109 protein-coding genes and 3 pseudogenes (1 of these 112 cut by a window edge) are annotated in these 112,771 nt (G+C 69.4%); 28 read left to right on the forward strand and 84 right to left on the reverse strand.

Going from position 1 to position 112,771, the window contains the following annotated elements; genetic code table 11:
* The first annotated feature begins 119 nt into the window (after positions 1-119).
* Complete coding sequence (locus AB0L75_RS16255) at positions 120-5,489, forward strand: hypothetical protein (protein WP_365181250.1); 5,370 nt, start codon at positions 120-122, stop codon at positions 5,487-5,489.
* A gap of 226 nt (positions 5,490-5,715) precedes the next feature.
* Positions 5,716-6,492 carry a phage tail domain-containing protein gene (locus AB0L75_RS16260; protein ID WP_365181252.1) on the forward strand — a complete coding sequence of 259 codons (777 nt, stop codon included), beginning with the start codon at positions 5,716-5,718 and terminating at the stop codon, positions 6,490-6,492.
* Between the two features lie 4 nt (positions 6,493-6,496).
* Here AB0L75_RS16260 and AB0L75_RS16265 read toward each other — a convergent pair whose 3' ends face one another.
* Complete coding sequence (locus AB0L75_RS16265; RefSeq protein ID WP_365181254.1) at positions 6,497-6,760, reverse strand: hypothetical protein; 264 nt, start codon at positions 6,758-6,760, stop codon at positions 6,497-6,499.
* Positions 6,761-6,856: 96 nt separating this feature from the next.
* Here AB0L75_RS16265 and AB0L75_RS16270 point away from each other — a divergent pair, with 96 nt between their 5' ends.
* From AB0L75_RS16270 to AB0L75_RS16305, 8 genes are all read left to right on the forward strand, one after another.
* Positions 6,857-8,218: a hypothetical protein gene (locus AB0L75_RS16270; protein ID WP_365181256.1), complete on the forward strand. Its 1,362-nt coding sequence runs from the start codon at positions 6,857-6,859 to the stop codon at positions 8,216-8,218.
* 4 nt (positions 8,219-8,222) lie between these two features.
* Entirely contained in the window at positions 8,223-9,296 is a 1,074-nt protein-coding gene (locus tag AB0L75_RS16275) for a hypothetical protein (protein WP_365181258.1), read from the forward strand.
* Positions 9,297-9,309: 13 nt separating this feature from the next.
* A complete protein-coding gene (locus AB0L75_RS16280) occupies positions 9,310-10,104 on the forward strand; it encodes a hypothetical protein (RefSeq protein ID WP_365181260.1) in 795 nt (264 codons plus the stop codon).
* Positions 10,097-10,921 carry a hypothetical protein gene (locus AB0L75_RS16285; protein ID WP_365181262.1) on the forward strand — a complete coding sequence of 275 codons (825 nt, stop codon included), beginning with the start codon at positions 10,097-10,099 and terminating at the stop codon, positions 10,919-10,921. The genes AB0L75_RS16280 and AB0L75_RS16285 overlap by 8 nt, the downstream gene beginning before the upstream one ends.
* 41 nt (positions 10,922-10,962) lie before the next feature.
* Positions 10,963-11,538: a hypothetical protein gene (locus AB0L75_RS16290; protein WP_365181264.1), complete on the forward strand. Its 576-nt coding sequence runs from the start codon at positions 10,963-10,965 to the stop codon at positions 11,536-11,538.
* Positions 11,539-11,572: 34 nt separating this feature from the next.
* Complete coding sequence (locus AB0L75_RS16295; RefSeq protein WP_365181265.1) at positions 11,573-11,854, forward strand: hypothetical protein; 282 nt, start codon at positions 11,573-11,575, stop codon at positions 11,852-11,854.
* Between the two features lie 247 nt (positions 11,855-12,101).
* Entirely contained in the window at positions 12,102-13,166 is a 1,065-nt protein-coding gene (locus tag AB0L75_RS16300; protein ID WP_365181267.1) for a LysM peptidoglycan-binding domain-containing protein, read from the forward strand.
* A gap of 9 nt (positions 13,167-13,175) precedes the next feature.
* Positions 13,176-13,433, forward strand: coding sequence for a hypothetical protein (locus tag AB0L75_RS16305; protein WP_365181269.1), 258 nt, complete (start codon positions 13,176-13,178; stop codon positions 13,431-13,433).
* A gap of 221 nt (positions 13,434-13,654) precedes the next feature.
* Here AB0L75_RS16305 and AB0L75_RS16310 read toward each other — a convergent pair whose 3' ends face one another.
* From AB0L75_RS16310 to AB0L75_RS16390, 17 genes are all read right to left on the reverse strand, one after another.
* Positions 13,655-13,921: a hypothetical protein gene (locus AB0L75_RS16310; protein WP_365181271.1), complete on the reverse strand. Its 267-nt coding sequence runs from the start codon at positions 13,919-13,921 to the stop codon at positions 13,655-13,657.
* A gap of 245 nt (positions 13,922-14,166) precedes the next feature.
* Entirely contained in the window at positions 14,167-14,877 is a 711-nt protein-coding gene (locus tag AB0L75_RS16315) for a hypothetical protein (RefSeq protein ID WP_365181273.1), read from the reverse strand.
* A 374-nt stretch (positions 14,878-15,251) separates the two neighbouring features.
* On the reverse strand, positions 15,252-16,685 hold the full coding sequence (locus AB0L75_RS16320) for a DUF3987 domain-containing protein (protein WP_365181274.1): 1,434 nt from the start codon (positions 16,683-16,685) through the stop codon (positions 15,252-15,254).
* 201 nt (positions 16,686-16,886) lie between these two features.
* Positions 16,887-17,690 carry a histone-like nucleoid-structuring protein Lsr2 gene (locus AB0L75_RS16325; RefSeq protein WP_365181276.1) on the reverse strand — a complete coding sequence of 268 codons (804 nt, stop codon included), beginning with the start codon at positions 17,688-17,690 and terminating at the stop codon, positions 16,887-16,889.
* A 141-nt stretch (positions 17,691-17,831) separates the two neighbouring features.
* Complete coding sequence (locus AB0L75_RS16330; protein WP_365181278.1) at positions 17,832-18,044, reverse strand: hypothetical protein; 213 nt, start codon at positions 18,042-18,044, stop codon at positions 17,832-17,834.
* 16 nt (positions 18,045-18,060) lie between these two features.
* Positions 18,061-18,276, reverse strand: a complete 216-nt coding sequence (locus AB0L75_RS16335) for a hypothetical protein (RefSeq protein WP_365181280.1) — start codon at positions 18,274-18,276, stop codon at positions 18,061-18,063.
* Complete coding sequence (locus tag AB0L75_RS16340; protein ID WP_365181282.1) at positions 18,273-18,785, reverse strand: hypothetical protein; 513 nt, start codon at positions 18,783-18,785, stop codon at positions 18,273-18,275. The genes AB0L75_RS16335 and AB0L75_RS16340 overlap by 4 nt, the downstream gene beginning before the upstream one ends.
* Complete coding sequence (locus AB0L75_RS16345; protein ID WP_365181284.1) at positions 18,785-19,024, reverse strand: hypothetical protein; 240 nt, start codon at positions 19,022-19,024, stop codon at positions 18,785-18,787. Before AB0L75_RS16345 ends, AB0L75_RS16340 begins: the two co-directional genes overlap by 1 nt.
* Entirely contained in the window at positions 19,021-19,272 is a 252-nt protein-coding gene (locus AB0L75_RS16350; protein WP_365181285.1) for a hypothetical protein, read from the reverse strand. The genes AB0L75_RS16345 and AB0L75_RS16350 overlap by 4 nt, the downstream gene beginning before the upstream one ends.
* Complete coding sequence (locus AB0L75_RS16355; protein ID WP_365181287.1) at positions 19,269-19,502, reverse strand: hypothetical protein; 234 nt, start codon at positions 19,500-19,502, stop codon at positions 19,269-19,271. The genes AB0L75_RS16350 and AB0L75_RS16355 overlap by 4 nt, the downstream gene beginning before the upstream one ends.
* A 2-nt stretch (positions 19,503-19,504) precedes the next feature.
* The gene (locus AB0L75_RS16360; RefSeq protein WP_365181289.1) at positions 19,505-19,801 is read right to left on the reverse strand and encodes a hypothetical protein; all 297 of its coding nucleotides are present in this window, start codon (positions 19,799-19,801) and stop codon (positions 19,505-19,507) included.
* 65 nt (positions 19,802-19,866) lie between these two features.
* Complete coding sequence (locus AB0L75_RS16365; protein ID WP_365181290.1) at positions 19,867-20,136, reverse strand: hypothetical protein; 270 nt, start codon at positions 20,134-20,136, stop codon at positions 19,867-19,869.
* 378 nt (positions 20,137-20,514) lie between these two features.
* The gene (locus AB0L75_RS16370) at positions 20,515-20,727 is read right to left on the reverse strand and encodes a hypothetical protein (RefSeq protein WP_365181292.1); all 213 of its coding nucleotides are present in this window, start codon (positions 20,725-20,727) and stop codon (positions 20,515-20,517) included.
* Entirely contained in the window at positions 20,724-20,975 is a 252-nt protein-coding gene (locus AB0L75_RS16375) for a hypothetical protein (protein ID WP_365181294.1), read from the reverse strand. Before AB0L75_RS16375 ends, AB0L75_RS16370 begins: the two co-directional genes overlap by 4 nt.
* The gene (locus AB0L75_RS16380) at positions 20,972-21,286 is read right to left on the reverse strand and encodes a hypothetical protein (protein ID WP_365181296.1); all 315 of its coding nucleotides are present in this window, start codon (positions 21,284-21,286) and stop codon (positions 20,972-20,974) included. Before AB0L75_RS16380 ends, AB0L75_RS16375 begins: the two co-directional genes overlap by 4 nt.
* A gap of 5 nt (positions 21,287-21,291) precedes the next feature.
* Positions 21,292-21,657 (reverse strand): hypothetical protein, encoded by a 366-nt coding sequence (locus tag AB0L75_RS16385; protein ID WP_365181297.1) that lies wholly within the window; start codon positions 21,655-21,657, stop codon positions 21,292-21,294.
* Between the two features lie 578 nt (positions 21,658-22,235).
* Positions 22,236-22,589 (reverse strand): hypothetical protein, encoded by a 354-nt coding sequence (locus AB0L75_RS16390; RefSeq protein ID WP_365181299.1) that lies wholly within the window; start codon positions 22,587-22,589, stop codon positions 22,236-22,238.
* Positions 22,590-23,993: 1,404 nt separating this feature from the next.
* Between AB0L75_RS16390 and AB0L75_RS16395 the strand changes: the two genes are divergently transcribed.
* Positions 23,994-24,389, forward strand: coding sequence for a hypothetical protein (locus AB0L75_RS16395; protein ID WP_365181301.1), 396 nt, complete (start codon positions 23,994-23,996; stop codon positions 24,387-24,389).
* 328 nt (positions 24,390-24,717) lie between these two features.
* Here AB0L75_RS16395 and AB0L75_RS16400 read toward each other — a convergent pair whose 3' ends face one another.
* Positions 24,718-25,050, reverse strand: coding sequence for an Lsr2 family protein (locus AB0L75_RS16400; protein ID WP_365181302.1), 333 nt, complete (start codon positions 25,048-25,050; stop codon positions 24,718-24,720).
* 129 nt (positions 25,051-25,179) lie between these two features.
* On the opposite strand from AB0L75_RS16400, the gene AB0L75_RS16405 reads away from it, so the two are divergent.
* Positions 25,180-25,395, forward strand: coding sequence for a hypothetical protein (locus tag AB0L75_RS16405; protein WP_365181304.1), 216 nt, complete (start codon positions 25,180-25,182; stop codon positions 25,393-25,395).
* 76 nt (positions 25,396-25,471) lie between these two features.
* Here the strand turns inward: AB0L75_RS16405 and AB0L75_RS16410 are convergent, their stop codons facing one another.
* The 8 genes from AB0L75_RS16410 to AB0L75_RS16445 all read right to left on the reverse strand — a co-directional run bounded on the left by AB0L75_RS16410 (position 25,472) and on the right by AB0L75_RS16445 (position 31,751).
* A complete protein-coding gene (locus AB0L75_RS16410) occupies positions 25,472-25,642 on the reverse strand; it encodes a hypothetical protein (RefSeq protein ID WP_365181306.1) in 171 nt (56 codons plus the stop codon).
* 73 nt (positions 25,643-25,715) lie between these two features.
* Positions 25,716-25,919 carry a hypothetical protein gene (locus AB0L75_RS16415; RefSeq protein WP_365181308.1) on the reverse strand — a complete coding sequence of 68 codons (204 nt, stop codon included), beginning with the start codon at positions 25,917-25,919 and terminating at the stop codon, positions 25,716-25,718.
* A gap of 60 nt (positions 25,920-25,979) precedes the next feature.
* Complete coding sequence (locus AB0L75_RS16420) at positions 25,980-26,486, reverse strand: hypothetical protein (protein WP_365181310.1); 507 nt, start codon at positions 26,484-26,486, stop codon at positions 25,980-25,982.
* Positions 26,487-26,584: 98 nt separating this feature from the next.
* Complete coding sequence (locus AB0L75_RS16425) at positions 26,585-26,944, reverse strand: ASCH domain-containing protein (RefSeq protein WP_365181312.1); 360 nt, start codon at positions 26,942-26,944, stop codon at positions 26,585-26,587.
* Positions 26,941-28,053 carry a hypothetical protein gene (locus AB0L75_RS16430; RefSeq protein WP_365181314.1) on the reverse strand — a complete coding sequence of 371 codons (1,113 nt, stop codon included), beginning with the start codon at positions 28,051-28,053 and terminating at the stop codon, positions 26,941-26,943. The genes AB0L75_RS16425 and AB0L75_RS16430 overlap by 4 nt, the downstream gene beginning before the upstream one ends.
* Before the next feature lie 364 nt (positions 28,054-28,417).
* Complete coding sequence (locus tag AB0L75_RS16435; RefSeq protein ID WP_365181316.1) at positions 28,418-28,636, reverse strand: hypothetical protein; 219 nt, start codon at positions 28,634-28,636, stop codon at positions 28,418-28,420.
* Positions 28,637-28,980: 344 nt separating this feature from the next.
* Entirely contained in the window at positions 28,981-30,234 is a 1,254-nt protein-coding gene (locus tag AB0L75_RS16440; RefSeq protein WP_365181318.1) for a helix-turn-helix transcriptional regulator, read from the reverse strand.
* 131 nt (positions 30,235-30,365) lie between these two features.
* Positions 30,366-31,751: a solute carrier family 23 protein gene (locus tag AB0L75_RS16445; RefSeq protein WP_365181320.1), complete on the reverse strand. Its 1,386-nt coding sequence runs from the start codon at positions 31,749-31,751 to the stop codon at positions 30,366-30,368.
* Positions 31,752-31,969: 218 nt separating this feature from the next.
* Between AB0L75_RS16445 and AB0L75_RS16450 the strand changes: the two genes are divergently transcribed.
* Both AB0L75_RS16450 and AB0L75_RS16455 read left to right on the forward strand, forming a co-directional pair.
* Complete coding sequence (locus AB0L75_RS16450) at positions 31,970-32,335, forward strand: hypothetical protein (protein WP_365181321.1); 366 nt, start codon at positions 31,970-31,972, stop codon at positions 32,333-32,335.
* Positions 32,308-33,564 (forward strand): annotated as a pseudogene (locus tag AB0L75_RS16455) (solute carrier family 23 protein); the annotation flags it as partial. The gene AB0L75_RS16450 and the pseudogene AB0L75_RS16455, both read left to right, overlap by 28 nt.
* Here the strand turns inward: AB0L75_RS16455 and AB0L75_RS16460 are convergent.
* On the reverse strand, positions 33,540-34,643 hold the full coding sequence (locus tag AB0L75_RS16460) for a glycoside hydrolase family 6 protein (protein ID WP_365181715.1): 1,104 nt from the start codon (positions 34,641-34,643) through the stop codon (positions 33,540-33,542). The pseudogene AB0L75_RS16455 and the gene AB0L75_RS16460 overlap by 25 nt on opposite strands.
* 180 nt (positions 34,644-34,823) lie before the next feature.
* Here AB0L75_RS16460 and AB0L75_RS16465 point away from each other — a divergent pair, with 180 nt between their 5' ends.
* Together AB0L75_RS16465 and AB0L75_RS16470 are read left to right on the forward strand one after the other, a co-directional pair.
* On the forward strand, positions 34,824-35,510 hold the full coding sequence (locus AB0L75_RS16465) for a DUF5995 family protein (RefSeq protein WP_365181322.1): 687 nt from the start codon (positions 34,824-34,826) through the stop codon (positions 35,508-35,510).
* A 95-nt stretch (positions 35,511-35,605) separates the two neighbouring features.
* Complete coding sequence (locus AB0L75_RS16470; RefSeq protein WP_365181323.1) at positions 35,606-36,535, forward strand: LLM class F420-dependent oxidoreductase; 930 nt, start codon at positions 35,606-35,608, stop codon at positions 36,533-36,535.
* 40 nt (positions 36,536-36,575) lie between these two features.
* Here the strand turns inward: AB0L75_RS16470 and AB0L75_RS16475 are convergent, their stop codons facing one another.
* Both AB0L75_RS16475 and AB0L75_RS16480 read right to left on the reverse strand, forming a co-directional pair.
* The gene (locus tag AB0L75_RS16475) at positions 36,576-38,273 is read right to left on the reverse strand and encodes an NAD(P)/FAD-dependent oxidoreductase (RefSeq protein WP_365181325.1); all 1,698 of its coding nucleotides are present in this window, start codon (positions 38,271-38,273) and stop codon (positions 36,576-36,578) included.
* A gap of 70 nt (positions 38,274-38,343) precedes the next feature.
* Positions 38,344-39,132, reverse strand: a complete 789-nt coding sequence (locus AB0L75_RS16480; protein ID WP_365181327.1) for a carbon-nitrogen hydrolase family protein — start codon at positions 39,130-39,132, stop codon at positions 38,344-38,346.
* Positions 39,133-39,458: 326 nt separating this feature from the next.
* Here AB0L75_RS16480 and AB0L75_RS16485 point away from each other — a divergent pair, with 326 nt between their 5' ends.
* Positions 39,459-40,007, forward strand: a complete 549-nt coding sequence (locus AB0L75_RS16485; protein ID WP_365181329.1) for a Repetin — start codon at positions 39,459-39,461, stop codon at positions 40,005-40,007.
* A gap of 3 nt (positions 40,008-40,010) precedes the next feature.
* Here AB0L75_RS16485 and AB0L75_RS16490 read toward each other — a convergent pair whose 3' ends face one another.
* Positions 40,011-41,066, reverse strand: coding sequence for an NAD(P)-dependent alcohol dehydrogenase (locus AB0L75_RS16490; protein WP_365181331.1), 1,056 nt, complete (start codon positions 41,064-41,066; stop codon positions 40,011-40,013).
* A 123-nt stretch (positions 41,067-41,189) separates the two neighbouring features.
* Here AB0L75_RS16490 and AB0L75_RS16495 point away from each other — a divergent pair, with 123 nt between their 5' ends.
* The gene (locus tag AB0L75_RS16495; protein ID WP_365181333.1) at positions 41,190-42,041 is read left to right on the forward strand and encodes a helix-turn-helix transcriptional regulator; all 852 of its coding nucleotides are present in this window, start codon (positions 41,190-41,192) and stop codon (positions 42,039-42,041) included.
* Here the strand turns inward: AB0L75_RS16495 and AB0L75_RS16500 are convergent.
* The 8 genes from AB0L75_RS16500 to AB0L75_RS16535 all read right to left on the reverse strand — a co-directional run bounded on the left by AB0L75_RS16500 (position 42,016) and on the right by AB0L75_RS16535 (position 50,755).
* The gene (locus AB0L75_RS16500; protein WP_365181334.1) at positions 42,016-42,396 is read right to left on the reverse strand and encodes a DUF742 domain-containing protein; all 381 of its coding nucleotides are present in this window, start codon (positions 42,394-42,396) and stop codon (positions 42,016-42,018) included. The genes AB0L75_RS16495 and AB0L75_RS16500 overlap by 26 nt on opposite strands.
* 7 nt (positions 42,397-42,403) lie before the next feature.
* Positions 42,404-42,829, reverse strand: coding sequence for a roadblock/LC7 domain-containing protein (locus AB0L75_RS16505; RefSeq protein WP_365181336.1), 426 nt, complete (start codon positions 42,827-42,829; stop codon positions 42,404-42,406).
* Positions 42,819-45,245 carry a nitrate- and nitrite sensing domain-containing protein gene (locus AB0L75_RS16510; protein ID WP_365181337.1) on the reverse strand — a complete coding sequence of 809 codons (2,427 nt, stop codon included), beginning with the start codon at positions 45,243-45,245 and terminating at the stop codon, positions 42,819-42,821. The genes AB0L75_RS16505 and AB0L75_RS16510 overlap by 11 nt, the downstream gene beginning before the upstream one ends.
* Positions 45,246-45,347: 102 nt before the next feature.
* Positions 45,348-46,805, reverse strand: a complete 1,458-nt coding sequence (locus tag AB0L75_RS16515) for an HAD-IA family hydrolase (protein ID WP_365181339.1) — start codon at positions 46,803-46,805, stop codon at positions 45,348-45,350.
* 14 nt (positions 46,806-46,819) lie between these two features.
* A complete protein-coding gene (locus AB0L75_RS16520) occupies positions 46,820-47,899 on the reverse strand; it encodes an ABC transporter ATP-binding protein (protein ID WP_365181341.1) in 1,080 nt (359 codons plus the stop codon).
* Positions 47,896-48,714: an ABC transporter permease subunit gene (locus tag AB0L75_RS16525; RefSeq protein ID WP_365181343.1), complete on the reverse strand. Its 819-nt coding sequence runs from the start codon at positions 48,712-48,714 to the stop codon at positions 47,896-47,898. Before AB0L75_RS16525 ends, AB0L75_RS16520 begins: the two co-directional genes overlap by 4 nt.
* Entirely contained in the window at positions 48,699-49,598 is a 900-nt protein-coding gene (locus tag AB0L75_RS16530; protein WP_365181344.1) for an ABC transporter permease subunit, read from the reverse strand. The genes AB0L75_RS16525 and AB0L75_RS16530 overlap by 16 nt, the downstream gene beginning before the upstream one ends.
* Positions 49,595-50,755, reverse strand: coding sequence for an extracellular solute-binding protein (locus tag AB0L75_RS16535; protein ID WP_365181346.1), 1,161 nt, complete (start codon positions 50,753-50,755; stop codon positions 49,595-49,597). Before AB0L75_RS16535 ends, AB0L75_RS16530 begins: the two co-directional genes overlap by 4 nt.
* 206 nt (positions 50,756-50,961) lie before the next feature.
* Between AB0L75_RS16535 and AB0L75_RS16540 the strand changes: the two genes are divergently transcribed.
* Complete coding sequence (locus AB0L75_RS16540; protein WP_365181347.1) at positions 50,962-51,702, forward strand: GntR family transcriptional regulator; 741 nt, start codon at positions 50,962-50,964, stop codon at positions 51,700-51,702.
* Between the two features lie 179 nt (positions 51,703-51,881).
* Here AB0L75_RS16540 and AB0L75_RS16545 read toward each other — a convergent pair whose 3' ends face one another.
* The 5 genes from AB0L75_RS16545 to AB0L75_RS16565 all read right to left on the reverse strand — a co-directional run bounded on the left by AB0L75_RS16545 (position 51,882) and on the right by AB0L75_RS16565 (position 56,560).
* The gene (locus tag AB0L75_RS16545) at positions 51,882-52,334 is read right to left on the reverse strand and encodes an Lrp/AsnC family transcriptional regulator (protein ID WP_189951605.1); all 453 of its coding nucleotides are present in this window, start codon (positions 52,332-52,334) and stop codon (positions 51,882-51,884) included.
* A gap of 27 nt (positions 52,335-52,361) precedes the next feature.
* On the reverse strand, positions 52,362-53,849 hold the full coding sequence (locus AB0L75_RS16550; RefSeq protein WP_365181349.1) for an amino acid permease: 1,488 nt from the start codon (positions 53,847-53,849) through the stop codon (positions 52,362-52,364).
* A gap of 333 nt (positions 53,850-54,182) precedes the next feature.
* The gene (locus AB0L75_RS16555; protein WP_365181351.1) at positions 54,183-55,625 is read right to left on the reverse strand and encodes a GuaB1 family IMP dehydrogenase-related protein; all 1,443 of its coding nucleotides are present in this window, start codon (positions 55,623-55,625) and stop codon (positions 54,183-54,185) included.
* 132 nt (positions 55,626-55,757) lie between these two features.
* Positions 55,758-56,105: a barstar family protein gene (locus tag AB0L75_RS16560; RefSeq protein ID WP_365181353.1), complete on the reverse strand. Its 348-nt coding sequence runs from the start codon at positions 56,103-56,105 to the stop codon at positions 55,758-55,760.
* Positions 56,102-56,560 (reverse strand): ribonuclease domain-containing protein, encoded by a 459-nt coding sequence (locus AB0L75_RS16565; RefSeq protein ID WP_365181355.1) that lies wholly within the window; start codon positions 56,558-56,560, stop codon positions 56,102-56,104. The genes AB0L75_RS16560 and AB0L75_RS16565 overlap by 4 nt, the downstream gene beginning before the upstream one ends.
* Positions 56,561-57,011: 451 nt before the next feature.
* On the opposite strand from AB0L75_RS16565, the gene AB0L75_RS16570 reads away from it, so the two are divergent.
* A complete protein-coding gene (locus AB0L75_RS16570) occupies positions 57,012-57,206 on the forward strand; it encodes a hypothetical protein (RefSeq protein ID WP_365181357.1) in 195 nt (64 codons plus the stop codon).
* A gap of 679 nt (positions 57,207-57,885) precedes the next feature.
* On the opposite strand, the gene AB0L75_RS16575 is transcribed toward AB0L75_RS16570, so the two are convergent.
* The 4 genes from AB0L75_RS16575 to fmt form a co-directional block, all read right to left on the reverse strand.
* Entirely contained in the window at positions 57,886-58,929 is a 1,044-nt protein-coding gene (locus tag AB0L75_RS16575) for a sugar-binding domain-containing protein (protein ID WP_365181359.1), read from the reverse strand.
* Positions 58,930-59,039: 110 nt separating this feature from the next.
* Entirely contained in the window at positions 59,040-59,726 is a 687-nt protein-coding gene (gene rpe, locus AB0L75_RS16580) for a ribulose-phosphate 3-epimerase (protein ID WP_365181361.1), read from the reverse strand.
* Between the two features lie 132 nt (positions 59,727-59,858).
* Positions 59,859-61,277 carry a transcription antitermination factor NusB gene (locus AB0L75_RS16585; protein ID WP_365181362.1) on the reverse strand — a complete coding sequence of 473 codons (1,419 nt, stop codon included), beginning with the start codon at positions 61,275-61,277 and terminating at the stop codon, positions 59,859-59,861.
* A gap of 79 nt (positions 61,278-61,356) precedes the next feature.
* Positions 61,357-62,289 (reverse strand): methionyl-tRNA formyltransferase, encoded by a 933-nt coding sequence (fmt, locus tag AB0L75_RS16590; RefSeq protein ID WP_365181364.1) that lies wholly within the window; start codon positions 62,287-62,289, stop codon positions 61,357-61,359.
* Positions 62,290-62,535: 246 nt separating this feature from the next.
* Between fmt and AB0L75_RS16595 the strand changes: the two genes are divergently transcribed.
* Positions 62,536-63,078: a hypothetical protein gene (locus tag AB0L75_RS16595; RefSeq protein WP_365181366.1), complete on the forward strand. Its 543-nt coding sequence runs from the start codon at positions 62,536-62,538 to the stop codon at positions 63,076-63,078.
* A gap of 129 nt (positions 63,079-63,207) precedes the next feature.
* Here AB0L75_RS16595 and AB0L75_RS16600 read toward each other — a convergent pair whose 3' ends face one another.
* From AB0L75_RS16600 to pyrR, 14 genes and pseudogenes are all read right to left on the reverse strand, one after another.
* The gene (locus tag AB0L75_RS16600) at positions 63,208-65,367 is read right to left on the reverse strand and encodes a primosomal protein N' (protein ID WP_365181368.1); all 2,160 of its coding nucleotides are present in this window, start codon (positions 65,365-65,367) and stop codon (positions 63,208-63,210) included.
* 420 nt (positions 65,368-65,787) lie between these two features.
* Positions 65,788-66,996 carry a methionine adenosyltransferase gene (gene metK, locus AB0L75_RS16605; protein ID WP_365181370.1) on the reverse strand — a complete coding sequence of 403 codons (1,209 nt, stop codon included), beginning with the start codon at positions 66,994-66,996 and terminating at the stop codon, positions 65,788-65,790.
* 296 nt (positions 66,997-67,292) lie between these two features.
* Positions 67,293-68,495, reverse strand: a complete 1,203-nt coding sequence (gene coaBC / locus AB0L75_RS16610) for a bifunctional phosphopantothenoylcysteine decarboxylase/phosphopantothenate--cysteine ligase CoaBC (RefSeq protein WP_365181371.1) — start codon at positions 68,493-68,495, stop codon at positions 67,293-67,295.
* A 102-nt stretch (positions 68,496-68,597) separates the two neighbouring features.
* Positions 68,598-68,870, reverse strand: a complete 273-nt coding sequence (gene rpoZ, locus AB0L75_RS16615; protein WP_003982715.1) for a DNA-directed RNA polymerase subunit omega — start codon at positions 68,868-68,870, stop codon at positions 68,598-68,600.
* Positions 68,871-68,908: 38 nt separating this feature from the next.
* Positions 68,909-69,499 (reverse strand): annotated as a pseudogene (gene gmk, locus AB0L75_RS16620) (guanylate kinase); the annotation flags it as partial.
* 39 nt (positions 69,500-69,538) lie between these two features.
* The gene (locus AB0L75_RS16625) at positions 69,539-69,862 is read right to left on the reverse strand and encodes an integration host factor (RefSeq protein WP_003977346.1); all 324 of its coding nucleotides are present in this window, start codon (positions 69,860-69,862) and stop codon (positions 69,539-69,541) included.
* A gap of 299 nt (positions 69,863-70,161) precedes the next feature.
* Positions 70,162-71,007: an orotidine-5'-phosphate decarboxylase gene (pyrF, locus tag AB0L75_RS16630; RefSeq protein WP_365181374.1), complete on the reverse strand. Its 846-nt coding sequence runs from the start codon at positions 71,005-71,007 to the stop codon at positions 70,162-70,164.
* On the reverse strand, positions 71,004-72,110 hold the full coding sequence (locus AB0L75_RS16635; protein ID WP_365181376.1) for a quinone-dependent dihydroorotate dehydrogenase: 1,107 nt from the start codon (positions 72,108-72,110) through the stop codon (positions 71,004-71,006). Before AB0L75_RS16635 ends, pyrF begins: the two co-directional genes overlap by 4 nt.
* A 68-nt stretch (positions 72,111-72,178) precedes the next feature.
* Complete coding sequence (carB, locus tag AB0L75_RS16640; protein WP_365181378.1) at positions 72,179-75,496, reverse strand: carbamoyl-phosphate synthase large subunit; 3,318 nt, start codon at positions 75,494-75,496, stop codon at positions 72,179-72,181.
* Complete coding sequence (carA, locus tag AB0L75_RS16645) at positions 75,489-76,631, reverse strand: glutamine-hydrolyzing carbamoyl-phosphate synthase small subunit (protein ID WP_365181380.1); 1,143 nt, start codon at positions 76,629-76,631, stop codon at positions 75,489-75,491. The genes carB and carA overlap by 8 nt, the downstream gene beginning before the upstream one ends.
* Entirely contained in the window at positions 76,628-77,188 is a 561-nt protein-coding gene (locus tag AB0L75_RS16650) for a hypothetical protein (RefSeq protein WP_365181382.1), read from the reverse strand. The genes carA and AB0L75_RS16650 overlap by 4 nt, the downstream gene beginning before the upstream one ends.
* Positions 77,185-78,471 (reverse strand): dihydroorotase, encoded by a 1,287-nt coding sequence (locus tag AB0L75_RS16655; protein WP_365181384.1) that lies wholly within the window; start codon positions 78,469-78,471, stop codon positions 77,185-77,187. The genes AB0L75_RS16650 and AB0L75_RS16655 overlap by 4 nt, the downstream gene beginning before the upstream one ends.
* Before the next feature lie 5 nt (positions 78,472-78,476).
* Entirely contained in the window at positions 78,477-79,457 is a 981-nt protein-coding gene (locus AB0L75_RS16660) for an aspartate carbamoyltransferase catalytic subunit (protein ID WP_365181386.1), read from the reverse strand.
* 92 nt (positions 79,458-79,549) lie between these two features.
* Positions 79,550-80,131 carry a bifunctional pyr operon transcriptional regulator/uracil phosphoribosyltransferase PyrR gene (gene pyrR / locus AB0L75_RS16665; RefSeq protein ID WP_365181388.1) on the reverse strand — a complete coding sequence of 194 codons (582 nt, stop codon included), beginning with the start codon at positions 80,129-80,131 and terminating at the stop codon, positions 79,550-79,552.
* A 253-nt stretch (positions 80,132-80,384) separates the two neighbouring features.
* Between pyrR and bldD the strand changes: the two genes are divergently transcribed.
* Positions 80,385-80,888 (forward strand): transcriptional regulator BldD, encoded by a 504-nt coding sequence (gene bldD, locus AB0L75_RS16670; RefSeq protein ID WP_014671524.1) that lies wholly within the window; start codon positions 80,385-80,387, stop codon positions 80,886-80,888.
* A 174-nt stretch (positions 80,889-81,062) separates the two neighbouring features.
* Here bldD and nusB read toward each other — a convergent pair whose 3' ends face one another.
* The 13 genes from nusB to AB0L75_RS16735 all read right to left on the reverse strand — a co-directional run bounded on the left by nusB (position 81,063) and on the right by AB0L75_RS16735 (position 94,077).
* Positions 81,063-81,497, reverse strand: a complete 435-nt coding sequence (gene nusB / locus AB0L75_RS16675) for a transcription antitermination factor NusB (RefSeq protein ID WP_365181390.1) — start codon at positions 81,495-81,497, stop codon at positions 81,063-81,065.
* Between the two features lie 2 nt (positions 81,498-81,499).
* On the reverse strand, positions 81,500-82,066 hold the full coding sequence (gene efp / locus AB0L75_RS16680; RefSeq protein ID WP_365181391.1) for an elongation factor P: 567 nt from the start codon (positions 82,064-82,066) through the stop codon (positions 81,500-81,502).
* 44 nt (positions 82,067-82,110) lie between these two features.
* Positions 82,111-83,232 (reverse strand): aminopeptidase P family protein, encoded by a 1,122-nt coding sequence (locus AB0L75_RS16685; protein ID WP_365181392.1) that lies wholly within the window; start codon positions 83,230-83,232, stop codon positions 82,111-82,113.
* Positions 83,233-83,345: 113 nt separating this feature from the next.
* A complete protein-coding gene (locus AB0L75_RS16690; protein WP_365181394.1) occupies positions 83,346-84,260 on the reverse strand; it encodes a Pro-rich N-terminal domain-containing protein in 915 nt (304 codons plus the stop codon).
* Positions 84,261-84,530: 270 nt separating this feature from the next.
* On the reverse strand, positions 84,531-85,622 hold the full coding sequence (gene aroB, locus AB0L75_RS16695; RefSeq protein WP_365181396.1) for a 3-dehydroquinate synthase: 1,092 nt from the start codon (positions 85,620-85,622) through the stop codon (positions 84,531-84,533).
* The gene (locus AB0L75_RS16700) at positions 85,619-86,101 is read right to left on the reverse strand and encodes a shikimate kinase (RefSeq protein WP_365181717.1); all 483 of its coding nucleotides are present in this window, start codon (positions 86,099-86,101) and stop codon (positions 85,619-85,621) included. Before AB0L75_RS16700 ends, aroB begins: the two co-directional genes overlap by 4 nt.
* Positions 86,102-86,133: 32 nt before the next feature.
* Positions 86,134-87,318: a chorismate synthase gene (aroC, locus tag AB0L75_RS16705; protein ID WP_365181398.1), complete on the reverse strand. Its 1,185-nt coding sequence runs from the start codon at positions 87,316-87,318 to the stop codon at positions 86,134-86,136.
* 164 nt (positions 87,319-87,482) lie between these two features.
* Entirely contained in the window at positions 87,483-88,322 is an 840-nt protein-coding gene (locus AB0L75_RS16710) for a shikimate dehydrogenase (RefSeq protein ID WP_365181400.1), read from the reverse strand.
* Positions 88,303-89,982, reverse strand: coding sequence for an endolytic transglycosylase MltG (gene mltG / locus AB0L75_RS16715; RefSeq protein ID WP_365181401.1), 1,680 nt, complete (start codon positions 89,980-89,982; stop codon positions 88,303-88,305). The genes AB0L75_RS16710 and mltG overlap by 20 nt, the downstream gene beginning before the upstream one ends.
* Before the next feature lie 122 nt (positions 89,983-90,104).
* Positions 90,105-90,569 (reverse strand): Holliday junction resolvase RuvX, encoded by a 465-nt coding sequence (gene ruvX, locus AB0L75_RS16720; protein ID WP_023552096.1) that lies wholly within the window; start codon positions 90,567-90,569, stop codon positions 90,105-90,107.
* A gap of 25 nt (positions 90,570-90,594) precedes the next feature.
* Positions 90,595-93,267 carry an alanine--tRNA ligase gene (alaS, locus tag AB0L75_RS16725; protein ID WP_365181403.1) on the reverse strand — a complete coding sequence of 891 codons (2,673 nt, stop codon included), beginning with the start codon at positions 93,265-93,267 and terminating at the stop codon, positions 90,595-90,597.
* Entirely contained in the window at positions 93,267-93,626 is a 360-nt protein-coding gene (locus AB0L75_RS16730) for a hypothetical protein (protein WP_365181405.1), read from the reverse strand. Before AB0L75_RS16730 ends, alaS begins: the two co-directional genes overlap by 1 nt.
* Before the next feature lie 16 nt (positions 93,627-93,642).
* Positions 93,643-94,077, reverse strand: a complete 435-nt coding sequence (locus AB0L75_RS16735) for a DUF948 domain-containing protein (protein ID WP_351028438.1) — start codon at positions 94,075-94,077, stop codon at positions 93,643-93,645.
* A 153-nt stretch (positions 94,078-94,230) separates the two neighbouring features.
* On the opposite strand from AB0L75_RS16735, the gene AB0L75_RS16740 reads away from it, so the two are divergent.
* Positions 94,231-96,753, forward strand: coding sequence for an AAA family ATPase (locus AB0L75_RS16740; RefSeq protein ID WP_365181407.1), 2,523 nt, complete (start codon positions 94,231-94,233; stop codon positions 96,751-96,753).
* 21 nt (positions 96,754-96,774) lie between these two features.
* Here AB0L75_RS16740 and rpsD read toward each other — a convergent pair whose 3' ends face one another.
* The 3 genes from rpsD to AB0L75_RS16755 all read right to left on the reverse strand — a co-directional run bounded on the left by rpsD (position 96,775) and on the right by AB0L75_RS16755 (position 99,755).
* A complete protein-coding gene (rpsD, locus tag AB0L75_RS16745; RefSeq protein WP_018570215.1) occupies positions 96,775-97,389 on the reverse strand; it encodes a 30S ribosomal protein S4 in 615 nt (204 codons plus the stop codon).
* Positions 97,390-97,696: 307 nt separating this feature from the next.
* The gene (locus AB0L75_RS16750; protein WP_365181408.1) at positions 97,697-99,052 is read right to left on the reverse strand and encodes a replication-associated recombination protein A; all 1,356 of its coding nucleotides are present in this window, start codon (positions 99,050-99,052) and stop codon (positions 97,697-97,699) included.
* Positions 99,053-99,098: 46 nt separating this feature from the next.
* Positions 99,099-99,755, reverse strand: coding sequence for a vitamin K epoxide reductase family protein (locus AB0L75_RS16755; RefSeq protein WP_365181410.1), 657 nt, complete (start codon positions 99,753-99,755; stop codon positions 99,099-99,101).
* Positions 99,756-99,900: 145 nt separating this feature from the next.
* On the opposite strand from AB0L75_RS16755, the gene AB0L75_RS16760 reads away from it, so the two are divergent.
* The 3 genes and pseudogenes from AB0L75_RS16760 to AB0L75_RS16770 all read left to right on the forward strand — a co-directional run.
* Positions 99,901-100,767, forward strand: a complete 867-nt coding sequence (locus AB0L75_RS16760; RefSeq protein ID WP_365181412.1) for an ABC transporter ATP-binding protein — start codon at positions 99,901-99,903, stop codon at positions 100,765-100,767.
* On the forward strand, positions 100,764-101,609 hold the full coding sequence (locus AB0L75_RS16765) for an ABC transporter permease (protein ID WP_365181414.1): 846 nt from the start codon (positions 100,764-100,766) through the stop codon (positions 101,607-101,609). The genes AB0L75_RS16760 and AB0L75_RS16765 overlap by 4 nt, the downstream gene beginning before the upstream one ends.
* A gap of 405 nt (positions 101,610-102,014) precedes the next feature.
* Positions 102,015-102,265: pseudogene (locus AB0L75_RS16770) on the forward strand (DNA-binding response regulator); the annotation flags it as partial.
* 42 nt (positions 102,266-102,307) lie between these two features.
* On the opposite strand, the gene hisS reads toward AB0L75_RS16770, so the two are convergent.
* On the reverse strand, positions 102,308-103,570 hold the full coding sequence (gene hisS / locus AB0L75_RS16775) for a histidine--tRNA ligase (protein WP_365181416.1): 1,263 nt from the start codon (positions 103,568-103,570) through the stop codon (positions 102,308-102,310).
* Between the two features lie 11 nt (positions 103,571-103,581).
* Complete coding sequence (locus AB0L75_RS16780) at positions 103,582-104,292, reverse strand: MBL fold metallo-hydrolase (RefSeq protein WP_365181417.1); 711 nt, start codon at positions 104,290-104,292, stop codon at positions 103,582-103,584.
* A gap of 190 nt (positions 104,293-104,482) precedes the next feature.
* On the opposite strand from AB0L75_RS16780, the gene AB0L75_RS16785 reads away from it, so the two are divergent.
* Together AB0L75_RS16785 and AB0L75_RS16790 are read left to right on the forward strand one after the other, a co-directional pair.
* Positions 104,483-105,313, forward strand: a complete 831-nt coding sequence (locus AB0L75_RS16785; protein WP_365181419.1) for a peptidylprolyl isomerase — start codon at positions 104,483-104,485, stop codon at positions 105,311-105,313.
* Between the two features lie 155 nt (positions 105,314-105,468).
* Positions 105,469-106,698, forward strand: a complete 1,230-nt coding sequence (locus AB0L75_RS16790) for a DUF349 domain-containing protein (RefSeq protein ID WP_365181421.1) — start codon at positions 105,469-105,471, stop codon at positions 106,696-106,698.
* Positions 106,699-106,772: 74 nt separating this feature from the next.
* Here the strand turns inward: AB0L75_RS16790 and AB0L75_RS16795 are convergent, their stop codons facing one another.
* The 4 genes from AB0L75_RS16795 to secD form a co-directional block, all read right to left on the reverse strand.
* On the reverse strand, positions 106,773-109,346 hold the full coding sequence (locus AB0L75_RS16795) for a bifunctional (p)ppGpp synthetase/guanosine-3',5'-bis(diphosphate) 3'-pyrophosphohydrolase (protein WP_365181423.1): 2,574 nt from the start codon (positions 109,344-109,346) through the stop codon (positions 106,773-106,775).
* A 273-nt stretch (positions 109,347-109,619) separates the two neighbouring features.
* Positions 109,620-110,159 carry an adenine phosphoribosyltransferase gene (locus AB0L75_RS16800; protein ID WP_365181425.1) on the reverse strand — a complete coding sequence of 180 codons (540 nt, stop codon included), beginning with the start codon at positions 110,157-110,159 and terminating at the stop codon, positions 109,620-109,622.
* A complete protein-coding gene (gene secF, locus AB0L75_RS16805) occupies positions 110,156-111,253 on the reverse strand; it encodes a protein translocase subunit SecF (protein ID WP_365181427.1) in 1,098 nt (365 codons plus the stop codon). Before secF ends, AB0L75_RS16800 begins: the two co-directional genes overlap by 4 nt.
* A 3-nt stretch (positions 111,254-111,256) precedes the next feature.
* Positions 111,257-112,771 carry the 3' portion of a protein translocase subunit SecD gene (gene secD / locus AB0L75_RS16810; protein ID WP_365181429.1) on the reverse strand. 273 nt of this gene lie beyond the right edge of the window, so 1,515 of the gene's 1,788 nt are visible here — the last part of the coding sequence; its start codon lies off the right edge, out of view; its stop codon occupies positions 111,257-111,259.

The following is a 112,771-nucleotide window of genomic DNA, read 5'->3' on the forward strand; positions in this document are numbered from 1 at the left end:
CCGCCGAGCGAACCGAGGAGCGTGCCCTCGCCCGCGAGATCGCGGAGGTCAAGCGGGAGCAGATCGCCGCCGCCCGCCAGGCCGCCGCCCAGCAGAAGGCGGCACAGCGCGAGGCGCAGGTGGAGACCCGCCGCCGCATCGCCGCCGAGCGAACCGAGGAGCGTGCCCTCGCCCGCGAGATCGCGGAGGTCAAGCGGGAGCAGATCGCCGCCGCCCGCCAGGCCGCCGCCCAGCAGGCAGCAGCAGAGCGCGAGGTCCAGCTCGCCACCCGTCAGCGCCTCGCCGAGGAGCGTCTCGCGATCCAGGCGCGCACCAGCGCCCTACAGAACGAGCTGCGGGACCTGGCCGTACAGCGGCGCGAGTACGCCAACACCATTACCGCGAATCAGCGCCAGCTCCGGGCCTTCATGGCCGAGCACCGTGGCAGCACCAAGAGCGCGGCCGATCAGTGGAAGTCCCTGTCCCAGGGCACGGAGACGTTCGGTACGAACTTGGAGCAAGTCGGCCGGTCGATCACGCAGAACCTCGTGGCACCGCTGGCGCTCGCGGCTGGCTACATGACGAAGATCGGCACGAAGAGTGCCGACATGCAGTTCCTCGCATCCCGCGGTCTGGAGCGAGCTGGGTTCGACAACAAGGACGTCATGAAGGGCGTCAAGTCCATCCAGGAATTCGCGGTAAAAACGCCGTTCAGCCTGGAAGACATGACGGACAAATTTCAGCAGCTCGCTAGGAATTTTCAGTCGTACGGTGACTCGACGGGTGTGTCCCTGAAGAAGTCCGAAAAGCTGATTCGGGGTATCGCTGACTTCGCCGCTTCGTACGGCGTTCTGGACCCTGAGCGGGTCAAGGGCGCCATGTACAGCGCGGACATGATGATGGACATGTCCAAGCTCAATACCCGGAGCTTGAAGCAGTTTTCACGCGGTACGGGCATCCCGATCAATGAGCTGGCGAAGATGGCCGGGTTCAAGACGTCCGGAAATAGCGATGAGGACACCGAGGCCAAAGAGTTCCTGAAGAAGGTTCAGGAAAAGGGCGAAGGTGTCTCCTCCAAGCAGTTCTTCGCAAACTTCCTTAAGGCGTACGACACGCGCAAGAACGTCAAGGGCACGGCGGCGACGATGGGGTCCGAGTCGATCGGCGGCAAGCTCCAATCCGTAAAGGAACAAGCGCAGCTTAGCTTCGGTAAGCAATTCGGCGACTTTAATTCGGAGACCGGCCGATTCGAGTGGACCGAGCTGGGCGAAACGGTCCGCAGTCTCATCGATCGGCTCGGTGACCTCCTTAAGGACCCTGGGTTCCAGGAGCTGACCGGAGGCCTTCTGGGCCAGTTCGTGCGCGCGCTGGGGCTTCTCCTGACGGGCGTCGAGAAGGCCGAAGGGTTCCTTAATGACCACCCGTGGTTGAAGGACTTGGTGGCCAAGGCCGTCAAGGTCGCCGCGGTACTCGGCCCCCTGGCCATAGCCGTCGGTCTGGCAACGAAGATCATCGGCAAGATGGGCAAGTCCTTCACGCCGCTGCTCAAGGCAGGCGGAGGCATTGCCAAGGGAGTTCGGGGTGCATACCGGACCGGGAATCAGTTCCTGGCCGGAGTGACGGCCGGGCAGGGCAACTTCCGCCAGGCGTACCGCGAACGACGGGCCGAGTCCCACGATGGGGATGACCGCTCGGTCGGTCGGCGGATGGTGGATCGTGCTCGTGGCCAGGACAGCCGAGCCGAATCGGTACAGCTCGACACGTCAGCCGCGGAACGCGCGTTGCGTGAGGTTGACCAGAAGATCGAGACGATCAAGGCTGCCATCCGCGCCCTGAATGAATTGAAGCTGACTAACCTCGCCGAATCACTGGGCGGGGAGGCCGGCGCCACCGTGAAGGCCGCTGCCCGCGACGCTGACCAGCGGATCGACAGCGCCCGACGCTCGGTGGGCCAGTTGGACCAGGCCGACCTGGGCACGATCGGCGGCAAGTTCCGTACCTTCGAGGGCGCTGCCAACTCTGTCGAGCAGCAGGTGAAGCAGGTCCACGCGGCCGTGCGTGAGCTCAATGACGCGCGGCTGGGCATGGTGCGCCAGCAGGTTGAGTACTTGAAGGACAAGGCCGACACCGCCAAGCAGCGGGTCCGGGACGTGTCCGGCGCCGTCGGCGAACTTAACGACCGGTCGCTTGCCCAGCTCCGGACTCGCTTCGGATCCAACCTCTCCCCCGCGATCAAGGGGTCCTACACCGAGGCGAAGAACCTCAACTCGAAGGTCATCGACGTCAACGGCCGTGGGCTCGGCCAGGTCACAGGGCGAGTGCGGACGCTGGCCGATGCCCTGGAGAAGGCGGCAGACAAGGCCGGGCGCCTGGAAGGGAAGATCACCGACGTCAACGTCCTCACCGGTTTCGGTGGCGGCGACGGCAAGGGAAAGGGCAAGAGCGGCGGTAAGAAGCACGCCCTGGGCGGGATCGTGCCGGGCTACGCGCCCGGCGTCGACAACTATCACGCGATCCTCTCCCCTGGCGAAGCAGTACTGCGGCCGGAAGTCGCGTCCGCCCTGGGCTCCGACACCATCAACAGTTGGAACGCCGCAGCAGCTCGTGGCCGCATTACACGCCACGCGAAGGGGACGGCAGGTAAAGGCTCTTCGAAAACCGGGACGTGGCCGCTGTCCGTCCTGGAAGAGCTGTACGACATCGTCAACGTAGGCCCCGGAATCGGGGCTTTCAGCGGCGGTATCAGCATGGCGTCCGCCGGGGCAGGTATCGGCGGCACCACCGGCTCCGCCGTCCGGCACTGGGGTGCCCAGGCAGGCGGCGACACATCCGGCCGACTCGTGAACGACCGCTTCGGCCGACTCAAGACCTTCGTGCTGGACAGGGTTCCGGACTTTCTGACCAAGGCACCGACAGGTATTGGCAATCTGATCGGCATCGCCGCGGGCGGCATCGCGCCGACCGCCGGCCAGCTCTTTTGGGATGACATCTGGAAGGGCGAAGGGAACATCGCCCAGCGTGGGCTCCAGTTCGGAACCGACCTGGTCAAATCCATTCCGCAGATCCTCAAGGACCTGGTCTCGAACGTCTGGGACTCCGGTGCCGAGATTATTGGCGCCCTGGTCGACGCAATATCCGATCCCATCGGATTCTTCGAGGGCGCTTTCAAGTCCGTGAAGGAAATGTTCACGGGCATGGTCGATCAAGTCCGCGAAATGGTCGCTCTACTGAAGGAGATCTGGTCAAACCCGTCCGAGTACGCGTCGGAGGTATTCGATTCATTCATCGGCCGCGTGGCCGAATTGATGCCGAACACCAAGGGGCTATTCGCCTTCGCGGACGGCGGGATTGTTCCCGGATACTCTCCGGGCAACGACAGCGTCCGGGCAGTTCTTTCTCCGGGAGAAGCAGTTCTCCGCCCAGAAGCGGCACGTCTGTTGGGGCACGCAGCAATTCGGCGTCTCAATGCCGGAGCGAAGTCCGGTTCACTGCCGGACACGGCCCAGGGCGGCGTGACCGCCGCCGTCGCTGCCCCCGACGCCACGGCGTTCGAAGAGGCCGCCAAGCGCATCGTCGCGGCTGTGGCGTCGATCGAGTTCTCGATGCAGCAGCTCCGCGGAGCTTCTGACACGTCCTGGGCGCAGATCACCCAGCGGGTCACGGCCGCAGTGGACGGGCAGCTCGTCCCGGCCTACCAGCGTCAGGGGAACTTCCTGACGGGGCCTCTGACGCAAGCAACCCGGCAGTTCCAGTCCACGAACCGGAGCTCGTGGTCCGACATCCAGAGCAGCACTGGATCCGCGGCCGGCCGAGTGAATGATTCATTCACTCAACTGCGGTCCGGGCTCTCGGGGCTGTCGGGCTTCTTCCGGCAGACAGGCCAGACGATCGAGAGCACCTGGCGTACGGCCATGTCGTACGTGGACTCTTCGACGAGGAGCACACTCTCCGGGCCGTACAACGCTGGCGTGGTGCCGATGCTGTCGGAGATGGCGAAGCTGGCAGATACCAAGGCTCCGCTTCGCATGCTCGCCTACGCGGCCGGGGGCATCGTCCCCGGTTATCAGCCGGGAGTGGACTCGGTCCCTGCCGTGCTCAGTCCCGGGGAGGGAATCCTTCGCCCGGAGGTCGTACGCGCCCTCGGCGCAGAAACGATTCTGCACTGGAACGCGGCAGCTCGGCGGGGCGGGAACGCCTTCGCGGACGGCGGCATCGTCGGTGACGGTGGTTCCTGGGTGCGCAAGCACAAGGACGATCCGTACGAGGGCTACGAGGAAGCTGTCCACAAGGGTTGGGATGCGGCCATCACTCCGCAGCTCAAGTCCATCGCCTCGAAGTTCGGTGAGGTGGGCAAGCTCAACGCGGGAGCGTTCGGCAAAGCCGAGGGGTGGCTCGCCCAGTGGGGCAAGTGGGCCGATGACCACACGGGCGGCGGAGGCAGCCAGGTCGTCAAGCTCGCCCTCCAGGAGGCGAAGACCGGGGACCTCTCCGGCCGGAAGTACATCGGCGGCTCATACGAGTCGTGGTGTGCCGACTTCGTCTCGTGGGTGGTGGACCACGCGGGGGCGACCGCAGCCTACGGCGGGTCCCCCACGGGGACGCCGGACAACCGCTGGCCTGCGGTCTCCACCTGGGTCTCGAAGATGGCCCGCGTGCCGGCCGGCGAGGCTCGTGCTGGTGACCTCATGGTCTACCAGGGCTACGGGCCCGGTAACTGGGGCCACATCAATATCGCCACGGGCAAGCAGGGCAACTCCCTGGAGACCGTCGGCGGTAACGAGTCCCGCAGCCTGCGGCGTCAGCTCGGCTACGGCAACCGCGCCGATGGCGCACTTCGCCCTCGTGGTGGTGCACCCGGCACCGGCAACGGCCCTGTCCTCAATCCGTGGCCGGGCTCTCTGGCCGCTCTGTCTGAGGGTGTCGGCGACTACGACATGCCCACAGGCGACTCCATCACCCGGTGGCGTCCGCTCGTCGAGCGGGTCATCAGAGAGCTGAACGGCAAGGGAGGCATCTCCTCCAAGGACGTCGGTCTGATCCTTCACCGGATCGGAGTCGAGTCCGGAGGCAACCCGAACGCGGTCAACAACTGGGACTCCAACGCGAAGGCCGGCCACCCGTCCAAGGGCCTGCTCCAGACGATCCTCGGGACATTCAACGCGTACGCGGGGCCGTACAAGTCCCTTGGCCAGTTGGACCCGTTGGCGTCGATCTACGCGGGTGTGAACTACGCGATCGACCGGTACGGCGACGGCTGGCGTCGGGCGCTGTCAGGCACCGCGGGCTACTGGACCGGCACCACCTCCGCCTCGCCGGGCCTGGCCCTGGTCGGCGAGCGCGGCCCGGAGCTGGTCGATTTCCGGGGCGGGGAGCGGGTGTACAACGCGGGTGAAACCCGCGATCTGTTCGGCCCTCGCTACGAGATCCACATTCACGAAGCCAAGGCCGAGGACACGACCCAGGCCGTGATTCGCGGCCTCCAGTACGTGGAGGCGATGTACGCCATGTGATCGAGAGGAGTGAGCAGTGCCAATTCCGGCGTCATGGGACTTTCTCCCGGAGATACCTCCGGAGAGTCGGCCCAGTCCCCCAGTTCCGAGGAAGTGGGGGCACACCTACGTATCGATCACGGGCAGTGCCGGTGAGGGGGAGGAGATCCCCCTCACCGGTTTCGGGGGGCGTCACTGGCCTGCCATCTTCATGCAGGCCGGCGCCACCGGCCTCGACATGCCCCCGATGGAAATCCGTTCCGACACCAGCCCGAACCTTGCGGGCTCGATGTACCGCTCCACCCGGGCCGCAGCGCGGGAGATCATGATCCCGCTGTTCCTGTACGGCATCGACCGCTACACCGTCCGGCAGCTGAAGCGGAAGCTGATCCGCACCCTCAACCCGGACAACGGACCCTGCGTGCTGCGCATCCAGGAGTCCGGCCAGCCTCCCCGGTATCTGACGTGCTGGTACAAGGGCGGCCTGGAAGGCAGCGAAGCAGAGGACAGCAGCGGCTTCCGATGGATCCGCTACGGCGTTCAGCTCACCGCGATGGACCCTTGGTACTACGGCGATGACGTCCACGTGGCGGAATGGACGTTCGGCCGGGGCTCCTCGTTCCTAAGGCCCGCGAAGTCCCTCTTCCCTCTCTCGATCAGCCAGGGGCTCGTATCGCGCAGCGACTTCCCCGTGACCAACCCCGGCGACGTAGACGCGTGGCCCACCTGGGAGATCGCGGGCCCCGTGAGGCGGTTCCGGCTCACTTGCGGAGAGCGCTCGTTCGGCATCGACGGCAAGACCCAGGACGCGGTACCCAGCGGTACCACTCTCAAGGTCGATACACGCCCCGGCCACAAGACCGTGCTGGACGGCACGGGCAAGAACTACTGGCCGATGCTCGACAACGGCCCCTCACTGTGGCCGCTGCCTGCGGGCAGATCAGAGATCGGCATCGAGCTGGTTCCCGGCAGCACCAACGCTTCATTGCGCATGACGATCGCCCCCCGCTACGAGACCTACTAAGGAGTCACCTCTCCGCTGCTTTCAGGAAGTCAGATAGCTCTTTGCTCTCCTTTTCAACCTCTGGGTGCAGCTTCTGAGTTTGCACCCTCAGGTCAACTGGGACGTCGGATCGCACCATCACCTGTGCGAGAACCTCTCCCAGCTTGGTTCCGTGCTCCCCCATTTTGCCCTCGTACTTGTCGACCAGATGCTTCTGGAAGCCTTCCCAGGCCTTCTTGGTTTCTTCTTCGGCCGTCTGGATGGCCTTCTTAAACAGGTCTGCACTCATGGCTGCCAATCAAGCACAAGACGTTGACAGGGGAGGGCGGGCACTCCGCCTGTCCACCCAAACGAATTAAAGTTCGCACGCCCTTAGGAGGCTCCCTTGGGGTACCGAATAGAGGTCCGCGGCCGTCCCGACGAGGACGGCCTCATTCATCGGATCGGAGAGCTGGACACCTGGATCAAACTGGATCTGATCATCCGCTACAACCAGCAGGGCACGTGGCAGCTCCTCGTCAAGGACAAGACCAGGCAGGCCGATCTCCTGGAGAAGGGCGGCGGGATCGCTGTCTGGCTGGACGGCCGTGAAGACGAACCGATCTTCTCGGGCCAGATCGAGCAGTTCCAGCGCTACTGGACCGTCGATCAGCACACGGGCGAGGGCTCGGTGTACGTCGGCGGCAAGTGCGACAACAAGCTCCCCTACCAGTACCTCGCCTTTCCCGGCGTCCGGGCATGGGGCACGGACGCCATGAGTGTCTACCCCGCGAGCGAACAGTGGAGGGACCGCGACCGCGATGCGCGACCGGTCGGCGGGGAAGCCGGCCAAGCCTTGTGGGTCGAGATGGATATGGCGTTCGGGGCCCGCGGCCTGCTCGGCCGGAAGGCTCCCGGTGTCACCCTGCTCCCGTCTCCCGCTGCTGATCGTCCCGGTGTGCCGCCGAGGATCGGCGCCAAGGTGGCCGGCACGGTCCGCTACGACAACCTCGGCAGTCTCGCTGAGAAGTGGACCAAGGAGGGCGGGTTCGGCTACCGCTTCCTGTGGAGCCCCGACGACAAGAAGATCAAGCTCACCACGTTCCTCCCGCAGGACAGGACCCGCAGCGTGCGCTTCTCCCCCGAGCTGGGGAACCTCCGCGAATACGTCGCCACCCTGACGGCGCCGCGCGTGACGCGGGCCATCGTCGCAGCACAGGGTGAGGGCAAGGACCGCTTCATCCGCCAGTACCCGGAGTCCGGCTACGGCCCCGACGGCCTGACCGACGACGAGCGCGAATGGGGCCTGGTGGCCGAGCAGTTCATCGACCGGCGCGACATCCCGCTGAAGACCGATGCCAGCGGCAAGCCGACCCTCAACAAGCCCAAGGAGGGCGCCTTCTCCCTGCCGCCCGGCGCCAAAGACGAGGCCGAAGCGCTGAAGGTCTACCTGGACGCGATGAAGACGGCCGCGGACGCCGTATTGAATGAATCATCGAAGAACGGCAATTTCCAGGTGTATCCCGTCGAGACGCCTCAATGCCGGTTTGGAATTCATTATTTCATCGGCGACAAGGTGTCTGTGGACATCGATGGCGAGGTCTACGAAGACGTTGTCCGAGAAGTCAGCATCACGGTCGAAGACGGCGGGCGGGTGGAAACCGTCACCGCGAAGATCGGCGAGCAAGGGACCGGTGAGCCGCTGAACTTGTACAAGCAGGTATCCGAAATGCGCGAGAAGCTGCGCAAGCTGGAATCAAGGATGTGATCCCGTGGCGGAGATAAGTTTCCCCTTCGAGAAGGACGGTGGCACGGGAGGCCGCCAGGGTGTGAGTCAGGTGGACTGGCAGCGCATGGCCACCATGTGGGGCGGGGACCGTGTGGCGGCCCGGATCACCGCCTCCGCCCCCGATGCTACCAGCCTTCCATTCTATGCCCGGATCCTCCCCAACACCCGCACCCTCGAAGTGGCAGCGGGTGAAGCCTGGGTCGGCGGCTTCTTCTACCGGTTGGACGGAACCGCACAGTTCCAGATCGGCCCTAACTTCGACGCGGCCAAGGACCGGCGCGACGTGGTGGTGATTCGCGTGGACCACACCAAGGGGTCCGTGAACATGGACATCCGCCAGAGCCAGCCCAGCTCGAACCCCGCCCCGCCGCAGCCGCTCCAAGAGCCGGGCGGCCAGTGGGAGATGGTCATCTGGGAGGTCTTCGTCCCGAGGAACAACGGCACCCCTCAGCTCTACGACCGTGCCCCCTTCGACGCCCCGCCCCGGGTCGCCTACCCGTGGTGGGCCGACGACTCGACGCGTTTTCTTCCCCAGGGCTCCTTCGCCCTCGACCTCGACAGCGACGCCCGCCACGTCCAGGAGGAGCTCTACAAGGGTCGCGACGGCTTGGCGATCGCCCGCACCCTCGGACGGTCTCTGAACTACGCCCCCGAGCTGGTCAACGCTGCGAGCCTGCCGAAGGGCTTGTCGCTGCGGGGGCGTTGGCGCTGGGCCGCCCCGAACCTGTGCTGGTTCAGCATCGACTTCCAGAACGCATCGAACACCGACATCAAGGCCAGGGACGGCGCGCTCTCTTTCACCCTGCCGCAGAACCTCAACGGGGTGATCGGCCAGTCCTTCGCGGGCTACATGCTCAACTCCGGGTATCGAGGCGGCCTGCCCAACTACGTATCGATCACCGGCATGGCCAACGGCGGCAACAAGGGCAAAACCGTCCGCATGACGTACCCGAGCCAGAACTACCTGAGCGAGGGGCTCGACTACCTGACCGTCTTCCCGTCCCAGACCTCGATCGTCGTCTCAGGCACCTACGAAACCAACGCTTTCAACGAGTAGGAAGGAATCATGGATGACTGACCGCTATCTGTTCGGCGGAGGCACCTCCGATGTCGCCGAAGACGCGGACGGCAAACGCGTCGCGGGTGCCCCCGTCACCATCTGGGACGGCCCGAGCGACACCTCCTCGCGGGTCATGGACCTGGTGGACGTCGAGAACGGCTCCCAGATCGAGCAGTCGACGCTGACCGCAGATGAGTACGGCTACATCCCAAGGTTCCTGGGTCCCCCGGGGGTTGAGCGCCTGTGGGCGAAGGCCGGCACGGTGGGCAAGCGGGTCGAACTCATTCAGATGAGCCTGTCCACGCGGATCGCGAAGCACGCCACCGACACGGACCCGCATCGGGATCGCGACTATGCGGACAGGAAGTTCGAGGCCGCCGTGGGCCGCACCGGCAGGAACGACGTTGCAACCATGCCCGGCGGCGATGCGTGGCTCACCGTCGAAGCCGCAGACGGCACCAGTGACGTGATCCGCTTGACCCGGGAGGGGCAGGTCGGTTCGCAGCTCAGGAGTAACGGGTGCCTGTACATCCAGCCCTTCACGAACAACGCGGGCCTCGTCGTCCAGACGAAGAACGGGTCGGACTCGACGAACGCGATCCTCGTGCAGGGCGGCGCTGACGGCACGGCCTCCGTCTTCCGCGTCCGCAAGTCGGGCAACGTGCTCATCGCGGGGTCAGTGCAGTCGGACGGCAACGTGATCGCTCCGAACATCGGGACCGCGCGCCTGTTCTCCGGTCCGGCATCCGCTCTGCCGCCCACCAGCCAGCTCAGGCCCGGGGATGTGTGGGTGCAGTATGGCTAACCAGATCAAGGTCTGGGACGGGGCGACCTGGGTGGACCAGACCTCGAAGGTCTGGGACGGGAAAGCCTGGGTCTCTAAGCCGCCGTTGTACTGGGACGGCCAGGGCTGGATGTCGGCCGCTCTGCCAGCCCGCGAGTTCGCCGCGTTCACCGGCTCGAACAGGGCCAATTATAAGGAAGCCCGCTTTGTCGGCCTACCCGTTCCGGACGGAGTTCGTGTCGGCGATTTCGTCGTCTCAATCTGCGCGAACATGAAGGGCTTCGCCAAGCTCGTGTCCCCGGCGGGATACCTCCCTCAGGTCGTCTTGTCGCCCAATGACGAGATGTCCTTCGCAGCGGCCTGCTGGCCTTACACCGGGCGGGAGGGCGATGTGGTGTGGGACCTCGGCGACTCCCCGCAGGCAGCGTGCATGAACCTGCTCTACCGCAACGGCGACGTCACGAACCAGTCCGTCACCCCGGTCAGCGACATGCAGTTGTACAAAGCGGTCGACAAAGTGCCCCTCATGCCGTCTCGGGACTTCACCTCCGTCTTCGTTGCACTCGCGGTGTCCCGGCAGGTATCGAGCTACTCCTGGCCCGAGGGCGTTCTCCCCCGTGACGCCGTGGTGGGCCGCTTCGGCTCATACGAGATCAGTGCCTTCGCGGCTGACACACCAGGGGCTGGCGCCTCGCTCGGCAGTCTCCAGCTCAACACGTCCGTCGATGCCGCGGCCATGTACCTCGTAACCATCCCCGGTAAGAGCGACGGGAAGCCGACCTGGATTCTCGGTGACGCTACCGCCTCTGCCCTTGGATCCACTACCTGCCTTCAGTGACGCCTCTTGGGCACCCCACTATTCCCGAATAGGAGGTTAGCGTGAAATTTCCTGCGCTAGAGAAGTGGTCCACGCGTGAAGTGGTCACAGCCGACAAAATGAACGAGCAAGTTCACAACGCCTTCCAGTTCGCCTTTAACCCGCCGTTCATGAAGGCGATCACTCGTGGAATTCCGCAGCATGTCACAGGAGGGAGAATCTCCGAAGTCACTTGGGGGTGGCTGGTTTCACCCAACAATTGGAGCGACCGCACCGAAAACATCAGTGAATTCAAGGTCCCACTTGACGGCATCTACGCAGTAGACCTGAGGATATCCGGCCTCGCAGCAAAGTGGGGCAACTTTTGGTGCTACGTACGCAATGACACCAAAGGACTCGGAGTATCCGGTCTCAACTTCCAACCCCAGGGCGCCTACAGCGCATCAACGTCTATTCACACAATTCTTCCCTTCGAGAAGGGGGACATTGTTCGCACCCAGTTTTACGTTTCGGCCGGCACAGATGCCGAGCTATTCAACACCAGTCAGGCGAATAACGGTTCCTGGTTCAACCTGGAGTGGAGAGGTGCCATCCCGGACGGCATTAACTTCAAGGATATGTACGGGCTTCAAGGCTGAAGACCACTAGAAACCACACGACTGCGAGCCGCCTATGAGCAGCCCAACTCTCATACTCGACATCTTCGGACTCGTCGGCATCGCGGCCACCGTGCTGGGCGGCTACGTCGTCCTGAGAGCCACGAACGAAGCCAAGACCGCGGAAGTGTGGCGCGGTGAGGCCGAGGCTCAGAAGGCCCGCGCCGACCGCCTCCAGGACGACCTCACCGAGATCAAGCAGCGCCTGACGAGCATTGAGCGGGAGAACCAGCGGCTTATCGAGGTGCTGACGACCCTGGACCCATCGCGTCTGGCCGCGCTGCAACGCACCAACTGAATGAATTAACTATTCGCGGGCTGGCTTCGGCCAGCCCTTTTTCATGCCCTTTTGGAGGCGGCCTATGAGTCAGGTTTCCAATGTTCTATCCATAGCTTTCGGGGAGGTGGGCTACCAGGCGGAGCGCGCTCCGGGTGAGCGCCCCTCGGGCCACCAGAAATACTCGGGGCAGGTTCCTGGCCTTGAGTGGTCCAACTACCAGCCGTGGTGCGCGACTTGGGTTTCCTGGGTCGCGATGAAGGCCGGCGTGGCCGGTCTCTTTCCGCGTACCGCGAGTGTCTACACCGCGATGGAGTGGTTCAAGCAGCGAGGCCGCTGGAGCGCGTACCCGGCCATCGGTGCCATGTGCATCTACGGCACTTCGGGCAGCACGCACACGGGTATTTGTTACGCGTACGACGAGACGTACATCTACACCGTGGAAGGCAATACCTCCCTCACCAACGACGCCAACGGCAACAAGGTGATGCGTCGGCAGCGCCTTCGACGCGACTCTTACGTCCACGGCTACGGATACCCCGCCTACGTGGAAGGCATCACCACCGCGGACCCGTCCAAGAAGGGTCTCGCGGGCTACACCTACGCGGCATCGGCGTCCTCGCCGGCCACCAGCTCGGGCGGCTCCACGGGCAAGTACCGGATCAAGGCCGGGCAGACCCTTGGCGGCATCGCCGCACTGCTGGGCGTATCCCTGGCGGCCCTCCTCGCGGCCAACCCCCAGATCAGGGACCCCGACCAGGTCGACGAAGGCCAGGAAATCAGCGTGCCTGCCAAGCCGGCCCCGGACAAGCCGACCACTCCCCCGGCGAAGCCGACGCCGGAGCCGAGCAAACCGATGCCGCCACAGCGTCCGGCGACGAACGGCGACTTCTATACCGTGCGGTCCGGCGACAGCCTCAGTGGCATCGCACGCAGCTTCGAGCAGTCGCTCTCCGCCCTGCTCGCACGCAACCCGCAGATCACCGACCCGAACGTCATTCAGGCCGGTCAGAAGATCCGTGTCACCGGCTCGACATCGGCACAGGAAGCCGCCTCCCGTGCCACCGCCCCGCGCCACGCCGCGCGCAAGGCCATCACCACGGCCAAGACCGCGAAGGCCACGGTGGGCAAGCACCGCAAGCCCGCTGCCACGGTCGTGCAGTGTCACTGCTCCTGCCCATGCTGCGGCGCCCCAAAGCTGATCCCACAGCCGACGACCGGGCCGGCCGACGTACCGAAGCCGGTGAAGCCGAGCGAACCCCCGAAGCCGCCCAAGCCCCCAACTACCGGGCCCACGCCCACCGCCACTGCCTCGGGCCCCGAGGCCAAGTAAGGAGCACTCATGGAATTCCTGCGCACCCACTCTGTCCGTATCGTCGCGGCGCTCGCAGCGCTTACCCCACTGCTCGTCGCCCGCTGGCCGGGGATCGACTGGTACGCCCTGGCTGCTGTCGCCGCAGCACTGCTCGGAGCCGGTGAAGTGGCCCAGCGGGTCGAGAACAACAAGACCAGCGAGGCGCTCCGCCAGACCTCGCCGCTCGACGAGCTGGCCGCGATCCACATGCAGCTCGCCCAGCGCGAGCGCGACCTCGCGCGGTGAGGCATACGTACTGCTCCGGCTGATGGCGAAGAACCGCAGCAAAATCAGGACCAAGGGCCTGTTTAGTCCGTGACTCGCATGCGTTTCCTTGTCTCTGCCGTACACCCCTGTGAAGATCATTTTGCGGCCGCCGCTGATCGCAGAGTCCCCCGTCTAAGGCAGCGGCGGCCCTGCCCTGCACGTTTACGTGCAGGGCTGTGTCTCTGGCATCTCCGAAGGCGCTACTTCGGTTGGCCGCCCATCGGGGTACTCACGAACCTCGGCCTGCCCTCACGCTCGACGACTTTAAGCCGCTCCAGCACCTTCAGGTGCTCGGCATACCCTCGCTCGATGGCGCGCTCGATGTCTTCCACGGTGCTTAGCTGCTTGGCCTCATCGACCGCCTTCTGTACGACTTTGCCGTACCCGAGTGCTGTGTCGATGGTGACCTCGAACTTGCCCCTCGGGACGTTGAGGCGCACTTTGCCGGCCTCCTTGCCGTCGATCATGACGGCCCACGTCCCCCAACTTTCGGTCTTCTCAATCTCAATCTGCACTGGTCCCCCCGTCAGTCGGACGCTTCTCGGCCCTCGCTCGGGCCATGGCCATGTGCTGGTCGCACCTCAGGACTGCTGGCCCCCGCCCCGTCGGAGGCTCGCGGAAGATGACCTCACCGGCGCAACCGCCATGGTGAGCGTTGATGCATGCCAGGTCGAACGTCTCGGTCATTCGTCGCCCCTGATGCCGCTGCTCATCACTGTTTCACTTTCTCGATCGGAGTCCACTTCCAGGACTCACCGTCGTGAGGTTCACGCAGGTACCCGACAACTTCGCCCGTGGCCACGTGCTGGATCGGCCTCCCCAGGCCGTCATCCTCCTCGGGAAGCGTATCGGCGACCACCGACAACTGAGCAGCGGAGCTTGGTGCCTGCCCTTGCCCAGCAGACTCGCCGTCCATGGCGGCTGGCGGGGCAGTGGCCCACCAGATCGCGGTCTGCCATGACGGGCACAGCAGCGTCTCTCCGGTCTGGGCGTCTCGTACTTCGTATCGGTGCTCGTCAGGGTTATGTACGAGGCGGGCAAGCGTGCTCTGCGTCGGCTCCTTTGACCTCTTGCCTCCCTTCCCGCCGTAGAGCACCCGCACATTCACGTCCGGCGAGGTGCGCATTCCGGGGATCTTGCCGAGCTGGGTCTGTTGCCACTCGCCGACCTCGGGCTGTCTCGCGCGCTCGATGGCGCCAGCCCCGGGAAATAGGGTGACCCAGGTTGAGCGCTGGTCGATGCTCGTACCAGCCGCGCCGACGAACAGACGCCAGCCCTTGGTGCGCGTGCCGTTGCGTTGGGCCGTGACCTCCTTGGGCTGGGCCAGGAGGTGGCCAGTGCGAACCACTCCGTGCCCGCGGGTGTCGACTCCTTCAGCCCGGATGTAATCGTTGACTCGCAGCTCGGCGAGCTGGTCCTTCATGCGTGCTCTCTTTCGTCGGGGTGTCTGGTTCAGCTCGTGCTCGGGGATGTCGTTGAGAATGGCCAGGTGCCGGACGTTCAGGACGCCGGTACAAGCAGCGCAGTCACAGTCGTGCATGCAGTAGCGGCAGTTCGGTACGTCGCAGTACGGATCGGGGCCGTGGTAGTGGCTGGGGTCGGGCTCGTCGCAGCCCCAACTCCCACAGGACCGGTCTCCGGATCGGGGGAAGACGCGGTGCTCGCGGGTGAGTCCGTGGGCCAAGGCCTCTCCGGGACAGTCAAAGGTGGACTGCCGGGCTGCCTCGGGGGTAACGAAGACAGCCCGGCAGTGAAGACACTGGAGGCGGCCCTCGGGCCGCCTCCGGATCTGGTGTCTCACAGGCATGCAGCGAACGGGTTACTGGGGGCTGGCGCCGCCTGCTGCGGCTGCGGCTGCGGCTGCGGCTGCGGCTGCGGCTGCGGCTGCGGCTGCGGCTGCGGAATGACAACCTTCTGCGCGCTGGCGCGCCGAGGGGCGGGCTTCCGCTTGGTGACCGGTGCCTTCTCGTGTTCGACCAGCTTGAGTACGGGAGGCTCGTCCGGCTCGCCCTCTTGCTGCTTCTCGGCTCCATCTGCGATCAGGCGATAGATGATCGGCTTCGCCCCCGCTGTCGACGACTTGCCCTTGAAATACTCGACGTCATCGAGCTGGTCGACTGTCTCGCGCAGCCCCTGAGCATTCGTCCGGGCTTGGAGCGAGCGGAGCAGCAGGGTGGACGTAGCCTCGCCGCCGTGGCGCTTGAGGGTTTCGCGGATTACGTCGGGAAGGCTCTTGACCTTGCTCTGAGTGCCGCTTTGGTTCTCGGTGACCAGCTTCTCGACCGAGTTGATCGAGTACTGCACGAACTGCCAGGCCGCCATGAGGGCCTTCTTCGAGATGCGCGTCTTCATCTCCGAGGCCGCGAGGACGGCCGCCACGCGGAGCACCTGCTCGGCGGTGCGCTCGAAGTACACCCCGACGTGCTCCGGCGTACCGGCCATCTTGCCGATCATGTACGCCCGGATCTCGTCATAGGCCTTGTGGGCCTCCTTGGCAAGAGCGATCTCGCGCGGCTTGGCCTTCGCCCACCTGTATGCCTCGGCAAGTCGCTTGTCGGCACGGATCGGAGTCCGCTTGCCGTAGGGCAGCATCTTGCTCTGCTCCACCAGGACAGGGAGCAGGCGGTTGTACGAGCCGCCCAGCGCAGCGCTGCTGCTGACGTGCTTCTGCCACTCACCAGGTGTCACGTGGACGGTGAAACCGAGCAGAGGTGCTTCGACCTTCTGCACATCCCCCGTTCCGTCCTTGCCCTTGGTCCGGTTGGAGATCTCGTTGCCGTCCCAGGCCGTGCGGAGCTTCTGGTCGAAGGTGGGGCACCTCTTCGCGAGCTTGAGGACTTCTGCCCATTCCTCCTCCACGATGAGGGCTCGCCCGTCAGGGCCGCCTTCGCTACCCATCGACGCCAGCTCGATGCCTTGGAGGTTGGCGACCAGAGAGGGTCCGGACGTGATGCCGTTCAGAATCCGTGTGGAGAAGAAGCCCTGGAAGTGGGGGCCGAGCAGGGCCCTTGAGGCCCGGTAGGCGGTCCCCTTGCACCCGATACCGGAGCGGCCGGCGAGCACAGTCCAGACGCAGATGGGCCGTCCGCTTTCGGTACGGACGAGCCCGTTGATCGCTGCTGAGAAAAGGCTGAGGGTGGAGGCGTAGATGCCTATGGGGTCCGCTTCGGTCTGCGGCATGATCGCGTCGACCGCGTCGCCGATGGGCCCGTACCGCATGGTGTCGAACATGGTGGTCCTCTTATTCAGTGCAGCGAGCGGCAAGGGGGTCGCTCGCGTGGTCGGGACAGACGAACTGCCCGGTGGTGGGGTCGTATCCGGCCTCGCAGTGCTCACAGACGTACTGGCCGCACACCGGGCAGTCGCCGTAAGGCACATCCGTCGTGTCAAGGTCTTCGAAGCAGACGACGCAGATCAGGTCTGGCTCTGGGGTCACGAGGCCACGTCCAGGTCGAGCTCGCCCTGCCCGGCGTGGGCGCGGAGGTATGCCTCGCGTACGGCCCCAGGGATCACACCCCGATTGCTGATCGTGTAGCCGTGCTCCTTGGCCCAGGCCCGGATCTGCTGGGCCTCGGTCAGCTGCGGGGGCAGCGACTGACTAACCCGACGGCGGATCTCCTTGTCTTCCTTCTCCTTGCGCTCCTCGGCCCACCGGACACTCGACTCCGCGAGGCGCTTGGGCACTTCGGTGCGCTGCCACTCGACGTAGGTCTTCATGGCGTTCGCTTCGCGCTCGCGCCGCGTGGACTTCTCCTCCGCCGTCTCATGACGGACATCAGCGGCCGTCTTCTTCGCCGCAACCTCGGGCAGGGCGTCGCCGCCGCTCCACTGCCCGGACGTCACGGCCTCCCGGAAGACGCCGGCCCGCGTCGCGTCCATGCACGGCGTACCGGCCGCCGCCGCTTCGGCGATCTTGTGCGGGGCGGGCCGGATGCCGCAGATGATGAGAACCGTGTCCTCCTGGACGTGACCAACGATCCGATGCCCGGCGTTCTCCAGCGCCAAGCGGGCAGCCTCCGGCTCGTAGCCGGGGATCGTGCCGGTGATGACGACGCTGCCCCGAGCCACGACGGCCGCCTCCAGGCCGTCACTGCCGAACACTGCGGCGAGCTGGGCCCCGAATCGCTCGGCGTGCTCGGCGCATACGTCCCACACCTGCCGCCCAGCGACGATCACAGTCGTAGCGGCCCGGTCCTCGGACCCCTTCTTCTTGCATCCCATGCAGAGCACGGCCATGTGCGTCTCCTCTCGTCGATCACCCATGGCGAAGGGCCAGGCCCGAAGGCCTGGCCCCCGCCAGAGGTGTCCCGCCGTCTGCGGGCATGAAAAAGGCGGTCCACCGTCTGGTGACCGCCGCTTGCCTTACTTGCTGCGCTGCTAGCTGTGCTCGATGACCCAGCAGCGCTTCTTCCGGTCCCACGCGACGTGGGTCCCGCCGTGCCTGTTGCCCGCGTAGACGTGCGGGGCAGTCCGCCAATCGGTCTCAGGGCCCATCCGGTCCCCGAAGTGGACGTTGAGGCCCGCGTCGTCGAGGGCGTTCAGTGTGTCCATCAGTTGCTGCCACAGCACTTCCTCCTCAGGCTTCTTCACGATCAACTCCCTTGATTCAGTAGCGGGTTCGAGTGTCGGACCGGCCGAGGTAGCGGACGTTCGCCTGACGAAGGGCACCCGGTGCGAGGTGCTTGTGCGCCCACGTCCACGCCGCCTCGCTGGCTGCATCCCGGCCCTTGGTGGTCCTGACCACCTGGACGTGCTGTTGGCCCTTCCCGTCGGGCCATTCGACCAGAGCCCAGTGGTAGGCGTAGGTCTTTCCGCTGCTCATTTGCCCCCCATAGTCAGCTCGATGGCTACGTGGCACTGCATGGTGGTCGGCATGTCGAGCCAGCGGGCCCGGTTCCGCTCACTCAGGTTGTCGTGCAGAGCCACGCAGGCCGCCGCTGTCCAGCCATCGACGAACACCCCGTCGACATCGGCCGCAGCGTGCAGCTCGGCTATCCGCCGGTACTCGCCGACCCGGCCCTCAGCCCGCCATCGCTCCTCGGCGCCCCGCTCCCAGGCAAGCTCTGCCGACTCCACCTCGTTGGGCTCACGAATCTCGTAAGAGCTGCGCGGGAAGACGTGCGACCTGCCGACCCAATGCCGCTTGTCGTACGTGTCGTCATCTACGAAGCGCACGTCGACATGGTGAGCGCAGTACCCCACGGGGTTCTCTGGAGCAGTCGAATAGCGAGACTGGAACGTCACGACCACAGCCGCGTGCTCGGGGCAGAACGAATCAGCGCAGCGACCGAGCGGGTTGACTTGAAGACCGGACTTGAGCGTCTTCCTCATCAGGCTGCGACCGCCTCTCGGAGCAAGCATCGAGAGGTGATGTACGTCTGGGCGACCTCATGCACCAGCAACTCGGCGACCATCTGGGGGTGGTGGTACTTGTCGGCCAGCTCACCGCATGCCCTGAAGGCCTTCGTCACGGCAGCCACACGGGCAACCGGCTGGCCCCACGAGGCTGCCCCAGCTGCCTGCCCACGCACCGTTGCGACGTCATCCATGTACCGCTGCATCATGCTCATGAGCGCGGCTCCATGATGAGGGTGACGGGCCAGACAGTGGCGACGTAGTGGCCATCCCTGCGCAACTCCCAGAGCGGGCCGACCTCGAAGGCCTTCGTCTTGTTCTCCCAGCTCCAGAGCCGCAGCGTGCGCACCGCGTGCAGCTCGTTCTCGCGGTTGGTCCACGAGTGCACGGGGTGCGGGTGATCGGATCGATAGATCCCGAGTGCTCCCGTCTCGGGGTCGAAGTCTGCGTGCCAGTCGGTCACTTGGTGTCCTCCTTGATTCGTCGTTCGCGGTGCACGTGGTGTGAGTCGTTGAATTCCCCGTCACCGTGGTTGTCGCAGTACGCGGTACTGAGCCAGCGCCGGATCCCGTAACGCTCCATATCGATCCAGCGCGTGGCGGGTTGGCCGCAGCCGGAGACCCAGCACCCAATGCGCCCGTCATTGAGCGTCTGGAAGTGCCGTACCTCGCTTTTGGTCGAGCCCTTGCCCATCGCTACACCCCTTCGGCGGCGGGGGCCGTGCCGTCATCGAGGGTCGGTGCGCTCGGGGCCCGGCCCTTGGGTTCGGCATCGGTGTCCGGTCTGATCTGTATCCAGCCGCCGGGAATGTGGTCGAGGCGGAACGGTGGGCCGTACTCCGTCCACTTCGACTGCCAGTCCTCCCCCTCCCCGAAGCTCATGGCGTACGTAGCGATGTCGTCCCCGTAGGCCTCGCGCCAGCCCTTGAAAATCGGGAAGAGGTCCGCGAAGTCGTCGACTACGACGGAGGCCCGAGCGGCCAAGGGGTGCATGTCTTCTACGTAGTTAGGGAGGCCGTGGGGGTCCCGTTCCCCAAGTGCCATGACCCACATCTGGCTCATCCTTCGCACTCCCCGACGAGGTCATAAAGGAACGAGTTGTAGTCGTTGTGGTAGTCCTTACGGAAGATCCTCGGAGGCTTAACGACGCCGTTCTCTTCCGCGATGAACCAGAGGGTCATGGCAGGCATCTCCCGGTAGAGATGCTGGCGCCACTCATCTAGGAGGATGTCCACGAAGGGCTCTGTCTCGCTCTCGCACCAGATGCGGACCCGAATCCTGCTTCGGTCCTCTTCCCACTGTCCGGCACGAATGGTGATCTTGGGCATTGCGTTACTCCTCCGCAGTGTCAGTCTTGGGGTCCTCAATGAGATAAGGCCGCTCAGACCCGTACGCCTCGCAGAAATCCGCGAACTCCTGTTGCGTCTCGAACGTGAACCAGTCACCGTGTCCTACGTCTTTCGAGTACACGGCGGAGAAGAGCGGGCGGATTGGGTTGCCGTACTTCGGCTGCCATGGGAACCAAATGGCTATCTGTGCGGGACGGGTCCACGTAAAGACTGTGCGGTTGATGACGTGCCGCATATCCGGCCCGGATTCATATGGGTCTCGACTCACGATTCTTCCTTCTCGCTGATCTGTCACGGTCTGACAAGCCATACAAAGGGCCGCCCAAGGGAGACTTGGGCGGCCCCAGGTAAAGCAGGTCAGTGCGTTTGTCTCTTCATTTCGCAATCCACGCAGGTGCAGGCGTCCGGTTCCCAGTCGCCGATATCGTGAACGTGACACGGAGTGCAGATTCCGCCGATCGCTTCGCCCGCGCTGTTGTAAGTCAGCGGGCCGTGCAGATCTTCTTCCCACATATCGAGCGGAGTTCCGCTTATCTCCTTACAGATCTCGCACAGGACTTCAGGAATCACTCCGCTTCCTCGCCGTCCACGATATTCACTCCGTGAGGTTCATCGTCCTCGTCATCCTTTTCCGAATGTGCGCGCATTACCTCTTCGGCTGTGAAGGTGTCACCGAATGCGCGGAAAAGTGCAGCGAGGGCTTCCGCTTCAGAGCACGTCATGTGGCATTCGTAGTCATCGACAAGCGTGGAAGCGAGGCAAGCCCACTCGTCGACAAACGACTGAGCAGCCTGCATTTTTTCAGGTGCGGTATTCAAGGTGTCTCCACTTCAAAGGTGCAGTCTCGTGCATCGTTCCAGCTATAGAGAGAGGTCTGTCCAGGCTCTCCTATTTCTTGGTTCGTGAGGCGGATGATTTCGCCCTCATCCACACAGTGGGCATACATGAAGCGATGAGCCTTGACGTAAGCGGCGCAGGCTTCGACACCAGATGTCACAATCGTCCATTGCCCCTGTGCCGGATCTTCCGGAACGTCAAAGGTGAAGGTATACGACCGGCATTTGTAGTGACTAGGATTGGTGCATTGTCGTATATAGAGGCCATCGATAGACGTTGTTACTTCCGCCATCTGAGCTATCCCTTCAAGAAATTCTCAATGTCGGCGATACCGCGATCGCACAAGAGAGAGACTGTTTCGTCATCCTCGGCTGCGGCTATTTCCTCGTTCTCATCTGTCGCACTGGCCAAGTGGTATGCGACGCCCTTATCAATCATCGCTTGCGGGTCGACCCCATTCAGTCGAGCCAGCCTCATAAGCGCGTCGACCAAATCGGCCCCTGTTGCCATCAGATCGGATTCGCCTACCTGGTCGGCGTCGCAGTCCTCCACCCAATCAGAGGTATTTCCCATGTTCAGGGCGTACGCGTCCAGAGCATCCAGCGCCCACTCAGCGAGCACAAAATCCCTCTCATTGGCGGGAAGGTCTGCGAACTCGGGCATCTCTAATTCCTTTCCATTGAATTTCTGGCCGCCTTGCTTTGACGGGCCATGGCCGCCCCCTACTGCTGGCAGGGAGCGACTAAAGCACGCCAGCGCTAAGTCAAAGGTCTTTTAGCGGGTGTACCTGTTTTTCCAAAGATTCAGTTCTACGAACGCAGGAGGGAGTCCGTAGCTCGCGGCATAGGTGACCGCCTCGCGGTACGTGCTGAACCGCCTGTGCCAGGCTGGTCCGATGTGCGCGACATACATTTAGGGTCCTTTCAGCCCAGGCCCAAAGCGGCCATGAGGTCATCCACGGTCGGCGGGCATTCGTGTGTGGCTTCCCATATGGCGAGCGCGGCCCGCGCCACAGATTCCGTGGGCCTATCGGTGAGGCCCAGAGCAAAAGCGATGGAGTCATCCGGGCTGCATTCGATTGCCACGCCTTCACCGCACTGGCAAAGGGTTCGGACGCTGCGTGTCGTCACGAGGGTGCGGGCGAACTGGGGCACACCAATACCTTTCTCTACGTCTGGTCGCGGTGACCAGCCATGGAAAGGCCAGTACCAGGGCACCGGCCAGACCAAAGCAGTTCAACGCTAGAGAGAAATAACGTCACCATTGACTACATCGAATATGGCGAGCTGGGATTCGAGGCGCCCCATTGACTCCGCTTCGGCCCGATCCATGACATTCATGGAGAGGTCGAGATACACCAATCCCTCATCAACCCACGCACCGAAAAAGAGGCCCCGCCCAGCAACACCGGCCAAGTAATCGGCCATGTATGCAGAAAGACTTCCGGGGCCGAAGTCGTCCAGCGGAATGGTTCGCTCGCTTCCCGCGATGCTGACCATGTATCCGCAGGTGGGGGCAGGAGAGAAAGGGGAGAAGGTGAGGCCACCGTCACGGATGATCGCGTGGCACTGCTCGGCAAGGGTCAAAGTGGTCATTGGATCTACCTCAATCGCATCGCACATCAACTTTTTGGTTAGCGATAGACGCCTCACGGGCGCCGTAGAGCCCCGGGCCAGAGTCGAACTGACAGGCCCCCCACCGGGGCCGGGGCGACGGGCTCACATACTTGAGGCCACTCTTTGCGCCGTCGCTCAAGGCTTGGTGCTGAGTGCCGGACGTACGGTGTTGCCCTGCATTCTGTGACCTATCCATTACGGGCCGGTCATTTCCCGCTCTCGGTTCTCTCTCCACTCCCGGTACTCCGTCTAGCGCCTGACACCGTTAGGTGTGGGTGATGCTTCGGGCCTTTGTGGGTGCAACCCTCCCTGGTTTGGAAGGGCGAGACGTATGGTCTGTTCCTAGCTGGTCTGCCTATCGCCCTGAGACGGACTCACATAGGCACTCATCACTAGTGCATGTCGGTTTGGGTTCGGCCCTATCAGCCGTTCCTGTCGCAATCCCTGATCCCGTACGCCTGACCCTCGTTTCCGCATCCCCGCTCAGCGGGTGGTACTCCGGGTGGCTCTGTGGGGCGGTTGTTTCGACACCCAGAACATTACGCGGATTCACCTCGCACATCAACTTTTATGTTGTTGGCGACTTCACGACACCCCAGCTCTTGATTCAAAGGAAGACGCGCGTTGCATGGCTCAAGTGGTCGAGTCAATAGGTATCCGGGTGATTACCGTCACCTGAAATCCCAGGGAATCTCACTCCGCGTATATGTAAATCTCGATTAATTCACTCACCGCTACCGAGTGAATGGTTCGGCGCTCGCTGCCCGGCTTCCCTCAGGGAGTCCGGATGAATGAATCAATCGCGTGATCCATCTCACACGTAGACGGGGGTAATGCCATCATTCATTCAAAGAGGACCCACCGGGGGCGCCTTCCTTAAGTCGTGTACGGGTATGAACTTCCCCTGCGATTACCTGCCGGCCTGACGGTCGGAGAGTGGAGAAAGACTCTTCTTGGCCCCCGAAAGGCCGGCTGAGATGCCCTAGAGGCCCCGTGGCCTCATTTTTGGGCGAGATGGTACGTGCTTCGCCCTGAAGGAATGAATTATTCGAGTGAACTGTGCCACTATTCCACGGATCGGCATCGCCGGTTGCGTCCGATCACACCTACATAACCTGTGCGGGGGTCTCTATACCTCTATCCATTGCCAGCAGGTTTGCGTGTCAGCTACCAGCTAGACGGGAGGGGGGTGTACTCCAGTCAAGCGATGCCGCAACGAGCCCCCAGGAGACCCCACTTGTGGGGCTCGGCTCGTACTTTGGTGGGCCGGGGGGTGGGTGTGCTGGAAGAACCCCTACCGGCCACAACACGACGACTGGTGGAGTAATGCTGGGATCAGTTCGTATCCGCTGACATCATGACCTGCGTCTGACCTTCGCAGGCATGCCGCAGGTAGCGGCGGAAAGGACTTGGAAGATGTCATCCCGCGCGACTGAGAGAAGTGACTTCATCGTGAATCTTGGAGGATTCAGGACAGCGCTTGAAGCAATGGAAAGAGATCTTCCCGACACCGTAGCTAACGGCGAAGGGTACCGGGACTACAGACTATATTTCCATTGGCTCACTGGCGAGGTAAATCAAGACGAGCGAGTTAAGAAGCTCAGCCGAGAGGATCAGAACACTCTCGGAGAGAAACTTGATGCAGAAGTCGAGTGGGTGGGAGAAGTCAGGAGAAAAGGGCGTTATCCGGCCGATAACGAATATGCAGCTCGCTGCAAGTCCTTGCGTGCCACCTTTGATCCAATCCTTAAGAAGGTGGGAATCGAATTCCCCAAGTGACGACACCAACCCGCTCGCGGGGAAGGACCCTTGATCACCCTGCGACGAGTGGCTCAGAGTCTCCAGGAGACCTCACTCCTGGAGACTCTGGTCGTTGGACGAGCGCCCCATTCAACGTCCATGAATGAATGAATTAACTCGTTAAAGGCGAGATGAGCCATACTTCGAGGACTTGGCGTCACCAAATTGCCCCCTAACACGTACATCTCTTGTTAGGGCGGTTATACATCCCCGGACAAGCCCTTGGAGCTGCCCTCCGACAACAGAAAGCCCCCTCCCGGAAGAGGGGGCCTACTCATGAGCTTCTTAGAGTTGTTCTTAGCTGGTGTCAGTGGGCCTTGGCGTACGCCTCGCGGACTTCGCCGGGCACCCTGCCGCGATTGCTGACCTCGTAGCCGGCCTCCTTGGCCCACGCACGGATGGCGGCGGTGTCCTTTTTGCCGCCGGCCTGATGGGAAGGGGAAGGCTTTCCACGGCTGCCGCGGACGCGTCGACCAGCCTTGAGGAAGGGACTCACGGCCTCCATGAGCTTGTCGTAGCTGTCGGGGCCAAGGTCGACCTCGTAAGCCACGCCGTCAATGACGATCTGGTGTGTAGCTGCCTCAGTGGACTCTTCGCCCGTGAGGTCATCGGTGTAGATAGTGACGATTTTCTGTGCCATGAGCCAAGTCTATGGGTACTTTAGGCTTCGAGTACCCGCAGCTATAAAAAGCACCCCCTAGGAGACACCGAGAGCCCTTTGGGAGTTTCCCGACATGCGTTAGAACGGTCTGAGCCTCACTCTGGACCTATGGACCGCCCACCCGTCGTCGTCCACCCGCCCGGGGCCAAGGGCCGCCTGGTGACAATCCGCGGTGAACGTTACGGGGTCGCCTACAGGTTCTCCGACGTCGTTGAGTTCCTCCGGCAGGCAGGTCTCGACCCCGACGACATAGACCTCAGTGACTCGGAGTTGGTCGAGTGGAGGGGCGGCAGCATGGAGAGCTGGCCGGCCCCGGACTCGTAATCGACCTCGCACTCACTCCAAGGGTCTGCCTCACTCAACAGCCGACCACGTGTTGCGACCACCCTCCGAATTCGCCTCATTCGGCGGGGCCTTCGTCACCGTGCAAGGGCTCTCCAGACCGGGCTCGTAGGCCGAGGCGCACCCAGAAACCGGCGTCCGCGCGTACCGCGTTGCACTCCGGGTTGGTGCACCACCACAGCTCGGTCTGGCGCCGCTCGGCCAGCGCACCGCAGAACCGGCAGCGCATCCACACTCTCCCTTGGGGTGTACGACGACGGCGCCCGCCCCCGGTGGGGTCGGACGCCGTTGTGTGCTGCGGGCTACTGCTCGGGGCGGCTGGGGCAGGTGCAGGGCAGCGTGTACGGCGTGCCGGTCGCCTGATCGACGACCACCACACCACCCGAGCACCGATGCCGCCGGGCACGCCACTTGCTTCGCGGCGGCACCACATGCCCACCCGCATCCCGCTGTGCCTGGTAGGCCGCCACCGCAGCAGCGTGCTGCGGGCTACTCCACTCGTTCATGCGATCGCCTCCACTCCTGCAACGACCGTACGACTACTAAGAAATGCCCACCAGAGGCCGTCAGTTGGGGCCGGTGTTCGAGCAGTCTCCGCTACAGGTGCCCTCGCCACCCGGCTCGCTGTGCTCACAGTCCGCTGCTACCAGGATCGTGCCGCCCGTGGGCGGACCCCACATCGCGGGTACCGGCTCGAACCCGGCGGCGCGGATCGCCGTCTGAGTCCGAGTCAGCGCCTCGGGGTCATGACGGGATGGGTCCGGGGGCTCCGGCACGTGGTGCACGAACAGGCCCAGCCGGGCCGCCAAGCGCTCCTTGACGCGGGTGTTCAGGATCAGCGCATGCCAGCCCTCATCTACCACTCGCGACGGGCGCAGACGAGCCCGAGGTGCGTGGGCACACGCCGCTTCGAACTTCAGCGCCTCCTCCGTGATTGCCTCCGCGACGTTCCCGGCCATGCCCGGGTTGTTCCGCTGGACCGTCCCGGCGACGGCGAGGAACTCCTTACGGGTGATGAGGCCGCGGGCACTCTTCACCTCCTGCGGCACCGTGTGCTCTTGTGTGATGGTCACCGTGTACTCCCTTCGTCGGATGGTGCGGTGATGGCTCCGCCCTCGGCCGGTTGTCTGGCCAGAACCGGGGGCGGAGCGTTCGGGGTAGACGGAACCGGTCAGGGAGCGGGGCGCCGTTCGATCTGGATAGCGAGCGCGCCCAGTGCCTCCTTCTCCGGCCCGTAGATGCTGCGGATATTGGTCAGCTGCTCGTCCCGCGTAGCGGTCGGATTGACGTTCGCCGGCCCCTCGCCGTCGAGAAGGGCCTCGAAGTCCGCGTATTCGGTGACCCGCTTGACGAGCACGGTGTACACCTCGTCGGTGTTCTTGATGCGGAACCGGATGATGTCCCCGGCAGCAAGATCGGATAGGTGCGGGTGCTTCACGCGTACCTCGATCGTCTTGCGTCCGGAGGCGACGAGGTCGAAGTACTGGCGGTAGAGATTGAGGTCGTGGACGCGGGCGGCGGTTTCCGTCATGGGGCGGGAGCGCTCCTAGCTCTGGTGCGGTTCATGAGGCGGCCGAGTTCAACGGCCGAGTACGAGCGGAAGAAGTGCCGGGGGTTCGAGAGTAGGACCTCAGCCAGGTCCAGCAACCGCTCGGCATACTCGGTCAACGATCCGTGCCAGTGGCGGGTGTCGAGCATCCAGGGCGCGGCCCCGTCGGGCAACGGCGCCCGGCCTTCCCGGATGAGGGACTTGGAGAGCTTCGCACCGGTGTCGGTGACGACCTGGGGACAGAACAGCCTGGCCGGGAGCTGGCCGCGGGTGAGGCCGACGCCTTGTAAGGCGCCGTCGACGAGCTGCGAGCCGAACACCCAGTCACCGCCCTTGACCATCACGTACAAGGTGCTTGGGTCGCCTCCGACAGCAAGCTCCTTGACCAAGTTGCGGTAGAGGGTGGCGAGGTCGAGGTACCCGCCGCCGGTTGGCTCAACGGAAACCGTGTAGGGGCCATGGTGCAGACAGACCGCATCGACCTCGGCCCGCTCGACACCAGCGGGATGCACACGGGTGCGCTCGGCGTGTTTCTCTGCCCAGCCGCAGCCAGACGCCGGGCAGGGCACCCGCACGTGGGGAAGGCCGGTCGAGGGGGCCAGCCACCAGCGGGCGCCGTCCAGGCGTGGCAGCACCCGCAGCCAGGTCCGCCGGAAGTGCTCGCCGATCTGCTGCTCGGTGTAGGTCTCCACCCGGTAGGGGACGTTCAGCCGTTCGGACAAGGCGCTGAACAGGGGCCGGTACAGGTCGTCCACGAGCTGGGCGACGGCTGCGGCCCCGAGGGTCTGCGCGTAGGCGCGCTGGTAGCGGTGACCGCTGGCGGGGTCGGTGACGATGGCAGCGGGCGCGTTGTCGAGCGCGCCGAAGTGAACTTCGGCGGGGATGCCGTAGCGGTCGCGGCATCGAGCCGCGGTAGCGAACGTGAGGGACTGGACCAGGGAGGTCCCCAGGTGCGGGGCGCCGTTGATCTGCGTTCCGACTGCGAACACGACCCGCTCGGGCGATGTCGCGTGGATGCGCGGCGCAAGGACGTCCTCGGCGCAGGTGAGCGCGTTCGCGAGCACGGTGTTCGGTGACACAGGGTGGCTCATGTCCTCCCCCATCTGGTCGGTGTCTGCCGGAGGCTCCGGCAGGAGCTGGAGGTGGGCCGCCCGTCAGAGGCAGGGGCGGGCGGCCCAGGTGGCCCGGCTGGCGCGGGGGACGCTGTCCGGGCCGGTCCCGCCGCGAGCACCCGGCGGGAGTTTGAGGGTGGAGATCAGGGAGCCCCGAGCTCTCTGCCAACTACCACAGGGGACTCTTCGGGAGCGGCGTCCGGCCGTTCGATCCCGGCCGGTGCCACGGGCGTGGCGATCACTCGCGGGGTCAGAATCAGGGCCGGAGGCAGCGCACCGAGCGCCGCCAAGAGGAGGAAGACGCCTAAGCCACCCTCCCGTGACGGCTTGGCGTGGGCGCCGCTCACCGCAGCACCTCGATGTTGTCCGGAGCGGTGGACCATTCGATGCCGTTCGCGGCCTTGATGTAGGCGAGCCGTGCGTACATGGGCTCGTCTCCGTTGCCGGAGACCTTCATGCGGACGATTGCGGTCAGCTCCCCTTCGCCCTTCGAGGCGATGTCGCGGACCCGCCTCCCGATACGGGGGTCCCGCTCATGGCCGAGCGAGTCGACGGTGTTCATGCCGTACCACCTGACGTCGGCGGAAAGCCGTCGGGAGGCATGGCCGCCTCGTCCGCGCTCAGCCCGTCGTCTTCACAGCTCTTCTTGAGACGGCCCAAAGGGGCGCTCCAGCCGTCTCCGCCGCCGTCCGGGCGCAGGCTGTAGACCGTGGTGCCGGTGTCCTTTGGCAGAGCAACTACGACACCGGTACAGCCCTTCCCAGTGTCATAGGCGAGATCACCGCGTTTGGGCTCCCACCCGGCAGCCGCATCGGCCAACTCTCGGCGTCGCAAACGGTCTTGGGGGGTGCGTCGTCCGTCCGTCATGCAACAGACGGTAAGGACGCCATCACCCCCCAATATGAATCAGCGGAATAGCTCCTGGTCATCCAGGTGAAAACGGTTCGACATCCCCCGCAACTGCTCGCGTGTCGACTCCCGCTCGGCGTAGACGATCTGACGCAGCGTCGCCCTGGCGATGGGGTGGTTACGGATGAGCTGCGGCGCCAGCCCCTCCGCCTTCCGCAACTGAGCAAGGGCCTTCTCCCGGTTGCCGTCCCACATCCACGCACGAGCCATGTCCATGTGATGGTGCCCCCGGCGGGAGTTCGGCAGCCCATCGATCTGCCCCGGCTCGCTACGCCGTTCAAGCCTGATGGCCGTCGTCTGGTCGTGCATCTCCAGCGCTACCGAGATCGCGTGGATCTGTACGTTCCCACTGGAGAAGTTCAACGAGTACCGATCAAAGGGCTGCGGCCCGGTGTAGGCGTCCAGCCGCGCGCCGGCCTCCCTCGCGTGACGAATCCGGTCTTCGGTCTCTTCCATACGCCCGGCACGGGCAGCGCTGACCGCAGCCCGAAGCTGCCCCGAGCCCCACACCCTCAGGGCCAGGGGATCGCCTCGGTCGTAGGCGTCCTGAACCACCTCCAGAGCCCTGTCGGAGAGGGTGACGGCATCCTCCCAGTCCGCCGTGGCCCACATGTCCCACACGCGCATCCAGTTGGCCACCGACGGCATCAGCGGATCGCCGGACAGCTGCGCCGACCACACTGCCCGCTCGCACGACATAGCGATGAGTTCGGCATGCCCGAGGGCGTGTCCGGCAGTGTGGGCGAACTTGCACAGCACGGCGTAGACGGCGAATGCTTCCTCCCGTTCGCGGCCGGCGGAGACTTCGGCGAGGGTCCGGGCTTCGCGGAACAGGTCGGGCAGGCTGCGGATGATCGCCGTGTTGGCGGCTGCGTCCCGCAGCCTGTAGAGCCGTACGGTCTCCTGCCACAGGTCAGCAGACGGCCTGGGAGTGCCGTCGAAAACCGGGGTCAGGTCGTAGCGACGGAGCTCCCGCAGGATAGAAGAGGCGGATGTCTGCCACTGGTTTTCTTCGACAGTGCCGGTGTATGGGCGTCCGATCAGGTCGTTGGGGTGGCAGTGCAGCGCGCTGGCAATCGCGTTGATCAGGCCGGTCCGGTCTAGCTCGATCCGCCCCCCCTCGACCTTCGACACCCACCCTTGCGTCTTTCCGATCGCTGCGCCTAGATCAGCTTGCGGCATCCCGAGAGCGAGACGACGCCGCTTGATCCGACGTCCGATGGCCTCTTGCTCTTCCAACTCGTGCGACATGGCGGGCTCCTGGCTCCGTTCAGGCTCGACACCAGAACGGTACTCACGCCGCGTACACGGCGTGAACCTCAACGGCCCGCACGGCATGCACAAGGGCGGCTTCGCCGGGCCGCGCGGGCGAAGGAACAGGTTCAGCCCGAACTGCGGGCGCCTTCGTCGTACTCGGTGGTGCCACCATCCAGGAGCGGCGGCTGCTGTGTGCCAGCAGCTCGGGACAGCCAGCGCAGCGCGTGGTAGCCGGTCAGCACGATCAACGTGCCGAGTGCGATGCCACTCAGTTCAAAGTTGTCCGTGAACTTCAGCGAGACCCCGCCAATGCCGACGACGATCCCTGCCGCCGCCGGCACCAGGTTCAGCGGCTGAGCAAAATCGACCTTGTTTCGAACCCAGATCTGGGCGCCGAGCAGGCCGATCATGCCGTACAGGATGACGGTGATGCCGCCGAGCACGCCGCCCGGGATCGCCGCGACGACCGCGCCAAACTTCGGGCACAGGCCAAAGAGCAGCGCGAATCCGGCGGCGGCCCAGTAGGCAGCGGTCGAGTAGACGCGGGTCGCGGCCATGACGCCGATGTTCTCCGCGTACGTCGTGGTTGCAGGGCCACCGACGGCGGTGGAGAGCATCGTCGCAGCGCCGTCCGCGACGATAGCCATGCCCATCTTGTCGTCGAGCGGATCCCCAGTCATCTCGCCGACGGCTTTGACATGCCCAGCGTTCTCGGCGATCAGCGCCACCAGCACCGGCAACGCCACCAGAATCGCTGATGCCGAGAAGTTCGGTGCGTGGAAGGTCGGCACACCAATCCAGTCCGCGTTTGCGACGCCCGAGAAGTCGATCCGCCAATGGTCGACCACCTTGCCCGAACCATCCGCAGAGTGGATCTTGCCAGCCGTACGGTCCAGAACCCACGACAGCGCGTACCCGAATACAAGGCCGAGGAAGATCGCGATGCGGGACCAGAAGCCTCGCAGCACCACGAGCGCCAAGCCAGTGGCCAGCATCGTGGCAAGCGCCGTCCACTGGTCCTGCGGCCAGTACGTCTTCGCAGTGACCGGCGCCAGGTTGAAACCGATAAGCATCACGACAGCGCCGGTTACCGCTGGCGGGAGTACGGCATGGATGATCCGGGCCCCAAGGATCTGAATCACGATGCCGCACGCCGCCAGAGAGGCACCGACCACGAGCATCGCACCCGTCAGGGTGCCCAGGTCCCCGCCCTGGCCCGCGATAACAGCAGACACACCGACGAAGGAAAGTGAGGATCCCAGGTAACTGGGGATGCGTCCGCGGGTGAGCAGGAGGAAGAGGATGGTCGCCACGCCGGATGCCATCAGCGCAAGGTTGGGGTCCAGGCCCATAAGAACAGGCGCGACGAAGCATGCACCGATCATCGAAACCACGTGCTGGGCGCCGAGGCCGGCTGTACGCCCCCATGTCAGCCGCTCCCCCGGCTTGACTACCTCACCGGGCCTCAGGTGTTTGCCATCGCCATGCAGCTTCCACCCGAAGCCACCCATGTTCCACGCTCCACATCTTTCGACGCCCTGCGGATCACAGAGCCGAAGTGATTAATAGTCGATCACCTCGGTAGGGACAAACCGAGCCGGAAGGGGTATTCGAGTGGTTGCCCGTCGGCGGTTCACCCCGGGAGTGAATGAATAGATCGGCAGCCCGCCCGTGATCTGGCTCGATCAGGCATTCTCAATCGGTCATCAAGATCTTTAGCATCCTGATCATGGAGCTTGGTGAGTACAAGACGGCCGGTGACCGCACGCGCCCAGCAAGGCCGATCCCGAAGCCGGATACAGCGACCAGGTTCCTAGCCAATACGCTGGCGAACATCGCCGCCTGGCGCGGTGCGGAGGCCGCGCGCAGGCCAGCCGAAGAGGCTGCCGAGGAGGTGGCTGTTCGGTTCACGCCACGGGAGCTTGAGTTGGTCCTTCGGTGCCTGGCGGATGACGCCGGACCGCAGACCATGGCCCTCCTCCAGTCCCTGAGCAACAGCGAGGAAGAACGCCTGGGGGACGTCTCCACAGGTGAGTGGGTGTCCCGCTCGGCCAGTGATGTACTCTCGGAGCCACATTCGTGGCGCCCGTCCTGATGGGTCTCGACCCGAATCTGGCCATCATGATGTCGGGCGTGGCGACCGCGATCTTCCTGCTCGCCACCCGCGGCCGCGTGCCGAGTTACCTCGGCTGCTCCCTGTCGTTCGTGGGTGTGGCCGCCGTCATCCGCGCCCAGGGCGGTACGAGCGCCACCGTGACCGGCGCGGTGTTCGTCGTCGGGATCGTGCTGTTCCTGGCCGGGCTCGCGGTGCAGCGGTTCGGTGCGCGGATCATCCATGCCGCGATGCCGCCGATCGTCACCGGCGCGGTCGTGATGCTGATCGGCTTCAACCTGGCCCCGGTGACCGCCGCCACCTACTGGCCGCAGGACCAGTGGACGGCCCTGCTGGTCATGCTGTTCACCGGGCTCGCCGTGGTCTGCCTGCGCGGTTTCTGGTCCCGTATCGCGATCTTCCTCGGCCTGGTCTTCGGATACGCGATCTCCTGGGCCCTCGACCGGATCTTCGGCAGGATCCACTCGATGAGCCCGAGCGGCAAGGTCGCCGACCACTGGCGGCTGGACCTCTCCGGAGTCTCCAAGGCCGACTGGATCGGCCTGCCGCACTTCCACGGACCGTCCTTCCAGTGGTCGGCGATCCTGGTCGCGCTGCCGGTCGTCATCGCCCTGGTCGCGGAGAACGCGGGCCATGTCAAGGCGGTCGGCGAGATGACCGGCGACCCGCTGGACGACAAGCTCGGTACGGCGATCTCTGCGGACGGCGTCGCGTCCATGCTGTCCACCGCGGTGGGCGGCCCGCCGAACACCACCTACTCCGAGAACATCGGCGTGATGGCCGCGACCCGCGTCTACTCCACCGCCGCCTACTGGGCCGCCGCCGGCTTCGCCCTGCTCTTCGGCGTCTGCCCGAAGTTCGGCGCGGTCGTGGCCGCGATCCCGGGCGGCGTCCTCGGCGGCATCACCGTGATCCTCTACGGCATGATCGGCCTGCTCGGCGCCCAGATCTGGCTGCACGCCGAGGTGGACCTGCGCAACCCGCTGAACCTGGTCCCGGCCGCCGCGGGCATCATCATCGGCGTCGGCAACGTGAGCATGAAGTTCACCAGCACCTTCTCGCTCAGCGGCATCGCCCTCGGCACCCTGGTCGTCATCACCGGCTACCACACACTGCGCGCCTTCGCCCCGGCCCATCTGAAGATGCGGGAGCCGCTGCTGGACGAGGGCACGTCCGGCTACGACGGTCAGGCGCCGCGCGCCAAGTCGTAGGCGTACGACGGCGTGAACGTCCCGGCCGCGCCCCGGCAGCCGTCGGACTCCCCCGGCGGCTTGACCCACAGGTAGGCGTCGATCCGCGCCTCGCCGGTGTCCAGGGTCGGCGCCCGGCCGATCTTCCGGCCGGCCGGGTCGCACCACTGGCCACCCGGCGGGGCGCCGTTGCCGTTCCGGCTGGTGTCGATCACCGCGCCGAGGCGCGCCGGGCCGCCGAGCGCGGCCAGGACCTGACGGTCGTAGGCGATCTCGTCGGCCGTGCTGCGGAAGTTGGAGACGTTGCTGAAGACGCCGTCGGAGTCGGCCGCTCCCGCCTGTTCCAGCAGGGCGGCCTGCTTGTCCGGCGGGTTCCAGCCGGAGTGGCCGGCGTCGTAGTAGACCCGCGCCCGTGGATCGGCCGCCTTCAGCACCCGGCCCGCGCGGGCCAGCGAGGCGAACCGGGCGGCGCGGTCGGCCTCGGTCAGGCAGTCCGACTGGGCGACGGAGTCCGGCTCCAGTATGACGATCACCTCGCCCGACCCCAGCCCCCGGGCGAAGGCGTCGATCCAGGCGTCGTAAGCGGCGAGGTCCGGCGCGCCGCCCTGGGAGGCGCCGCCGCAGTCCCGGTCCGGGATCGCGTACGGCACGAGCACCGGGACCCGGCCTCCCGCCGTCGCGCCCTCGGTGACCGCGCGCACCCGGGCGGCGATGGTGCCCGGGTCCGGATCGGCGAACCACACGGCGGCCGGCCGGCCGGCGATCCGGTCGGCGATGACGGCGGTGCGCGGATCGCCGGGGTGAGCGCGCACCCAGTCCAGCACCTGGGAGTCGGGATGGCGGTACAGGAGCGGTGACACGGCGGCGGTCCGCTGCTTTCTCCTAGTCGGGGCGGGTGTCCTGCTCGGCGGGACCGGATCGGGCGTCGGAGGGTGGGTGACGGGCGTGTCCGGCCGGGGCGAGGGCGACAGAGCGGGCGGGGCCGGAGCGGGAGTGCGGGTCGTCGCCACGGCCTGGTCGGTGCCGTGGCCGGCGCCGAGCGCCGAGATCGTCCCGGTGACGGAGCCGACCAGGGTCACCACCGACGCCGCCGTGACCATCATCCCGCGCCGCACGGCACGCCTGCGCGCGGCCCGGCGCTCGGCGAGGCGCCGGGTGCGTAAGCCTGACACGGTGCTCCTCCCCCTCGCATCCGCACTGCGGCGGTCCGTTCCCCCGTTCCGGCGAAGCACCGGGCCGGTCGGGCACGCCGGTCGGCCCAAGGCTGGGACCCTTCCCCCATGGCGCAGTTGGAACACTTCACCACCCCCGTCGACGCGGTCGTCTCCCGGATGCGTGCCCTTGAGGCGACCCTCCCCGAGCGGGACGGCGTCGCCGTGTTCAACCGCGTCTACCTCACCGTCACCGAGGAGGTCGACCGGCGCCTGGACGCCGGGGAGTTCCCTGATCCACGGGCGGCGATCGCGCTGGATGTGCGGTTCGCGGAGCGCTATCTGGCGGCGGTCGACACGGCGGCCGCGGACCGCCGTCCGCCCGCCTGCTGGCGTCCGCTGTTCCAGCTCCGCCGTCATCCCGGGGTACGCCCGCTGCAGTTCGCGCTGGCGGGCATCAACGCGCACATCGGGCACGATCTGGCGCTCGCCGTGGTGGACGCCTGTCGTACGCTCGGCTGCGAACCCGCTGACCTGGAGGATGAGTTCGACCGCGTGGGCGATCTCCTCGGCTCGCTGGAGGAGCGCGTCCGCGAGGATCTGATGCCGGGTCCCGACCTGCTCCAGATCGCCGACCCGCTCACCCATCTGCTGGCCTCCTGGAGCCTGGAGCAGGCCCGTGACGCGGCCTGGGCGGCGGCCCGCGCCCTGTGGGCGCTGCGGCACTGCGGCGAGGTCGCCGAGGAGTTCACCGAACGGCTGGACGCGGCGGTGGGGTTCGCGGGGCGGATGCTGCTCACGCCGCTCGCCGACTGACCTGGCCGGATCCGCCCCTTGGGCGAGCTGCCGTGGAACTCGCCTGCGACCGCTGGACGTTGACGGTTCAACACCCAGCGTAGAGGAGCAACGCTATGGCGACCCGGCTCGGCCTGAGTCTTCCCCAGATGCGGCAGTACTCCCTCGGCAAGGACGTCCCCGACGTGGCACGCGCCGCCGAGGAGATCGGTTACGACAGCCTGTGGGTCTTCGAGAGGGCCCTGTTCCCCGAGCCCGCCACCCAGGGTCTGTACGGCATGGACGGCGTGCCCTGGCCGGACCAGTACCGGAACGTGGCGGATCCGCTGGTCACCCTCACCCTGGCCGCGGCGGCCACCGAGCGGGCGGAGCTGGGCTCCAGTGTCCTGGTGGCGCCGTTGCACGTGCCGTTCCAGCTCGCCAAGGCCCTGGCCTCGCTGGACGCGGCGAGCGGGGGCCGGGTGATCGCGGGCTTCGGCACCGGCTGGTCCCTGGACGAGTACGCCGCCTCGGGCGTCCGCCCGATCGAGGAGCGCGGCGCGGTCCTGGACGAGATCATCGAGGTGTGCCGGGCCGTATGGGGCCCCGATCCGGTCGTCCTCGACGGCGCGCTCACGAAGATCGCCTCTGCCGTGGTCGGTCCCAAGCCCGCCCGGCCGATTCCGGTCATGCTGGCCGCGAGCAACGACCGGGCCTTCCGGCGGCTCGTCGACCATGCCGACGGCTGGCTGCCGGCCGGCATGAGCGCCGAGCAGGTGGCCGCCCAGTGGCGTCGCCTGCGGGAGGTGGCCGAGGAGCGGGGCCGTACGCGGCCGATCCGGACGGTGCTGCGGGTGAACACCACACACCAGGCGAAGCCGTACGAGGGTGCGGGCCGCCTGCCGTTCCAGGGCGACGCCGACCAGATCGTGGCGGACCTCGTGGAGTTCGCCCGCATAGGTCTGGACGAGATCCTCGTCGACCTCCAGGGCAGCGCGCGGGACGCCCAGGAACTCAAGGACGTCGCCGCCGAGGTGTGGGAAAAGGCGCGGGCGGCCGGAGTCTGAGTCCGGCCGCCCGCGCCCTGGTCCTTGCTCGCTGTCCTGGTCAGTCCTCGGGCAGCTCCACGGGGGCGATCTCGTCGTAGACGTCGCCGGGGCCCGGGTTGGTCCGGTCAGTCTCGCCGCCGAAGTGGTGCATGACGCCCCAGACCGCGTTCAGCGCGGTCTGGATCGCGCCCTCGGCCCAGCCGGCCGTCCAGGAGATGTCGTCCCCGGCGAGGAAGATGCCCCGCTTGTCCTCGGGCAGCCGGTCCTGCATGAAGTGGGTGAACAGGCGCCGCTGGTAGCGGTAGTGGCCGGGCAGGTTGGCCTTGAACGCGCCCATGAAGTAGGGCTCGTTCTCCCAGGAGACGGTCACCGGGTTGCCGATGATGTGCTTCCGGATGTCGACCTTCGGGTAGATCTCGCCGAGCGACTTCAGCATGACCTCCATCCGCTCGTTCGCGGACAGCGGCAGCCACTTCAGGCTGTCGTCGCACCAGGTGTACGACAGGCAGATCACGGCGGGCTTGTCCGGGCCGTCGTCCAGCAGGTAGGTGCCGCGGGTCATGCGGTCGGTCAGCGTCATCGACATGACGTCCCGGCCCGTCTCCTCGTCCTTGTCCAGCCAGAAGGGCCGGTCCACGGGCACGAAGAGCTTGCTGGACTCCATGTAGTGGGTGCGCTCGATCGCCGTCCAGTGGTCGATCGGGAAGAGCGAGTCGTCACAGGCGATCTTCGACAGCAGCATCCAGGACTGGGCGGTGAAGATGGCCGCCTTGTAGGTGCGGATGTCGCCGTTCGCGTCCGTCACCGTGATCTGGTTGCCCGCGGTGCGGTGCAGCCGGGTCACGGCGGGGCGCGGCTCGCCGTTCATGTGCAGGGACTTCAGCGAGGTGCCGTACGGCCAGTGGACGATCTTCTCCGGCTCGCGCTCCCACAGGCGCAGCGGCAGCTGCTGGGAGCCGCCGACGATGCCGCGGTGGTGGTCGTCGGCCTCGGTGTAGACGACGCGCAGGATTTCGAGGATCGAGTTCGGGAAGTCGGTGTCCCAGCCACCCGTTCCGAAGCCGACCTGGCCGAAGATCTCGCGGTGCCGGAAGGACGTGAAGGCCTCGGAGTCGCAGAGGAAGCCGTAGAAGGTCTGGTTGTCGAGCTTCTCGACCAGCTTGGCCCAGATCTCGCGGATGCGCGGGACGTCCCGCTCACGCATGGCCTGGTTCATGTCGGAGAAGTCGGCGCCCTCGTCCAGGCACTTGTTCCAGGCGGCGGCGACGTCCCGGTACACCTGGGGCAGGTCGTCGATGGTCTCGGCGTAGTGCGACTCGCCCTTGAGGTCGACGACGGTCGAGGGGGTGGCCTCGGCCAGCGGGTTCGGGAAGGGCCGCGTCTCAAGGCCGACCAGGTCGATGTAGTGCTGCAGGGCGGTGGAGGACGGCGGGAAGCGCATCGCGCCCATCTCGGCGGTCAGCGACTCGTCGCAGCCCTCGAAGCCGACCGTGCGCAGCCGGCCGCCGATCTGGTCGGCCTCGTAGACGACGGGCTTGAGGCCCATCTTCATCAGCTCGTACGCGGCCACGATGCCGGACAGGCCGCCGCCGATGACCGCGACCTCGGCGCCGTGCTCGGTCGCGGGTATCTGGCCGAGGCCCGCCGGGTGGGCGAGGAAGTCGTCGTAGGCGTAGGGGAAGTCCGGGCCGAACATGGTGATCGGCGGCTGCTGCTCGTCGGTGTGCTCGACGGCGTTGGGCACCGTGGACGTCATGGGGTACGGACTCCTTGCGCGAAAGAACTCGGGGGAAAGTTCAGGGGTGAGGCGAGGGGAAGGTCGAAGGTCAGCTCAGGGACCCGTACAGACCGGGGCGGCGGTCCTGCAGATACGGGTTGGCCTCGCGGGAAGCGGCCAGGAAGGCGGGGTCGGCGTCCGCGAGGACCAGCTGCTCGGTACGGCCAGCCCGGGCGCGGGCGACACCGTCGGGGCCGGCGAGGACCGAGAGCCCGACGAACTCGAACTCCCCTTCCTGACCGACCCGGTTGACGTACGCGACGTACATCTGGTTCTCCCAGGCGCGCACCGGCACGAGGGACTCGGCGACGAACTGGAAGGGGTGCATCTGGGCGGTCGGGACGACGAGGAGGTCGGTGCCGGCCAGGGCGTGGGCGCGGACGTTCTCCGGGAACTCGACGTCGTAGCAGATCATCAGGCCGACGGTGAGGCCGTTCAGCTCGGCCTGGACGACCGGCTGCTCGCCCGGCGTGAAGTGGTCGCGTTCGAAGCAGCCGAAGAGGTGGGTCTTGCGGTAGTTCGCGAGCCGGGTGCCGTCGGCGGAGATCAGCTGGACGGAGTTGTAGACGGTCTCGCCGGCGCGCTCCGGGTAGCCGTAGGCGATCGCGATGCCGTGCCGGGTGCCGGTCTCGGCGACCGCGTCGGCCCAGTCGCCGTCGGCGGGCTCGGCGAGGCGGCCGATGGCGTCGCCGATCGCGTACCCGGTCAGGAACATCTCCGGCGCGGCGAGCAGCGCGGCGCCCGCGGCGGCGGCACGGCCCGCGGCCTCGTCGAGGACCTTGAGGTTCTCGGCGACGGAGCCGGGGCGGCCGGAGCTCTGGAGCAGGGCGGTGCGCATGCGGGGTCCTCACCGGAAAGAGGTTTGTGTGGGTGGCCGGGAAGTTTTGGGGGGCCACGAAGAAGGTACGGTCGGCGCGCTCGGCGGGACAAGAAGGAGCCGTTGCGCGTCTGTGCGCGGTTCGTTGCGTGGAGGGCGGGTCGGGCGGCGATTCGTTGCGCCCCCTCCTGGCCGGTTCCGGTCCTCCCCGGGGCGCAGGCCGGCCGGGTGGTTCCCCGCCGGGCGGGGGAGGCGGGGTCCCGCCCGCGGGGCGATGTGTGCGCGGCCCGCCGCCGTGAGAGTGGTGAGCGTTCAGTCAACGCGTTTGACCTGCGGAAAGGACCGCCATGCAGCGCCGTACGAAGATCGCCGCCAGCGCCGTCGCCCTGCTGATCACCGCCGGAGCGGCCGGGTCGGCGATGGCCTCGGGGGACAGCCCGCAGCGGCAGCACCAGCGTGAGGCCGCCTCCCTCACCGGCAGGGCCAAGCTGTACCGGTCGGCCGGGGACGACATCACCTTCTCCTTCGATGCGCATCTGGCGGCGAAGGACACCAGGAATCCGCAGAAGGCCACCGGCACGTTCGCTTTCAGCCACTACCTGCACGGCAACGGTGCCTGGGCCAAGGCGAAGGTGGACTGCCTGGTCACCGACGGGAAGGTCGCCGTCGTGTCCGGTGTGATCACGGCGTCGGACCTGCCCGGGGCCAAGGGCAAGCGGGTCGGCGTCACGGTCCACGACCTCGGCCGGCACGACCGGCTGGGCTACAGCTGGGCGGGGGTCGGCAGTCCCAGGGACACCAAGGATCTGCCGCCCTGTGTGTCGTCGGCTCCCTTCGAGAAGGTGAAGCAGGGCACGGGCGACTTCAAGGTCGTCCCGTGGAACCCGGATCTGTGAGGGTCACCCGACGCTGATGACCACCTTTCCGAGCGGGCTCGCCGACTCGTAGTACCGGTAGGCCTCGGCGGCCCGCTCGAACGGGAACACCCGGTCGACGACCGGTCGCAGCCGGTGCGCGGTGATGGCGTCGTTCATGGCGGTGAACTGGGCGCGGCTGCCGACGGCCACCGCCCGGACGGTGGCGGCGACGCCGAACAGCAGCCGGGGGTCGATCGGGGACCAGGCGCCGGAGACGGATCCGACGAGGGCGACATGGCCCTCGACGGCGACCGACTTCAGGGACTGCTCCAGCGTCCCCGCGGTGTCGATGACACGGTCGACGCCCCGCCCCCCGGTGAGCGCCCGGACCGCGCTGTGCCAGTCCGGGACATCACGGCGGTCGACGACCTCGTCGGCGCCCAGGTCGCGCAGGCGCCCCTCCTTGTCGGGGCTGCCGGTGGTGGCGATCACGCGGGCGCCGAGGAGTTTCGCGAACTGCACCGCGAACAGGGACACCCCGCCGGAGCCGGTGGTCAGCACGGTCTGTCCGCCGCGCACTCCGTGGCCGTCGCCGGTCAGCGCGTTCCATGCCGTGACGGCGGCGCAGGGCAGGGTCGCCGCCTCGGCGTAGGAGAGGTGGCCGGGGACGGGTACGAGAGCGGTCTCGGGGAGGATCGCCAGCTCGGTCAGCATGCCGTCGAGCGTGCCGCCGAGCTGGGGCAGGAGGTCCGGTTCCAGCGGGCCGTCCAGCCAGTGCGGGAACACGGTGGAGGCGACGCGGTCGCCCGGGCGTACCCGGCGGACGTCCGGTCCGACGGCGACGACCTCGCCTGCCCCGTCCGAGACCGGTACGACGTCCGGTCTGACGGGCAGCACATACCGTCCGTGCAGCACCAGGAGTTCGCGGAAGCCGAGCGAGACGGCGCGGACCGCGACCGCGACCTCGCCGGGACCGGGGGTGCGGGGCTCGTGCGAGCGCAGCGAGAGGCCTTCCAGGCCGCCGCCGCTGCCGAGGTGATAGCTGCGCACCGTGGCGGGGCCGGTGTCGGTGTGGTTCTCGATGTGGGTGTCGGCCATGGTCGTCGTTCCCCTCGGTTGCGCAGGGCCGGTGTACGGCGACGACCCTGCTGCGCCTCGCCGGCGGCGGCAATTCCCCGCGGGGTATCGCCCGGCCACGGCCGGACGGGCTACACAGGAGGCATGATCGGTGAATCGGCCAGAGGCCCCTTCGCGGACGCGTTGCGCGAGTGGCGCACCCGGCGGCGCGTCAGCCAGCTGGAGCTGGCCCTGCGCGCGGGCACCACACAGCGGCACGTCAGCTTCATCGAGAGCGGCCGGTCGGCCCCCGGCCGGTCGATGATCATCCGGCTCGCCGAATCCCTGGAGGTGCCGATCCGCGAGCGCAACGAACTGCTGCTCGCGGCCGGATTCGCACCGGCGTACCCGCGGACCCCCCTGGACGACCCACGGCTCGATGCGGTGCGCAGCGCGCTCGAACGGATCCTGGACGGTCATCTGCCGTACCCGGCGGTGGTCGTCGACCGGCACGGCGATCTCGTCTCGGCCAACGCCGCCTTCCATGCGCTGACCGCCAGTGCGGCCCCGCGTCTGCTCGTGCCGCCCGTGAGCGTTCCCCGGGTGCTGCTGCATCCGCAGGGCCTGGCGCCCCGCATCGTCAATCTCGAGGAGTGGGCGTGGCACATCATCGACCGGGTCGGGGCCGAGAGCGTGCGCAACCCGGACCACCGGCTGCGGCGGCTGGCGGCCGAACTCGCCGAGCTGGCACCGGCGCGGCCGCGCGAGTCACCGGACCACCTGGGCTTCGCCGTACCGCTACGGCTGCGCGCACCCGGTCCGGACGACGACCGGGAGCTGACGCTGATCACGACCCTCACGCACTTCGGCACGGCCACCGATGTCACCGTCGCCGAGCTGCGGCTCGAGGCGTTCCTGCCGGCCGACGAGGCGACGGCCGCCCTGCTGGCCGAACTCGTGGGGCGGGGCCTCGACGAGGGCGGCGCCGTGGCTACAGCTCCCTCAGCCGCTCCATGATCTCCCGCAGCAGACCCGGATCGGCAGCCGGACCGCTGACCGGCAGCCGCCGGGGCGCGTCGATGCGGACCAGGCCCGCCTCGGCCAGGTCACCGAGCAGGACCCGGAGGACGGTCAGGGGCAGGTCGGCGTCCGCGGCCAGCTCCACGACGGGACGGGGGCCGCGCCGGATCACAGCGAGCAGGGCGGCGCGGGCGTGGTCGATGTCCGGCCGCTGCGCGTCGGTCTCCAGCGCGGTGACCCGGGACATCAGGTCGATGGCGTGCGCGCCCGAGGGCCGGGTGCGGCCCCGGGTCACCGTGTAGGGGCGCACCATCGGCCCGGTCTCGTCCTCGTACCAGTGCTCGTCGCTCACCGCGGGATCATCTGGTCGTGCGGGCGGCCGCGTCCAGGTGGCGGCCGAGGCGGCGGACCAGCAGGGCCATCTCGTGGGCGAGCTGCCCGACGTCGGTACCGGCCTCGCTGAGGACGGCGAGCCGGCTGCCGTGTCCGGCCGGGGTGATGAAGAGGTAGGCGTCGTCGAGCATCACCATGGTCTGCCGCACACCACCTGCGGCGAACCGCTCGCCCGCCGACCGGGCCAGGCTGTGGAAGCCGGCGCAGACGGCGGCCAGATGCTCGATGTCCTGTCGGCGCATCCCCTCCGAGCTGCTGAGCGGGAGTCCGTCGGCGGTCAGCAGCACGGCCTGGCGGACATGTTCGGTACGCGCCACGAGGTCGTCCAGCAGCCAGCCGAGCGCTCCGCTGGGCTCGGCGGACTGCTCGGGTCCCTGTTCGTCACCGGGCATCGTCGGTGTCCGTCCCTTCGTGGGCTTGGGTGGTCACGGTGTCGGCGTCGGTGGGCTCGTCGTCCGCGTGGTCGGGGGCGGATGGGTGGTCGGGGGCGGAAGCGGGTGCGGGTGCGGGGGCGTGGGGGCTGGTCGCGTCGTTTCCCGCGCTCCTCGGGGACCGCGGTGCCGTCGGCTGTGCGGCACCGGCCTCGTCGGTCGGCGGCAGGCCCCTGCGGCCGCGGGCGAGGCCGCGCTGGAAGGCGCCGAAGATCGCCCGCATCTCCTCGGCGTCCGCCTCCGCCCCGGCCCGGTCCTCCCGGGGCTGCGGCTCGTCCCGCAACTCCGGCGCGAGCGAGGCCTGCCGGATCCGGGTGGGCAGGACCGGCGGGGGCGTCGGCGCTTCGGGTACGACGACCGGGGCGGGAGCGGGCGAGGGCGCGGCCGCTCGTCTCCGGGTCGGCAACTCTCTTACGGTGGCCCCCTGTCCGCGCTGCTCGAGCGACACAGGCCCGGACACCGCCGGTGCCACCTCCGCCAGCACCCCTTCCGGCAGCAGGACCACCGCGGTCGTCCCACCGTAGGGCGAATCGCGCAGCGTGACCTCGATGCCGTGCCGGGCGGCGAGGCGGCCGACGACATAGAGGCCCAGCCGGTCATGGCGGGTGGGGTCGAAGGCGTCGGGGTCGGTGAGGGTGCTGTGGGCCTGGGCGCGCGCGTCCGCGTCGAGGCCGAGGCCGCGGTCGTCGATCTCCAGCACGAACCCGCTGCCGACATGCCCGGTGCGCAGGGTGACCTGGGTGTGCGGCGGCGAGAACACCGCGGCGTTCTCCAGGAGTTCGGCCATCAGATGGACGACGTCGGCGACGGCGTCCGCCGCGACGCCGATCTCCGGCATCGGCGGCACGACCACGCGCGCGTAGTCCTCGATCTCGCCGACGGCCGAGGCGACGACGTCCGCGACCGGCACGGGCCGGCGCCAACGGCGGCCGGGGGCTGCGCCGGAGAGGATGATCAGGCTCTCCGCGTGCCGGCGCATGCGGGTGGTCAGGTGGTCGATGCGGAACAGCTCGCGCAGCACGTCGGGGTCTTCGGTGCGCCGTTCCAGGGTGTCGACCAGCTTCAACTGCCGGTGCACGAGGGCCTGGTTGCGGCGGGCGATGTTGAGCAGGACCGCGAACAGGCCGCGGCGCAGCGTCGCCTGCTTGACGGCGGCCTCGACGGCGGCGAGCCGCGCGGTGTTGAAGGACCGGCCGACCTGCCCGATCTCGTCGTCGCGCTCCTCGTCGGCGGCCAGCGGCGGCGCCTCGACCAGCGCGTCCACCTCGTCCCCGGCGCTCAGTCTGCGCATGACGTCGGGCAGTCGGTCCCTCGTCAGGACGTCGGCGGCGTCCCGCAGGGTCTCCAGGCGCCGCGAGATGCGCCGCGCACCGCGCACCGCGAACCACAGCGACAGCCCGGCGGCGACGAGTCCCACCAGTCCGACGACGGCCGCCTTGGTCAGCTCCTGGTAGGCGAAGGCCCGGCCGCGGGCGGCGGAGTTCTCGGCGGACGTGGTGCACAGTTCCCGGTAGCGGACGACGGCCCGGTCGGTGGTGGAGCGCCAGGTGTCCGCCGCGACGGCCTTCCCGGCACCGGCGGCCCCGGCCCGCAGCAGCGCGTCCTCGCCGTGCACCAGCGAGCCGTACAGATCCCCGCGCTGGAACTCCTCGAACAGCGCACGCGAGTCGCCGGGCAGGTCGGGTACGTACGTCCGCTCGAAGACCCGGCGGTCCTCGACGGTCGCGATCAGGGTGTCGTACTGCCGGTCGGTCAGCGTGCCCGCCGCCCGTGCACCGGCGACCAGCGCGTCCTCCCGTGAGACGAACTCCCGTACCCGCACCAGCTCGATGACGACCTGTGCCTCGCGGGCGAGCTGGCCGGCCTGGAGGGCGGTGAGTGTGGACTGCACGTCGAAGCCGGGCTCCACGAGCGCGCTGTACTCGCCGACGGCCCGATCCCAGGTGATGCGCCGGGACAGCACCTGGGAGCGCAGCCCGTCCAGCTTGCCGGTGGCCGTGACCATGGCGTCCAGCGCCTGCCGCTGACGGTCCGTGAGCCGACCGCGGTCGCCGTGCTGTACCGCCTGCCGCATGGCGTCGACGGCCTGGTCGGTACGGCGCTGCTGGCCGAGCAGTTCGCTCGCGGTGGCCGTGTCGAGCCGGGCGCCCAGGTAGGCCGCCGACATCCGGCGCTCGATCTGGATCTGCCCGATCGCGGTGTCCACGGGGGTGCCGAAGTCCTCGTACACCCCCTGGACCCGGACCAGCGCGCGCAGTTCGCCGGTGACGGACCACATGGCGAAGCTCCACAGCGCCATCAGCGCGACGGCCGGGGCGAGCGCGAGCGCCACGATCCGCGCACGGACGGTGGTGGGACGGCCGAGGGGCCAGCGCATGGGGTACCTGCCGGTGTTACCAGTCAGTAGTGAGCGGTGAGCGCGGCACAACCTACGGGATGGTCACCCCGGACCGCAATGGTGACCTGCGGTAACCCGCGGTCACCTCGCGGGCAGCACAAAGGTGGTGACGACCGCCGCGTGGTCGGACGGCCAGTCGTTGTCCGCGACGTCCGGCCAGGGCCGCGGGCTGCCCGTGACGAGGGTCCGCGCGTCCCGCACGGTCAGGCCCCGGTGCAGGACGTAGTCGATCCGGTCCTGCGGCTCGGGCCGCCCGCTGCCGTCCTCGTGCACCGGGTGGATCGGCGACCAGGTGTGGCCGGGTGCGGCGGCCGGGTCCGGGTGGGCCTCGCGGTAGGAGTCGGCGAGGCCCGCGTCCTCGGCGGCCTTCGTCACCGGCCAGGCCACGTCCGGCCAGTCCAGGTGCGAGGGGCAGTTGAAGTCGCCGACGAGGACGACCGGGACGCCCTCGCGCGAGGACGCGGCGATGTGGGCCAGCGCGTCCCGCATCTGGGTCAGCCGCAGCTCCTCGTGGGCGATCAGCTGCGCCGCCGGAAGCCCGTCGAAGTGGGCCTCGTAGGGTCCGTACGGCGTGTAGTGCAGATGCGCGGTCCACACATCGACCTCGCGGCCGGGCGCCACGGCGATCCGGACGCCCGCGGCGCCGTAGAAGCCGACGTCCGGGTCGCCGAAGCGGGCGGTGATCGGGGGGCGGCTGATGACGCCGAGGTTCTCGCCGGCCCGGTGGTGGTGCCAGCCGAGCGCCTCGGCCAGCTCCTGGGCCGCGCTCCCGCCCGTCTCCTGGAGTCCGACGACGTCGGCACCGCTCTCCAGGATGGCCTTGAGCTGCTTGGCGCGGTGGTCGTCGACCTCGCTGCCGCCGAGCCACAGGTTCCAGCTCATGACGCGCAGTTCGGGCGCGGCCATGCTCCGCAGGTCCTGGACGGTGACGCCGGCGAGGCTGTCCCGCACGGTGCGGCCGGGCGCGGTGTCGATCGGCGCGAGGGACGGCACGGCGAGGACGGCGCAGCCGGCGGCCTCGGCGGAGGCGACGCCGGTCTCGGTGTCCTCGACGGCGACGCAGGCGGCGGGGTCGACGCCGAGGGCGCGGCAGGCGGCCCGGTAGGGGTCGGGGGCCGGCTTGGTGCGGGCGGTGTCGTCGGCGGTGACGGAGGCCGCGAACCGGTCGGCGCCGAGGGCGTCGAGGACGACGTCGGCGACCGCGCGCGGGGACGCGGTGACCAGGGCGGCGGGGATACCGGCGGCGGCCAGCGCGTCCAGCAGGTCCAGCGCGCCGGGCCGGGGCACGGTCCCGGTGCGGACGCGGTCGGCGAACTCGCGGTGCAGGACGGCCGCGAGATCGTCGGCCGGCCTGCCGGTGGCCGTGGCGAGCCAGGCGGCGGTGTGCTCGACCGGGCGGCCGAGCACGTCCGGCTGGTCGTCCTCGGTCAGCGGGCGGCCGGCGACCTGTTCCACCGCCTCCCACCACAGCCGCTCGGTGTCGACGAGCGTGCCGTCCATGTCGAACAGAACCGCCTGAAGGGCGGTGTGGGGGGTCATGTTCGGGTTGTTCCTCACTTGTGGGTACGTTCGGCCACGAGCACCGGCCGCTCCGGCAGCGACACGCCGACGGCGGTTCCGGCGCCGAGCCCGGCGGCCTCGTGTGCGGGCAGGTCGGCCTTGGCCTCGGTGCCGTCGGCGAGCCGTACGGTGACCCGGACGACCGCGCCGAGGAAGGCGGTGGCGACGACGCGGGCGGTGCCCTGCTCGTCGGTGCTCACCCGGAGGGACTCCGGCCGCACCAGCACGTCCACCGGGCCGTCCGGCAGCTCGCCGTCGGCCGGCAGCCGCTGCCCGAGCACCTGGACCGTGCCGTCCGTCAGCTCGCCGGGGAGCCGGCTCATGGTGCCGACGAACTCGGCGACGAAGGCGGTGGCAGGGCGGCCGTACAACTCGGCGGGTTCGGCGCACTGTTCGAGGCGGCCGGAGCGCATGACGGCGACCCGGTCGGCGACCGACAGGGCCTCCTCCTGATCGTGTGTCACGAAGAGGGTGGTGATGCCGAGTTCCTGCTGGAGGCGGCGGATCTCCTCGCGCAGGGAGAGCCGCACCTTGGCGTCCAGCGCGGACAGCGGCTCGTCGAGCAGCAGCACGCGCGGGCGCAGGGCCAGGGCGCGGGCCAGCGCGATGCGCTGCTGCTGGCCGCCGGAGAGCTGGTGCGGATAGCGCTCGCCCTTGTCGGCGAGGCCCACCAGCTCCAGCAGCTCGGCTGCGCGGGCGCGCCGTTCGGCCGTGCGCACGCCGCGCATGCGCAGCCCGAAGGCGACGTTGTCGACGGCGCTCAGATGCGGGAAGAGGCTGTACGACTGGAAGACCATCCCGGCGTCGCGGCGGTGGGCCGGGACGTGGGTGATGTCCTCGCCGTCCACCAGTACGGCTCCGGAGTCGGGGTGTTCGAACCCGGCGAGCATGCGCAGCGCGGTGGTCTTGCCGCAGCCGGACGGGCCGAGGAGGGCCAGGAACTCGCCCGGCCGGACGGTCAGGTCGAGCCCGTCGAGGGCGACGGTTGGCCCGAACTCCCGTCGCAGTGAACGGAATTCCACCGTCGCGGCCTGGGTGCGGGTCTCGGTCAGGGTGGCGGTCATGTGTGTCATCCCCGGGAGGAAGCGGTTCGGTTGCGGCCGCCGGCACCGGCGAGCGCGAGGAGCAGGGCCCAGGTGACGAGCAGGCTGAGCACGGAGACGGCGACGGACATCTGGGCCTGTTCGCCGCCGACGTTGTAGATCCACACGGCGAAGGGCGCGTACCCGAGCAGATGGGAGACCGTGAACTCGCCGAGGACCAGGGCCAGCGTGAGGAAGGACGCGTTCAGCAGGGCCCCGCGCAGATTGGGCAGTACGGCGCGGACCAGGGCTTGCGGCCAGGAGGCGCCACAGCTGCGGGCGGCCTCGACGAGGGTCCGTACGTCGATGGCGCGCAGTCCGGCGTCCAGGGCCCGGTACACGAACGGCAGGGCCATCACGACATAGGCGAGGACCAGCACGACGGGGAAGTTGTCGTTCTGGATCACCACGAACGTCTCGAACAGCGGCGTCCGGGAGAGATGCTCAGGGCCCCACTTCAGCACGGTGGCGATCCCGGCGACGAACGCGATGGGCGGCACCACCAGCGGCAGCGAGCACACCACCTCCACCACCGGGCGCAGCCGGGGCGAGCCGAGCCGGAGCGCCACCACGGCGGGCACCATCAGCAGCAGCACGGCCGCGATGGTGGTCACGGCCAGTTCCAGCGAGAGCAACAGGCTGGACAGGAAGCCGTCGGCGGAGACGATCTTCGTGTAGGCGTCGAAGGTGACGCCCTGGCCGGGCACGTCGACCGTGAAGATCACGGAGGCGGCGAGCGGCACCAGGAAGTACAGGGCGGCGAAACCGAGGACGACCCACCGCCACGGGGTCAGGCGTCGAGCCATCGGGCACTCCGTCGCTGAAGGGGCAGGTACACGGCCATCACCAGGCCCGCCACCAGGACCATGTCGAGGCTGAGGGCGAGGGCGACGTTCTCCTGGCCGACCAGGACGTTGCCGGACAGGGTGTCGGCGATCTGCAGGGTGACCAGCGGCACCGCGCTGCCGACCATCGCGGCGGCGGTGGCGTAGGCGGCGAAGGCGCTGCCGAACAGCAGCACGAGACCGCCGAGCAGCGAGGGCGCGAGCACGGGCAGGGCCACGTGCCGCCAGTACTGCACACCGGTGGCGCCGTTGTTCAGCGCGGCCTCGCGCCACTGCGCGCGCAGGCCGTCCAGCGCGGGCGTGATGGTGAGGACCATGAGCGGGATGAGGAAGTACAGGTAGACGAGGACCAGGCCCCAGAAGCTGTAGAGGTCCCAGCCGCTGTCCTTCAGGCCCAGGTGGACGGTGAGGACGCCGGCGTTGCCGAGGGTGGCGACGAAGGCGAAGGCGAGCGGGACCCCGCCGAAGTTGGCGAGCACACCGGAGGCGGTCAGCACGGCCTCGCGCAGCCAGCGGGAGCGGGAGCTGACCACGGCCTGGGCGAGCGGCAGCCCGAGCAGGGCGCCGAGCGCGGCGGAGATCGCGGACAGCTTGACGCTGCCGAGCAGGGCGGTGAGGTACGGGCCCTGCAGCGAGGCCGCCATGTTGGCGCCGGTGTAGCGGGTGGCGCCGGTGGCGGCGTCGTCGACCGAGAAGGCGCCGTTCACGATGGCCAGCGCGGGCAGGCCGAAGGCGATGGCCGTGAACACCAGCAGCGGCAGCACGGCGAGCCAGCCGGGGGCGCGGCGCCGCCGCTTCGCCGAAGCGACGGGCGCCACGTCCGTACGCGGAAGAGCGGTCGTCATCCGGAGACGGCCTTACCCCAGCCCTGGGCGATGACCGTCTTGGCCTTGCTCTGCTGGTCCTCGGTCGGGAAGGAGGGGGTGCCGGTGACCTTGGGGAGCTTGGCGGCGGCCGTCTTGTCGAGCGTGCCGGCCTTCTCCAGGGCGGTCATCAGCGCCGGGCGGGCGTAGCCCTTGAGCCACAGGTTCTGGCCCTCGGCGCTGTACAGGTACTCCTGCCACAGGCGGGCGGCCGCCGGGTGCGGGGCGTCCTTGTTGATGGCCTGCGAGTAGTACTGGGCGTACTGGCCGTCGCTCGGGATGACGACCTTCCAGTCGAGGCCCTTGGACTTGAACTCGTCGGCGTAGCCGGCGTTCAGGTAGTCCCAGTCGATGGAGATGGGCGTCTCGCCCTTCTCGACGGTGGCCGGGGTGGACTCGACCGGCGTGTAGTTGCCGTTCTTCTTCAGCTTGGCGAAGAAGTCCAGGCCGGGCTGGATGCTGTCGAAGGAGCCGCCGTTCGCGAGGGCAGCCGCGTAGACGCCGCCGAAGGCCGAGCCGGACTTGGTGGGGTTGCCGTTGAGCGCGACCTGGCCCTTGTACTGGGGCTTGAGGAGGTCCTTGAAGCTGGTCGGGCACTGCTTGACGCGCTTGGCGTCGCAGCCGATGGAGACATAGCCGCCGTAGTCGTTGTACCAGCGGGCCTGCGGGTCCTTCTGGGCCTCGGGGATGTCGCCGTAGGAGGCGACCTTGTACGGCGCGAGCAGACCCTGCTGGGCGGCGCTGAGCGCGAACGACGAGCCCAGGTCGAGGACGTCGGGGGTGCGGTCCTGGCCCTTGCGGGTGGTGACGGCGTTGATCTCGTCCTGGCTGGTGCCGTCGGGGTTCTCGTCCTGGATCTTGATGCCGTACTTCTTCTGGAAGCCGTCGATGACGGCGCCGTAGTTGGCCCAGTCGCGGGGCACCGCGATGATGTGCAGCGTGCCCTCCTTCTTGGCCGCCTTGACCAGGGCGTCCATGCCGCCGAAGTCGGCCGCGGAGGTGGCGGTGGCGGCGCTCTTGCCGCCCTTGGTGGTGGTCGACGCGTTGTCGGGGGCGGCGCCGCAGGCGCTCAGCGCGAGCGCGGCGACGACGGCGAGGGAGCCGCCGAGCACGGCGTTTCTCGGCAGGGACACGGTCATGGTCTCTCCAGGGGGACGCATGAGGAGGGAGGGGAGAACTTGTCTGAACAAGTTGGCCTCAGTACGCCGGTCGCGGGTGTCCTGTTCGTAAACAACGGCGAAACACCGCCCCCCGTTTCCCTGCACACTTCCGGCTGACACGGATCACCAAGGTGTGTCGATTAGGCTGGTCACGCTGTGCACAGTGACCTGAGCAGAGGGGAAGCATGACCGCGCGACACGAGGAGATCGCCGACGAACTGCGGCGGGCGATCGACCGCGAGGAGTACACGGTCGGCAGCCGCCTGCCCTCGGAGTCGGAACTCGCGACGCACTACGGCGTCTCACGCGGCACGGTCCGCCAGGCCGTCGCGACCCTCACCTCCGAGGGCCTCATCGGCTCCCGCCAGGGCGCCCGGCGCGTCGTGCTCGCCAGCCGCCGCAGCCAGAGCTTCGAGGAGCTGCGCAGCTTCGCCCAGTGGGCGCGCGCGATGGGCCGCGAGGCCACGGGCCACGTGGTGACACAGGAGTACCGCCCGGCCACCCACGAGGACGCCGTGCGCCTCCAACTGCCCATCGGCACACGGGTGTTGCACGTGCTTCGACTGCGCGGCCTGGACGGCGACCCAGTGCTGCTGGAGCGGACCGTGTACGCCGACTGGATCTCCCCGGCGGTGGAGTCGATCGAGCCGGACTGCCCCTCGGTCACCCAACGCCTGTACGACGACACGGGGTTGGTCTTCGCCTACGGCGAGCACATCATCGACGCGGTGGCCAGCGGCGCGCAGGACGCCGAGTTGCTGCGGGTACGCCGTACGAGTCCGCTGCTGCGGGTGCGGCGCGTGACGACGACGCGTGAAGGGCGGCCGGTGGAGTGGTCCGACGACCGCTACCGCCCGGACGCGGTGAGCTTCAGCGTGCGGAACTCGATCGGGAGCAATGCGCTGACGCGGAAGTCCGCGGAATAGAACTCGGGGCGCTTTCGCCGTCGCCGGGTGCGGGTGCGTCGTGGTTTCTCGCGCAGTTCCCCGCGCCCCTGAGGGTGCTGCGGTCCAGCATGCCCGAAAGGGGCGCGGGGAACTGCGCGATCAGCCACAGACCACCCGCACCCGGCGAACGCCGATGCGCCCCGGGCTGGAATCCGCGCTTACCCCGGCGCGCCGGAGGAGAAGCGGCGCAGCAACGGCGAGAGCACCAGCACCGACTTGGTGCGCTCCACGAACGGCTCCCCGGCAATACGTTCCAGCACCCGCTCGAAGTGACGCATGTCGGACGCGAAGACCTGGGCGATCGCGTCCGCGTCGCCGGTGACGGTCGACGCGGCCACGACTTCCTGATAGCGCTCCAGGCCCCGCTGGATGGTCTCCGGCGAGGTGTTGCGCCGGCAGTGGATCTCGATGTAGCCCTCGGTCTCCCAGCCGAGCGCCGCCGGGTCCACCCGGACGGTGAATCCGGTGATGGCTCCGGTGGCCCGCAGCCGGTCCACGCGCCGCTTCACCGCGGGCGCGGACAGGCCGACCATCTGCCCGATGTCCGCGTAGGAGCGGCGGGCGTCCTCGGCGAGGGCGTGCACGATGCGTTCGTCGAGATCGTTCAGCACAGGGGGTGGTTCACTTCTTCGGTTCGGTCACTTCTCTGCCGTCACCGCGAGGTCCGCACCGGCCGCGAGACGGGAACGGCGATAGCCGTATACGAAGTAGAACACGAGCCCGACGGCCATCCAGACACCGAACACGATCCAGGTGACGCTCGACAGGCTGCCCATCATCCAGACGCAGAAGCCGAAGCCCAGCGCGGGCAGCAGCGGAGACAGCGGCACGCGGAAGGTGCGGTTCATGGTCGGGCGCGTCCGGCGCAGCACCACGACGGCCACGTTGACCAGCGCGAAGGCGAACAGCGTGCCGATGCTGGTGGCATCGGCCAGCTGGCCCAGCGGGATCGCGGCGGCGAGGACACCGCAGAACAGGGAGACGATCACCGTGTTGGCGCGGGGCGCACCGGTCGTCGGGTGCACCTTGGCGAAGATCTTGGGCACCAGGCCGTCGCGGGACATGGCGAACAGGATGCGGGTCTGGCCGTAGAGCACGGTCAGGACGACGCTCGCGATGGCGATGACGGCACAGAAGGCCAGCAGGGTGGCCCAGAAGCCCTGCCCGGTGACGTCCTTCATGATCCCGGCGAGCGCGGCCTCCGAGTCGTTGAACTTCCGCCACGGCTTCGCGCCGACGGCGACGGCCGCGACCAGCACATACAGGGCGGTCACGATGACCAGGGACAGCATGATGGCGCGCGGCAGGTCGCGCTGGGCGTCCTTCGCCTCCTCACCGGCGGTGGAGGCGGCGTCGAAGCCGATGTACGAGAAGAACAGCGTGCCGGCGGCGCCGCTGACGCCCGCCATGCCGAGCGGCATGAAGTGCGCGTAGTTACCGGACTTGAAGCCCATGAAGCCGATCGCGCAGAACAGGATCAGCGCGGCGATCTTCACGCACACCATGATGGTGTTGGCCCGCGCGGACTCCTTGGCGCCGCCGAGCAGGAACGCCATCGCGAGGAGCACGACGATCAGGGCGGGCAGGTTGAAGATGCCGCCGTCGCCGGGCGGAGCCGACAGGGCCGTCGGGATGGTCACGCCTATCGTGCCGTCCAGCAGCTCATTGAGGTACTCGCCCCAGCCGACGGCCACGGCGGCCACCGAGACGCCGTACTCCAGCAGCAGACACCAGCCGCAGACCCAGGCGATCAGTTCGCCCATGGTTGCGTATGCGTACGAGTACGAGGAGCCGGAGACCGGGATGGTGCCCGCCAGCTCGGCGTAGGACAGGGCCGAGAACAGCGCGGTGAGACCGGCGATCACGAAGGACAGGGTGACGGCCGGGCCCGCCTTGGGGACGGCCTGGCCGAGGACCACGAAGATGCCGGTACCGAGCGTGGCACCGATGCTGATCATGGTCAGCTGCCAGAGGCCGAGGGAGCGCCGCAGCGAGCCCCCCTCGCCCTGGCCGCCCTCCGCGACCAGGCGTTCCACGGGCTTGCGCCGCATGAGGCGCGCGGCGAAGCCCGGGGACGCGGGGGCGGTCGCTGTGCGGTCGTGCGGGGGTGCGCCTTGGTCGAGCACGCGCTGGCTCCTTAATCCTGCCGGTCATTGCGGACGGGGACCGGGGCAGCCCTGCGAGGGCAGGAACCACCGAGCGGAGTCCCCGCCACGCCACGTACAGACGAGCACCCTATGAGTCAGGCCTTCACGGGCGTAATGCAGCAACCTTGCGCGTCCCCGGATGATCATTGCGTTCATCGGACCGGAATGACAAATCGTTGCGCCCGGGCTGCCGACCGTTGCACAGCCACCTCACCGCCGCCTGCGCGCACCCCCTGTGCCCGGATACGCCGACGGCCCCCGCTCCTCCCTCACGGGGAGAGGAACGGGGGCCGTACGGACGTGTCGCGCCGGTCAGCTCCAGCTGGCGTGCAGCGGCTTGCCCTCGGCGTAGCCGGCGGCGCTCTGGATGCCGACGATGGCCTTCTCGGCGAACTCCTCCAGGGAGCCGGCGCCGGCGTAGGTGCAGGAGGAGCGGACACCCGCGATGATCGAGTCGATCAGGTCCTCGACGCCCGGGCGGGCCGGGTCGAGGAACATGCGGGAGTGGGAGATGCCCTCCTCGAACAGCGCCTTGCGGGCGCGGTCGTAGGCCGACTCCTCCGACGTGCGGTTGGCCACCGCGCGCGCGGACGCCATGCCGAAGGACTCCTTGTAGGCACGCCCGTTGGCGTCGTGCTGGAGGTCGCCCGGCGATTCGTACGTGCCCGCGAACCAGGAGCCGACCATCACGTTGGACGCACCGGCCGCGAGGGCCATCGCCACGTCGCGCGGGTGCCGGACACCGCCGTCGGCCCACACGTGCTTGCCGTACTTCTTCGCCTCGGCGGCGCACTCCAGCACCGCGGAGAACTGCGGCCGGCCCACACCGGTCATCATGCGGGTGGTGCACATGGCGCCGGGGCCGACACCGACCTTGATGATGTCCGCACCGGCGTCGACGAGATCCTTGACGCCCTCGGCGGAGACGATGTTGCCCGCGACGATCGGCACCTGCGGGTCGAGGGCGCGCACCAGCTTGATGGCGCTGATCATCGACTCCTGGTGGCCGTGCGCGGTGTCGATGACGAGCGTGTCCACGCCCGCGTCGAGCAGCTGCTTGGCCTTGCCCGCCACATCGCCGTTGATGCCGACGGCGGCGGCGATGCGCAGCTTGCCCTGCGCGTCGACGGCCGGCGTGTACAGCGTGGCGCGCAGGGCGCCCTTGCGGGTGAGGATGCCGGCCAGCTTGCCGTCCTTGTCGACGGCCGGGGCGTAGCGGCGGTTGGCCGCGTCCAGCCGGTTGAAGGCCTCGCGCGGGTCGATGTCGGCGTCGAGCAGCAGCAGGTCCTTGGACATGACGACTTCGAGCTGCGTGAAGCGGTCGACGCCGGTCAGGTCCTGGTCGGTGACGACACCGACGGGCCGCTGGTTCTCGTCGACGACCACACCGGCGTTGTGGGCCCGCTTGGGCAGCAGCGCGAGCGCGTCGGCGACGGTCTGGTGCGGGGCGAGGACGATCGGCGTGTCGAGCACCAGGTGGCGGCTCTTCACCCAGGAGACCACGTCGGTGACGACGTCGATCGGGATGTCCTGCGGGATGACCACCAGGCCACCGCGGCGGGCCATGGTCTCGGCCATGCGGCGGCCGGCGATGGCGGTCATGTTTGCGACGACGAGCGGGATGGTGGTGCCCGTGCCGTCCGGCGAGCTGAGGTCCACGCCCTGACGCGATCCGACCGCGGAGCGGCTCGGCACCATGAAAACGTCGTCGTACGTCAGGTCGTACGCGGGCTGGATGTCATTGAGGAAACGCACGTGCTGCACATCCCAGTCGTTCAGAAGTGACCCCCGGACAGGTGTGCCAAGGGGAAAGAGCACGTACTTCATTCTCCCATGTCGGGGCCGCTGTCATACCCCGACGAAACATCCAGGGTGACCGCCGATCACCTAGGAGGATCCTCCAAGCCGCCGCGGATCGCCCAGGGCCAGCACGACGGCGAGCGTGGGCGTCCGGTCCACCGCCTCGGCGAACACCTCCTGGGCCGTCCGCCACTCGCCCGGCTCCGCCTCGGCGTACGACCGCCAGCCGCGCACGACGATCAGCAGTCCCTGCTCCACGGCCCCGTCGGGCCAGACGGTGTGGTCGGAGAGGGAGTCGGCCAGCGCGTCCCAGTTACGGCCGAACCAGTCGGGCAGCGTCAGCGCCCGCGCGGTGCGGTCCATCAGCCCGGCCTTGTCGGTGACACCGTCGAGGTCCAGCGTCACGACGAGCCGCCCTGTCAGGTCTTCGGTCATCTCAGTACCGCCCGGAAGGAGTTGTAGTGATCATCGGTGTAGTAGATCTCCCCGCTCTGCCCGGTGACGATGCGCCGGGCCCCGCGGTCGCGTGAGCCGGGTGTGGTGACCGTGTACTCGTGGTAGTAGCCGCGCTGATGCCCGGGCAGCCGGCCTTCGTGGTTCCCGAAGACGACGCCGTCCTTGGCGTACGGGAAGGGGCCGCCCTTGTCGATGAGGGCGAGCGTCCTGCGGGCCTCGGCCGGCAGCTGGGCCTCCCTGACCGTGCCCATGCCGTGCGCCCACGCCGGGGCGGACGCACCCGTACCGGCCGGACGCGACCCCCCGACACCGGATCCCCCTCCCGGACTCCCCGCGGACGAACACCCCGCGAGCAGTACGGCAACCACGAGGGCCAGCAGCCCCACGAGCACCCGGCGCAGCCCGAGGGCCCGCCCGGCAGCGGGACGCGGCACCGGCGAAGCTCCGGGAGCGGGAGTGAAATGCGCCGTGAGCGAGGCCCTGGGAGCGGGACGCGGCAATCGGGACCGCCCGGGGCCAGGGGGCGGCGTGAGCAAGGCCCTGCGAGCGGGACGCGGCTCTCGGAGCCGCCTGGGGCTGGGGGGCGGCGTGAGAAAGGCCCTGAGAGCGAGACGCAGCTCTCGAGGCCGCCCTGGGCTGGGGGGCGGCGTAAGCGAGGCTCTCGGAGCGGGACGCGGCTCTCGGGACCGCCCGCTAGAGGGCGGCGTAAGCGAGGCTCTCGGAGCGGGACGCGGCTCTCGGGACCGCCCGGGGCTAGAGGGCGGCGTAAGCGAGGCCCTGGGGGCGGGACGCGGCTCTCGGAGCCGCCTGGGGCTGGGGGGCGGCGTAAGCGAGGCCCTGGGAGCAGGGCGCGGCTCTCGGGACCGCCCGGGGCTGAGGTGCGGCGTGCGGGACCGCCTTGGCCTGTGGGGGACGAACTGCGGCAGCATGCCGATGATGCTGCCACGCCCGTCCTGCCCCGTCGGCGCGACGACCCGCAGCGGCCCGTCGCACCGGGCCGGGCTCGGCCGCGATCCGGCGCACCGCGCCGTGATCCGCGAGGGCCCGCGTCGTCTTGTCACGACCCGCGTCGCCGTTTGACGAGGGGCAGGCGAGGCGACGACCGACAACACCCTGACAACCATGTCCTGTCCCGGCGGCCTCGGGTCGCCGACCTGGCCGCTCCCGACCCGCCCCGCTCAACCCACTTGCCCCGACCGGCCTCGACATGCCACGCCCGACCCGGCCAGGGCCCGACTCACCACGCCTGGCCAAGCCGCCCGGTCGGACGCGAGACACCACCCCCGGCTCACCTGCCACGGTCGGCCGTGAGTACTTACCCACCGGCCCCGACACGCCACGGCCGACCCACCCGACGCGGCCAGAGCCCGACTCACCACGCCCGGCCAAACCGCCCGGCCGGACGCGAGACACCACCCCCGGCTCACCCGCCGCGGTCAGACGTGAGTGGCCACGCTCAGCCCACTTACCCCCACCGGCCCCGACACCCCCGCCCGACCAAGCCAGCGCCCGACCCGCCACGCCCGGCCAAACCGCCCGGTCGGACGCGAGACACCACCCCGGCTCACCCGCTGCGGTCAGCCGTGAGCGCCATGCCGGGCCCACCCACCGCGGTCGGCCGTGAGTGGCCATGCCCGGCTCATCAGCCACCGTCAGCAGTAAGGGCCATGCCCGGCTCACCTGCCCCGTCTCGGCCGTCGTAGCCCTGCCCCGCCCCGGCCCGCCGAGGGGCCGCCCCGCGGCACGGCCACGGGGCCTGTCAGATCCCGTCCGGGTCCGCTCGGCTGAGGGCCGGCTTCGGGGTCGGGCCGGCCGTCATCAGGTAGTCCGCGGCCGAGGTGTCCGTGACCAGGCTGGTGACCAGCCCGGACCGCAGCACCGCGTCGATCGCGGACGCCTTGCGCTGCCCGCCGGCGATGGCCACGACCTCCGGGATACGGCGCAGCTGGTCGGCCTTGACCGTGATGCAGCGCTCCCCCAGGTCACGCCCGATCCGGCGCCCGTCGGCGTCGAAAAGGTGCGCGGCCATCTCGGCGGCCACGCCCAGCGAGGCGTAGTGCGCCCGTTCCTCGTCGCTGAGCATGTCGTGCACCGTCGAGATGCCCGGCTCCCAGGAACCGATGGAGACGCAGGCGACCGTGACCTTGTCGAAGTACTCGAAGGCCCGGGCGATCCCGGTCTGGTTACGCAGCGCCGCCGCGGTGGCCGCGTCCGGCAGCAGCATCGGCGCGTAGATCGGGTGGGCGTCGCCGCCCGAGACCTGGGCGGCACGGCGCACGGCCTCGACCGAGCCGCGCTCCGAGGTCCCTGCGTCGTACACCCCCGTCAGCTGCACGACCGTGCACGGCGGCAGCCGGTCGAGCGCCGCCGCCATGTGGATGGTGGACCGGCCCCAGGCCAGCCCCAGCACGTCGCCCTCGTTGACCAGCTCGCCGAGCAGGTCGGCGGCGACCTCGCCGAGGTTCTCGGGGTCGGGGGTCTCCTCGGCCTCGGCCGGGGACTCGACCACGACTGCGTGCCTCAGGCCGTAGCGGGCGCGGAGCGCGTCGGAGCGCTCGGCGTCCAGCTCGGCCGGGACGCGGATCTCGATGCGTACGAGATCCCGTTCGAGAGCCGTCTCCAGGACCCGGGCCACCTTGAAGCGGCTGACGCCGAACTCCTCAGCGATCTGGATCTTGGACTTGCCCTCGAGGTAGAAGCGGCGGGCCATGGCCGCCGCCTGCACCAGCTCTGCGGGTCCCATCCGCATGGCTGACCGGCCCGCCGACATACCCGACACGGCGATCTCCTCACTGCTGTTCACACTCTGGATTCGCCGTTCATCCTTGCAGATTCGGCGCTACGGATCCGCCCTGATAGGGGCCGTTCACTTAACCGTTCATGTAGCCGTGGCTCAGTGGTCGCATGCCGGGCTCAGTGGTCGCATGCCCAGGATGCCTTGGCGGTCGCGGCCTCCGCCTGGCTGCGCAGTGCCCGTACCGCTTCGGCCGGGTCCTGCGCGCCGTACACGGCCGAGCCTGCGACGAACACATCCGCTCCCGCGTCCGCGCACCGCTCGATCGTCGAGGCCGAGACACCGCCGTCCACCTGCAGCCACAGCTGAAGACCGTGCTTGCCGATCAGCTCACGGGTGCGGCGGATCTTCGGCAGCATGATGTCGAGGAACGCCTGGCCGCCGAAGCCGGGCTCGACCGTCATGATCAGCAGCATGTCCAGTTCCGGGAGAAGGTCCTCGAACGGCTCGATCGGCGTCGCCGGCTTGAGCGCCATGGAGGCGCGGGCACCCTTGGCGCGGATCTCCCGGGCGAGTCGCACAGGAGCGGCGGCCGCCTCCACATGGAAGGTGACCGAGGAGGCCCCCGCCTCGACGTACTGGGGCGCCCAGCGGTCGGGGTCCTCGATCATCAGGTGGCAGTCCAGCGGGGTGTCCGTCGCACGGGCCAGGGACTCCACGACCGGCACACCGAGCGTGAGGTTCGGGACGAAGTGGTTGTCCATGACGTCGACATGGAGCCAGTCGGCGCCCTGGACCGCCTTGGCCTCCTCCGCGAGTCTGGCGAAGTCGGCGGACAGGATGCTGGGGTTGATCTGTGCGGCCATGCCCCAAGCCTGCCATGCCGCTGCGCTTGGCAGTAACGGCGGTCCCTTGAGGTTGTGCGTCGTCCGCGGGCCGGTGGGGGCCGGTCGCGCAGTTCTCCGGGCCCCTTGCGGGGCGCTGCCCCCAGCGGTGTTTCAGCCCGTTCTGCGGATCAGGGCCAGGTACATGGCGTCCGTGCCGTGCAGATGCGGCCACAGCTGCAGGTCCGGCCCCTCGCCGAGCGCCGGGACGCCCGGCAGCAGCGGACGGGCGTCGATCAGCTCCGTCTGCGGGCGCTGCTTGAGGACGTCGGCGACGACCGCGCGGGTCTCGGCGAGGTGCGGCGAGCAGGTCGCGTAACCGACGATCCCGCCGACGCGCACCGAGTCGAGCGCGGTGTGCAGCAGGGCGCGCTGCAGCGGCGCGAAGTTCTCCAGGTCCTCCGGGCGGCGCCGCCAGCGGGCCTCGGGGCGCCGGCGCAGGGCACCGAGCCCGGTGCACGGCACGTCCATCAGCACCCGGTCGAAGGTGCCGGGCCGCCACGGCGGCCGGGTCCCGTCGGCGGCGATGACCTGGTACGGCCCCGGGTTGCCGGCCAGTGCCCGGGCGACCAGCCCCGCCCGGTGCGGCTGCTTCTCGGAGGCGAGCAGCGTGGCGCCCCGCTCGGCGGCGAGGGCGGCCAGCAGCGCGGCCTTGCCGCCGGGCCCGGCACACCCGTCCAGCCACGCGCTGTCGGAGCCCTCCAGGGGCGCGTTGGCGAGCGCGAGGGCGACCAGCTGGCTGCCCTCGTCCTGCACGCCGGCCCGCCCCTCGCGCACCGCCTCGACCGCGCCCGGCTCGCCGCCCTCGGCGAGCCGCACGGCGTACGGCGACCAGCGTCCGGGTACGGCGGCGTCCTCGCGCAGCAGCTCCTCGGTGGTGGCCCGCCCCGGCCGTGCGACCAGGGTCACCTCGGGCCGTTCGTTGTCGGCCTCCAGCAGGTCCTCGATACCGGCGCGCCCGCCGCCGAGGGAGTCCCAGAGCGCGGAGACGACCCAGCGGGGATGCGAGTGGACGACGGCGAGGTGATCCTCGGGATCCTCGTCGTAGGGCGGCGCGACCTTCTCCAGCCATCCGTCGAGATCGTGCTGCGCGACCTTGCGCAGCACGGCGTTGACGAACTTGGCCCGCCCGTCGCCGAGCACCACCCGCGCCAGTTCGACGGAGGCGGACACAGCGGCGTGGGTCGGGATCCGCGTCCCGAGCAGCTGATGCGCGCCGAGACTGAGCACATCGAGCACCGGCGGGTCGACCTCGCGCAGCGGCCGGTCGACACAGGCGGCGATCACCGCGTCGTACGTCCCCTGCCGGCGCAGCGTGCCGTACACCAGCTCGGTGGCGAGAGCGGCGTCCCGCGCGTCGAAGTCGCCCTTCTCCCGGGCCTTGCGCAGCAGCGGCGGCAGTACGAGGTTGGCGTACGCGTCCCGTTCGTCGACCGCGCGCAGCGCCTCGAAGGCCAGGATGCGGACGGGGTCCTTCTGCGGACGACGGTAGGGCTTGGCGGGCCGGTTCGGCCGCCGGGACTGCTCGCTCACGAAAAAGGTGCTCCGGATATGAGGAAGAGGTGCGGTTCCAGCCTACGTCGATACCGAGCCGCCCCCTTCGGCCGGGGCCTCAGCCGCCGAGCGTCTCGCTGTCGGTGATGCGCACGCCGCGGGCCCAGTCGGCCGCCCGCATCGGCTTCTTGCCCTGCGCCTGCACCCAGAGCAGCTCGACGGCGTACGAACCGGTGCCCACGTGCACGCTGTTCTTGCCGACGGCCATCCGTCCCGGCGCGAGGTCGGTGCGCTCGGGCACGGGCGTGACCTGGATGAGCTTGAGCCGCTCGCCGCGGAAGGTGGTCCAGGCGCCGGGCGCCGGGGTGCAGCCGCGCACGACCCGGTCGACGCGCAGCGCGGGCGCGGCCCAGTCGACGAGCGCGTCCTCGACAGTGATCTTCGGCGCGGCGGTGACGCCCTCGGCCGGCTGCGGTACGGCCTTCAGGGTGCCGTCCTCGATGCCGTCCATGGTCGCGGCGAGCAGCCCGGCGCCGGCGAAGGCGAGCCGGGTGAGCAGGTCGCCGCTGGTGTCGGTGGCCCGGATCGTCTCGGTCACGGTGCCGTAGACGGGCCCGGAGTCCAGCCCCTCCTCGATGAGGAAGGTGGAGGCGCCGGTGATCTCGTCGCCTGCCATGATGGCGTGCTGCACCGGAGCCGCCCCGCGCCAGGCCGGCAGCAGCGAGAAATGCAGATTGACCCAGCCATGGACCGGGACGTCGAGGGCGACCCTGGGCAGCAGGGCGCCGTAGGCGACGACCGGGCAGCAGTCCGGGGCGATCTCCTTCAGCCGCTCCAGGAACTCGGGGTCCCGCGGCTTGAGGGGCTTGAGCACCTCGATCCCGGCCTCCTCCGCCCGCTCGGCCACGGGCGACGCGACCAGCCTGCGCCCGCGTCCGGCCGGCGCGTCGGGCCGCGTGACGACGGCGGCCACCTCATGCCGCCCGGAGGCGATCAGAGCGTCCAGAGCGGGAACTGCGACCTCGGGGGTACCGGCGAAGACAAGCTTCATGGGCGGGATCGGGCCTCTCGGGCGGGGGTTGGACGGGCAGCGCACCAGTCTATGACCAGGCCCGCTCCCGCGCGCCGCCGCCTGCGCGGCGGGCGGCGCGCGGATGGTCGACCGGCGTACGCATATGCCCGTACGCCCCCACCCCGTGACCCGGGGAGCGCACACGCGTTGGTCAAGAAAGAGTTGACCGCACAGGGCCGCTTTCGCGGCCCGATTCCTTTCAACGCCGGTTCGAGAGGCTTGTTCATGGCCGACCACGCAACCCACGACGCCCAGGCCCGGGCCAGCCTGCACTTGCTGGTGCGGGACATCGAGCGGGTCCGCCGACAGGTGGACGCGCTGCGCACCCTCACCGCCCAGCTGGGCAATGTCTACCGCCCGCGCCGCTCCGGCCCGTCCACAGGCTTCGTCGTCTACGGACGCGCCCCCGCCCCGACGGTGCGCCTTGCCCAGGAACTCCGGGACAGTGTCGAAACCCTGGTCACGGCCGCCGTGGACTTCGACCGTTCACTCGGCTTCTCGTGGGACGCGGTGGGCTCGGCGCTCGGGGTCACCAAGCAGGCGGTGCACCGCCGTTACGGCGCCCGCCGCGCCGCGACCCAGGCGGCCGCCGAGGCGGAGCGAGCCCCGGAGCCCTCCGGGACCCGCACGCTCAATGTGAACACCGCCCTGCCCACGGTCCCGACGGTCCCCGCGGCCCGCTCGATGCCCACGCAGCCGACGGCGGGCAGCCCCGCCCTGCGCGACGACGCCCGCCCGACGGCGTTCCCCAGCCCGCGCAACGGCTGACGCCTCCCCTGCCCTCCCGGTGCCGTCCGGGAGGGCGACCCCCGAGGTGTCCAGCGTCTCGGCCGACTGGAAACGGGCAGTACACGAACGGGCAGTGCCCGGGTGGGAGAACACCCAGGAAACCACCCGTCACCCGATATCCGCCGGATCGATCCGTACCCGTACCGGCTCCCCGCTCCCCCGGGCCATGCGGGCGGCCTGGGCGGTCTTCAGTGCGGAGGCCAGCGCGGACCCGCTGCCCGGCGGTACCCGAACCAGTGCCCGGTCCCAGTGCTCGCCCGGTGGCGGCGCTCCTGGCCTGCGGGGCCGCCCGGGCGGCGGCGTCGGCACCGGCACCGGCCCCAACACCTCGGCGGCCGGCGGCAGTTCGACCGAGGCCAGGAACTCGGCCACAGCGGCCGGCGTCCCGGACACGGCCGCCATCCGCGACACCGGTGGGAAGCCCAGCTCGGCGCGCTCGGCCAGCTCCCTCACCGCGTGCCCGACGGGGTCCCAGCGCACCAGCGCCTGCACGGGCCGCAGGGTCGGCTCGGCCACCACGACCACCGTGCCCCCCTCGCTCTGCGGCCGTACCAGCGCGCCCGCCGCGATCCACCGACGCAGCGCGTCCTCGCCGGCCCGCAGGTCGGGGCGTACGAGCATGGCCCAGCCGTCCAGCAGCAGGGCCGCCGCGTAGCCGCCCTCGGCGACCGGTTCGGCTCCCGGTGTGCTCACGACCAGCGCGGGCGTGCCCGGCACCGTGTCCAGCACATGCTCACGCCCCGAGGTGCGCACCGGGACGGCGGGAAAGGCGCGCCCCAGTTCCTCGGCCGTCCGCCGCGCCCCCACGATCTGGGCCCGCAGCCGGAAGCCGCCGCACTCAGGGCAGTGCCAGGCGCCCTCCTCGCGCCCGCACCAGTCGCACCGGAGAACCCCTGCGTCCTGGCCCTGGAGGGGCCCTGAACAGTGCCGGCAGCGGGCGGGCGCCCGGCACTGGGCGCAGGCCATGCGGGGCGCGTAACCGCGCCGGGGCACCTGCACCAGCACCGGTCCGTGCCGCAGCCCCTCGCGGGCCGTCTGCCAGGCGAGGGTCGGCAGCCGGGCGGCGCGGGCCGCCTCGTCGCGCGCGAGGTCGTCGTCCCCGACCGTCCGGACCAGGGGTGCGGCCCGGCGCACCTGCTCCCGGCCGGCGGCCAGCGGCCGGGCCCAGCCGCTCTCCACCAGCTGGGCCGCCTCGACGGTGCAGTCGAATCCGCCGAGCAGGAAGCCGCACCTGTCCAGCGCGGCGCGCAGCAGCAGCACATCGCGCGCGTGCGGCTGCGGGGCGTGCTGCTCGCTGTGGCTGTCGTCGCCGTCGTCCCAGATGGCGACGAGTCCCAGGTCCTGCACGGGCGCGAACATGGCGGCGCGCGTCCCGACCACGGCCCGTACGGATCCCCGGCGCACCGCCAGCCACTGCGCGTACCGCTTCTCGGGCCCGGCGTCGGCGGTGAGCAGCGCATGCCGTCCCGTGCCGAGCAGGGCGGTGAGCGCGGCGTCGACGCGCGCGGCGGCCCGCCCGTCCGGTACGACGACGAGGGCGCCGCGTCCCGAGGCGAGTGCGGCGGCGACGGCGCGGGCCAGCTCCTCGCTCCACTGCGGGCCCGGCAGCGCGTTCCAGACCGCCCTGGGCGATCCGCCGGTGGCCAGCGCCTCCAGGAACGCTCCGCCGTGCTCGTACCGTTGCCAGGACGCCGTCTCGGGTGCCTTCGGCGGCGGCAGCGGCGCGGGCGAGGGCCGCTGCTCGGCGCGCGCGCTGCGCGGCGGCACGGCCAGCTGGAGCACATCGGCGAGGCTACCGGCGTACCGGTCGGCCACGGCTCGCGCGAGCCCCAGCAGCTCCTCGCTCAGCACCGGCTCCGGCGAGACGACCTGGGCCAGGGCGGCCAGCGGCCCGGTGTACTCGGACTCGGCCCGCCGCTCGACAAGGAACCCGTCGATGAGCCCGCCGCCCTCGCGACGCCCTTCACACACCCGGTGCCGCCCGGCCCCGAAGCGCACCCGCACCCGCACCCCGGGCTGCGCCTGAGCGTCCAGTTCCTCGGGCACCGCGTAGTCGAAGTACCGGTCGAGGTGCAGCACGCCCTTGTCGACCAGGACGCGGGCGACGGGCAGCTCCTTGGCGAGCGCGGCCCCTCGCCAGGTCCGCGGCTTGGCGCGGGGCGTCTTCGCCTTGCGCACGCTCTCCCGGATGAGCGCGAGCTGCTCCGGCGGCGCCCCTTCGGCCCCGCCTTCTTCGTCCGCTCGGGACGCCCCGTTCTCGCTGCTCACGCTTGCATTCTTACCAAACACCACTGACAGCCGAAGCCCGCCGGCCCACACCGGCCCCGGCACGGGTTTCGTCGGTGTCCCCGATCTGACCTGGTCGCGCATCGACCACCCGGAGGACGTGGTCCGTCCGGGGCAGCGGGTCATCGGGTCATCGGCGAGGTGATCATCGCCGGCACGCATCAGTGCGTGGTCGTCATCTCGCTCAAGGCCCTTCGGGAGGATCCCTGAGACCGGCTCTCCGTGGGCGTGGATGCCATCGTGACGCGGCCGGTGACCATGATGGTCCCTTTTGGGGTGTTCGTCCGTGTCCGGGGACCGCGTGCTGCGCCGGATCCGGCGGGCGGCGGCTCGCTGAGCGGGGACAACGCCGCGAGGCCCGGCCCCCGAAGGGAGGCCGGGCCTCGGCGATGGCAGGTGGGCTTACAGGCCCACGGCGGCGCGCAGGGCGTCCACGCGGTCCGTGCGCTCCCAGGTGAAGTCGGGCAGCTCGCGGCCGAAGTGGCCGTAGGCGGCCGTCTGGGAGTAGATCGGGCGGAGCAGGTCGAGGTCGCGGATGATCGCGGCCGGACGGAGGTCGAAGACCTCGTCGATCGCCTTCTCGATCTTCTCGGCGTCGACCTTGGCGGTGCCGAAGGTCTCGATGAACAGACCGACCGGCTCGGCCTTGCCGATCGCGTACGCCACCTGCACCTCGCACCGCGAGGCCAGGCCCGCCGCCACCACGTTCTTGGCGACCCAGCGCATCGCGTACGCCGCCGAGCGGTCCACCTTGGACGGGTCCTTGCCGGAGAAGGCGCCGCCGCCGTGGCGGGCCATGCCGCCGTAGGTGTCGATGATGATCTTGCGGCCGGTCAGGCCCGCGTCACCCATCGGGCCGCCGATCTCGAAACGACCGGTCGGGTTCACCAGCAGACGGTAGCCCTCGGTGTCCAGCTTGATGCCCTCGTCCAGGAGCGCCTTCAGCTCCGGCTCCACGACGAACTCGCGGATGTCGGGCGCCAGCAGCGACTCCAGGTCGATGTCGGAGGCGTGCTGGGAGGAGACGACCACCGTGTCCAGGCGGACGGCCTTGTCGCCGTCGTACTCGATGGTGACCTGCGTCTTGCCGTCCGGGCGCAGGTAGGGGATCGTGCCGTTCTTGCGGACCTCGGACAGCCGCTTCGACAGGCGGTGCGCCAGGAAGATCGGCAGCGGCATCAGGGTCGGCGTCTCGTCGGACGCGTAGCCGAACATCAGGCCCTGGTCGCCGGCGCCCTGCTTGTCCAGCTCGTCCTCGTCGCCTTCGACCCGGGACTCGTACGCCGTGTCGACGCCCTGGGCGATGTCCGGGGACTGCGCGCCGATCGACACCGACACGCCGCAGGAGGCGCCGTCGAAGCCCTTCTTGGAGGAGTCGTAACCGATCTCGAGGATCTTGTTACGGACCAGGGTCGCGATGTCCGCGTACGCCTTGGTCGTCACCTCGCCGGCCACATGCACCAGGCCGGTGGTGATCAGCGTCTCGACGGCGACCCGGGAGGTCGGGTCCTCGCGCAGAAGCGCGTCGAGAATAGTGTCGCTGATCTGGTCAGCGATCTTGTCGGGGTGACCCTCGGTCACGGACTCCGAGGTGAACAGGCGACGGGACACAACGCTCCCTGTGGTTGCAGCGGCTGCTGGCTGATCATTTGCGGACGACGCGCGGGGCTGCGCCCGGCGTCGACCGAGAACAGTTTATCGGTCACACTCGGCCGATGGGCCACCGTCTCGCCTCTCGGGAGCGCTGTGACCTGCGGCACGGGCATTCTGCACAATGCCGGGCGGCCTGGCCAGGGCCGCCACACCCGATTTGATCGTTCCTCGAGCCCGGCGTCAACCGGCCCTCGGGACCCGGCCGGGACACGCCGAAGGGCTTCCGGCCGGGACACACCGGGGCCGCGCCGGGCTCAGCCGAGCCGCCGTGCGACCAAGTCCCAGACGGTGTCGGCCAGGGCTTCCTTGGGGCCGTGCGGCACCAGTGTCTCGCTGCCGTCGGCGCCCAGCACCACGGCCTCGTTCTCCTCGGAACCGAAGGTCTTGCGCTCCCCCACCTCGTTGACGACGAGCAGGTCGCAGCCCTTGCGGGCGAGCTTGGTGCGGCCGTTGGCGAGGACGTCGTCGGTCTCGGCGGCGAAGCCGACGATCACCTGGCCGGGGCGGGTGCGATCGGCCGAGATCTCCGCGAGGATGTCCGGATTCCGCACCAGGACGATCGGGGCGGGGTCCTGACCGTCCTTCTTCTTGATCTTGCCGGTGGCGTAGCTCGCGGGGCGGAAGTCGGCGACGGCGGCGGCCATGACGACCGCGTCGGCGTCCGACGCCGCCTTCAGGACGGCCTCGCGCAGCTGGACGGCCGTGCCGACCGGTACGACGTCCACGCCCGCCGGGTCGGGCAGGCCGGCGTTGGCCGCGATCAGGGTGACCCGGGCGCCGCGGGCGGCGGCGGTGCGGGCGAGGGCGTAGCCCTGCTTGCCGGAGGAGCGGTTGCCGAGGAAGCGGACCGGGTCGAGGGGCTCGCGGGTGCCGCCGGCGGAGATGACCACGTGCCGCCCGTTGAGATCGGGTTCGGCGACGCCCCGGGCCAGCACCCGGCGGCAGACCTCGAAGATCTCCGCCGGGTCGGGCAGCCGGCCCTTGCCGGTGTCGACGCCGGTGAGCCGGCCGACGGCGGGCTCGATGACGACGGCGCCGCGGCGGCGCAGCGTGGCCACGTTCTCCTGGGTGGCCGGGTGCTCCCACATCTCGGTGTGCATGGCGGGCGCGAAGACGACCGGGCAGCGGGCGGTCAGCAGCGTGTTGGTCAGCAGGTCATCGGCGAGGCCGTGGGCGGCCTTGGCGAGCATGTCGGCGGTGGCGGGCGCGACGACGACGAGGTCGGCCTGCTGGCCGATGCGGACGTGCGGGACCTCGTGCACGTCGTCCCAGACCTCCGTCGAGACGGGGTTGCCGGACAGGGCGGACCAGGTCGCGGCACCGACGAAGTGCAGCGCGGAGGCGGTGGGCACCACGCGGACGTCATGGCCCGACTCCGTAAGCCTTCTCAGCAGCTCACAGGCCTTGTACGCGGCGATGCCGCCGCTGACCCCCAGCACGACCTTCGGCTTGTCCACGCTCACTCCCCGGACTCGGAACCCTGCACCACCAATGACACACCACAGGCCCGGCAGCATGACTGCCAGGCCTGTGGATAAGTCAATCGCAGTATGAAAGTACTACTGCGCCGGGCCTTCCACGGCCTCGGAGGTCAGCAGACCCGCGTTGATCTCGCGCAGGGCGATGGAGAGCGGCTTCTCGTGGACGTGGGTGTCGACGAGCGGACCGACGTACTCGAGGAGGCCCTCGCCGAGCTGGGAGTAGTACGCGTTGATCTGACGGGCCCGCTTGGCGGCGTAGATCACGAGGCTGTACTTCGAGTCGGTGGCCTCAAGCAACTCGTCGATCGGCGGGTTGATGATGCCCTCGGGCGCGGTGATGGAAGAGGACACGCTCTACCTTCCGATGGAGGGGAAAAGATCAGTCGTGATCACACAACGTCCATCAAGGCTAGCAGCTCACGCGCCACGTCCTCGACGGAGGTGTTGACCAAGGTCGTATCGAACTCCGGCTCGGCCGCCAGCTCGGTCCTGGCCGCCTCCAGGCGGCGCTCGATGACCTCGGGCGGCTCGGTGCCCCGGCCGGTCAGTCTGCGCACCAGCTCCTCCCAGGAGGGCGGAGCCAGGAACACCAGCTGGGCCTCGGCCATCGACTCCCGCACCTGCCGGGCGCCCTGGAGGTCGATCTCCAGCAGGACGGGCTCGCCCTTCTCCAGCCGCTCCAGCACGGCCGCGCGGGGCGTGCCGTAGCGGTTGCCGGCGAACTCGGCCCATTCCAGCAGTTCGCCGTTGGCGATCAGCTTGTCCATCTCCTCGTCGGTGACGAAGAAGTAGTGGACTCCGTGCTGCTCGCCGGGGCGCGGCTTGCGGGTGGTGGCCGACACCGAGAGCCAGACCTCGGGGTGTTCCTTGCGCATATGGGCGACGACCGTGCTCTTGCCGACCCCCGAGGGGCCGGAGAGCACGGTCAGCCGCGGACGTTCACTCATGCAGCGATTATTCCAGCAATCCCGGAGTGCCCGGGACTCCCGGTCCGACTCCCCGCGGCCGGGGAGGCGGACTCAGGAGCCGGTGCTGCCGAACTCACGCTCCAGGGAAGCGATCTGGTTGGAACCGAGACCGCGCACACGGCGGCTCTCGGAGATGCCCAGACGCTCCATGATCTGCTTGGCGCGGACCTTGCCCACGCCGGGCAGCGACTCGAGCAGCGCGGAGACCTTCATCTTGCCGATGACGTCGTTCTCCTGACCCTGCTTGATGACCTCGTGCAGGGAGGCGCCGGAGTGCTTGAGTCGATTCTTGACCTCGGCCCGCTCCCGGCGAGCCGCGGCGGCCTTTTCGAGCGCGGCTGCGCGCTGTTCGGGGGTAAGGGGCGGAAGAGCCACGCCTACGTCACCTCGGATGTCGAACTGTCGGATACGGACCGGTGAGGAACCTAGTCGCCCCACACCTGGGGAGCTACGAGCAACACGCTGCCCGTTCTCCCCCACTGCCTTAACGGCGTGGGAGGTGCCCCCACTGCTCGGAGACTAGCGGTCAAGTCCGCCAGAGTCAGCGAGAACAGCGGAAAAGTCCTGGTCAGCCTCTGCCAGGCCGGGCATTTCAGACATATTGCCCCCGATTTGAGGATGTATTCACACTCAAGTCGCCGAGCCGCCGCTCACCGGGCCACCCCTCGGAGGTCTCAGGCACCCGCGACGGCGGCCTGGATCTCCTCCGCGAAGCGCTCGGCGGACGCGCGCAGCGCCCCGGCGTCGGGACCGTGCCGCAGCACACCCCGGCTGACGTTCGGAACAACGTTGCGCAGCGCCGCTCCGAACACCTTCGGAAGGTCCGCCGCGGTCGCGCCCTGCGCACCGACGCCGGGCGCGAGGAGCGGTCCGTTGATGGCGAGGTCGTAGGACGACAGGTCGCCGACCGTGGCGCCGACGACGGCGCCGAAGGAGCCCAGCGGCTCCTCCCCCGCGTTCTCGGCGGCCAGGTGCGCCAGCATGGTCGCGCCCACGGTCCGTCCGTCGGCCCGGACCGCGTGCTGGACCTCGGGCCCTTCCGGGTTGGAGGTCAGCGCCAGCACGAACAGGCCGGTGCCGCTCTCCCGGGCGAGCGCGACGGCCGGGCTGAGCGAGCCGTAGCCGAGGTACGGCGAGACGGTCAGGGCGTCGGAGAACAGCGGGGAGTCCTGGTGCAGGTAGGCCTCGGCGTACCCGGCCATGGTCGAGCCGATGTCGCCGCGCTTGGCGTCCATCACGACCAGGGTGCCGGCCGCGCGCGCCTCCTGGACGATCTTCTCCAGGACGGCGATGCCGCGGGAGCCGAAGCGCTCGAAGAAGGCGCTCTGCGGCTTCATCACGGCGACCCGGTCGGCCACCGCCTCCACGACCGTGCGGCCGAACCGCTCCAGACCGGCCACGTCGTCGTTCAGACCCCACTCGGTGAGCAGGGAGGCGTGCGGGTCGATGCCGACGCACAGCGGGCCGCGCTCGTCCATGGCACGGCGCAGCCGGGCGCCGAAGGGCTCGTAAGACGTCATGCGGACTTCCTCACGTCGGCGCCGACCGCGTCGGCGAGGGTGGCGTACGGGCTGGTGCGCAGGCGGGCGGCGAGGCCCTTGTGGATCGCGCGGCACCAGAAGGGGCCCTCGTAGATGAAGGCGCTGTACCCCTGGACCAGCGTGGCGCCGGCCAGGATGCGCTGCCAGGCGTCCTCGGCGCTCTCGACGCCGCCGACGCCCACGAGGGTGATCCGGTCGCCCACGCGCGCGTACAGACGGCGCAGGACCTCCAGGGAGCGCGCCTTGAGCGGGGCGCCGGACAGGCCGCCGGCCTCCTTCACCAGGGAGGGTGCGGAGGTCAGACCGAGTCCCTCGCGCGCGATGGTGGTGTTGGTCGCGATGATGCCGTCCAGGCCCAGCTCCACGGCGAGGTCGGCGACGGCGTCGACGTCCTCGTCGGCGAGGTCCGGGGCGATCTTCACGAGCAGCGGGACGCGCCGGTTCGCGACCGTGCGGTCGGCGGCCTCGCGGACGGCGGTCAGCAGCGGGCGCAGCGCCTCGGTGGCCTGGAGATTGCGCAGGCCGGGCGTGTTCGGCGAGGAGACGTTGACGACCAGGTAGTCGGCGTACGGCGCGAGGCGCTCGGCCGACTTCACGTAGTCGACGACGGCCTCCGGCTCCGGGACGACCTTCGTCTTGCCGATGTTGACGCCCACGACCGTCTTGAAGACCGGCCGGCGCGAGGCCAGGCGGGCCGCCACTGTGAGCGAGCCGTCGTTGTTGAAGCCCATGCGGTTGATCAGCGCGCGGTCCGGGACGAGGCGGAACAGCCGCTTCTTGGGGTTGCCGGGCTGCGGCTCGCCGGTGACCGTGCCGATCTCGACATGGTCGAAGCCCAGCATCGACATCCCGTCGATCGCGACGGCGTTCTTGTCGAAGCCGGCGGCGAGCCCGAAGGGGCCGTGCATGCGCAGCCCGAAGGCCTCCGTGCGCAGTTCCTTGTAGCGCGGCGCGAGGGCGGCCGCGACGAAGGTGCGCAGCACGGGGATGCGGACGGCGAGGCGGATCCAGCGGAAGGCCAGGTAGTGGGCCTGCTCCGGGTCCATCCGTGTGAAGACCAGACGGAAGAAAAGCTTGTACATCTCAGGTGTGTCCTCGGTGTGTCCTCATACAGAGGGGGACACCGTTTCCGGTGTCCCCCTCAGGGCTGCTAGTCGCGGGCCGCGGTCAGGTGTTCCGCGTGTTCCTGGAGCGAACGGACGCCCACGTCACCGTGGTTGAGGGCGTCGATGCCCTGGACCGCGGCGGCGAGCGCCTGGACCGTGGTCAGGCACGGCACGGAGCGGGCCACCGCGGCCGTACGGATGTCGTAGCCGTCGAGGCGGCCGCCGGTGCCGTACGGCGTGTTGACGATGAGGTCGACCTCGCCGTCGTGGATGAGCTGGACGATGGTCCGCTCGCCGTTCGGGCCGGTGCCCTCGGACTGCTTGCGCACGACGAGCGCGTTGATGCCGTTGCGCTTGAGGACCTCGGCGGTGCCGGAGGTGGCGAGCAGCTCGAAGCCGTGCGCGACCAGCTCACGTGCCGGGAAGATCATCGAGCGCTTGTCGCGGTTGGCGACCGAGATGAACGCGCGTCCCTTGGTGGGCAGCGGGCCGTAGGCACCCGCCTGCGACTTGGCGTACGCCGTGCCGAAGACGGAGTCGATGCCCATGACCTCGCCGGTGGAGCGCATCTCCGGGCCGAGGATCGTGTCGACGCCGCGGCCCTGGATGTCGCGGAAGCGCGTCCACGGCATGACGGCCTCCTTGACGGAGATCGGCGCGTCCAGCGGCAGCTCGCCGCCGTCGCCGTCCTTCGGCAGCAGGCCCTCGGCGCGCAGCTCGGCGATGGTCGCACCCAGCGAGATCCGCGCGGCGGCCTTCGCGAGCGGCACCGCGGTCGCCTTCGAGGTGAAGGGGACCGTACGGGAGGCGCGCGGGTTGGCCTCCAGGACGTAGAGGATGTCGCCGGCCATCGCGAACTGGATGTTGATCAGGCCGCGCACGCCGACGCCCTTGGCGATGGCCTCGGTCGAGGCGCGCAGGCGCTTGATGTCGAAGCCGCCGAGGGTGATCGGGGGCAGGGCGCACGCCGAGTCGCCGGAGTGGATGCCGGCCTCCTCGATGTGCTCCATCACGCCGCCGAGGTACAGCTCCTCGCCGTCGTAGAGCGCGTCGACGTCGATCTCGATCGCGTCGTCCAGGAAGCGGTCGACGAGGACCGGCCTGGAGGGGCTGATCTCGGTCGACTCGGCGATGTAGGCGGCGAGGCGGGTCTCGTCGTAGACGATCTCCATGCCGCGCCCGCCGAGGACGTACGACGGCCGGACCAGGACCGGGTAGCCGATCTCGTCGGCGATGGCCTTGGCCTCGTCGAAGGTGGTGGCCGTGCCGTGCTTCGGGGCCGGCAGGCCCGCCTCGGCGAGGACGCGCCCGAAGGCGCCCCGGTCCTCGGCGGCGTGGATGGCCTCGGGGGACGTGCCGACGATCGGCACGCCGTTGTCCTTCAGGGCCTGGGACAGGCCGAGCGGGGTCTGGCCGCCCAGCTGCACGATGACGCCCGCGACCGGCCCGGCCTGCCGCTCGGCGTGGACGATCTCCAGCACGTCCTCCAGCGTGAGCGGCTCGAAGTAGAGCCGGTCGGAGGTGTCGTAGTCGGTGGAGACGGTCTCCGGGTTGCAGTTGACCATCACGGTCTCGTAGCCCGCGTCGCTCAGTGCGAAGGAGGCGTGGACACAGGAGTAGTCGAACTCGATGCCCTGGCCGATGCGGTTGGGGCCGGAGCCCAGGATGATGACGGCCGGCTTCTCGCGGGTCGCGACCTCGTTCTCCTCGTCGTAGGACGAGTAGAAGTACGGCGTCCGCGCGGCGAACTCGGCGGCGCAGGTGTCGACCGTCTTGAAGACCGGGCGGATGCCGAGGGCGTGCCGGACCTCGCGGACGACGTCCTCGCGCAGGCCGCGGATCTCACCGATCTGCTGGTCGGAGAAGCCGTGCCGCTTGGCCTCGGCGAGCAGCTCGCGGGTCAGCTCCGGCGCCTCGGCCAGCTCGTCCGCGATCTCCTTGATCAGGAACAGCTGGTCCACGAACCACGGGTCGATCTTCGTGTACTCGAAGACCTCCTCGGGCGTGGCGCCCGCGCGGATGGCCTGCATGACCGTGTTGATCCGGCCGTCGGTGGGCCGTACGGCCTCACGCAGCAGGGCGTCCTTGTCTCCGGCGGAGCCCGTCTCGCCGATGAAGGTGAACTGGCTGCCCTTCTTCTCCAGCGAGCGCAGCGCCTTCTGGAAGGCCTCGGTGAAGTTACGGCCGATGGCCATGGCCTCGCCGACCGACTTCATGGTGGTGGTCAGCGTGGAGTCGGCCTGCGGGAACTTCTCGAAGGCGAACCGCGGGGCCTTGACGACCACGTAGTCGAGGGTGGGCTCGAAGGAGGCCGGGGTCTCCTGCGTGATGTCGTTCGGGATCTCGTCCAGGGTGTAGCCGACGGCCAGCTTGGCGGCGATCTTGGCGATCGGGAAGCCGGTCGCCTTGGAGGCGAGCGCCGAGGACCGCGACACGCGCGGGTTCATCTCGATGACGATCACACGACCGTCCTCGGGGTTCACCGCGAACTGGATGTTGCAGCCGCCGGTGTCGACGCCGACCTCGCGGATGACGGCGATGCCGATGTCCCGCAGGATCTGGTACTCGCGGTCGGTCAGGGTCATCGCGGGCGCGACGGTGATCGAGTCACCGGTGTGCACGCCCATCGGGTCGAAATTCTCGATGGAGCAGACGACCACGACGTTGTCGTGCTTGTCGCGCATCAGCTCCAGCTCGTACTCCTTCCAGCCGAGGATGGACTCCTCCAGGAGCACCTCGGTGGTCGGGGAGAGCGTGAGGCCCTGGCCGGCGATGCGGCGCAGCTCCTCCTCGTCGTGCGCGAAGCCGGAGCCGGCGCCGCCCATGGTGAAGGAGGGGCGGACGACGACGGGGTAGCCGCCGAGCGTGTCGACGCCCGCGAGGACCTCGTCCATGGTGTGGCAGATGACCGAGCGGGCGGACTCACCGTGGCCGATCTTGGCGTTGACGGCCTCGACGACGCCCTTGAAGAGGTCGCGGTCCTCGCCCTTGTGGATCGCCTCCGGCTTGGCGCCGATCAGCTCGACGCCGTACTTCTCCAGGACACCGTTCTCGTGCAGCGAGATCGCGGTGTTCAGGGCCGTCTGGCCGCCCAGGGTGGGCAGCAGGGCGTCGGGGCGCTCCTTGGCGATGATCTTCTCGACGAACTCGGGGGTGATCGGCTCCACGTAGGTGGCGTCGGCGATCTCCGGGTCGGTCATGATCGTCGCCGGGTTGGAGTTGACGAGGACCACGCGCAGGCCCTCGGCCCGCAGGATGCGGCACGCCTGGGTGCCGGAGTAGTCGAACTCGGCGGCCTGACCGATGACGATCGGGCCGGAGCCGATGACCAGGACGGACTGGATATCGGTGCGCTTAGGCACGCTGGCCCTCCATCAGGGAGACGAAGCGGTCGAACAGGTAGGCGGCGTCGTGCGGGCCCGCTGCCGCTTCGGGGTGGTACTGGACGGAGAAGGCCGGCTGGTCGAGCAGCTGCAGCCCCTCCACGACGTTGTCGTTCAGGCAGACGTGCGAGACCTCGGCGCGGCCGAACTTGGTCTCGCTGACCTGGTCGAGCGGCGCGTCCACGGCGAAGCCGTGGTTGTGCGCGGTGACCTCGACCTTGCCGGTCGTACGGTCCTGGACCGGCTGGTTGATGCCCCGGTGGCCGTACTTCAGCTTGTAGGTGCCGAAGCCGAGGGCGCGGCCGAGGATCTGGTTGCCGAAGCAGATGCCGAACAGGGGCGTCCTGCGCTCCAGCACGGCGGTCATGAGGGCGACCGGGCCGTCGGCCGTGGCCGGGTCACCGGGGCCGTTGGAGAAGAAGACCCCGTCCGGGTTGACGGCGTAGATCTCCTCGGCGGTGGCCGTCGCGGGCAGGACGTGCACCTCGATGCCGCGCTCGGCCATGCGGTGCGGGGTCATGCCCTTGATGCCGAGGTCGACGGCGGCGACGGTGAAGCGCTTCTCGCCGATCGCGGGGACGATGTACGCCTCCTTGGTCGCGACCTCCTCGTACAGGCTCAGGCCCTTCATGCGGGGCTGGGCCTGCACGCGCTCCAGCAGCTCGCTCTCGGCGGCGATCGCCTCGCCGGAGAAGACGCCGGCGCGCATCGAACCGCGCTCGCGCAGATGGCGGGTCAGGGCGCGGGTGTCGATCCCGGAGATGCCGACGACGCCCTGTGCGACCAGCTCGTCGTCCAGGGAGCGCTTGGCGCGCCAGTTGGACGGCACGCGCGCGGGGTCACGCACGACGTAGCCGGAGACCCAGATGCGGCTCGACTCGTCGTCCTCGTCGTTCCAGCCGGTGTTGCCGATCTGCGGGGCGGTCGCGACGACGATCTGCCGGTCGTACGACGGGTCGGTCAGCGTTTCCTGGTAGCCGGTCATGCCGGTGGAGAACACGGCCTCGCCGAAGGTCTCCCCCACGGCCCCGTAGGCACGGCCGCGGAAGATGCGGCCGTCCTCCAGGACGAGTACGGCGGGAACCTTCGCGGTTCCCCTGGTGGAGGTCGTCATCGTGCGCCTTCCGTGTCGTTGATCATGTGGTTCAGGGTGTCGACCCACTCGGCGTGCTCGGCCGCGTGGTCGGAGCGGAAGCCGGAGTCGATCAGCTTGTCGCCGAGCGCCCAGGTCACCACCAGCAGTCCGCCCTCGGTGAGGACCTTGCCGGCGATGCCCTTGTCCAGCCGGGCCCCGCGCAGCGCGGCGGTGGGAACGAAGAAGTCGGTGGCTCCGGGGCGTTCGACCTCCAGACCTTGCTCCGTCAGGGTCAGCTCGGCCCGGCTGCGGGTGCCCAGGCCGTGGGCCACGACCCGGTCCAGCCACTGCCCTGCCGTGGTGGAGCCGTGGTAGCGGCCGCTCAGCTCAAGTCTGGCCGGGCTGGTCTCCTCCGGCGCGCTGGGCGGCGCGGGCAGGTCGCTCTGGAGGGTGCCGCGCCACTTCCAGCCCTCGCGCATCAGCCAGTAGACGAGCGCGATGAACAGGACGAGTCCGACGAGCCAGCCGATACGGGCCGGCCAGTCGGTGACGGCGGCCGACTTCTTGGCCTCCGCGAGCAGGATTACAGGTGTCACGTGAGCTTCCCGTCGACGAGCGTGGCCTTGCCCCGCAGCCACGTGTGCGTCACACGGCCCGGCAGCTCACGCCCCTGGTAGGGCGTGTTGCGGCTGCGCGAGGCGAAGCCCGCGGGGTCCACCTGGCCACGGTATGCCGTGTCGACGAGGGTGAGGTTGGCGGGCTCACCGGCCGAGACGGGACGGCCGTGCCCGGTGGCCTGTCCGATCTGCGCGGGCTTGACGGACATGCGGTCGGCGACGCCGGCCCAGTCCAGCAGGCCCGTGTCGACCATGGTCTCCTGGACCACTGACAACGCGGTCTCCAGGCCCACCATCCCCATGGCGGCCGCGGCCCACTCGCAGTCCTTGTCCTCGTGCGGGTGCGGGGCGTGGTCGGTGGCGACGATGTCGATCGTGCCGTCGGCGAGCGCCTCGCGCAGGGCGTGCACGTCCCGCTCGGTGCGCAGCGGCGGGTTGACCTTGTAGACGGGGTTGTACGTGCGCACCAGCTCGTCGGTGAGGAGCAGGTGGTGCGGGGTGACCTCGGCGGTGACCGCGATGCCGCGGGACTTGGCCCAGCGGACGATCTCCACGGAGCCGGCGGTCGACAGGTGGCAGATGTGGACGCGGGAGCCGACGTGCTCGGCGAGCAGCACGTCCCGGGCGATGATCGACTCCTCGGCGACGGCCGGCCAGCCGCCCAGGCCCAGCTCGGCCGAGACGACACCCTCGTTCATCTGGGCGCCCTCGGTCAGCCGCGGCTCCTGGGCGTGCTGGGCGACGACGCCGCCGAAGGCCTTCACGTACTCCAGCGCGCGGCGCATGATCACCGCGTCGTCCACGCACTTGCCGTCGTCCGAGAAGACGGTGACGCCGGCTGCCGACTCGTGCATGGCGCCCAGCTCGGCGAGCTTCCTGCCCTCCAGGCCGACGGTGACGGCACCGATGGGCTGTACATCGCAGTAGCCGTGCTCCTGGCCGAGCCGGTAGACCTGCTCGACGACGCCGGCGGTGTCGGCGACGGGGAAGGTGTTGGCCATGGCGAAGACGGCGGTGTAGCCGCCGGACGCGGCCGCGCGGGTACCGGTCAGGACGGTCTCGGAGTCCTCGCGGCCCGGCTCACGCAGGTGGGTGTGCAGGTCGACCAGGCCCGGGAGCAGCACCTTGCCGCCGGCTTCGACGACCTCGGCGCCCTCGGCGGACAGGCCCGTGCCGACGGCCTCGATGACCTCACCGTCGATCAGCACGTCCTGCGGCTCGCCGCCCAGCACCTTCGCACCACGGATCAGGATCTTGCTCATGGGTGTTACTTCTCCTCGTTGGTGCGGGCGTGGGTGACGGCGGGTTCGTTGCCACCGAGCAGCAGGTACAGGACGGCCATCCGGATGGAGACTCCGTTGGCGACCTGCTCGACGACGGTGCAGCGGTCGGAGTCGGCGACCTCGGCGGTGATCTCCATGCCGCGGACCATCGGGCCGGGGTGCATCACGATGGCGTGCTCGGGCATCTTCGCCATGCGGTCGCCGTCGAGGCCGTAGCGCCGCGAGTACTCGCGCTCGGTCGGGAAGAAGGCGGCGTTCATCCGCTCGCGCTGGACCCGGAGCATCATCACCGCGTCGGACTTCGGCAGCACGCTGTCCAGGTCGTACGACACCTCGCACGGCCAGGTCCCGACGCCGACCGGCACCAGGGTGGGCGGGGCGACCAGGGTGACCTCGGCGCCGAGGGTGTGCAGCAGGTCGACGTTGGAGCGGGCGACCCGGCTGTGCAGGACGTCGCCGACGATCGTGATCCGCTTGCCGGACAGGTCCTGGCCGAGCCCGGCGTCCCGGCCGATCAGCCGGCGGCGCATGGTGAACGCGTCCAGCAGGGCCTGGGTGGGGTGCTGGTGGGTGCCGTCGCCGGCGTTGATGACGGCCGCGTCGATCCAGCCCGAGTTGGCGAGGCGGTAGGGGGCTCCGGAGGCGCCGTGCCGGATGACGACGGCGTCGACGCCCATGGCCTCCAGGGTCTGGGCGGTGTCCTTCAGGGACTCGCCCTTGGAGACGCTCGACCCCTTGGCGGTGAAGTTGATGACGTCGGCGGACAGGCGCTTCTCGGCGGCCTCGAAGGAGATCCGCGTGCGCGTCGAGTCCTCGAAGAAGAGGTTGACGATCGTCCGGCCGCGCAGGGTCGGCAGCTTCTTGATCGGCCGGTCGGCGACCCGGGCCATCTCCTCGGCGGTGTCGAGGATCAGGACGGCGTCGTCGCGGGTGAGGTCGGCGGCCGAGATGAGATGACGCTGCATCTGTCAGGCTCCGTAAGGCAGTTCAAAGGGGAGATGTCGGGCAAACTGGCGCATGTGCGGGCACGCCGAAGCGGCCTTGCGCGCCTGACTTGCTATTGCTCGGTCTGCTTCACACCGAGCAGCACGGTGTCGCGACCGTCCTCCTCGGCGAGCTGGACCTTGACCGTCTCCCGCAGCGACGTGGGGAGGTTCTTGCCGACGTAGTCGGCGCGGATGGGCAGTTCACGGTGGCCGCGGTCGACGAGGACCGCGAGCTGGACCGCGCGGGGGCGCCCGATGTCGCTCAGGGCGTCCAGGGCGGCGCGGATGGTGCGCCCGGAGAAGAGCACGTCGTCGACGAGGACGACCAGCTTGCCGTCGATGCCGTCACCGGGGATCTCGGTGCGGGCGAGCGCACGCGGCGGGTGCATGCGCAGGTCGTCGCGGTACATGGTGATGTCGAGCGAGCCGACCGGCACCTGGCGATCGGTGATCTGCGCCAGCTTGACGGCGAGCCGCTGGGCGAGGAAGACACCCCGGGTGGGGATGCCGAGCAGCACCACGTCGTCGGCGCCCTTGGCGCGCTCGACGATCTCGTGGGCGATACGGGTCAGCACCCGCGCGATGTCGGGGCCTTCCAGAACGGGCCGCGCATCGGATGCATACGGGGCCGCTTGCGAGTCGTGCTTGTCCATACGAAACGGACCTCCTTCTCCGCCTCACGGGACGGACTTTAAAGGACGTCGGATTTGCGCCATCCACCGTATCAGGTCGCGGGGAGCCCCCCGATCACCCCCTTGGCCCAATCGGCCGTCACTACCACGGAAGAGTCGGTGTGGACCATTCGGCTTGACGCACAAGAGTCACGCTGCGTAACCTCACAGTGAGTTACCAGCCGCGCGGCGGGAACACCCTCCGGCCGCGTCGACACAGTGTCCGGGGAGCTATATGTCCAGCGAATACGCCAAACAGCTCGGGGCCAAGCTCCGGGCCATCCGCACCCAGCAGGGCCTTTCCCTCCACGGTGTCGAGGAGAAGTCCCAGGGTCGCTGGAAGGCCGTGGTGGTGGGTTCGTACGAGCGCGGCGACCGTGCGGTGACCGTACAGCGGCTCGCCGAGCTGGCCGATTTCTATGGCGTTCCCGTGCAGGAGCTGCTGCCGGGCACCACGCCGGGCGGCGCCGCCGAGCCGCCGCCGAAGCTCGTCCTCGACCTTGAGCGGCTGGCCACCGTGCCGGCCGAGAAGGCGGGCCCCCTGCAGCGCTACGCGGCCACGATCCAGTCCCAGCGCGGTGACTACAACGGCAAGGTGCTCTCCATCCGCCAGGACGACCTGCGCACCCTCGCCGTCATCTACGACCAGTCCCCCTCGGTCCTCACCGAGCAGCTGATCAGCTGGGGTGTCCTGGACGCGGACGCCCGCCGTGCGGTGGCCACCCACGAAGAGGCCTGAGCCGCCCCACATCTGAGCAGAAACGTGCCGCCGGGGTGGCTGGAACCGCATGGGTTCCGGCCGCCCCGGCGGCTTTGCCGCATCTGTCCCGGGACGTCGGAGCACGACCGTCCAGGAACGCCGGAGGGCCCGCAGCACAGGCATGCTGCGGGCCCTCCGGCGTGTCGTGAGGCTCTACGCCTCGTCCCGGCGCAGGGACGGCTTGAGCTCCTTCAGACGGCCGAGCAGGCCGTTCACGAAGGACGGCGACTCGTCCGTGGAGAACTCCTTCGCCAGCTGCACCATCTCGTCCAGGACGACGGCGTCCGGGGTCTCGTCGACCCAGATCAGCTCGTACGCACCCAGCCGCAGGATGTTGCGGTCCACGACCGGCATCCGGTCGAGCGTCCAGCCGACCGCGTACTGGGCGAGCAGCTCGTCGATGCGCCGCGCGTGTTCGGCGTAGCCCTCGACCAGCTGCATCGTGTACTCGCTGACCGGGGGCTGCCGGGTGTCGGACCGGGACAGCCGGATCCAGTCCGCGAGGACCGTCAGGACGTCGGCGCCGCGCTGGTCGCCCTCGAAGAGGATCTGGAAGGCGCGCTTGCGGGCCGTGTTGCGGGCAGCCACGGTTAGCTGTTCACCCGGCCGAGGTAGTCGCTCGTGCGGGTGTCGACCTTGATCTTCTCGCCGGTGGTGATGAAGAGCGGGACCTGGATCTGGTGGCCGGTCTCCAGGGTGGCGGGCTTGGTGCCACCGGTGGAGCGGTCGCCCTGGACACCCGGCTCGGTCTCGGCGACGACCAGCTCGACGGCGGCCGGCAGCTCGACGAAGAGCACCTCGCCCTCGTGCTGGGCGACGACGGCCGTGAAGCCCTCGATCAGGAAGTTCGCGGCGTCGCCGACGGTCTTCCGATCGATGTGCAGCTGGTCGTACGTGTCCATGTCCATGAAGACGAAGTACTCGCCGTCCATGTACGAGAACTGCATGTCGCGCTTGTCGACAGTGGCGGTCTCGACCTTGACGCCGGCGTTGAAGGTCTTGTCGACCACCTTGCCGGACAGCACGTTCTTGAGCTTGGTGCGCACGAAAGCGGGGCCCTTGCCGGGCTTGACGTGCTGGAACTCGACGACGGACCAGAGCTGGCCGCCTTCGAGCTTGAGCACCAGGCCGTTCTTGAGGTCGTTCGTGGAAGCCACGGTTGCGGAATCTCCTGGACTGACTTACGACCCCGGATCACGCGCTACAGCGCGAGCAGCTCCTTGGTCGTGATGGTGAGTAGCTCGGGTCCGCCGTCCGCCTCGGGGCGCACGACGAGCGTGTCATCGATCCGGACACCGCCCCGGCCCGGGAGGTGGACCCCCGGTTCGACGGTGACCGGCACGCAAGCGTCCAGTTTACCCATGGCCGCGGGCGCCAGCTGCGGGTCCTCGTCGATTTCGAGTCCGACCCCGTGTCCGGTCAGCGGTGGCAGGGCCTCCGCATAGCCGGCGGAGTCCAGTACCTGGCGTGCCGCGCGGTCCACGTCGCGGAAGGCCGCACCGGGGGCCAGGGACTCGCGTCCGGCGCGCTGGGCTGCGAAGACCAGGTCGTACAGCTCGATCTGCCAGTCGGCGGGCGAGGTGCCGATGACGAAGGTCCGGCCGATCTCGCAGCGGTAGCCGCGGTAGGTCGCGCCCAGGCACACGGTGAGGAAGTCGCCCTCCTCCACCCGCCGGTCGGTGGGGCGGTGGCCACGGCGGCCGGAGTTCGGGCCGGTGGCCACGGATGTGGCGAAGGCCGGTCCGTCGGCGCCGTGGTCGACCAGGCGGCGCTCCAGCTCCAGCGCGAGGTGCCGTTCGGTGCGGCCGACCAGGATGGACTCCAGCAGTTCGCCGAGGGCCTGGTCGGCGATCTCGGCGCCGATGCGCAGACAGGAGATCTCCTCCTCGTCCTTGACCACCCTGAGCTGCTCGACGGCTCCCCCCAGGTCGCCGAGGCGGAGCCCGGGGGCGACGGAGGCGATGGCCCGGTGCCGGGTGACCGTGAGGTGGTGTTCCTCGACGGCCAGGGAGTCGGCGCTCTGGGCCACGGCCAGGTCCGCCGCCGCGACGGCGGCGTCCCCGACACCGGCGCCCGCGCCGTTCGCCGGGAGGACGTGCACGCGCAGGCCGTCGTCCGGCCGGCCTTCGTAGGGGCGGTCGTCGGGCGGGCCGACACAGACGAGGAGGTCCTCGTGTCTGCCGAGCAGCAGCGCGGAGCCCTGCGGGGCCGCGGCGGCGAGGTAGCGCACGTTGGCTGGGCGGGTGACGAGCGCTGCCGCGGTGCCGGCCGCGGTGACGTGGTCTCTCAGCCGGGATCGGCGGGTCGCGTACACCTCTGACATGAGATGATCGTAGGAGTTTTGTGGCGGTTTTGCCGGTTTGCGGGGGCCGAGTGGGGTCCGTGGGGGGCCGTTCGCTCGTCTGCCGGGTGCGAGTCGTGGTCGCTTGCCGCCGCTCACCAGCTCGGGGGGCTCGCTATGGCCCTGGCCAGGACCTCGTCCAGGACGCGGGCGGTGGCCGGGACGTCGAGTTGTGAGTTGTCGATGATCGGGAGGCCCGAGCCGTACCAGCCGGCCATGCGGCCGTGGATGCGGGCCACCTCCTCGTCGGTGAGGCGGCGGTTGCCGGTGCGCTCGGCGTTGCGCTCCAGGACGATGTCGAGGCCGGGGAGGAGGACGACCGGGAGGAGGCCCGGGCCGACGTGCCGCTTCCAGCCGCCGAGGCCGACCACGGGGCGGTCCGGGAAGACGGCATCGTCGAGGATGCAGGAGATGCCGTTGGCGAGGAAGTTGCGGGCGGCGAAGCCGCAGGTGCGGCGGGCCAGCCGGTACTGGGCCTCGGAGTTGTCGTTCCAGCCGGACTGGGGGTCGGCGAAGCCCGAGCGGACCCATTCGCGGACGTCGTCCAGGCTGATGTGCGCCGTGGGCACCCGGCGGTGGGCCGCCCAGTACTTGGCGACGCTGGTCTTGCCCGCGCCGGCCGGACCGATCAGCAGGACGGCCAGCGTGCTGGTCCCCGGGTCGGGGACCGCGGCAGCGGCCGGGGTTGCCGTCGGCACGCCGACGGGGCCGCCGGGAGGCAGCGGTACGTGACCCGTGGTATCGGGGGCCGGCGGGGTGGCGGCGGGCTGCGGCGCCGGGTGCTGCGCGGCCGGAGGCTGGACCGGAGGCCGGGGCGCGGGGGGTTGCGGGGGCGTGGGCGGGACGGTGCCGGCCGGCGCTGGGAAGCCCGGCGGCGGAGACACGGGGGCGGGCCCCCGGGAGGCTCCCGGGGGCGGGCCCGGGTGGTGTGCGGCCGACGCCCAGCCGGCGTGCGGCACCTGCCCCGGCTGGTGGGGCGGCGGCAGCGGAGACCCGACTGCGTGCTGCATCCGTGGCCACTCCGTCTCGTCATCTTCGGCTCGTTCGCCTCCGGGGCGCCGCGGTATCCGATGTGCGGCTACCGCCGTGCGGCGACGCCGACGCGCCCCTCCAGCTCACTCGCGGCAAGCGATTCGTGCTGGCAGCGGGGGTGAAGCCCGCTGCCTACCGAACGGTACCGTCCCCCGCCGTCATTTGGTGAAACGAGCGGGGGCGGCCCGAAGTGCCCATTCCGGAAAGGAAGTCGAGGTCACGAATCGGGCGGACGGAACAGCCGTGACCTACTGCCCGACCTCGCCGTACGCGGCGAGCAGGACGGCCGGGTCCGGGCCCTCCAGGACGGTCGGCTTGGCCAGGCCGTCGAGGACGACGAAGCGCAGCAGATCGCCGCGGGACTTCTTGTCGATCTTCATCGTCTCCAGCAGCTTGGGCCACTGGTCGTAGCGGTAGTGCAGCGGCAGGCCGACCGCTTCGAGGACCGCGCGGTGGCGGTCCGCCGTCGCGTCGTCCAATCGGCCCGCCAGACGGCCCAGTTCGGCGGCGAAGTGCATGCCGACCGCGACCGCGGCGCCGTGCCGCCACTGGTAGCGCTCGTTCTTCTCGATGGCATGGCCGAGCGTGTGGCCGTAGTTGAGGATCTCGCGCAGGCCCGACTCCTTCAGGTCCGACGAGACGACCTCCGCCTTCACCCGGATCGAGCGCTCGATCAGCTCGGCCGTGTGCGGGCCCCCGGGAGTCCGGGCCGCCTCGGGGTCGGACTCGATCAGCTCCAGGATCACCGGGTCGGCGATGAAGCCGGCCTTGATGACCTCGGCGAGCCCGGAGACGTAGTCGTTGACCGGCAGGGAGTCCAGCGCGGCCAGGTCGCACAGGACGCCGGCCGGCGGGTGGAAGGCGCCGACGAGGTTCTTGCCCTCGGCGGTGTTGATGCCGGTCTTGCCGCCGACGGCCGCGTCCACCATGGCGAGCACGGTGGTCGGTACGGCGATCCAGCGCACCCCGCGCAGCCAGGTCGCGGCGACGAACCCGGCGAGGTCCGTGGTCGCGCCGCCGCCCACGCCGACGACGGCGTCGGAGCGGGTGAAGCCCGACTGGCCGAGCGCCTTCCAGCAGTAGGCGGCGACCTCGGCGGTCTTGGCCTCCTCGGCGTTCGGCACCTGGATGGCGACCGCCTCGTAGCCCTGCTCGGCCAGGTCGGCACGGAGCGCGTCACCGGTCTCGGCCAGCGCCTCCGGGTGGATCACCGCGACCCGCTTGGCCCTGGGGCCGATCAGCCCGGCCAGTTCGCCGAGCAGTTGGCGCCCGACCAGCACCTCGTAGGGGTCGGTGCCCGCGGTGCCGGCTACCTGGATGCGGGTGACTGCCTCGCTCATGCTTCCTTCAACTCCAGTGCCTCGAGGGCCGCTTGGGTGACCTCTTCGGGGGTACGGCCGTCCGTCGGCACGACGGCGGTGGCGACCTCCTCGTACAGGTGGCGCCGGCCCTCCATCAGCTCGCGCCACTGTTTGCGCGGGTTGACCGCGAGCAGCGGGCGGGCCACGTTCAGGCCGGTGCGCTTGACGGCCTCCTCCACGTCCATCGAGAGGTAGACCACCCGGTGCCCGGCGAGCAGGGCGCGTGTGTCGGCGTCGAGGACGGCGCCGCCGCCGAGCGCGAGGACGCCCTCGTGCTCGGCGAGCGCACTGTGCACGGCCCGTTTCTCTATGGCCCGGAAGGCGGGCTCGCCCTCGTCGACGAAGATCTCGGCGATGGCGCGGCCCTCGGCGGCGACGATGTCCTCGTCGGTGTCCCGGTAGCCGAGGCCGAGGCGCTCGGCGAGCAGCCGGCCGACGGTGGACTTGCCGACGCCCATCGGGCCGACCAGTACGACGGCAGGCACGGCGCTCACCGGATCTGGAGGTTGTCGAGGTACGACCGCACGTTGCGGCGGGTCTCGGGCACGGAGTCGCCGCCGAACTTCTCGGCCACCGCGTCCGCGAGGACCAGCGCGACCATCGCCTCGGCGACGATCCCGGCGGCCGGCACCGCGGACACGTCGGAGCGCTGGTGATGCGCCTGGGCCGCCTCGCCGGTGGTCACGTCGACGGTCTGCAGGGCCCGCGGCACGGTCGCGATCGGCTTCATCGCGGCCCGGACCCGCAGCAGTTCGCCGGTGCTCAGGCCGCCCTCCGTACCTCCGGAACGGCCGGAGGTCCGCCGGATGCCCTCGTCGGTCCGCACGATCTCGTCGTGCGCCTTCGAACCCGGCACCCGGGCCAGCTCGAAGCCGTCGCCGATCTCCACGCCCTTGATCGCCTGGATGCCCATGAGCGCGCCCGCCAGCCGGGCGTCCAGCTTGCGGTCCCAGTGCACATGCGAGCCCAGCCCGACCGGCACGCCGTAGGCCAGGATCTCGACCACGCCGCCCAGGGTGTCGCCGTCCTTGTGGGCCTGGTCGATCTCCGCGACCATCGCCTTCGACGCGTCCGCGTCCAGGCAGCGCACCGGGTCGGCGTCCAGCTTCTCGACATCGGCCGGGGTCGGGTAGACACCCTGCGGGGCCTTCGCGGAGGCCAGCTCGACGACGTGCGAGACGATCTCGATGCCCGCCGTCTCCTTCAGGTACGACCGGGCGACCGCGCCGAGGGCCACACGGGCGGCGGTCTCGCGGGCGGAGGCGCGCTCCAGGATCGGGCGGGCCTCGTCGAAGCCGTACTTCTGCATGCCCGCCAGGTCGGCGTGACCGGGCCGCGGGCGGGTCAGCGGGGCGTTACGGGCGAGCCCCGCGAGGATCTCGGGGTCGATCGGGTCGGCCGCCATGACCTGCTCCCACTTCGGCCACTCGGTGTTGCCCACCATGATCGCCACCGGGGAACCGAGAGTGAGGCCGTGCCGGACACCACCCAGGAAGGTGACCTCGTCCCGCTCGAACTTCATCCGCGCACCGCGGCCATAGCCGAGCCGCCGCCGCGCCAGGTGGTCCGCCACCATCTCCGTGGTGATCGGCACGCCGGCGGGAAGCCCCTCCAACGTCGCGACAAGTGCGGGACCGTGGGACTCCCCCGCGGTCAGCCAACGCAGCCTGCTCAACGGTGCTCCTCAGTGTTCGCGCCCGGTACTGCTGCGTACACGTGTCCTCGCGTACGGCGACGACGTGACCAGGTGCGCGACCCCGGCTACGCCACCTCCGATCCTCCCACGTCCGGGGCGTGAATCCGGCGGCCGGTCCAGCAGGCGGACGTGGAGACCGCGGTTCAGCGGGCCGCGAGCGCTTTCTCTCCGGCGTGCCGTATGGCATCCAGGGGGGCCGGGGCGCGGCCGGTCATCTGCTCGACCTGGAGGACAGCCTGGTGGACCAGCAGGTCCAGGCCGCTGACCACGGCACCGCCGAACATGGACCAGCGGGCCGCCAGCTCGGTGGGCCAGGGGTCGTAGAGCACGTCGAAGAGGGTGGCGGGACGCTCGGGTACGGCGGTGGCGAGGGCGTCGGTGGTGCCGGCCGGCGTGGTGGCGATCACCAGCGGGGCGCGCAGGGCCTGTGCGGCGTCCGCCCAGTCCGCCGTACGCACCTCCACGTCGAGCCGTTCGCCCCACTCGCGCATCTCTGCGGCGCGGGCGTCGCTGCGGACGTAGGCGACGACCTCGCCGGTGCAGACGCGGGCGAGGGCGGCGAGCGCGGAGGAGGCGGTGGCACCGGCGCCGAGGATCGCGGCGGAGTCGACCTGTTCGATGCCGTGCTCGCGCAGCGCGGCCACCATGCCCGGGATGTCGGTGTTGTCGCCGCGCCGACGGCCGTCCTCGGCGAAGACGACCGTGTTGACCGCGTCGACGGAGGCGGCCGTCTCGCTGATGTCGTCCAGTAGCGGGATGACCGCCCGCTTCAACGGCATGGTCAGCGACAGCCCCGCCCACTGCGGACCGAGCTTCTCCAGGAAGCCGGGCAGACCGGCCTCGTCCACCTCGAAGCGGTCGTACGACCACTCGGTGAGCCCGAGTTCGTCGTACGCGGCCCGGTGCAGCACCGGGGAGAGGGAGTGGGCGATGGGCTGACCGAGCACGGCGGCCCGGCGGGCGTCAGTTGCCCGAGCTGGCATCGAACTTTTCCTTGAGTTGCTTGAATTCCGCGTAGGTCTTGGCGAATTCGGTGTTGTTCTGGCCGTCGGTCGCCACGAAATAGATCCAGCCGTCGTGCGTCGGATTCAGAGCCGCCATGAGCGCGTCCTCGCCGGGGTTGCCGATCGGACCGGGCGGAAGTCCCTTGTGGGTGTAGGTGTTGTACGGGCTGTGGTTGCCGTTGATCTCCTTGACGGAGATATGGATGTTGCTCGTGCCCTTGACGTAGTTGTAGGTCGAGTCGAACTGCAGGAACTGGTTGGTCTCGGTGTTGGTGGGCTTGAGCCGGTTGTAGACCACCTCCGCCATCTTGCGGAAGTCGTCGTGCGTCTTGCCCTCGGCCTGCACCAGGCTCGCGACGGTGACCAGCTCGAACGCGTTGTTCAGACCCAGCGCCCGGGCCTTGGCCGTGAGGCCGTACGCGTCGTACTTGGACGTGGCCTGCGCGACCATCTGCTTCAGGATGCTGTCCGGCTTCATGCCCTTGGCGGCCGGATAGGTGCCCGGGAAGAGGAAGCCCTCCAGCGGGTCCTTGACCTCGCCGTTGTTCTGCACCCAGGCCGGCAGACCGAGGTTCTTGTACTCCTTCTGGACCACCTTTTGGGTGGATCCTTCGGCGAGTTCGAGTTTCTTGTCGATCGCCTCGTAGACGCCCGCATTACGCTCACCCGGAGTCACCACGACATTGTTCTGGCTCTTCGGGTCCAACATCATTTTCACCGCACTGGCGGCGGACATCTGTTTCCTCAGGAGGTAAGCACCGGCCTGGATGCTGTTGCCACCCTGGATGTCGTTCTGGGCGTGCACGAAGGCGTCGGCGCTCTTGACGACACCGGCCTCCTTCAGTCGGCGGCCGATGTCCCAGCCGCCCGCGCCCTTGGGGATCTCGACCGTCACCGTCTCGCTGGTGCCGGTGCCCGCGTAGTCCGGGGCCGGGGCGAAACGATTTTGGTAGAACTTGTAGCCGAAGTACCCGGCTCCGGCGAGGCCGCCGCCGAAGACCAGGACGACGACCATGCAGGCGCAGCCGTTGCGCCGTTTCTTGCCCTTCTTCGTGGGCTTGCCCTTGCCGCGCCGGTCACGGCGGCTGAGAAGCTCGTGCTCCTCGTCGTCATCGTCATCGGCTCCCGTGAAGAAGGGGTGCTGCTCCTCCTCCTCGGGCGCGGTCTCCGGTTCCGGTTCCGCTTCGGGACGCCTGCGGCCGGGGGGCTGCGGCGGCGGGTAGGCGTCCTCGGTGCCGTAGAAGTCGGGCTGTTCCCCGCCATAGGAGGCGGGCTGCTGGCCGTACGGGTCCCCGGGGTCGGGGGCGTACGGCACCTGGCCGCGCGGACCGGCCGCGTCCCAGGCGCCGGGGTGCTCGTACTGCTGCTGAGGCTGGGGCTGCTGCTGCGGCTGGGGCTGGCCGGCGTACTGCTGATGGTCCTGTTCGTTGTAGTACCGGTACTGCTCCTGGCCGTACCCGGGCTGGTGCTCCTGGCTCCAGTCACCGTACTGCGGCTGCTGCGGATAGTGCTGCGGCTGGCCGCCGTAAGGGGACTGCTGACCGCCGTGGGTCTGCTGTCCTCCCCATCCGCCGTCCCCGTACAACGGGTCCTCCGGATGCCACGGTTCGGGGTGTGGGCCCCGGCCATACTCAGTCATCGATCCCCTAGAGCCGCGAGGCCGACCGGTTGCCGGCCGGTGGGCCCGCTTCCGTTCCGCCTCTTGCTGTGCGGCGGCTGTTCGAACACCGGCGCATCGCGCGGAACGTTACCGTATCGCGATCAGATGACCACTTCGACGCCCTCGCCGGGTGCTTTACCTGACACCCGTTCGGATTCGAGGGCCTGCTGGAGGATGATCACAGCGGCTGCCTGGTCGATGACGGCGCGGCCCTTCTTCGACTTCACGCCCGAAGCGCGCAGTCCCTGACTGGCCGTCACGGTCGTCATCCGCTCGTCCACCAGGCGCACCGGAACCGGCTTGATGCCCTTGGCCAGTTCCTGGGCGAAGGCGCGGACCTTGACGGCGGCCGGGCCCTCGCCCCCCTTGAGGGAGCGAGGGAGTCCGACGACGACCTCGATCGGTTCGTACTCCTCCACCAGCTGACGCAACCGACGGTGGGCGGCGGGGATGTCCCGGCCGGGGACGGTCTCCACCGGTGTGGCGAGGATCCCATCGGGGTCGCACGAGGCGACCCCGATCCGGGCATCCCCGACGTCGATCGAAAGGCGACGTCCTCTGCGCATTTCCGACCGTTTCCTTACTGGGCTGTCACTTGGCGGTGTCGGCGACGAGACGCTCGACGGCCTCGACGGCCTCGCCGACGGCGGCCGGGTTCTGACCGCCGCCCTGGGCCACGTCCGGCTTGCCGCCACCGCCGCCGCCGAGGGTCTTGGCGGCGGTGCGGACCAGGTCACCGGCCTTGAGCCCGCGCTCACGAGCGGCCTCGTTGGTGGCGATGACCGTCAGCGGCTTGCCGTTGTTGACCGTGAAAAGCGCCACAACCGCGGCCCGACCGCCCTGGATGCGACCCCGCACGTCGAGGACCAGCTTGCGCAGGTCATCGGGGGTCGTACCGTCCGGCACCTGACCGGTGACGACGGCCACGCCGCGGACGTCCTTGGCGGACTCGGCGAGACCGGCGGCGGCCTGCAGCACCTTCTCGGCGCGGAACTTCTCGATCTCCTTCTCGGCGTCCTTCAGCTTGCCGAGCATGGCGGAGACCTTCTCCGGCAGCTCCTCCGGACGGCCCTTGATCAGCTCCTGGAGCTGGGCGACGACCGTGTGCTCGCGGGCGAGGAAGTTGTAGGCGTCGACACCGACGAGGGCCTCGATACGACGGACACCCGAGCCGATCGACGACTCGCCGAGCAGCTTCACCAGGCCCAGCTGGGCGGTGTTGTGCACGTGCGTACCGCCGCACAGCTCCTTGGAGAAGTCGCCGATGGTCACGACGCGGACCCGCTCGCCGTACTTCTCGCCGAACTCGGCGATGGCGCCCTGCTTCTTGGCCTCGTCGATACCCATGATCTCGGCGTGCACGTCGAGGTCGCGGGCGAGCACCTCGTTGATCTTCTGCTCGACATCGGTCATCACGGCCGTCGGGACGGCGGACGGGGAGCCGAAGTCGAAGCGGAAGCGGCCGGGCTGGTTCTCGGAACCGGCCTGGGCGGCCGTCGGGCCGAGGGCGTCGCGCAGGGCCTGGTGGGTGAGGTGGGTGGCCGAGTGGGCGCGGGCGATGGCCTTGCGGCGGCGGGCGTCGATGGCGGCGTGGGCCTTGGCGCCGACCGTCACCTCGCCGACCTGGACGACGCCCTTGTGGACGTAGACGCCCGGGACCGGCTTCTGGCAGTCGCGGACCTCGATGACGGCACCGGAGTCGACCTTGATCCGGCCGGTGTCGCCGATCTGGCCGCCGCCCTCGGCGTAGAACGGGGTGCGGTCGAGGACGATCTCGACCTCGTCGCCCTCGGTGGCGGCCGGCGAGGAGACGCCGTCGACCAGGATGCCGACGATGGTGGTCTCGCCCTCGGTGTCGCCGTAGCCGAAGAAGTCGGTCTCGCCGGCGGTGTCGGCGATCTCCCGGTAGGCGCCCATGTCGGCGTGGCCGGTCTTCTTGGCCTGGGCGTCGGCCTTGGCGCGCTCCCGCTGCTCCTTCATCAGGCGGCGGAAACCGTCCTCGTCCACGGAGAGGCCCTGCTCGGCGGCCATCTCCAGGGTGAGGTCGATCGGGAAGCCCCAGGTGTCGTGGAGCAGGAAGGCCTTGTCGCCGGCCAGGACGGTGCCGCCGGACTGCTTGGTCTCGGTGACGGCGGTGTCGAGGATGTTGGTGCCGGCCTTCAGCGTCTTGAGGAAGGCGTTCTCCTCGGCGAGGGCGACCTTCTCGATGCGCTCGCGGTCGGTGATCAGCTCGGGGTACTGCTGGCCCATCATGCCGATGACGACGTCGATCAGATCCTGGACGACCGGGCCGGTGGCGCCGAGCAGGCGCATGTTGCGGATGGCGCGGCGCATGATGCGGCGCAGGACGTAGCCGCGGCCCTCGTTGCCGGGGGTGACGCCGTCGCCGATGAGCATCGTGGCGGTGCGCATGTGGTCGGTGACCACGCGCAGGGACACGTCCGAGCCGTGGGCGTCGCCGTAGCGGACGCCGGTCAGCTCGGTGGCCTTGTCGATGACGGCCATGGAGGTGTCGATCTCGTACATGTTCTGCACGCCCTGCAGAATCATGGCGAGGCGCTCCAGGCCGAGGCCCGTGTCGATGTTCTTGCTCGGCAGGTCCCCGAGGATCTCGAAGTTGTCCTTGCCGATGCCCTCGCCGCGCTCGTACTGCATGAAGACGAGGTTCCAGATCTCCACGTACCGCTCGTCGTTGACGGCGGGGCCGCCCTCGACGCCGAACTCGGGGCCGCGGTCGTAGTTGATCTCGGAGCAGGGGCCGCAGGGGCCGGGGACGCCCATGGACCAGTAGTTGTCCTTCATGCCGAGGCGCTGGATGCGCTCCTTCGGCACGCCGACGACCTCGTGCCAGATGCGCTCGGCCTCGTCGTCGTCCTTGTAGACGGTGATCCAGAGCTTCTCCGGCTCAAGGCCGTAACCGCCCTTGTCCTGGGGGCTGGTGAGCAGCTCCCAGGCGTACTTGATGGCGCCTTCCTTGAAGTAGTCGCCGAAGGAGAAGTTGCCGCACATCTGGAAGAACGTGCCGTGGCGGGTGGTCTTGCCGACCTCTTCGATGTCGGGCGTGCGCACGCACTTCTGGACGCTGGTGGCGCGCGGGAACGGCGGCTTGACCTCGCCCAGGAAGTAGGGCTTGAAGGGCACCATGCCGGCGGGGACGAGGAGCAGAGTCGGGTCGTCCGCGATGAGCGACGCCGAAGGGACGACGGTGTGCCCGCGCTCCTCGAAGAAGCTCAGCCAGCGGCGGCGAATCTCGGCCGACTCCATCAGTGGTCCTCATTCCGGTTGTACGAGTACGTCGGGGCTTCGACGTACTTCGGTGTGCTGCGGTTGTCGCTGTGGTTGCTCTCGATGGCGGTGTACCGCCGGGGCGCGGGGAGTTCGGGGTTCTCGTGGATCCCGAGGGCGTCCTCCAGCTCGGCCTCCCGCACCGCCATGTTGTCGCGGACGTCGAGCGCGAAGCCCATCGCGCGGTCCTTCAGCCGCTGACCGGTCTCGAGCGCCTTGTTCGCCGCGGTCGCGGCGAGGCTCTCCGGGGTCAGCTGCTTCAGCTTGCGGTTGACCTTGGTGGTGGCCCACACACCGGCGGCGACACCTGTGGTGAACCAGAACGTACGACGGAACATCGCTCGGTCTCAGTCCTTACTTCCGCTTGCGTCGTGCGGCAGGGACCGTGCGGCCCACGATCACGGTACGCCGGGGCGCCTTCGCGGGCACGTCCTCCTTGCGGCCGCCCAGCGCCCGGCGGACGCCGTAGCCGAAGGCCGCGACCTTGACCAGCGGGCCGCCGAAGGTGGAGGCGACGGTGGTCGACAGCGCGGAGGCGTTCGACGTCACCTCTTGGACGTCGGAGGCGATCGCGTCGACGCGGTCGATCTGGGTCTGCGCGGAACGCACCGCGGCGGAGGCGTCGGCGAGCAGCGGGACCGCCTGATCGGTCACGTCCGCCACCAGCTTGGTGGTCGCCTTGAGCGTCTGGGCCACCCTCGCGAGAGCCACCGCGAGGAAGGAGACCAGGATCGCCCAGAACACGGCCACCAGGATCCCGGCCACCTCTCCACCGGACACTGTGCGCACCCGCTCCCTGAAACGTGCCTCACCATCGAAAAAGTCGTGTCCGAGCCTATCGCGCCGGGGCCGGGGCTCCGTACCGGATTAGCCGGGCCGCCGGGGCGGAGTTGCGAGAAGCGATTGTACGCATTGAACACACTTCAGTACGCTCCGTGTCCCATGCGAGGTCCTCAGCGCCCAGATCCGTTCAGTGACGGCGATCCGCCCCTGGAACTGACCACGTTCGTCGGGCGCTCGGCCGAGCTGGCCGAGCTGACGGCCGCGCTCGGCCGGGCGCGGCTGGTGACCGTGACCGGGGTCGGGGGCGTCGGCAAGTCCCGGCTGGCCGCGCGGGTCGCCGCCGGCTGGGAGTCCGCCGTCGGGCGGGTGGAGCTGGCGCCGGTGCGCGATCCGCAGTTCGTGGAGTACGCGGTGGCGGAGGCGCTGGGGCTGACCGACCACACCGCGCGGCTGCCGCGGGAGACGCTGCTGGAGCATCTCGCCGGCCGTCCGGCCCTGTTGGTGCTGGACGGGTTCGAGCATCTCGTGGACGCCTGTGCCGAGCTGGCGGCGGAGCTGCTGCGGAAGCTGCCCGAGCTGCGGGTGCTGGCCGTGGGGCGGCGTCCGCTGGGCCTGGCCGGCGAGCGGCTGTTACCGCTGGCGCCGCTCGGCGAGAGCGAGGCGGTGGAGCTGTTCACCGACCGGGCCCGGGAGCAGGGGCTGAGGGTGCCCGACGGCCCCGAGGTGCGCGAGCTGTGCAGGCGCCTCGAAGGGATCCCGCTGGCGCTGGAGCTTGCGGCCGGGCGGCTGCGGGCGCTGTCCCCGGCACAGCTGCTGGAGCGGCTGGACGACCGGTTCCGGCTGCTGAGCGCGAGCGGCGGCCGAGGCGGTGTGCCGCGCCCCGTCCCCGGCGAGCCCCCGTGCCGCCATCAGACGCTGCGCACGGCGATCGGCTGGAGCCATGAGCTGTGCACGCCGGCCGAGCGGCTGCTGTGGGCGCGGCTGTCGGTGTTCGCGCAGACCTTCGACCTGGAGGCGGCCGAGTACGTGTGCAGCGGGGATGCGCTGCCCGCCGAGGACGTCCTCGACGTGCTCTCGGAGCTGCTGGCCCAGTCGGTCCTCACCCGTGAGGAGACCCCGGCCGGTCCCCGCTACCGGATGCTGGACACCGTCCGGGCCTACGGCGCCGACTGGCTGGAGGGGATGGGGGACGCGGGCCGGCTGCGCCGGCGGCACCGGGACTGGTACCTGGGCCTGGCGACCTGGTGCGAGCTGGAGTGGTTCTCGCCCCGGCAGGGCGAGGTCGCCGCCCGGGTCGAGGCGGAGCTGCCGAATCTGCGGGCGGCCCTGGAGTTCTGCCTGACCGAGCCGGACGAGGCCCACCTCGGGCAGTACCTCGCGGGGTCGCTGTGGTTCTGCTGGGTCGGCTGCGGTCGGCTCGCCGAGGGCCGGCGCTGGCTGGCGCGCAGCGTCGAGCTGGAGTCGGGGTACGAGCAGTCGCGGCTGAAGGTGCTGTGGGTGCTCGGTTATGTGGCGATCCTCCAGGGCGACACCGTGCCGGCGCTGGCGGCGCTGCGGGAGTGCCGGGAGCAGGCAGAGCGGGCCGCGGATCCGACGGCGGTGGCGTACGCCGAGCACCGCACCGGCTGTCTGGCCCTGGTCACCGATGACATGGCCCTTGCAGAAACGCTGCTGCGGTCGGCGCTGGAGCGCTATCAGGAGATCGGCGAACTCAACAGCAACGTGCTGATGGGCCAGGTGGAGCTGGCGATGACGCGGGCCTTCCAGGGGGACCTGCCGGACGCGGTGCGGTTGTGCGAGGACGTGCGCCGGGTGTGCGAGGACCACGGGGAGCGCTGGGCCCGTTCGTACGCGCTGTACGTGCTGGCGTACGCGGCCTGGCTGGACGGCGCCCTGGAGCGGGCGCGCGAGCTGCTCGCCGAGTGCCTGCGCAACGCTCACGCCTTCCACGACCTGCTCGGCTCGGTGCTGGTGCTGGAGCTGCTGGCGCTGGTGACGGCGGCCCAGGGCGAGCCGGCCGAGGCCGCGCTGCTCCAGGGCGCGGCGGGCCGGATGTGGCCGTCGGTGGGGCTCCCGCTGTTCGGCTCGGCGTACTACAACGCTCCGCACGAGCGCTGCGAGGCGATGGCACGGCAGGTGCTGGGGGACGCGGGGTACGAGGAGTGCGTACGGGAGGGGGCCCGGCTGGGACGCGCGGCGGCGGTAGCGCGGGCGCTGGGGTTCGGCGGCGAGGTACGGGGGCGGGGTGGGGTACGGCCGGAGGGCGGCGTACGTGCCCAGGGTGGAGAAGGTCCGCAGGATGGAGAACGTCCGCAGGGTGGAGCACCTCTGCTGGACGGGCTGCCGGCGCAGCGCGGGGCGGCGCCGGGAGGGGGTGGCGAAGCTGGCGGGCGCGGGGAGGCCGACGGGAGCGGGGAAGGCGGTGCGCGCGGGGAGGCCGGTGGAGGTAGGGAGGCTGACAGAGGTGCGGAGGGTGGTAGCGGTACGGAGGGCGACAGCTCCCCGGGCTCGGAGGGCGGCAGAGGCGCGGACGGCGACCCCGGAGCGGACAGCGGCCGGGGCCCAGAGGCCGACCGGGGTGCGGGTGACGACCGGGGCGCGGACGCCGGTGCGCGGGGGGACGTCGGAAAACGCGAACCCGCCGCCTCGCCCGCCCGGAAGGGCGGGGAGACGGCGGGCTGAAGTGCTGCGCCGGGGCTGGGATCAGCGGGCGTAGTACTCGACGACGAGCTGCTCGTCGCAGATCACCGGGATCTCCTTGCGGTTCGGCTCGCGGTCCAGGCGGAACGCCAGGGCCTTGAGGTTCACCTGCAGATAGCGCGGGGTCTCACCCTCGGGGGCGAAGCCACCCTCGCGGGCGATCGTGAAGAGCGTCTTCTCCTTGGAGCGGTCGCGGACCTGCACGACGTCGTCCGGGCGGACGCGGAAGGACGGCTTGTCGACCTTCTGGCCGTTGACCTGGATGTGGCCGTGGACGACCATCTGACGGGCCTGGTAGATGGTGCGGGCGATGCCCGAACGCAGGACCAGGGCGTCGAGACGGCGCTCGAGCTCGATGATCAGGGCCTCACCGGTCTTGCCCTGAACCTTGGAGGCACGCTCGTAGGCGCGGACGAGCTGACGCTCGGACACGTCGTACTGCGCGCGCAGACGCTGCTTCTCCAGCAGACGGACCTTGTAGTCCGAGTTCTGCTTGCGGCCGCGGCCGTGCTCACCCGGCGGGTAGGGGCGGGCCTCGAAGTACTTGACGGCCTTCGGGGTCAGCGCGATGCCGAGGGCACGCGACTTCTTGACCTTGGGGCGGGACTGGTTCGCCACTGTCTCTTATCTCTTTCGTAGTTTCCGGCTTGTCAGAGTTAAGGGAGGTCGCCTCCGCAGCCGGGGAAACCCGCCGGGTCCGCTTCGGACCTGCCGGGCAGCCGCTCCCCTGGTCTGGGCACAACGTGCAGCACGCGAGTGGCCCACCGACCGTCCCGGAACTCCGGGTGGTGGTGGGCTGCCCGCGACACCGTTCGACGGTGCGCGACGCTCCTGGAACCTCGCGTCCTTGCGGCCGTGGGGTTCCGGCTGGGTGTCCCGCTCTGACGGCGCGAGACTCAGCACTTCCGGGCAGTCTACAGGGCGCTCAGGACCGTCTGCGACCGAGGTGCTTCCTGGTCCACTCCACCGCGTCCGCGTACCGCGCCTCGGTGCCGTGCCGGGTCGGGGTGTAGTACTCGCGGTCCTTCAGGGCGTCCGGGGCGTACTGCTGCTGGGCGATGCCCTCGGGCAGGTCGTGCGGATACACATACCCCTGGGCGTGGCCGAGCTTGGCCGCACCCTTGTAGTGCCCGTCGCGCAGATGCGGGGGGACCGGGCCGGCCAGGCCCTTGCGTACGTCCTCCATGGCGGCGCCGATCGCGGTGGTCGCGGAGTTGGACTTGGGGGCGAGGGCCAGGGCGATGGTGGCGTGGCTGAGGGTGAGGGCGGCCTCGGGGAAGCCGATCATCGCGACGGCCTGGGCGGCGGCGACCGCGATGGGCAGGGCGCTGGGATCGGCCAGTCCGATGTCCTCGCTGGCGGAGATCATCAGGCGGCGGGCGATGAAGCGGGGGTCCTCGCCGGCCTCGATCATGCGGGCGAGGTAGTGCAGGGCCGCGTCGACGTCGGAGCCCCTGATGGACTTGATGAGGGCGCTGGCGACGTCGTAGTGCTGGTCGCCGTCGCGGTCGTACTTCACCGCGGCGCGGTCGACCGTCTGCTCCAGCGTTTGCAGGCTGATCTCGCTCTCGTCCTGGTCGAGGGCGGCTCCCGCGGCGGCCTCCAGGGCGGTCAGGGCCCGGCGGGCGTCGCCGCCGGCGATGCGCAGCAGGTGCTCCTCGGTGTCCTCCGGGAGGCCGACGGCGTCCTTCAGGCCGCGCTCGTCGGTCAGGGCGCGCCCCAGCAGGCCGCGGATGTCGTCGTCGGTGAGCGGTTCCAGCGTCAGCAGGAGTGAGCGGGACAGCAGGGGCGAGATCACCGAGAAGTAGGGGTTCTCGGTGGTGGCCGCGATCAGGGTCACCCAGCGGTTCTCGACCGCTGGGAGCAGGGAGTCCTGCTGGGCCTTGCTGAAGCGGTGGATCTCGTCCAGGAAGAGGACGGTCTCCTTGCCGAAGCCGCCGGTGGCGCGGCGGGCGCCGTCGATGACCGCGCGGACCTCCTTGACGCCCGCGGTGATCGCGGACAGCTCCACGAACCGTTTGTTCGTCGCCTTGGAGACCACGTACGCGAGGGTGGTCTTGCCGGTGCCGGGCGGGCCCCAGAGGATGACCGAGGACGGTCCGGCGGGGCCTGCGGAGCCCTCGCCGACCAGCCGGCGCAGCGGGGATCCGGGCTTCAGTAGATGCTGCTGGCCCACCACCTCGTCGAGGGTGCGCGGGCGCATCCGCACCGCCAGGGGGCTGGCCGCCGGGTCCTTCTCCTGGCGTTCTTCTGCTGCGGCGGTGAAGAGGTCGGGTTCCACGTCCAAAACCCTAAATCACCGCACTGACAACGCGGCGGGGCCGGGCTCAGGCCCAGAGCTGGCTGCCCCAGCGGGTCAGGATCAGCATGGCGATGACACCGCAGTGGGTGACCGGGATGACCCAGGTGAACTCGCCGAGGAACCGCTTCAGCCAGCCCGGCGAGGGCAGGAAGCCGTTGCGGACGTTGAACGAGGTCACGTACCAGAACATGGTGAGCGTGGCGACCCAGGCCAGCGAGCACCACAGGCACAGCGCGTTGATCCGGTACAGGGACTCGAACTGCAGCCAGGTGACGAAGCAGACACCGAAGAGCGTGCCGACGTTGAAGGTCAGCCAGTACCAGCGCGGGAAGCGGGCGCGGGTCAGCAGGCTCATGCCGACGCAGATGACGATGCCGTAGCAGACCAGGCCGAGCATGGGGTTCGGGAAGCCGAAGACGGCCGCCTGCTTGCTCTCCATGACGCTGCCACAGGACACGATCGGGTTGACGCTGCAGCCGGGAGTGAACGTCTTCCCTGCGGCCTTCGCCTCAAGGATCTTGAACTTGTCGATCGTGATGACCCAGGCGGCCAGCAGCCCGGCCGCGCCGGTGATCACCAGCAGCAGGGCGAAGGCACGGCTGCCACCGGCCGTGCGCGGGGTGTCGGCGGCACGCTCGGGACCCGACTCCGTGGAGACGTCGTTGACTGTCGTCTTGCTCATCTCGCCGATTCCGTCACTTGAGAGTTGGACCATCTTCGGGCACGGCTCATTGTGCCGCACGCACATGTGTGTCCACCGTTCGATGGACATAAGGAGGTACGCACGGTCGGCACGGATCGTTCGCTTCCGGCCGATGCTCAAGGGCATGACAGCACACGCGAACGAACTCGCGGTGGACGTCCGGGGGCTGCGCAAGCGGTACGGGGGCGTGACCGCGGTGGACGGGCTCGACCTCGGCATCCGGCGCGGTGAGGTGTTCGGCCTGCTCGGACCGAACGGCGCCGGCAAGAGCACCACGGTGGAGATCCTTCAGGGCAACCGGTCACGCGACTCCGGCGAAGTCTCGGTCCTCGGTGCGGACCCGGCGACGGGCACGCGCGCGTGGAGGTCCCGCGTCGGAATCGTCTGGCAGGACGAATCGGCACCCGCGGAGTTGACGGTGCGCGAGACAGTGCGGCACTTCGCCCACTACTACCCGCGCCCGCGCGATGCGGAGGAGGTCATCCGCCTGGTCGGCCTCGAAGCGAAGAGGAACAGCCGGATCAAGGCCCTCTCCGGCGGCCAGCGGCGCCGCCTCGACGTGGCGCTCGGCGTGATCGGCGGCCCCGAGCTGCTGCTCCTGGACGAGCCGACCACCGGTTTCGACCCGGCCGCCCGGCGCCAGTTCTGGGACCTGATCCGGCTGCTCGCCGGCGAGGGCACGACGATCCTGCTCACCACGCACTACCTGGAGGAGGCCGAGACCCTCGCGGACCGGCTCGCGGTCGTCGCGAAGGGCCGGGTCGTCGCCGAGGGCACGCCCGACGAGCTGCGCCGGCACTACGGCGGCGAGGTCACCGTCAGCTGGGCGGAGGCCGACGGCTCCCCGCGCGCGGAGCACACCGCCACGCCGACCGGGACCGTCGCCGAGCTGATGCGCCGCTTCGACGGCGAGATACCCGGACTGACCGTGACCCGCCCCACCCTGGAGGACGTCTACCTCCGGCTGACCGGCCAGGAGGCCGCACGATGACCACGACCGCCGTACGGGCCGACGCCCGCGAGACCGCCGGCTCCCTGCCCGGCGCCTGGACGCTCGGGCTGCGACGGGGCGCACTGGAGATCAGGCAGTTCTTCCGCCAGCGCGAGCAGGTGGTCTTCACCTTCGCCTTCCCGGTGGTGTTCCTGTTCCTGTTCGCGTCGATCTTCCGCGACCACGTCCAGGGCGCCGGGATCACCGCCTCCCAGCTGTACGTGCCCGCGATGACGGCTTCCGGGATCATGTCGACGAGCTTCCAGTCGCTCGGCATCTCCATCGCCGTCGAGCGGGACGAGAAGGTGCTGCGCCGGCTGCGGGGCACGCCGATGCCACCGGCGGCCTATTTCCTCGGCAAGATCTGGCTGGTTCTGTTCACCGGGGTCCTGGAGACCGCGATCCTGCTCGCCGTCGGCACGGCGTGCTACGGCGTCCACCTGCCGTCCGACCCCAGCCGCTGGTTCGACCTCGTGTGGATCTTCGTGCTCGGGCTGACCGCGTGCGCGCTGCTCGGCATCGCCATCGGCTCGGTACCCAGGTCGGCGAAGAGTGCCAGCTCGGTCGTCGTCCTGCCCTTCCTGGTCCTCCAGTTCATCTCCGGGGTCTACATCGCCGTCGACACCATCCCCGGCTGGATGCTCGACATCGGCGCCCGGTTCCCGCTCAAGTGGATGTGCCAGGGGCTGCGGGGCGTGTTCCTGCCCGACTCGGCGAAGGTGCTGGAGCAGGCGCACGCATGGGAGTTCGGGCGGATCGCCATGGTGCTGGGTGCGTGGTGCGTCGGAGGACTGGTGCTGTGCTTGCTCACCTTCCGGTGGAAGAACCGGCGCGACGGGTGAGGGGGGTGACCGCGCCCGGGACATCAACGCCTGGGACCGCACGCCCCGGCTCTGGGAGGTCTACTTCGCCGCCGTATAGGTGGCCATCCTGGCCCTCGTCCTCGTCCTCGTCCTCCGCGCGGAGCAGGCGAGAACGGGCTGGTCGCGTTCGCGCTGGTCCCCCAGTGCTTCATGACCCTGCGCATGCGCTGCGCACTGGTGACGGTCACGGTGATCAACCTGGCGCCGGTCGCGGGCCGGCCGCTGCTGTGACGGCCGGGCGCCGAGGACCTGTTCGCCGACGCGCAGTTCGCCGTGGTCTGCCCGGCGTTCTCCGGGGCGGTCGGCGCCTGGATCATCCGGATCATCGAGCAGGGCATGGAACGCGCCGAGTTGGACGCCGGCCGGCATGAGGTGGCGCGGCTGTCGGCCGCGCGCGGCGAGACCGAGCCGGCCCCGTCGGTGGCGGCTGTCGGGGCAGACGGCCGTCCTGCGGCTGGTGACCGAGGGCTGCACGAACGCGGAGATCGGCCGACGGCCCACGCGGCGGTAGCCGCATGTCAATGCGGCATCGGGGGGCGACGGTCAAGACCCATCTGCTGCGGATCTTCGGCAGGCTCGGCGTCGACGACCGGACAGCCGCCGTCACCGGCGCGATGCGCCACGGGCTCCTCGACCACTGGGAAGGGCGCCGGACAAGTCCGGCGCCCTTCTCGTCGTTAGCCGAGCCGGGATTCCAGTTCCGCCACGATCTCGTTCACGCCGATCGCCGTCTGCTCACCGGACTCCATGTCCTTGAGCTGGACGATGCCGTCGGCGAGGTCGCGCTCGCCTGCGACGATCGCGTAACGGGCGCCGGAGCGGTTGGCGTTCTTCATGGCCCCCTTCAAACCCTTGCCGCCGTACGAGAAGTCCGCCGAGATGCCGACCTTGCGCAGCTCGGTGATCTTCGCGAACAGCACCCGGCGGGCCTCCTCGCCGAGCGGGACCGCGAAGACCGACGTGATGGACGGAATGTCGAGTTCCACGCCCTCGGCCTCCAGGGCGAGGACCGTGCGGTCGACGCCGAGGGCCCAGCCGACGGACGGCAGCGCGGGGCCGCCGATCATCTCGGACAGGCCGTCGTAGCGGCCGCCGCCGCCCACCGCGGACTGGGAGCCCAAACCGTCGTGCACGAACTCGAAGGTGGTGCGGGTGTAGTAGTCCAGGCCGCGCACCAGCTTCGGGTCGTTCTCGAAGGACACGCCCGCCGCCGTGATCAGCTCGCGGACCTCCTCGTGGTACGCCTTGCAGGCGTCGCACAGGTAGTCGCGCAGCAGCGGGGCGCCCGTGAGCTGCTTCTGGACCGACTCGCGCTTGTCGTCGAGGACCCGGAGCGGGTTGATGTCGACGCGGCGGCGGGTGTCCTCGTCCAGGTCCAGGCCGCGCAGGAAGTCCTGCAGCGCTGCCCGGTACACCGGACGGCACTCCTTGTCGCCGAGGCTGTTCAGCAGGATGCGGAAGTTGCGCAGGCCCAGCGAGCGGTACGCCTGGTCGGCCAGGATGATCAGCTCGGCGTCCAGCGCCGGGTCCTCCGCGCCGATCGCCTCGGCGCCGACCTGGGAGAAGTGCCGGTAACGGCCCTTCTGCGGGCGCTCGTAGCGGTACTGCGAGCCCGAGTACCAGACCTTCACCGGGAGGTTGCCCGTCTTGTGCAGGTTGGCCTCCAGGACCGCGCGCAGCACGGGGGCGGTCGTCTCCGGGCGCAGGGCCAGCCTGTCGCCGCCCTTCGTCTCGAAGACGTACATCTCCTTCGTCACGATGTCGGTGGACTCACCGACGCCGCGCGCGAACAGTTCGACGTTCTCGAAGCCCGGGGTCTCGATGTATCCGTAGCCGGAGTTCCTGAGCGGCGCGGCGATCGCCTCGCGGACGGCCAGGAACTTGGCGCTGTCCGGCGGCAGCAGATCGTACGTGCCCTTGGGGGCCTTGAAAGTGCTCACGAAAATTCTCGTCACATTCCTCGTCGGGGAGCGTCGGCGTCCGCTCCCAGGCCGGCCGCCACCTGCCGCAGATAGGGGTTGGTGGCGCGCTCCTGGCCGATGGTCGTCTGGGGGCCATGGCCGGACAGGACCACGGTGGAGTCGTCGAGCGGCAGGCACACGCGGGCCAGCGACTCGAGCATGTCCTCCATGGATCCGCCCGGCAGGTCGGTGCGTCCGATGGAGCCGGCGAACAGCAGATCCCCGGAGAAGAACACCGACGGGATGTCGGCGGTCTCGGGCATCTTGAAGGTCACCGACCCCTTGGTATGGCCCGGCGCGTGCGCGACGGAGAACTCCATACCGGCCAGCTCCAGCCCCGTGCCGTCGGCCAGCTCCCGGACGTCGTCCGGCTCCCCCACGGTCAGCTCGCCCATCAGCGGCATGCCGATGGACCGGCCGATCGCCTTCTCGGGGTCGCTCATCATGTAGCGGTCCTCGGGGTGGATCCAGGCCGGTACGTCGTGCGCGCCGCAGACCGGGACGACCGAGGCCACGTGGTCGATGTGGCCGTGGGTGAGGACGACGGCGACGGGCTTGAGCCGATGTTTCTTGAGTGCTTCCTCGACGCCTTCGGCGGCCTGGTGGCCGGGGTCGATGATCACGCACTCCTCACCGGCGGCGGGGGCGACGAGATAACAGTTCGTCCCCCAGGCCCCGGCGGGGAACCCGGCAATGAGCACGATCGTCCTTCGTTGTGTCGATTGCTTCGGCTTGCGGACGGCTTGCAGACGGCCTCAGCCGCAGTCAGAGCCTACCGGCGCTGCCGTTTCCTCAGCGAACCCATATACGGTACGGGGCTACACGCAGCGGTCGGCTCACGAGCACGCACGCGTACCGGTCGACACACGACACGCATGAGGAGAAAACCCGGTGGTCAGCCAGGAGCAGCGGCGGCGTCAGCTCGCCCGGGAGAAGTTCTTGCGGCAGCAGCAGCGGCGCACCAGTGCGCGGCGCAAGGCCCGCGTGCGCAACTCCGTGATCGCGTCGGTACTGGGCGTGATCGTGATCGGCAGTGTCGCGCTCTACACGACCGGTGTGCTGAAGGGCGACGACAAGAAGACCAACACCGCCGCGGACGTCACGCCCAGCGCCGCGCCGACCAGCAAGGCTCCGGACCCGTGCGCGAAGCCGGCGGCCGGCTCGGCGCAGAAGCTGAGCTGGAAGAAGGAGCCGGCGATGACGATCGACACGTCGGCGAAATACACGATGAAGCTGGCGACGACGTGCGGCGACATCGACATCGACCTGAAGACGGCGGCGGCCCCGCACACGGTCAACTCGTTCGACTTCTTGGCGGGCAAGGGCTTCTTCGACCACACGAAGTGCCACCGTCTGACCACGACCGGCATCTACGTGCTGCAGTGCGGTGACCCGCAGGGCACCGGGATGGGCGGTCCGGGCTACACGCTCCCGGACGAGAACCTGAAGGACAAGAGCCTGAAGGCCAACACGTACCCGGCGGGCACGGTGGCGATGGCCAACACCGGTCAGAAGCACACCGGCGGCAGCCAGTTCTTCCTGGTCTACAAGGACAGCCCGCTGCCGCCCCAGTACACCCCGTTCGGCACGGTGTCGGACGCGGGCATGAAGGTGCTGCAGAAGATCGCCGCCGCCGGCGCCCAGCCGGCCGACCCGACCACGCAGAACACCGCGCCGAACGCGACCGTGGTGATCAACAAGGCGACGGTGACGAAGTCCTGACACCGTCCTGAACCCCAAGACGGCCAACTGCGGAATTTCGGTCGCGCTGGATGCGGACAGGCAACCCGCTGGTCGCCTATGTTGGCCGTGACGAAACTGTGGACGATGCCCGGGGGGCGCCGAAGCCCCCGCCGGCATCATGTGGAGGAGGCGCTGTGAGCAGCGACCCGTGGGGCCGCGTCGACGAGACGGGGACCGTGTACGTGCGTACGGCCGACGGCGAGCAGGTCGTCGGATCCTGGGCGGCCGGCTCCCCTGAGGAGGCGCTGGCCTACTTCGAGCGCAAGTACGAGGGCCTGGTTGTCGAGATCGGCCTCCTCGAGAAGCGAGTGCAGACCACCGACCTGTCGGCGAAGGACGCCCAGACGGCGATCGACCACCTGCGCGAGCAGGTCGACGCGCACCACGCGGTCGGCGACCTGGAGGCGCTGCGGGGCCGGCTGGACAAGCTCGTCGCGACCGTGGAGGCGCGCCGGGAGGAGCGCAAGCAGCAGCGGGCCAAGCAGTCCGACGAGGCCCGCAAGGCCAAGGAGGACCTGGTCACCGAGGCGGAGCAGCTGGCGCAGTCCGACCAGTGGCGGGCCGCCGGTGAGCGGCTGCGGGCGCTGGTGGACACCTGGAAGGGGCTGCCGCGGCTGGACCGCAAGTCCGACGACGAGCTGTGGCACCGCTTCTCGCATGCCCGGTCGGCGTTCTCCAAGCGGCGCAAGGGGCACTTCGCGCAGCTGGACGCGCAGCGTGAGGAGGCCCGCCGGATCAAGGAGCGGCTGGTCGGCGAGGCCGAGGCGCTGTCCGCTTCGACGGACTGGGGTCCGACGGCGGCCCGTTACCGCGAGCTGATGGCGCAGTGGAAGGCCGCGGGCCGCGCCCAGCGCGAGCACGAGGACGACCTGTGGAACCGCTTCCGCGGTGCTCAGGACGTGTTCTTCGCCGCCCGCAGCTCGGTGTTCGCCGAGCGGGACGCGGAGCAGTCGGAGAACCTGAAGCTGAAGGAGGAGCTGGCCGAGGAGGCCGAGAAGCTCCTGCCGATCGGTGACCTGAAGACGGCGCGAGCCGCCTTCCGCTCGGTCAACGAGCGCTGGGAGGCCATCGGCCACGTCCCGCGGGACGCGCGTCCGAAGGTCGAGGGCCGGATGCACGCGGTCGAGCGGGCGATCCAGGAGGCCGAGGAGGCCGAGTGGCGCCGGACGAACCCGGAGGCACGCGCGCGTGCCGAGGGTCTGACCGGTCAGCTGCAGGCCGCCGTGGACAAGCTGAGGGCACAGATCGACCAGGCCCGCGCCCAGGGCAACAACGCCAGGGCCGACAAGCTGGAGCGTGAGCTGGAGGGCCGTCAGGCGCTCCTGGACCAGGCCCTGAAGGGCCTGCAGGAGTTCGGCGGCTGATTCCCCCCAACTGGCATGCGAGAGGGCCCCGTACGCGCGTACGGGGCCCTTTCCCATGTCCGTCGTCCGTGGGGCTACGACCGGCTGCGTCCCGAGGTCACGCGGTAGACGTCGTAGACGCCCTCCACGCCCCGTACGGCCTTCAGGACGTGGCCGAGGTGCTTCGGGTCGCCCATCTCGAAGGTGAACCGGGAGGTGGCCACCCGGTCGCGGGAGGTCTGGACGGCCGCGGAGAGGATGTTGACGTGCTGGTCGGACAGGACGCGGGTGACGTCCGAGAGCAGACGGGAGCGGTCCAGCGCCTCGACCTGGATCGCGACCAGGAAGACCGAGGACTGGGTCGGCGCCCACTCGACGTCGAGGATGCGCTCCGGTTCGCGGGACAGTGACTCGACGTTGACACAGTCGCTGCGGTGAACCGATACGCCGCTGCCGCGCGTGACGAAGCCGATGATCGGATCGCCGGGCACGGGCGTGCAGCAGCGGGCCAGCTTGACCCAGACGTCGTCGACGCCCTTGACCACGACACCCGGGTCCGCGCTGGAGCGGCGCTTGCGGCCACGGCTGCGGGACGGCGGGACCGCCTCGTCGATCTCCTCGGTGGCCGCCTCCTCACCGCCGAGGGCCTGGACCAGCTTCTGCACGATGTTCTGCGCGGAGACATGGCCCTCGCCGATCGCCGCGTACAGCGCGGAGATGTCCGAGTACCGCATCTCGTGCGCCAGCGTGACGAGGGAGTCGCCGGTGAGGATCCGCTGGATCGGCAGGTTCTGCTTGCGCATCGCCCGGACGATCGCGTCCTTGCCCTGCTCGATCGCCTCGTCCCGGCGCTCCTTGGAGAACCAGGCGCGGATCTTGTTGCGCGCCCGCGGCGACTTGACGAAGCCCAGCCAGTCGCGGGACGGCCCGGCGCCGGGCGCCTTGGAGGTGAAGACCTCCACCAAGTCGCCGTTGTCCAGGGTGGATTCGAGCGGTACGAGCCTGCCGTTGACCCGCGCTCCTATCGTGCGGTGGCCGACCTCGGTGTGGACGGCGTACGCGAAGTCGACGGGTGTGGCGCCCGCGGGCAGGGCGATGACATCGCCCTTGGGGGTGAAGACGAAGACCTCGTTGCGGGACAGGTCGAAGCGCAGGGACTCCAGGAACTCACCGGGGTCCTCGGTCTCCTTCTGCCAGTCCAGCAGCTGCCGCAGCCACGCCATGTCGTTGATGGCGTCCTTGTCCTTGCCGGAGGCCTTGGGCACGTCCGTACGCACCTTGGAGGCGCCGGCGACGGCCTCCTGCTTGTACTTCCAGTGCGCGGCGATGCCGTACTCGGCGCGGCGGTGCATGTCGAAGGTGCGGATCTGCAGTTCGACCGGCTTGCCGTTGGGTCCGATGACCGTCGTGTGCAGCGACTGGTACATGTTGAACTTGGGCATCGCGATGTAGTCCTTGAACCGGCCGGGGACCGGGTTCCATCGCGCGTGCACGGTGCCGAGGGCGGCGTAGCAGTCGCGGACCGTGTCGACGAGGACACGGATGCCCACCAGGTCGTAGATCTCCGCGAAGTCACGGCCGCGGACGATCATCTTCTGGTAGACGCTGTAGTAGTGCTTCGGGCGGCCGGTGACGGTCGCCTTGATACGGGCGGCGCGCAGGTCGGCCTGGACCTCGTCGGTCACTATGGCCAGGTACTCGTCACGTTTGGGAGCCCGCTCGGCCACCAGCCGTACGATCTCGTCGTACATCTTGGGGTAGAGGATCGCGAACGCGAGGTCCTCCAGCTCCCACTTGATGGTGTTCATGCCGAGGCGGTGGGCGAGCGGCGCGTAGATCTCCAGCGTCTCGCGCGCCTTCTTCTCCTGCTTCTCGCGCTTGAGGTAGCGCATGGTGCGCATGTTGTGCAGGCGGTCGGCGAGCTTGATGACCAGGACGCGCGGGTCCTTGGCCATGGCGACGACCATCTTGCGCACGGTCTCGGCCTGCGCGGCCTCGCCGAACTTGACCTTGTCCAGCTTGGTGACGCCGTCGACGAGGAGGGTGACCACGTCGCCGAAGTCGCGCCGCAGGTCCTCAAGGCCGTACTCGGTGTCCTCGACGGTGTCGTGCAGCAGCCCCGCCATCAGCGTGGCCGGGTCCATGCCCAGCTCGGCGAGGATGGTCGTCACGGCGAGCGGATGCGTGATGTACGGGTCGCCGCTCTTGCGCTTCTGGCCCCGGTGCCAGCGCTCGGCGACCTGGTAGGCGCGCTCGATCTGGCGGAGCGTGGAGTTCTCGGTCTTGGGGTCGTTGCTGCGGACTATCCGCAGCAGGGGTTCCAGGACCGGGTTGTAGGGGTTCGCGCGCTGCACACCGAGGCGGGCGAGGCGGGCGCGGACGCGGTTGGAGGAGCCGGTGCGGCCGGGCTGGACGGTGGGCGGGCGCACCACGGGTGGCTGGACCGGGCGTTCGGCCGATGGGAGTCCCCCCGCTCGGGCGGAGTCGAGAGTGGGGGACGGCTTGGGGCGCGAGGTCTCGGCAGCCTTCTCGACGGGCGCGGACTGGGCGTGCTCGATCGGCCCGCGGGTGTCGTTCTTCGCGTCGGACACATGCGGCGCGGGCTTGGCCGCGGGCGCCGAGGCGGGCTCGGGCTTGGCGGCGGTCAGTGGCTGGGCCTCGTCTGGCAAGAGGACTCCTCGTGCGCGATCCGGGTCCCCCGGTCAGGCTCCGGAGACCCCATGGTAGCGATCCTGCGGCAGGTCATCGCCTTCAGGCGGAAGTGAGGACCGTCTACCTCTGAAACACAGGAGGCCACCGCCGGATTCCAGGAAGTGGATTCCGGGTGTGGGGCGGGCGTGCGGAGGGTGTCCCACACGTGGCGTTCGCGGGCCGCCCCCGCATGCGTACGGCCGCCCCGGTGGGATACCGGGACGGCCGTACGACGACAGGGGCGGGGTCCGTCAGACCTGGAGCAGCGCCTCCAGCGGGGCGGCGCCGAGCGCCGGCTGAAGGCGGGCCCGGCCGCCGAGGAAGCCCAGCTCCATCAGCACCGCCAGCCCGGCGACGTCGGCGCCGGCACGCTGGATCAGCTGGATCGCGGCCTCGGCCGTACCCCCCGTGGCGAGGACGTCGTCCACGATCAGCACCCGGTCCCCGGCGGCGAGATCCTCCGCGTGCACCTCGATCTCGGCCGAGCCGTACTCCAGGTCGTAGGCCTGGCGCAGGGTCGCTCCGGGCAGCTTGCCCGCCTTGCGGACCGGAATGAAGCCGAGGCCCGCACGGACGGCGACCGGCGCGCCCAGGATGAAGCCGCGGGCCTCCAGACCGACGATCTTGGTCGCGCCGGTGTCGGCCGCGATCTCGGCCAGCGCGTCGGTGAGCGCCGTGAACGCGGCCGGGTCCGCCAGCAGCGGCGTGATGTCCTTGAACATCACGCCCGGCTCCGGATAGTCGGCGACGTCGCGGATGCGGCTGAGCAGCAGCTCCTGGATGCCGGTCATCGGCGCTTCCCCGAGGGTCGGCCGCGGCCCCGGCCGCGGGACGCGGGCTGGTTGCGGGGGCCCACGACGGCGGGGGCGGGGTCGTCGTCGGCGACCCGGTCCGCGGCGAGGTCCTCCTCGGCCGCGGCCTGGGCGCGCTTGGCCAGGACCCGCTTGGTGAGGGCCTTCATCGCCGGCTCGCGCTCCTTGAGGTCGGCGACGAGCGGCGTGGCGATGAAGATCGACGAGTAGGCACCGGCCGCGAGACCGACGAACAGCGACAGCGAGATGTCGTTCAGCGTGCCCGCGCCGAGGAAGCCGCCGCCGATGAACAGCAGGCCGGCGACCGGCAGCAGGGCGACGACCGTGGTGTTGATGGAACGGACCAGGGTGCCGTTGATCGACAGGTTGGCGATGTCGCTGTAGGTGAGGCGGGTCTGCTTGGTGATGTCCTTCGTCTGCTCCTTGAGGCTGTCGAAGACGACGACCGTGTCGTAGAGCGAGTAACCGAGGATGGTCAGCAGACCGATGACCGTACCGGGCGTGACCTCGAAGCCGACCAGGGCGTAGATACCGGTCGTGATCGTGATGTCGTGGATCAGCGCGACCAGCGCCGCGACGGCCATGCGCCACTCGAAGGCGATGGCCAGGTAGATCACGACGAGCACCATGAAGATGGCCAGGCCCTGCCAGGCCTTGCTCGCGATCTGCTCGCCCCAGCTCGGGCCGACCAGGTCGGCGGCGAGCTTCTCAGGGTCGAGCTTGAGGTCCTTGGCCAGCTCCTGCTTGATCTTGTCGGACTGGCCGGTGTCGATGCCGGCGATCTGGATGCGCAGGCTGCCGTTGCCGAGCTTCTGCACGATCGCCTCATGGCCGGAGGCGTCCTTCGCGTACGTCTCCGCCTGGCCGACCGAGGTGCTCATGCTGGTCGGCGTGGTGAAGACGGCGCCGCCCTTGAACTCGATGCCCATGTTCAGGCCGCGCACCGCCAGACCGACGATGGCCGTGATGGTGATCAGGATGGAGATCCCGTACCAGATCTTGCGCTTGCCGACGAAGTCGTACGAGATCTCGCCGCGGTGCAGTCGAGCGCCGAGGTTGCCGAGTTTCGACATCGCTCAGGCCTCCTTCGGGTCGACAGAGCCGGCGGCAGGGCCGGCGGGACGGCGGGTGCGACGCAGCGGCGGCTTGGCGCCCAGGCCCTTCGGGTCGAGGCCGGACCACTTGTGGCCGCCCGCGAAGAACTTGCGGCGGGCGAGCAGCGTCATCAGCGGCTTGGTGAAGAAGAAGACGACGACCACGTCGAGCACGGTGGTCAGGCCGAGCGTGAACGCGAAGCCCTGGACCTTGCCGACGGTCACGATGAACAGGACGGCGGCGGCGAGGAACGACACGAAGTCGGAGACCAGGATCGTGCGCCGGGCACGCGGCCAGGCCCGCTCGACCGCCGGGCGCAGCGAGCGGCCCTCGCGGATCTCGTCCCGGATGCGTTCGAAGTACACGATGAACGAGTCGGCGGTGATACCGATGGCGACGATGGCACCGCAGACGGCCGGCAGGTTCAGCGCGAAGTGGATGGCCGGGCCGAGCAGCGACATGATCACGTAGGTGAGGATCGCCGAGACCAGCAGCGAGGCCATGGCGACGAGCGACAGACCGCGGTAGTAGACCACCAGATAGAGCACGACCAGCGCGAGGCCGATCGCGCCGGCGAGCAGACCGGCGTGCAGCTGCTCACCGCCGAGCGCGGCGGTGACGGTGGTGACGGACTGCTCCTGGAAGGAGAGCGGCAGGGCGCCGTACGACAGCATGTTGGCGAGGCTCTGGGCCTCCTGCTGGGTGAAGCTGCCGGAGATCTCCGCCTGGCCGCCGGTGATGGCCTGGTTCACATACGGGCTGGAGACGACCTCGCCGTCGAGGACGATGCCGAACTCGTTCTGCGGCTGCTGCTTCTGGGCCAGCGCGCCGGTGACGTCCGCGAACTTCTTGGAGCCGCTGGAGGTGAAGTTCATCACGACCTGCCAGCCGGAGGCACCCTGGGTGTCGAACCGGGCGGCGGCGTTCTTCACCTCGGTGCCGTCGATGGCGGCCGGGCCGAGTACGTACTTGTACCAGACCTTCCTGATCTCGCCGCAGGCGATCGTGGGCTCACCGGGCTTGGAGGCACCGCCCACCTTGGCCCGTTCGGCGGGGTTGGAGCAGTCCAGGGTGGCGTACTGGGCCTGGAGCTTCGCGGCGTCCGCGGCTGCGCCGGAGGAGGCCGACGGGCTGGCCTTCGGCGTGGGGCTGCCGGAGGCGGAGGCGCTCGGCGAGGGGGTGGAGCCGGCCTTCAGCGCGTCGGTGACGGCGCGGCCCTGGGAGGTGGCCGAGGCCTTGGGGGACGCGGTGGAGGACGAGGACGCCTTCTGCCTGGCGGAGGCGCTGCTGGAGGGGCTCGTGCTCGGCTTCGGCGAGGAGCTGCCGCTGGGCGAGGCGCTCGGCGACGGGCTCTTTCCGGCGGGAACGCTGGGCTCGCTGGCGAGGACCGGGCGGAAGTACAGCTTGGCGGTGGTGCCGACCTGTGCTTGCGCTTCCTTGGAGTTGGTGCCCTTGGGGATGTTGACGATGATGTTGTCGGTCCCCTGGGTCTGCAC

This window comes from Streptomyces sp. NPDC052101 (assembly GCF_040680235.1).
Classification (GTDB): domain Bacteria; phylum Actinomycetota; class Actinomycetes; order Streptomycetales; family Streptomycetaceae; genus Streptomyces.

What these genes read in the sequence shown, in the direction of transcription:
- AB0L75_RS16530 (WP_365181344.1), bottom strand. Translation starts at nt 49,598, where the DNA reads ATGACGACCGCTCTTCCGCGTACGGACGTGGCGCCCGTCGCTTCGGCG.
- AB0L75_RS16540 (WP_365181347.1), top strand. Translation starts at nt 50,962, where the DNA reads ATGACCGCGCGACACGAGGAGATCGCCGACGAACTGCGGCGGGCGATC.
- AB0L75_RS16465 (WP_365181322.1), top strand. Translation starts at nt 34,824, where the DNA reads ATGGCGCAGTTGGAACACTTCACCACCCCCGTCGACGCGGTCGTCTCC.
- AB0L75_RS16310 (WP_365181271.1), bottom strand. Translation starts at nt 13,921, where the DNA reads ATGATCGACGGCAAGGAGGCCGGCAAAGTGCGCCTCAACGTCCCGAGG.
- fmt (WP_365181364.1), bottom strand. Translation starts at nt 62,289, where the DNA reads ATGAAGCTTGTCTTCGCCGGTACCCCCGAGGTCGCAGTTCCCGCTCTG.
- AB0L75_RS16800 (WP_365181425.1), bottom strand. Translation starts at nt 110,159, where the DNA reads ATGACCGGCATCCAGGAGCTGCTGCTCAGCCGCATCCGCGACGTCGCC.
- AB0L75_RS16315 (WP_365181273.1), bottom strand. Translation starts at nt 14,877, where the DNA reads ATGAAGGACCAGCTCGCCGAGCTGCGAGTCAACGATTACATCCGGGCT.
- AB0L75_RS16690 (WP_365181394.1), bottom strand. Translation starts at nt 84,260, where the DNA reads ATGCAGCACGCAGTCGGGTCTCCGCTGCCGCCGCCCCACCAGCCGGGG.
- AB0L75_RS16405 (WP_365181304.1), top strand. Translation starts at nt 25,180, where the DNA reads ATGGACCGCCCACCCGTCGTCGTCCACCCGCCCGGGGCCAAGGGCCGC.
- AB0L75_RS16660 (WP_365181386.1), bottom strand. Translation starts at nt 79,457, where the DNA reads ATGCAGCGTCATCTCATCTCGGCCGCCGACCTCACCCGCGACGACGCC.
- AB0L75_RS16760 (WP_365181412.1), top strand. Translation starts at nt 99,901, where the DNA reads ATGACAGCACACGCGAACGAACTCGCGGTGGACGTCCGGGGGCTGCGC.
- AB0L75_RS16305 (WP_365181269.1), top strand. Translation starts at nt 13,176, where the DNA reads ATGGAATTCCTGCGCACCCACTCTGTCCGTATCGTCGCGGCGCTCGCA.
- AB0L75_RS16700 (WP_365181717.1), bottom strand. Translation starts at nt 86,101, where the DNA reads ATGGGCGTCGGCAAGTCCACCGTCGGCCGGCTGCTCGCCGAGCGCCTC.
- AB0L75_RS16320 (WP_365181274.1), bottom strand. Translation starts at nt 16,685, where the DNA reads ATGTTCGACACCATGCGGTACGGGCCCATCGGCGACGCGGTCGACGCG.
- AB0L75_RS16450 (WP_365181321.1), top strand. Translation starts at nt 31,970, where the DNA reads ATGGAGCTTGGTGAGTACAAGACGGCCGGTGACCGCACGCGCCCAGCA.
- alaS (WP_365181403.1), bottom strand. Translation starts at nt 93,267, where the DNA reads ATGGAGTCGGCCGAGATTCGCCGCCGCTGGCTGAGCTTCTTCGAGGAG.
- AB0L75_RS16765 (WP_365181414.1), top strand. Translation starts at nt 100,764, where the DNA reads ATGACCACGACCGCCGTACGGGCCGACGCCCGCGAGACCGCCGGCTCC.
- AB0L75_RS16755 (WP_365181410.1), bottom strand. Translation starts at nt 99,755, where the DNA reads ATGAGCAAGACGACAGTCAACGACGTCTCCACGGAGTCGGGTCCCGAG.
- AB0L75_RS16460 (WP_365181715.1), bottom strand. Translation starts at nt 34,643, where the DNA reads ATGGTCACGGCGGCGTCGGTGGTGACCCTGGTCGGCTCCGTCACCGGG.
- AB0L75_RS16445 (WP_365181320.1), bottom strand. Translation starts at nt 31,751, where the DNA reads ATGGGTGGCTTCGGGTGGAAGCTGCATGGCGATGGCAAACACCTGAGG.
- AB0L75_RS16260 (WP_365181252.1), top strand. Translation starts at nt 5,716, where the DNA reads ATGGAAATCCGTTCCGACACCAGCCCGAACCTTGCGGGCTCGATGTAC.
- bldD (WP_014671524.1), top strand. Translation starts at nt 80,385, where the DNA reads ATGTCCAGCGAATACGCCAAACAGCTCGGGGCCAAGCTCCGGGCCATC.
- AB0L75_RS16440 (WP_365181318.1), bottom strand. Translation starts at nt 30,234, where the DNA reads ATGTCGCACGAGTTGGAAGAGCAAGAGGCCATCGGACGTCGGATCAAG.
- AB0L75_RS16430 (WP_365181314.1), bottom strand. Translation starts at nt 28,053, where the DNA reads ATGAGCCACCCTGTGTCACCGAACACCGTGCTCGCGAACGCGCTCACC.
- rpe (WP_365181361.1), bottom strand. Translation starts at nt 59,726, where the DNA reads ATGGCCGCACAGATCAACCCCAGCATCCTGTCCGCCGACTTCGCCAGA.
- AB0L75_RS16510 (WP_365181337.1), bottom strand. Translation starts at nt 45,245, where the DNA reads ATGCGCTGGCCCCTCGGCCGTCCCACCACCGTCCGTGCGCGGATCGTG.
- AB0L75_RS16395 (WP_365181301.1), top strand. Translation starts at nt 23,994, where the DNA reads ATGCCGCAGGTAGCGGCGGAAAGGACTTGGAAGATGTCATCCCGCGCG.
- pyrR (WP_365181388.1), bottom strand. Translation starts at nt 80,131, where the DNA reads ATGGACAAGCACGACTCGCAAGCGGCCCCGTATGCATCCGATGCGCGG.
- AB0L75_RS16265 (WP_365181254.1), bottom strand. Translation starts at nt 6,760, where the DNA reads ATGAGTGCAGACCTGTTTAAGAAGGCCATCCAGACGGCCGAAGAAGAA.
- AB0L75_RS16495 (WP_365181333.1), top strand. Translation starts at nt 41,190, where the DNA reads ATGATCGGTGAATCGGCCAGAGGCCCCTTCGCGGACGCGTTGCGCGAG.
- AB0L75_RS16385 (WP_365181297.1), bottom strand. Translation starts at nt 21,657, where the DNA reads ATGCCCGAGTTCGCAGACCTTCCCGCCAATGAGAGGGATTTTGTGCTC.
- AB0L75_RS16285 (WP_365181262.1), top strand. Translation starts at nt 10,097, where the DNA reads ATGGCTAACCAGATCAAGGTCTGGGACGGGGCGACCTGGGTGGACCAG.
- AB0L75_RS16480 (WP_365181327.1), bottom strand. Translation starts at nt 39,132, where the DNA reads ATGCGCACCGCCCTGCTCCAGAGCTCCGGCCGCCCCGGCTCCGTCGCC.
- AB0L75_RS16710 (WP_365181400.1), bottom strand. Translation starts at nt 88,322, where the DNA reads ATGCCAGCTCGGGCAACTGACGCCCGCCGGGCCGCCGTGCTCGGTCAG.
- AB0L75_RS16635 (WP_365181376.1), bottom strand. Translation starts at nt 72,110, where the DNA reads ATGTACAAGCTTTTCTTCCGTCTGGTCTTCACACGGATGGACCCGGAG.
- AB0L75_RS16470 (WP_365181323.1), top strand. Translation starts at nt 35,606, where the DNA reads ATGGCGACCCGGCTCGGCCTGAGTCTTCCCCAGATGCGGCAGTACTCC.
- AB0L75_RS16595 (WP_365181366.1), top strand. Translation starts at nt 62,536, where the DNA reads ATGGCCGACCACGCAACCCACGACGCCCAGGCCCGGGCCAGCCTGCAC.
- carA (WP_365181380.1), bottom strand. Translation starts at nt 76,631, where the DNA reads ATGACGACCTCCACCAGGGGAACCGCGAAGGTTCCCGCCGTACTCGTC.
- aroB (WP_365181396.1), bottom strand. Translation starts at nt 85,622, where the DNA reads ATGAGCGAGGCAGTCACCCGCATCCAGGTAGCCGGCACCGCGGGCACC.
- AB0L75_RS16390 (WP_365181299.1), bottom strand. Translation starts at nt 22,589, where the DNA reads ATGACCACTTTGACCCTTGCCGAGCAGTGCCACGCGATCATCCGTGAC.
- AB0L75_RS16525 (WP_365181343.1), bottom strand. Translation starts at nt 48,714, where the DNA reads ATGGCTCGACGCCTGACCCCGTGGCGGTGGGTCGTCCTCGGTTTCGCC.
- AB0L75_RS16485 (WP_365181329.1), top strand. Translation starts at nt 39,459, where the DNA reads ATGCAGCGCCGTACGAAGATCGCCGCCAGCGCCGTCGCCCTGCTGATC.
- AB0L75_RS16435 (WP_365181316.1), bottom strand. Translation starts at nt 28,636, where the DNA reads ATGAACACCGTCGACTCGCTCGGCCATGAGCGGGACCCCCGTATCGGG.
- AB0L75_RS16740 (WP_365181407.1), top strand. Translation starts at nt 94,231, where the DNA reads ATGCGAGGTCCTCAGCGCCCAGATCCGTTCAGTGACGGCGATCCGCCC.
- AB0L75_RS16295 (WP_365181265.1), top strand. Translation starts at nt 11,573, where the DNA reads ATGAGCAGCCCAACTCTCATACTCGACATCTTCGGACTCGTCGGCATC.
- AB0L75_RS16280 (WP_365181260.1), top strand. Translation starts at nt 9,310, where the DNA reads ATGACTGACCGCTATCTGTTCGGCGGAGGCACCTCCGATGTCGCCGAA.
- AB0L75_RS16335 (WP_365181280.1), bottom strand. Translation starts at nt 18,276, where the DNA reads ATGAGCAGCGGAAAGACCTACGCCTACCACTGGGCTCTGGTCGAATGG.
- AB0L75_RS16685 (WP_365181392.1), bottom strand. Translation starts at nt 83,232, where the DNA reads ATGTCAGAGGTGTACGCGACCCGCCGATCCCGGCTGAGAGACCACGTC.
- ruvX (WP_023552096.1), bottom strand. Translation starts at nt 90,569, where the DNA reads ATGCGCAGAGGACGTCGCCTTTCGATCGACGTCGGGGATGCCCGGATC.
- pyrF (WP_365181374.1), bottom strand. Translation starts at nt 71,007, where the DNA reads ATGACGTCTTACGAGCCCTTCGGCGCCCGGCTGCGCCGTGCCATGGAC.
- AB0L75_RS16365 (WP_365181290.1), bottom strand. Translation starts at nt 20,136, where the DNA reads ATGCCCAAGATCACCATTCGTGCCGGACAGTGGGAAGAGGACCGAAGC.
- AB0L75_RS16415 (WP_365181308.1), bottom strand. Translation starts at nt 25,919, where the DNA reads ATGAACGAGTGGAGTAGCCCGCAGCACGCTGCTGCGGTGGCGGCCTAC.
- AB0L75_RS16410 (WP_365181306.1), bottom strand. Translation starts at nt 25,642, where the DNA reads ATGCGCTGCCGGTTCTGCGGTGCGCTGGCCGAGCGGCGCCAGACCGAG.
- AB0L75_RS16490 (WP_365181331.1), bottom strand. Translation starts at nt 41,066, where the DNA reads ATGGCCGACACCCACATCGAGAACCACACCGACACCGGCCCCGCCACG.
- AB0L75_RS16535 (WP_365181346.1), bottom strand. Translation starts at nt 50,755, where the DNA reads ATGACCGTGTCCCTGCCGAGAAACGCCGTGCTCGGCGGCTCCCTCGCC.
- AB0L75_RS16360 (WP_365181289.1), bottom strand. Translation starts at nt 19,801, where the DNA reads ATGCACCCCTTGGCCGCTCGGGCCTCCGTCGTAGTCGACGACTTCGCG.
- AB0L75_RS16345 (WP_365181284.1), bottom strand. Translation starts at nt 19,024, where the DNA reads ATGAGCATGATGCAGCGGTACATGGATGACGTCGCAACGGTGCGTGGG.
- mltG (WP_365181401.1), bottom strand. Translation starts at nt 89,982, where the DNA reads ATGACTGAGTATGGCCGGGGCCCACACCCCGAACCGTGGCATCCGGAG.
- AB0L75_RS16515 (WP_365181339.1), bottom strand. Translation starts at nt 46,805, where the DNA reads ATGACCCCCCACACCGCCCTTCAGGCGGTTCTGTTCGACATGGACGGC.
- AB0L75_RS16560 (WP_365181353.1), bottom strand. Translation starts at nt 56,105, where the DNA reads ATGACCGAAGACCTGACAGGGCGGCTCGTCGTGACGCTGGACCTCGAC.
- AB0L75_RS16655 (WP_365181384.1), bottom strand. Translation starts at nt 78,471, where the DNA reads ATGAGCAAGATCCTGATCCGTGGTGCGAAGGTGCTGGGCGGCGAGCCG.
- AB0L75_RS16520 (WP_365181341.1), bottom strand. Translation starts at nt 47,899, where the DNA reads ATGACACACATGACCGCCACCCTGACCGAGACCCGCACCCAGGCCGCG.
- AB0L75_RS16380 (WP_365181296.1), bottom strand. Translation starts at nt 21,286, where the DNA reads ATGGCGGAAGTAACAACGTCTATCGATGGCCTCTATATACGACAATGC.
- AB0L75_RS16475 (WP_365181325.1), bottom strand. Translation starts at nt 38,273, where the DNA reads ATGACGTCCACGGTGCCCAACGCCGTCGAGCACACCGACGAGCAGCAG.
- AB0L75_RS16505 (WP_365181336.1), bottom strand. Translation starts at nt 42,829, where the DNA reads ATGCCCGGTGACGAACAGGGACCCGAGCAGTCCGCCGAGCCCAGCGGA.
- AB0L75_RS16325 (WP_365181276.1), bottom strand. Translation starts at nt 17,690, where the DNA reads ATGGCCGTGCTCTGCATGGGATGCAAGAAGAAGGGGTCCGAGGACCGG.
- secF (WP_365181427.1), bottom strand. Translation starts at nt 111,253, where the DNA reads ATGTCGAAACTCGGCAACCTCGGCGCTCGACTGCACCGCGGCGAGATC.
- AB0L75_RS16400 (WP_365181302.1), bottom strand. Translation starts at nt 25,050, where the DNA reads ATGGCACAGAAAATCGTCACTATCTACACCGATGACCTCACGGGCGAA.
- AB0L75_RS16730 (WP_365181405.1), bottom strand. Translation starts at nt 93,626, where the DNA reads ATGTTCCGTCGTACGTTCTGGTTCACCACAGGTGTCGCCGCCGGTGTG.
- AB0L75_RS16340 (WP_365181282.1), bottom strand. Translation starts at nt 18,785, where the DNA reads ATGAGGAAGACGCTCAAGTCCGGTCTTCAAGTCAACCCGCTCGGTCGC.
- AB0L75_RS16355 (WP_365181287.1), bottom strand. Translation starts at nt 19,502, where the DNA reads ATGGGCAAGGGCTCGACCAAAAGCGAGGTACGGCACTTCCAGACGCTC.
- AB0L75_RS16425 (WP_365181312.1), bottom strand. Translation starts at nt 26,944, where the DNA reads ATGACGGAAACCGCCGCCCGCGTCCACGACCTCAATCTCTACCGCCAG.